Annotated in this window: 101 protein-coding genes and 3 riboswitches (2 of these 104 cut by a window edge); of the genes, 79 read left to right on the top strand and 22 right to left on the bottom strand. The window is 47.3% G+C overall.

Annotation, left to right across the window (positions count from 1 at the left end; genetic code table 11):
• On the top strand, positions 1 to 1069 hold the end of the coding sequence (locus ACFQ88_RS18445; RefSeq protein WP_379455118.1) for an MMPL family transporter. Its footprint begins 1076 nt before the window's first position; 1069 of the gene's 2145 nt are visible here — the last part of the coding sequence; its start codon lies off the left edge, out of view; it ends in the stop codon at positions 1067 to 1069.
• A gap of 11 nt (positions 1070 to 1080) precedes the next feature.
• Here the strand turns inward: ACFQ88_RS18445 and ACFQ88_RS18450 are convergent, their stop codons facing one another.
• Positions 1081 to 3294 (bottom strand): arylsulfatase, encoded by a 2214-nt coding sequence (locus ACFQ88_RS18450; protein ID WP_379455119.1) that lies wholly within the window; start codon positions 3292 to 3294, stop codon positions 1081 to 1083.
• 249 nt (positions 3295 to 3543) lie between these two features.
• Here ACFQ88_RS18450 and ACFQ88_RS18455 point away from each other — a divergent pair, with 249 nt between their 5' ends.
• The 6 genes from ACFQ88_RS18455 to ACFQ88_RS18480 all read left to right on the top strand — a co-directional run bounded on the left by ACFQ88_RS18455 (position 3544) and on the right by ACFQ88_RS18480 (position 7202).
• Positions 3544 to 3939 (top strand): VOC family protein, encoded by a 396-nt coding sequence (locus ACFQ88_RS18455; RefSeq protein WP_379455120.1) that lies wholly within the window; start codon positions 3544 to 3546, stop codon positions 3937 to 3939.
• Positions 3940 to 4005: 66 nt separating this feature from the next.
• Positions 4006 to 4122, top strand: coding sequence for a DUF3221 domain-containing protein (locus ACFQ88_RS18460; protein ID WP_379455121.1), 117 nt, complete (start codon positions 4006 to 4008; stop codon positions 4120 to 4122).
• Between the two features lie 123 nt (positions 4123 to 4245).
• Positions 4246 to 4713, top strand: a complete 468-nt coding sequence (locus ACFQ88_RS18465) for an RrF2 family transcriptional regulator (RefSeq protein WP_239625666.1) — start codon at positions 4246 to 4248, stop codon at positions 4711 to 4713.
• Between the two features lie 207 nt (positions 4714 to 4920).
• Positions 4921 to 5580, top strand: a complete 660-nt coding sequence (locus tag ACFQ88_RS18470) for a nitroreductase family protein (RefSeq protein WP_379455122.1) — start codon at positions 4921 to 4923, stop codon at positions 5578 to 5580.
• Between the two features lie 171 nt (positions 5581 to 5751).
• A complete protein-coding gene (locus ACFQ88_RS18475) occupies positions 5752 to 5943 on the top strand; it encodes a hypothetical protein (RefSeq protein ID WP_239625662.1) in 192 nt (63 codons plus the stop codon).
• Positions 5944 to 6248: 305 nt separating this feature from the next.
• Entirely contained in the window at positions 6249 to 7202 is a 954-nt protein-coding gene (locus ACFQ88_RS18480; RefSeq protein WP_379455123.1) for a carbohydrate kinase family protein, read from the top strand.
• A 70-nt stretch (positions 7203 to 7272) separates the two neighbouring features.
• On the opposite strand, the gene ACFQ88_RS18485 is transcribed toward ACFQ88_RS18480, so the two are convergent.
• Positions 7273 to 7971, bottom strand: coding sequence for a class I SAM-dependent methyltransferase (locus tag ACFQ88_RS18485; RefSeq protein WP_379455124.1), 699 nt, complete (start codon positions 7969 to 7971; stop codon positions 7273 to 7275).
• 174 nt (positions 7972 to 8145) lie between these two features.
• Between ACFQ88_RS18485 and ACFQ88_RS18490 the strand changes: the two genes are divergently transcribed.
• Positions 8146 to 9207 (top strand): glycosyltransferase family 61 protein, encoded by a 1062-nt coding sequence (locus tag ACFQ88_RS18490; protein ID WP_379455125.1) that lies wholly within the window; start codon positions 8146 to 8148, stop codon positions 9205 to 9207.
• Positions 9198 to 10265 carry an NAD-dependent epimerase/dehydratase family protein gene (locus ACFQ88_RS18495; protein ID WP_379455126.1) on the top strand — a complete coding sequence of 356 codons (1068 nt, stop codon included), beginning with the start codon at positions 9198 to 9200 and terminating at the stop codon, positions 10263 to 10265. Before ACFQ88_RS18490 ends, ACFQ88_RS18495 begins: the two co-directional genes overlap by 10 nt.
• 52 nt (positions 10266 to 10317) lie before the next feature.
• Here ACFQ88_RS18495 and ACFQ88_RS18500 read toward each other — a convergent pair whose 3' ends face one another.
• Both ACFQ88_RS18500 and ACFQ88_RS18505 read right to left on the bottom strand, forming a co-directional pair.
• Positions 10318 to 11304, bottom strand: a complete 987-nt coding sequence (locus ACFQ88_RS18500; RefSeq protein ID WP_379455127.1) for a glycosyltransferase family 2 protein — start codon at positions 11302 to 11304, stop codon at positions 10318 to 10320.
• 16 nt (positions 11305 to 11320) lie between these two features.
• Entirely contained in the window at positions 11321 to 12511 is a 1191-nt protein-coding gene (locus ACFQ88_RS18505; RefSeq protein ID WP_379455128.1) for a glycosyltransferase family 2 protein, read from the bottom strand.
• A gap of 180 nt (positions 12512 to 12691) precedes the next feature.
• Here ACFQ88_RS18505 and galU point away from each other — a divergent pair, with 180 nt between their 5' ends.
• Genes galU through ACFQ88_RS18520 form a run of 3 tightly spaced genes read left to right on the top strand, consistent with a single transcriptional unit; the run spans position 12692 to position 15932 of the window.
• Positions 12692 to 13570, top strand: coding sequence for a UTP--glucose-1-phosphate uridylyltransferase GalU (gene galU, locus ACFQ88_RS18510; RefSeq protein ID WP_379455870.1), 879 nt, complete (start codon positions 12692 to 12694; stop codon positions 13568 to 13570).
• Between the two features lie 5 nt (positions 13571 to 13575).
• Entirely contained in the window at positions 13576 to 14562 is a 987-nt protein-coding gene (locus ACFQ88_RS18515) for an NAD-dependent epimerase/dehydratase family protein (RefSeq protein WP_379455129.1), read from the top strand.
• Complete coding sequence (locus ACFQ88_RS18520; RefSeq protein WP_379455130.1) at positions 14559 to 15932, top strand: UDP-glucose dehydrogenase family protein; 1374 nt, start codon at positions 14559 to 14561, stop codon at positions 15930 to 15932. The genes ACFQ88_RS18515 and ACFQ88_RS18520 overlap by 4 nt, the downstream gene beginning before the upstream one ends.
• 216 nt (positions 15933 to 16148) lie before the next feature.
• Here the strand turns inward: ACFQ88_RS18520 and ACFQ88_RS18525 are convergent, their stop codons facing one another.
• The gene (locus ACFQ88_RS18525) at positions 16149 to 17024 is read right to left on the bottom strand and encodes an SDR family NAD(P)-dependent oxidoreductase (RefSeq protein ID WP_379455131.1); all 876 of its coding nucleotides are present in this window, start codon (positions 17022 to 17024) and stop codon (positions 16149 to 16151) included.
• Positions 17025 to 17187: 163 nt separating this feature from the next.
• Between ACFQ88_RS18525 and ACFQ88_RS18530 the strand changes: the two genes are divergently transcribed.
• The 5 genes from ACFQ88_RS18530 (at position 17188) to ACFQ88_RS18550 (ending at position 23472) form a co-directional block, all read left to right on the top strand.
• On the top strand, positions 17188 to 17655 hold the full coding sequence (locus tag ACFQ88_RS18530) for a MarR family winged helix-turn-helix transcriptional regulator (RefSeq protein WP_379455132.1): 468 nt from the start codon (positions 17188 to 17190) through the stop codon (positions 17653 to 17655).
• A 181-nt stretch (positions 17656 to 17836) separates the two neighbouring features.
• Positions 17837 to 18511, top strand: a complete 675-nt coding sequence (locus ACFQ88_RS18535; protein ID WP_379455133.1) for a GNAT family N-acetyltransferase — start codon at positions 17837 to 17839, stop codon at positions 18509 to 18511.
• Between the two features lie 207 nt (positions 18512 to 18718).
• Positions 18719 to 19915 (top strand): macrolide family glycosyltransferase, encoded by a 1197-nt coding sequence (locus ACFQ88_RS18540; protein ID WP_379455134.1) that lies wholly within the window; start codon positions 18719 to 18721, stop codon positions 19913 to 19915.
• Positions 19916 to 20998: 1083 nt separating this feature from the next.
• The gene (gene ilvB / locus ACFQ88_RS18545; protein WP_379455135.1) at positions 20999 to 22756 is read left to right on the top strand and encodes a biosynthetic-type acetolactate synthase large subunit; all 1758 of its coding nucleotides are present in this window, start codon (positions 20999 to 21001) and stop codon (positions 22754 to 22756) included.
• 242 nt (positions 22757 to 22998) lie between these two features.
• Entirely contained in the window at positions 22999 to 23472 is a 474-nt protein-coding gene (locus tag ACFQ88_RS18550) for an SRPBCC family protein (RefSeq protein ID WP_379455136.1), read from the top strand.
• Between the two features lie 65 nt (positions 23473 to 23537).
• On the opposite strand, the gene ACFQ88_RS18555 is transcribed toward ACFQ88_RS18550, so the two are convergent.
• The gene (locus ACFQ88_RS18555) at positions 23538 to 23978 is read right to left on the bottom strand and encodes a hypothetical protein (protein ID WP_379455137.1); all 441 of its coding nucleotides are present in this window, start codon (positions 23976 to 23978) and stop codon (positions 23538 to 23540) included.
• A 223-nt stretch (positions 23979 to 24201) separates the two neighbouring features.
• Between ACFQ88_RS18555 and ACFQ88_RS18560 the strand changes: the two genes are divergently transcribed.
• A complete protein-coding gene (locus tag ACFQ88_RS18560; protein ID WP_379455138.1) occupies positions 24202 to 24999 on the top strand; it encodes a copper amine oxidase N-terminal domain-containing protein in 798 nt (265 codons plus the stop codon).
• Between the two features lie 203 nt (positions 25000 to 25202).
• Here the strand turns inward: ACFQ88_RS18560 and ACFQ88_RS18565 are convergent, their stop codons facing one another.
• Together ACFQ88_RS18565 and ACFQ88_RS18570 are read right to left on the bottom strand one after the other, a co-directional pair.
• A complete protein-coding gene (locus ACFQ88_RS18565; protein ID WP_379455139.1) occupies positions 25203 to 26849 on the bottom strand; it encodes a helix-turn-helix domain-containing protein in 1647 nt (548 codons plus the stop codon).
• 154 nt (positions 26850 to 27003) lie between these two features.
• Complete coding sequence (locus ACFQ88_RS18570; RefSeq protein ID WP_379455140.1) at positions 27004 to 28020, bottom strand: ABC transporter substrate-binding protein; 1017 nt, start codon at positions 28018 to 28020, stop codon at positions 27004 to 27006.
• 245 nt (positions 28021 to 28265) lie between these two features.
• Here ACFQ88_RS18570 and ACFQ88_RS18575 point away from each other — a divergent pair, with 245 nt between their 5' ends.
• The 5 genes from ACFQ88_RS18575 to ACFQ88_RS18595 all read left to right on the top strand — a co-directional run bounded on the left by ACFQ88_RS18575 (position 28266) and on the right by ACFQ88_RS18595 (position 34030).
• A complete protein-coding gene (locus tag ACFQ88_RS18575) occupies positions 28266 to 28928 on the top strand; it encodes an MBL fold metallo-hydrolase (protein WP_379455141.1) in 663 nt (220 codons plus the stop codon).
• A 529-nt stretch (positions 28929 to 29457) separates the two neighbouring features.
• Positions 29458 to 29856 (top strand): SRPBCC family protein, encoded by a 399-nt coding sequence (locus ACFQ88_RS18580; RefSeq protein ID WP_379455142.1) that lies wholly within the window; start codon positions 29458 to 29460, stop codon positions 29854 to 29856.
• Positions 29857 to 30069: 213 nt separating this feature from the next.
• Positions 30070 to 32325, top strand: coding sequence for an ATP-binding cassette domain-containing protein (locus tag ACFQ88_RS18585; RefSeq protein ID WP_379455143.1), 2256 nt, complete (start codon positions 30070 to 30072; stop codon positions 32323 to 32325).
• 242 nt (positions 32326 to 32567) lie between these two features.
• Complete coding sequence (locus ACFQ88_RS18590) at positions 32568 to 33473, top strand: RNA polymerase sigma-70 factor (RefSeq protein WP_379455144.1); 906 nt, start codon at positions 32568 to 32570, stop codon at positions 33471 to 33473.
• Positions 33474 to 33550: 77 nt separating this feature from the next.
• On the top strand, positions 33551 to 34030 hold the full coding sequence (locus tag ACFQ88_RS18595) for a carboxymuconolactone decarboxylase family protein (protein WP_379455145.1): 480 nt from the start codon (positions 33551 to 33553) through the stop codon (positions 34028 to 34030).
• Positions 34031 to 34136: 106 nt separating this feature from the next.
• Here the strand turns inward: ACFQ88_RS18595 and ACFQ88_RS18600 are convergent, their stop codons facing one another.
• Positions 34137 to 34703, bottom strand: a complete 567-nt coding sequence (locus tag ACFQ88_RS18600) for a TetR/AcrR family transcriptional regulator (protein WP_379455872.1) — start codon at positions 34701 to 34703, stop codon at positions 34137 to 34139.
• 352 nt (positions 34704 to 35055) lie between these two features.
• Here ACFQ88_RS18600 and ACFQ88_RS18605 point away from each other — a divergent pair, with 352 nt between their 5' ends.
• Positions 35056 to 35757, top strand: a complete 702-nt coding sequence (locus ACFQ88_RS18605) for an SDR family oxidoreductase (RefSeq protein ID WP_379455146.1) — start codon at positions 35056 to 35058, stop codon at positions 35755 to 35757.
• A gap of 78 nt (positions 35758 to 35835) precedes the next feature.
• Here the strand turns inward: ACFQ88_RS18605 and ACFQ88_RS18610 are convergent, their stop codons facing one another.
• Positions 35836 to 37107, bottom strand: a complete 1272-nt coding sequence (locus ACFQ88_RS18610) for an MFS transporter (protein WP_379455147.1) — start codon at positions 37105 to 37107, stop codon at positions 35836 to 35838.
• Positions 37108 to 37316: 209 nt separating this feature from the next.
• Here ACFQ88_RS18610 and ACFQ88_RS18615 point away from each other — a divergent pair, with 209 nt between their 5' ends.
• The 9 genes from ACFQ88_RS18615 (at position 37317) to ACFQ88_RS18655 (ending at position 50185) form a co-directional block, all read left to right on the top strand.
• Positions 37317 to 38237 (top strand): LysR family transcriptional regulator, encoded by a 921-nt coding sequence (locus ACFQ88_RS18615; RefSeq protein WP_379455148.1) that lies wholly within the window; start codon positions 37317 to 37319, stop codon positions 38235 to 38237.
• Between the two features lie 716 nt (positions 38238 to 38953).
• Positions 38954 to 40699, top strand: coding sequence for an ABC transporter ATP-binding protein (locus tag ACFQ88_RS18620; protein ID WP_379455149.1), 1746 nt, complete (start codon positions 38954 to 38956; stop codon positions 40697 to 40699).
• Complete coding sequence (locus ACFQ88_RS18625; protein WP_379455150.1) at positions 40696 to 42489, top strand: ABC transporter ATP-binding protein; 1794 nt, start codon at positions 40696 to 40698, stop codon at positions 42487 to 42489. Before ACFQ88_RS18620 ends, ACFQ88_RS18625 begins: the two co-directional genes overlap by 4 nt.
• 955 nt (positions 42490 to 43444) lie before the next feature.
• Complete coding sequence (locus ACFQ88_RS18630) at positions 43445 to 44203, top strand: glycosyltransferase family 2 protein (RefSeq protein ID WP_379455151.1); 759 nt, start codon at positions 43445 to 43447, stop codon at positions 44201 to 44203.
• Positions 44204 to 44504: 301 nt separating this feature from the next.
• A riboswitch (cobalamin riboswitch) is annotated at positions 44505 to 44708 on the top strand.
• A gap of 139 nt (positions 44709 to 44847) precedes the next feature.
• Entirely contained in the window at positions 44848 to 45207 is a 360-nt protein-coding gene (gene nrdI, locus ACFQ88_RS18635; protein WP_239625594.1) for a class Ib ribonucleoside-diphosphate reductase assembly flavoprotein NrdI, read from the top strand.
• Positions 45194 to 47278 (top strand): class 1b ribonucleoside-diphosphate reductase subunit alpha, encoded by a 2085-nt coding sequence (gene nrdE, locus ACFQ88_RS18640; RefSeq protein WP_379455152.1) that lies wholly within the window; start codon positions 45194 to 45196, stop codon positions 47276 to 47278. The genes nrdI and nrdE overlap by 14 nt, the downstream gene beginning before the upstream one ends.
• A 30-nt stretch (positions 47279 to 47308) precedes the next feature.
• Positions 47309 to 48274 (top strand): class 1b ribonucleoside-diphosphate reductase subunit beta, encoded by a 966-nt coding sequence (gene nrdF, locus ACFQ88_RS18645; RefSeq protein WP_379455153.1) that lies wholly within the window; start codon positions 47309 to 47311, stop codon positions 48272 to 48274.
• Between the two features lie 59 nt (positions 48275 to 48333).
• Positions 48334 to 48525, top strand: a riboswitch (cobalamin riboswitch).
• 141 nt (positions 48526 to 48666) lie between these two features.
• On the top strand, positions 48667 to 49569 hold the full coding sequence (locus ACFQ88_RS18650) for a LysR family transcriptional regulator (RefSeq protein ID WP_379455154.1): 903 nt from the start codon (positions 48667 to 48669) through the stop codon (positions 49567 to 49569).
• Positions 49570 to 49717: 148 nt separating this feature from the next.
• Complete coding sequence (locus ACFQ88_RS18655; RefSeq protein ID WP_379455155.1) at positions 49718 to 50185, top strand: VOC family protein; 468 nt, start codon at positions 49718 to 49720, stop codon at positions 50183 to 50185.
• Positions 50186 to 50326: 141 nt separating this feature from the next.
• Here ACFQ88_RS18655 and ACFQ88_RS18660 read toward each other — a convergent pair whose 3' ends face one another.
• A complete protein-coding gene (locus ACFQ88_RS18660; protein WP_379455156.1) occupies positions 50327 to 50824 on the bottom strand; it encodes a DinB family protein in 498 nt (165 codons plus the stop codon).
• 383 nt (positions 50825 to 51207) lie between these two features.
• Here ACFQ88_RS18660 and ACFQ88_RS18665 point away from each other — a divergent pair, with 383 nt between their 5' ends.
• From ACFQ88_RS18665 to ACFQ88_RS18700, 8 genes are all read left to right on the top strand, one after another.
• On the top strand, positions 51208 to 52506 hold the full coding sequence (locus ACFQ88_RS18665) for an ABC transporter substrate-binding protein (RefSeq protein WP_379455157.1): 1299 nt from the start codon (positions 51208 to 51210) through the stop codon (positions 52504 to 52506).
• A gap of 48 nt (positions 52507 to 52554) precedes the next feature.
• Entirely contained in the window at positions 52555 to 53322 is a 768-nt protein-coding gene (locus ACFQ88_RS18670; protein ID WP_379455158.1) for a sulfite exporter TauE/SafE family protein, read from the top strand.
• A 33-nt stretch (positions 53323 to 53355) separates the two neighbouring features.
• Positions 53356 to 54141: an alpha/beta hydrolase gene (locus tag ACFQ88_RS18675; protein ID WP_379455159.1), complete on the top strand. Its 786-nt coding sequence runs from the start codon at positions 53356 to 53358 to the stop codon at positions 54139 to 54141.
• A 43-nt stretch (positions 54142 to 54184) separates the two neighbouring features.
• On the top strand, positions 54185 to 54835 hold the full coding sequence (locus tag ACFQ88_RS18680) for a ThuA domain-containing protein (protein ID WP_379455160.1): 651 nt from the start codon (positions 54185 to 54187) through the stop codon (positions 54833 to 54835).
• 183 nt (positions 54836 to 55018) lie between these two features.
• Positions 55019 to 55756 (top strand): SDR family oxidoreductase, encoded by a 738-nt coding sequence (locus ACFQ88_RS18685; protein WP_379455161.1) that lies wholly within the window; start codon positions 55019 to 55021, stop codon positions 55754 to 55756.
• A gap of 114 nt (positions 55757 to 55870) precedes the next feature.
• Positions 55871 to 56803 (top strand): helix-turn-helix domain-containing protein, encoded by a 933-nt coding sequence (locus tag ACFQ88_RS18690; protein WP_379455162.1) that lies wholly within the window; start codon positions 55871 to 55873, stop codon positions 56801 to 56803.
• A 278-nt stretch (positions 56804 to 57081) separates the two neighbouring features.
• Positions 57082 to 57163: riboswitch (ZMP/ZTP riboswitch) on the top strand.
• 92 nt (positions 57164 to 57255) lie between these two features.
• Positions 57256 to 58380, top strand: a complete 1125-nt coding sequence (pabB, locus tag ACFQ88_RS18695) for an aminodeoxychorismate synthase component I (RefSeq protein ID WP_379455163.1) — start codon at positions 57256 to 57258, stop codon at positions 58378 to 58380.
• Positions 58381 to 58416: 36 nt separating this feature from the next.
• Positions 58417 to 58905 (top strand): NUDIX domain-containing protein, encoded by a 489-nt coding sequence (locus tag ACFQ88_RS18700; RefSeq protein ID WP_379455164.1) that lies wholly within the window; start codon positions 58417 to 58419, stop codon positions 58903 to 58905.
• A gap of 42 nt (positions 58906 to 58947) precedes the next feature.
• On the opposite strand, the gene ACFQ88_RS18705 is transcribed toward ACFQ88_RS18700, so the two are convergent.
• Positions 58948 to 59835: a LysR family transcriptional regulator gene (locus ACFQ88_RS18705; RefSeq protein ID WP_379455165.1), complete on the bottom strand. Its 888-nt coding sequence runs from the start codon at positions 59833 to 59835 to the stop codon at positions 58948 to 58950.
• A gap of 107 nt (positions 59836 to 59942) precedes the next feature.
• Between ACFQ88_RS18705 and ACFQ88_RS18710 the strand changes: the two genes are divergently transcribed.
• The 4 genes from ACFQ88_RS18710 to ACFQ88_RS18725 all read left to right on the top strand — a co-directional run bounded on the left by ACFQ88_RS18710 (position 59943) and on the right by ACFQ88_RS18725 (position 62624).
• Entirely contained in the window at positions 59943 to 60509 is a 567-nt protein-coding gene (locus tag ACFQ88_RS18710) for a chromate transporter (protein WP_379455166.1), read from the top strand.
• On the top strand, positions 60509 to 61069 hold the full coding sequence (locus tag ACFQ88_RS18715) for a chromate transporter (protein ID WP_379455167.1): 561 nt from the start codon (positions 60509 to 60511) through the stop codon (positions 61067 to 61069). The genes ACFQ88_RS18710 and ACFQ88_RS18715 overlap by 1 nt, the downstream gene beginning before the upstream one ends.
• A gap of 87 nt (positions 61070 to 61156) precedes the next feature.
• Complete coding sequence (locus ACFQ88_RS18720; RefSeq protein WP_239625549.1) at positions 61157 to 61720, top strand: P-loop nucleotide/nucleoside kinase family protein; 564 nt, start codon at positions 61157 to 61159, stop codon at positions 61718 to 61720.
• A gap of 262 nt (positions 61721 to 61982) precedes the next feature.
• On the top strand, positions 61983 to 62624 hold the full coding sequence (locus ACFQ88_RS18725) for a DUF975 family protein (protein ID WP_379455168.1): 642 nt from the start codon (positions 61983 to 61985) through the stop codon (positions 62622 to 62624).
• Positions 62625 to 62756: 132 nt separating this feature from the next.
• Here ACFQ88_RS18725 and ACFQ88_RS18730 read toward each other — a convergent pair whose 3' ends face one another.
• Positions 62757 to 63596, bottom strand: coding sequence for a helix-turn-helix transcriptional regulator (locus ACFQ88_RS18730; protein ID WP_379455169.1), 840 nt, complete (start codon positions 63594 to 63596; stop codon positions 62757 to 62759).
• Between the two features lie 135 nt (positions 63597 to 63731).
• On the opposite strand from ACFQ88_RS18730, the gene ACFQ88_RS18735 reads away from it, so the two are divergent.
• The 12 genes from ACFQ88_RS18735 to ACFQ88_RS18790 all read left to right on the top strand — a co-directional run bounded on the left by ACFQ88_RS18735 (position 63732) and on the right by ACFQ88_RS18790 (position 78309).
• The gene (locus ACFQ88_RS18735) at positions 63732 to 65114 is read left to right on the top strand and encodes an MFS transporter (RefSeq protein ID WP_379455170.1); all 1383 of its coding nucleotides are present in this window, start codon (positions 63732 to 63734) and stop codon (positions 65112 to 65114) included.
• Between the two features lie 139 nt (positions 65115 to 65253).
• Positions 65254 to 66807, top strand: coding sequence for a copper amine oxidase N-terminal domain-containing protein (locus ACFQ88_RS18740; protein ID WP_379455171.1), 1554 nt, complete (start codon positions 65254 to 65256; stop codon positions 66805 to 66807).
• Between the two features lie 244 nt (positions 66808 to 67051).
• Entirely contained in the window at positions 67052 to 68095 is a 1044-nt protein-coding gene (locus tag ACFQ88_RS18745; protein WP_379455172.1) for a LacI family DNA-binding transcriptional regulator, read from the top strand.
• Between the two features lie 99 nt (positions 68096 to 68194).
• Positions 68195 to 68941: a glucosamine-6-phosphate deaminase gene (locus ACFQ88_RS18750; RefSeq protein WP_379455173.1), complete on the top strand. Its 747-nt coding sequence runs from the start codon at positions 68195 to 68197 to the stop codon at positions 68939 to 68941.
• A gap of 38 nt (positions 68942 to 68979) precedes the next feature.
• On the top strand, positions 68980 to 70104 hold the full coding sequence (locus tag ACFQ88_RS18755) for an N-acetylglucosamine-6-phosphate deacetylase (RefSeq protein WP_379455174.1): 1125 nt from the start codon (positions 68980 to 68982) through the stop codon (positions 70102 to 70104).
• A 66-nt stretch (positions 70105 to 70170) separates the two neighbouring features.
• Positions 70171 to 71400 (top strand): Gfo/Idh/MocA family protein, encoded by a 1230-nt coding sequence (locus ACFQ88_RS18760; protein WP_379455175.1) that lies wholly within the window; start codon positions 70171 to 70173, stop codon positions 71398 to 71400.
• Positions 71401 to 71427: 27 nt separating this feature from the next.
• Positions 71428 to 72747 carry an ABC transporter substrate-binding protein gene (locus tag ACFQ88_RS18765; protein ID WP_379455176.1) on the top strand — a complete coding sequence of 440 codons (1320 nt, stop codon included), beginning with the start codon at positions 71428 to 71430 and terminating at the stop codon, positions 72745 to 72747.
• 97 nt (positions 72748 to 72844) lie between these two features.
• On the top strand, positions 72845 to 73744 hold the full coding sequence (locus ACFQ88_RS18770) for a carbohydrate ABC transporter permease (RefSeq protein ID WP_239625524.1): 900 nt from the start codon (positions 72845 to 72847) through the stop codon (positions 73742 to 73744).
• A 1-nt stretch (position 73745) separates the two neighbouring features.
• Positions 73746 to 74585: a carbohydrate ABC transporter permease gene (locus tag ACFQ88_RS18775; protein WP_379455177.1), complete on the top strand. Its 840-nt coding sequence runs from the start codon at positions 73746 to 73748 to the stop codon at positions 74583 to 74585.
• Between the two features lie 12 nt (positions 74586 to 74597).
• Entirely contained in the window at positions 74598 to 75632 is a 1035-nt protein-coding gene (locus tag ACFQ88_RS18780; protein ID WP_379455178.1) for a Gfo/Idh/MocA family protein, read from the top strand.
• A complete protein-coding gene (locus tag ACFQ88_RS18785) occupies positions 75616 to 76626 on the top strand; it encodes an alpha/beta hydrolase family protein (protein ID WP_379455179.1) in 1011 nt (336 codons plus the stop codon). Before ACFQ88_RS18780 ends, ACFQ88_RS18785 begins: the two co-directional genes overlap by 17 nt.
• 69 nt (positions 76627 to 76695) lie before the next feature.
• Entirely contained in the window at positions 76696 to 78309 is a 1614-nt protein-coding gene (locus ACFQ88_RS18790) for a gamma-glutamyltransferase family protein (protein ID WP_379455180.1), read from the top strand.
• Between the two features lie 47 nt (positions 78310 to 78356).
• Here the strand turns inward: ACFQ88_RS18790 and ACFQ88_RS18795 are convergent, their stop codons facing one another.
• The 3 genes from ACFQ88_RS18795 to ACFQ88_RS18805 form a co-directional block, all read right to left on the bottom strand.
• Entirely contained in the window at positions 78357 to 78962 is a 606-nt protein-coding gene (locus tag ACFQ88_RS18795) for a V-type ATP synthase subunit I domain-containing protein (protein ID WP_239625511.1), read from the bottom strand.
• Between the two features lie 188 nt (positions 78963 to 79150).
• Positions 79151 to 79675, bottom strand: coding sequence for a DUF2812 domain-containing protein (locus ACFQ88_RS18800; protein ID WP_379455181.1), 525 nt, complete (start codon positions 79673 to 79675; stop codon positions 79151 to 79153).
• Complete coding sequence (locus ACFQ88_RS18805; protein ID WP_239625507.1) at positions 79672 to 79998, bottom strand: PadR family transcriptional regulator; 327 nt, start codon at positions 79996 to 79998, stop codon at positions 79672 to 79674. The genes ACFQ88_RS18800 and ACFQ88_RS18805 overlap by 4 nt, the downstream gene beginning before the upstream one ends.
• Positions 79999 to 80233: 235 nt before the next feature.
• On the opposite strand from ACFQ88_RS18805, the gene ACFQ88_RS18810 reads away from it, so the two are divergent.
• The 13 genes from ACFQ88_RS18810 (at position 80234) to ACFQ88_RS18870 (ending at position 95598) form a co-directional block, all read left to right on the top strand.
• Positions 80234 to 81700, top strand: coding sequence for a hypothetical protein (locus ACFQ88_RS18810; RefSeq protein WP_379455182.1), 1467 nt, complete (start codon positions 80234 to 80236; stop codon positions 81698 to 81700).
• Positions 81701 to 81811: 111 nt separating this feature from the next.
• On the top strand, positions 81812 to 82348 hold the full coding sequence (locus ACFQ88_RS18815; RefSeq protein ID WP_379455183.1) for a hypothetical protein: 537 nt from the start codon (positions 81812 to 81814) through the stop codon (positions 82346 to 82348).
• A gap of 14 nt (positions 82349 to 82362) precedes the next feature.
• On the top strand, positions 82363 to 82866 hold the full coding sequence (locus tag ACFQ88_RS18820) for a P-loop nucleotide/nucleoside kinase family protein (RefSeq protein ID WP_379455184.1): 504 nt from the start codon (positions 82363 to 82365) through the stop codon (positions 82864 to 82866).
• A 179-nt stretch (positions 82867 to 83045) separates the two neighbouring features.
• Positions 83046 to 83528, top strand: a complete 483-nt coding sequence (locus tag ACFQ88_RS18825) for a DUF2975 domain-containing protein (protein ID WP_239625497.1) — start codon at positions 83046 to 83048, stop codon at positions 83526 to 83528.
• 10 nt (positions 83529 to 83538) lie between these two features.
• Positions 83539 to 83763, top strand: coding sequence for a helix-turn-helix domain-containing protein (locus tag ACFQ88_RS18830; protein WP_239625495.1), 225 nt, complete (start codon positions 83539 to 83541; stop codon positions 83761 to 83763).
• A gap of 35 nt (positions 83764 to 83798) precedes the next feature.
• Positions 83799 to 85043, top strand: coding sequence for a DUF4153 domain-containing protein (locus ACFQ88_RS18835; RefSeq protein ID WP_379455874.1), 1245 nt, complete (start codon positions 83799 to 83801; stop codon positions 85041 to 85043).
• A gap of 228 nt (positions 85044 to 85271) precedes the next feature.
• A complete protein-coding gene (locus tag ACFQ88_RS18840) occupies positions 85272 to 86237 on the top strand; it encodes an ABC transporter permease (protein ID WP_379455185.1) in 966 nt (321 codons plus the stop codon).
• A gap of 1 nt (position 86238) precedes the next feature.
• Positions 86239 to 87117 (top strand): carbohydrate ABC transporter permease, encoded by an 879-nt coding sequence (locus ACFQ88_RS18845; RefSeq protein ID WP_379455186.1) that lies wholly within the window; start codon positions 86239 to 86241, stop codon positions 87115 to 87117.
• A gap of 33 nt (positions 87118 to 87150) precedes the next feature.
• A complete protein-coding gene (locus tag ACFQ88_RS18850) occupies positions 87151 to 88674 on the top strand; it encodes an extracellular solute-binding protein (RefSeq protein ID WP_379455187.1) in 1524 nt (507 codons plus the stop codon).
• 17 nt (positions 88675 to 88691) lie between these two features.
• A complete protein-coding gene (locus ACFQ88_RS18855) occupies positions 88692 to 90032 on the top strand; it encodes a sulfatase-like hydrolase/transferase (RefSeq protein ID WP_379455188.1) in 1341 nt (446 codons plus the stop codon).
• 35 nt (positions 90033 to 90067) lie between these two features.
• Positions 90068 to 92425: a helix-turn-helix domain-containing protein gene (locus ACFQ88_RS18860; RefSeq protein WP_379455189.1), complete on the top strand. Its 2358-nt coding sequence runs from the start codon at positions 90068 to 90070 to the stop codon at positions 92423 to 92425.
• A 181-nt stretch (positions 92426 to 92606) separates the two neighbouring features.
• A complete protein-coding gene (locus ACFQ88_RS18865) occupies positions 92607 to 94481 on the top strand; it encodes a helix-turn-helix domain-containing protein (protein ID WP_379455190.1) in 1875 nt (624 codons plus the stop codon).
• A 112-nt stretch (positions 94482 to 94593) separates the two neighbouring features.
• On the top strand, positions 94594 to 95598 hold the full coding sequence (locus ACFQ88_RS18870; RefSeq protein WP_379455191.1) for an ABC transporter substrate-binding protein: 1005 nt from the start codon (positions 94594 to 94596) through the stop codon (positions 95596 to 95598).
• Between the two features lie 129 nt (positions 95599 to 95727).
• Here the strand turns inward: ACFQ88_RS18870 and ACFQ88_RS18875 are convergent, their stop codons facing one another.
• The 3 genes from ACFQ88_RS18875 to ku all read right to left on the bottom strand — a co-directional run bounded on the left by ACFQ88_RS18875 (position 95728) and on the right by ku (position 98980).
• The gene (locus tag ACFQ88_RS18875; RefSeq protein ID WP_379455193.1) at positions 95728 to 96987 is read right to left on the bottom strand and encodes a cytochrome P450 family protein; all 1260 of its coding nucleotides are present in this window, start codon (positions 96985 to 96987) and stop codon (positions 95728 to 95730) included.
• Between the two features lie 219 nt (positions 96988 to 97206).
• On the bottom strand, positions 97207 to 98064 hold the full coding sequence (locus ACFQ88_RS18880; protein WP_379455195.1) for an ATP-dependent DNA ligase: 858 nt from the start codon (positions 98062 to 98064) through the stop codon (positions 97207 to 97209).
• A 79-nt stretch (positions 98065 to 98143) separates the two neighbouring features.
• Positions 98144 to 98980 carry a non-homologous end joining protein Ku gene (gene ku, locus ACFQ88_RS18885; RefSeq protein ID WP_379455197.1) on the bottom strand — a complete coding sequence of 279 codons (837 nt, stop codon included), beginning with the start codon at positions 98978 to 98980 and terminating at the stop codon, positions 98144 to 98146.
• Between the two features lie 189 nt (positions 98981 to 99169).
• Between ku and ACFQ88_RS18890 the strand changes: the two genes are divergently transcribed.
• The 3 genes from ACFQ88_RS18890 (at position 99170) to ACFQ88_RS18900 (ending at position 102332) form a co-directional block, all read left to right on the top strand.
• The gene (locus tag ACFQ88_RS18890) at positions 99170 to 100171 is read left to right on the top strand and encodes a Gfo/Idh/MocA family protein (protein ID WP_379455199.1); all 1002 of its coding nucleotides are present in this window, start codon (positions 99170 to 99172) and stop codon (positions 100169 to 100171) included.
• A 149-nt stretch (positions 100172 to 100320) separates the two neighbouring features.
• Positions 100321 to 100746 carry a MarR family winged helix-turn-helix transcriptional regulator gene (locus ACFQ88_RS18895; RefSeq protein ID WP_379455201.1) on the top strand — a complete coding sequence of 142 codons (426 nt, stop codon included), beginning with the start codon at positions 100321 to 100323 and terminating at the stop codon, positions 100744 to 100746.
• Between the two features lie 212 nt (positions 100747 to 100958).
• Entirely contained in the window at positions 100959 to 102332 is a 1374-nt protein-coding gene (locus tag ACFQ88_RS18900) for an MFS transporter (protein WP_379455203.1), read from the top strand.
• Between the two features lie 136 nt (positions 102333 to 102468).
• On the opposite strand, the gene ACFQ88_RS18905 is transcribed toward ACFQ88_RS18900, so the two are convergent.
• From ACFQ88_RS18905 to ACFQ88_RS18915, 3 genes are read right to left on the bottom strand one after another with little or no spacing between them, the layout of a single operon-like run.
• Positions 102469 to 103557, bottom strand: a complete 1089-nt coding sequence (locus tag ACFQ88_RS18905; protein WP_379455253.1) for a GerAB/ArcD/ProY family transporter — start codon at positions 103555 to 103557, stop codon at positions 102469 to 102471.
• A gap of 44 nt (positions 103558 to 103601) precedes the next feature.
• Entirely contained in the window at positions 103602 to 104759 is a 1158-nt protein-coding gene (locus ACFQ88_RS18910) for a Ger(x)C family spore germination protein (RefSeq protein ID WP_379455262.1), read from the bottom strand.
• Between the two features lie 12 nt (positions 104760 to 104771).
• Positions 104772 to 106229 (bottom strand): spore germination protein, encoded by a 1458-nt coding sequence (locus tag ACFQ88_RS18915; protein WP_379455264.1) that lies wholly within the window; start codon positions 106227 to 106229, stop codon positions 104772 to 104774.
• 277 nt (positions 106230 to 106506) lie between these two features.
• On the opposite strand from ACFQ88_RS18915, the gene ACFQ88_RS18920 reads away from it, so the two are divergent.
• The 6 genes from ACFQ88_RS18920 to ACFQ88_RS18945 all read left to right on the top strand — a co-directional run.
• On the top strand, positions 106507 to 108636 hold the full coding sequence (locus tag ACFQ88_RS18920; protein ID WP_379455266.1) for a NosD domain-containing protein: 2130 nt from the start codon (positions 106507 to 106509) through the stop codon (positions 108634 to 108636).
• Between the two features lie 207 nt (positions 108637 to 108843).
• Complete coding sequence (locus tag ACFQ88_RS18925) at positions 108844 to 110592, top strand: sensor histidine kinase (RefSeq protein WP_379455268.1); 1749 nt, start codon at positions 108844 to 108846, stop codon at positions 110590 to 110592.
• Positions 110585 to 111652, top strand: coding sequence for a response regulator (locus ACFQ88_RS18930; RefSeq protein ID WP_379455270.1), 1068 nt, complete (start codon positions 110585 to 110587; stop codon positions 111650 to 111652). Before ACFQ88_RS18925 ends, ACFQ88_RS18930 begins: the two co-directional genes overlap by 8 nt.
• Before the next feature lie 148 nt (positions 111653 to 111800).
• The gene (locus ACFQ88_RS18935; RefSeq protein WP_379455272.1) at positions 111801 to 113489 is read left to right on the top strand and encodes an extracellular solute-binding protein; all 1689 of its coding nucleotides are present in this window, start codon (positions 111801 to 111803) and stop codon (positions 113487 to 113489) included.
• 59 nt (positions 113490 to 113548) lie between these two features.
• Positions 113549 to 114439, top strand: coding sequence for an ABC transporter permease (locus ACFQ88_RS18940; RefSeq protein WP_379455274.1), 891 nt, complete (start codon positions 113549 to 113551; stop codon positions 114437 to 114439).
• A gap of 16 nt (positions 114440 to 114455) precedes the next feature.
• Positions 114456 to 115343, top strand: the 5' portion of a protein-coding gene (locus tag ACFQ88_RS18945) for a carbohydrate ABC transporter permease (protein WP_379455276.1). It continues 3 nt past the right edge of the window; only the first 888 of its 891 coding nucleotides appear in the window; it begins with the start codon at positions 114456 to 114458; the stop codon falls past the right edge of the window.

The following is a 115343-nucleotide window of genomic DNA, read 5'->3' on the forward strand; positions in this document are numbered from 1 at the left end:
GCTATTGGCGTTAATGATTTTGACCGGCTGCTTCTTGCCTCTGAGCAGGATGGAAGTAGCCATTCCGGACGCTCAATCGCTGCCGAAGGATTACGAATCCCGTGTGGCTGCTCAGTCGTATCAAACCCGCTTCGTAGACCCTTCGACTTCCCAAGTGTTGGTTGTTGCAACGGGAGCTTTCAACAGCTCAAGCAATGAGGACTGGCTGAAGGCATTTGCGCTGGTCCAAAGAATAGAAAAGGAACCTGAGGTTAAGCAGGTGAAATCCGTATTCTCTGCACTGAAGCTGCCGCCGGGCCAGCTCCATTACTTGTTTCAGCAGCATTATGGCAGGGGGAAATACGCTCCGGTTCTCCCGGCTTTTGTTACAGCAAACCGCATGCTTCTTGAAGTAACCATTGAAGGGGAGCCGTCATCGAAGCAGGCGATGGATTGGGTCAGGAAATGGGAGGGGATGTCTGCAGATATGCCGTTCCTACTGGGAGGAGAAGCCAAATATCAACAGGAAGTGTATGATGCGATCTTCAACAATATAAAAGACGTTGTCCTTTTTATCGTTATCTCCAATTATATCGTTTTGTTCGCCGCATTCCGCTCCGTCCTCATTCCGATAAAAACCATCTGTATGAATCTATTGAGCCTCGGCGCCTCGTTCGGTATTTTGACATGGATGTATAACGAAGAGGCTCTGGGAATGGAACAGAGCAGCATTGCGATCATGATTCCCGTATTTGTATTCGGGCTGGTATTCGGTATCAGTATGGATTACGGCGTATTCCTTGTTTCCCGTATCTTTGAGGTGTATCAGCAGACACGGGACAATAACAGGGCGGTCCTCATTGGGTTAGCCTCCACAAGCAGAATGATCACTTCGGCGGCCGCGATAATGATCGCAGTTACGCTGCCGTTTGCGTTCGGTGAGGTGATAGGCGTGAAACAATTGGGGATAGGCATTGCAGCGGCTATTTTCATCGATGCGACCATTATAAGATTGATTCTGATTCCTGCTCTGATGAAATGGCTTGGAAGCTGGAACTGGTGGGCGCCCGGCTGGTTAAAGAAAGGATGAGTACTGATGTTCTACCCTTGGAACATACGCGTCTTTCCATTGATGCTGATATAGATGGAGTCACGTTGATGCATGATGGATAGCGGCGGCTCGCAAATATCAACCACTGCTTTCTCAATGAGGCCGTTGAACGGAAATTCGGGAGTGGGGTACCTTGGACTGACCGGAGTTAATCGATCCCGTCCGACATCCAACCCTTCGACGGAAAGAACAAACGGTAAGGTCCGCGGCATATCTACCGTCCCAACGTCTTGACCGTTAATGAAGAGCTTGCCGACGCCTTGAAGGATTCCTCTTCGTTTAAAAATAAACTGAATCGTGGAGTATCCAAGGGGAACTCCTGCAGAGGATTGAGTTTTATAGACTGTGCCGGCATCATTGTATTCACAGAATAATGAATTATTTTTAATATAGAGTGTATATCCGCTGGAACGATTGCCATGGGCAATTAATATTCCTTTTGCTGAAACATGGGATCGAAAGATAGGGATGGTAATCGAGTAAGATGACCTGTTGATGTAGGGAGCGGCGGTTGTAGGCAAATGGGCCATTCCGGGATAGTAGACGAACGTGGTTCTCCCTTCTTGGAGGCCGGCGTACCCGTGTGGCAGCGGGAGATCACTCAGAGGAAGAACACCGTACTTTATGGCTTCCTCCCACCATAAAGCTTCGAGCATTCTTAATTTTTCCGGATTACGGTCTGCAAGATTAAACTTTTGAGAAAAATCTTCATTGACATAGTACAGCTCCCACTGATCTTTATCGTAAGGCACGCCGGTTTCATGATTAGTAACCTCAACCCAGCCGTCATGCCAAATTGCCCTGTTGCCGAGCATTTCAAAATATTGTGTATTCCGAAGGGAAGCTGCGTTGGGTTCTGTCAATGTATCTCTCATGCTAACGCCTTGCATCGGCATCTGAGGGACACCATCTACTCTCGCGGGAGCTTGAATATTTAGAAGGTCCAGTATAGTAGGAGTAATGTCGATGGCGTGATAAAATTGCGAACGAACCGCGCCGCCGTCTGAAATCAACGAAGGACAATGAATGATTAGAGGGACGTGGATGCCTCCATAGAAGGTGTCTTGCTTATAAAATTTGAAGGGCGTATTTGCAGCTTGCGCCCATCCTTTGGGATAATTAGGGCTTGTTTGAGGTCCGCCTATTTCGTCAATGTGAAGCAGCATCTCATTCACGTTCTCCGTAATTCGATTGAGATAGGCAGCGTCATTAATGGAGCCATTCCAGTCCCCCTCCTGACTGGCCCCGTTATCTGAAAGCAAGACGATAATCGTATGATCGAGAATGCTTTTAGTTTTTAGATAAGCAAGCAGTCTTCCGATTTGACGATCGGTATGAGTAAGAAACCCGGCATACGTTTGCTGGAATCGTGTAAATAGTACCTTTTCCTCATGAGTCAGCACGTCCCATGGCTTGATGCCCGGATTGCGATCCACAAGTTCAGTGTTCGGAGGGATGATGCCCATATCCATTTGCCGCTTGAATCTTTCAGCTCTAATGTGATCCCAGCCTTTATCATATACACCCGTATAAGCTTCAATGTATTCATTCGGTACCTGATGAGGCTCATGGGTGGCTCCGAAAGCCAAATAAAGAAAAAAGGATCGGTCAGGTGTAACCGAAAGATGGTCCGTCAAAAATTCGATGCTCTTGTCAACCAAATCCTCTGATAAATGGTAATTCGGATAGTCCGGCCAGCGAACACGATGGTTATCGTAAACCAAATCAGGTGCATATTGATCCGTCATGGCTTGTAAAAAGCCGTAATACCGGTCAAAGCCTTTTGCAAGCGGCCAATTATGAAAAGGTCCGGCTGATGAGGCTTCATGACCCGGGACCAGGTGCCATTTTCCGGCCATATAGGTAGCCATCCCATTGAGCTGCAAAATTTCTGCCACTGTGGCTGCTGAATCGGTAATGCGTCCTCTTTTGTTAGGGTACTCCGGCCCCCAGTCTATATCGCTTACCATCCCAACTCCTACCGAGTGACAGTTACGGCCTGTAAGCAGACAAGCACGGGTGGGAGAACATAGAGGGGTTACGGTAAAATTGTTGTAACGAAGGCCATTCTCGGCTAAGGAGTCCATGTTAGGAGTCTTTATCTCTGAACCATAGCATCCCAAAGAAGAGAAACCAACATCATCCAGAACAATATAGATGACATTTAGATCTGTATGTTCTCCATCTTGGTTCCGGTGCTTCATTCCCGATCACCCGCTTCCCGCTTTGAGCATGTGGATATTTGATTATGTTCAATAATAAGTAATTTATGAAGGGGCGGCTTAAAAAAGAGCAAGTGGTTGCAGTGGAATCTCACTTGTTGAATTGTAAACAATAGGAAAGCCTTTTTTAAAAAACAATGAATTTGTGCAAGATATAATAATAAATAAAGGAGAATCGAGTCTGCAAATAGAAACATTGCAATTGAAATAAGTCATCATTAGGAGGTAATTATGGGAAGAGTCGTTCATTTCGAAATCCATGTAAGTGACATGGAGCTTGCGAAGAAGTTTTATGGTGAGGTATTTGGATGGGTATTTGAAGATTGGAGCAGTTATGCCGGAATGCCTTATTTCGGAGCTGTCACTGGCGATGCCAATGAGATGGGAATCAACGGTGCATTGATGCAGCGGCGCGGAGCCGCCCCAGAACCAGGCCAGGCAATGAATGGCTTTGCTTGTACAATGGGAGTGGCGGATTACGACGCAACGGAAGCAAAAATTTTGAATAACGGAGGCAAACTCGCATTGCCTAAATACGCTCTGCCCGGAATGGCTTGGCAGGGATATTATATGGATCCGGAAGGAAACTTGTTTGGAATCCACCAACCGGATAAGAACGCGAAATAATTTCGTATCTCTAAGAGCCGCATCACATCTAAATGCGGTTTTTTTTCATGACATGCAGGGAGGGTGATGGATGCGGTATGTTATAAAGTAGGCCAAAAAGTACGCTATTGGGTTGATGGCGGGATCGCGGAATCTTTTCCTGCTCAGGCTAGTGCCAAAAAGATAGAAATCATTGAAGACTAAAACCGGCGGAAGCAAAAGCAATAATAGTTTGTCGCACATATAAATACAATTGCGGGATATGCGAGATTTCGGTACAATTATTCATAACTGCAAATAGTATGCGATATGAAGGGGGACCTTAAGGTGAAGCAAGAATATTGTACGTCGACGCAGCACCCGAAATGGTTCGGCCTCGCTGTTCAGGCACTTATCATTATGTCGCGGGAGAACGTAGACTCAGCTTGTCCGAGCATTGAGCTTGCCAAATACCTTCAGTCAGAGGCTTCTTTGCTGCGCCGTATCCTTGCTGTTCTAGCCAAGGAAGGGTTTATCGGAACACGGGAAGGCCGTACCGGCGGATATCACTTGAAGAAACCGGCGGAGTCCATTCGTTTGGTCGACATATATGATGTTTTCCGTACTGACAGCAATGTATGCATCGGGATTACCGAAACAGCGGGGACGCATCCTTTTGGTGTGGGTATGAAATCTGTACTCGGGGAAATTACTAAAGAGATGGACAACAGCATGCGCGGGGTACTAAGCCAGTATACGATTGCGGATATCGCCAATCAATTGGAAACAAAGATTTGTAATGAGTTTAGGCAATAAGTCTGTTGACAATGGTTTGATCAGCGGATATACTGTGCTATAGAATCAACAGTTTAGCTCAAGCATCCATATTTTTTTGAGACATACTGTGCGAATTTCGGCACAGTTATAACTGCCGCAGAAGCATCCTTCTTAACTAAAGTGCATTGTGCGATTATAACTGTGCTAAATCATAAACAGTATTTATACCCTAAGGAGGAATAAAATATGTCAACTTCAACTCAAACTGGGGCAATCTCCCCACTCTTCACGGATGTTATTCGCGAGCGCCGCTCTGTACGTCATTATGACAAATCGGTCCGTCTGTCTCATGAGGAAATTAAGGAGCTGCTGAAGGAAGCGGCACTGGCCCCATCCTCCTCGAACGTTCAGCCGTGGCGTTTTCTCGTTATCGAGACGGAAGAACTGAAAGCGAAGCTGCAGCCGATTGCATTCAACCAGTCTCAGGTTACGGAAGCCGCAGCGGTGATTGCTGTGTTGGGCGATACGGAAGGCTATAATAAAGCCGATGAAATTTACGGTGAAGCAGCAAAACGCGGCTACATGCCGGAAGAAACGGCTAAATCGTTCGCTGAGAGAACGGCTAGCATGTATGGCTCGCTCCCGAAAGACATTTTGCACAAAATCATCCACACCGACGGCGGTATTGTTTCCCAGCAGCTGATGCTGGTTGCACGCGCTCATGGCTACGATACAGTCCCGATGGGCGGCTATGACGCAGCCAAGCTGAAGGAAGCTTTCAACATCAGCGATCGTTATATTCCGATCATGCTGATTGCACTCGGCAAAGCCGCACAACCGGGCCATCCGACGACTCGGCTGCCAATTGAAGACATTACATTCTTTAACGAAATGCCTGCAAACTAATAAGAGAAAGACCTTCGAACCGATGCATTATTGTGCAGCGGCTCTCGAAGGTCTTTTTTTGTGTAAGCCCTGGTTGCTTGCTTTTTTTCATTTGCCTCACGATGAACGTAATATAGATTTTTACATACGATATTACGATCTGTATTTTAATTTGAAATACAAGGAGGCAGCGTGATAAATATCATGAAAAAAGTACATTTGAATAACTTGAACAAAGAAGATGATCATTTTAACGAGCTCGCATTCTTAGACGAAACGGATAGTGGTGAAAAAAAGGCGGAGAAAGTAGTAAGCAAAGAGGTAAAGGCTTCCTCCACAGCAAAGGTCCGAAAAGACGCCAAGAATCGTTTCAAAAAAAGATAATGAATGAGCAATAACGTGCTGACCAGAGTTTCGGAATGCTGCCTGACGCTTCTTCTGTGTCAATGAGACGAAAACCATGCAACCCCTTGCCCCAGCTGTTTGGTAGAACGGCCGGTGGCTGAAGGGGTGTATTTGTCATTTGCTTCGATTCCTCCAAAGTGAATTTAATATTTGGCATTGTTTACTGCATGAAATCAGTAAATGGATACGTTTTCTTTTTTTTATCAGATGGGCATATACGTTTGTTAAGGAACTATGTATAATAGAGCTATTATTTTACATTATGGATAAGGGGTTTACATAGAATGACAAATTTCGTTTCTGTGGTCGGCACTGTTTTCGTCGATTGCAAAGGTTTTGCTAATGAGCAATATATCGCTCTAGGACGCAACCTCGGCAGTATTCAGTTCGTGCATGGCGGGGTTGGCCGGAACGTTGTCGAGAATTTGGCTAATCTGGGATTGTCGGCGGCACTCGTGTCCACAGTGGACGACTCGGCGCTTGGCGAGGAGATCAAGAAACGCCTTACGCAAGCAGGGGTTTCGCTTGAGTATTTGCCTGCAGCACCCGCTCAAGGAATGGGGATGTGGCTTGCATTATTGAATGAACACGGGGAATTGGTAGGCTCAATCTCCCAAATGCCTAACTTGACGACTATGCAGCATATGGTCATGCAGCGCGGAGAAGAAATCGTCAATGCTTCGTCCCATCTTGTGCTGGAAATCGACCTCAATGAGCAAATATCCCGGCATATGATAGAAGTAGCAAGCCGATATAACAAGCCTGTATACGGCATTCCCGGCAATCTCGAGGTGATTCTGCAAAACCTTGATTTGCTGACCAAGCTCGATTGCTTTATTTGCAATAATATTGAAGCAGAAAAGCTGGTCCGCAGCGATTTCAGCGACTTGGCGCTAGAGGAGAAACTGGCGTCGCTTCAGACCTATGTGGAGGAGCAGGGGCTGCGGTCGATGGTTATCACGCTTGGAGCCGATGGCTCGATCTACTATGATCGTCGTACCAAGGAACTGGGATATCAGCCCGTATTCCCGGTAGACGTTGTCGATACAAGCGGCGCGGGCGATGCGTTTTTCTCCGGGACCGTTATGGGCCTTGTTCGCGGCTTGAAGCTGGCGGAGGCCGTGATTTACGGCACGAAGGTGGCTGGCTGGACCATTGAGTCGAAGGAAAACAACTGCCAGGAGCTGGAAGCGAAAATGCAGCAGGACGATGTCTTTCAGAGGCTGCTCGTGAAATAAATAAGGCTTATCCGTATACAGAAAGAAACCATTTAACTGCTTGAAGCAGATCTAAATGGTTTCTTTTTCTTTATTTTCTTTGTAACACGATGACCCCATTCCAAAAGGTAGGGTGTCCGTTATATGCCGTAGATGCATCAAATAATATTTCATAATCGTGAACGCTATTGGCAATAAAATCGAGAGTAGCCTGACGGGGGCTCTCCCAGTTCGTATCGTCAACCATAATAATACAATCTTTGGTGAAAAAAGGTTCAGCAAGCTGGAGCCCTTTTAACTGATTGTCGTAGTCGTGAGGGCCGTCGAAGATATAAAACCCAATTGGTTCGTTATGCTTATGAGTAAAGTAATCCGCATAATCCATGTCATAGAATAAGTGATGCTCATTCTTGTGATGAGAAAAAGCCTCATCAAATGCTTCCCGCGGACCTCCGAATTCCGAGAAATTATCCACTCCGATACATTTTTTATTTGGATTGTTTTGCATGCCCGCAATAAAAGTAAAGCCATTCCAAACTCCTACGTTAACGAAAGCATGACGCTCATCCATCTGCGAGACGGCTTTATTTATTATGGCTCCCAAAGCAAGAGTGGACATTCTCGGCAGAGTGCAAATCCAATATAAGCTTTCTTTCATTTGCTTATCATTCTCAGGCAATAAGGTGTTAGCGAGCTCAAAGTCAAGCATGTTATATATGTGAAAATGAGGAACCACGCTAGGCTGAACTAAGGAGAATGATATTCCATTCATATACTGCTTAAGCTCCATTACTTTATTCCTCCTCCAATTTGCTGGGACAATTTATCTTTATGACACCTATCACTTATTGGTGAACCTATTTTAGTCTCGAATGCATGGCGGTATGCCATAGCCGTGTCTTTGATAGGTTGTGTCCATATAATGAAGCAAATGCCATTGACCGTCAAAGGAGTTGCAACAAATATGATGGATTCAAGCAAAAGGATACCTCCTTCAAGGTACTACGAATCTACCTTGGAGTGGATCAACCATACGCAGAACGAAAATAGGCTGCACACCCTTTATCCGGAAATTCCAATCCCCTCCGTGATGAAGGAGGAAGAGTGGCAGCTGCTTGTCGATAAACCAAGATTCAGTAACAAGGCTTTTGTTGCCGACATTCCGGACGGACGAGTACTTGGAGACCGTGCCGTTATTTCACCAGATAATGTGCTGCTATGGGATGTCTCGGTAGAATGGGCGAAATTAGCTCCGGAACATTCCATATTTCAGGATACTATGCTTCCACCCGTTATCGAAACCGATAAAACCGTGGCTATGCTCAATCATCCGGCATCCAAAAATTATTATCATTGGCTGATGGAATCCATCGCACGCATTCATCTGCTGCAATTGACCGGGATTCCAATCGACAAATACATCATTAACCACCAGTCGTTTCCATTTCAGCTAAAAACTCTTGCTGCATGCGGGATTCCGATGGAAAAAATCGTTCGGCCGAACGACCGATTCCATCTCTCAGCACGGAGATTAATCGTGCCGTCTTATGTTAATTTGCCGAATGCATGGTCTTGTCAATATGTCAGAAATACATTTTTGCCTTATATGGCCAGCGATACTATGGGGCTGACATTCGAAAGGATTTATATCCGGCGGAAGCATTATAGAAAAATAGTCAATGAAGATGCCATCTTCGGTTTGTTATCGCAATGCGGCTTTATCAGCATCGAGCTGGAGGCTTTGCCATTGGAGCAGCAAATTAGATTGTTTTATAATGCCAAAATCATTGTGGCCGCACATGGCGCCGGGCTTGCCAATCTTGTGTTCTGTCAGCCGGAAACGCACGTCATTGAACTATTCCCGCCGAGCTTTATGGAGCCGCATTATTGGATGCTTAGCAGACTTATGGGATTGGATTACCACATGATTGTCGGAACTAGAGAAAATCCGAACAATTTTTGGTCGGGATTCGACAATCTTTCAATTGATCCGAGACGTTTACTGGAGGTATTGTCATGTCTGTAGTGGTGATAACAGGTTCCGCGGGACTGATCGGCTCCGAAGCTGCCGAATTTTATGCCGGTTTGGGCTACCGCGTCATTGGTATTGACAACAATATGCGTCAAGATTTTTTTGGCGCGGAGGGGACGACGAAGTGGAACCGCACTCGGCTGGAGAACAGCTTAGGAGCGAAATATGTCCATTATGACGCGGATATCAGGGACACCGGGGCACTTGCGGGAATTTTTCAATCGTATGGGGATGATATTGAGCTCATCATTCATACCGCCGCACAGCCGTCGCATGACTGGGCTGCCAGAGAGCCGTTCACAGATTTCCATATTAATGCTAGCGGGACACTGAATCTGCTTGAAATGATGCGGAGTTACTGTCCGGAAGCCGTGTTTATTTTTACCTCGACCAACAAAGTATATGGCGACCGTCCGAACGAGCTCCCCTACTTGGAACAAGATAGCCGCTGGGAGCTTGATTCCGAGCATCCGTACTATAAGGGAATACCTGAAACACTAAGCGTCGACCAGTGTTTACACTCCTTGTTCGGAGCCTCCAAGCTGTCGGCGGACATCATGGTGCAGGAGTACGGCCGATACTTTCAGTTGAAAACCGTCTGCTTCCGCGGAGGCGTATTGAGCGGCTCCAGACAATCCGGAGTGCAGCTGCACGGATTCCTTAATTATTTGGTAAAGTGTGCGATGACTAACAGCTCTTACACCATATTCGGATACAAGGGGAAGCAGGTGCGGGACATCATTCATGCGAGTGATGTTGTCGCCGCCTTTCATGCCTTCTTCCAAAATCCAAGACGGGGAGGAGAGGTTTACAACCTTGGCGGCGGCCGCGATTCCAACCTCTCCATTCTGGAAGCCATCGATTGGGTACACCACATTACCGGAAAAAAATTAAACTATTCCTACAGCGACCAATCCAGGACAGGCGACCATATTTGGTATATTACCGACACTAGCAAGTTTCGGAATCATTATCCGGATTGGAGCATTCGAATTCCGGCTCCCCAAATCATGGAGCAAATCTATCTTGAAAACAAAGACCGCTGGAAATGACGAGCCGCAAAAAATCCCGGACCATGTTCTCCTGGTTCGGGATTGTATGAGTTCAATACTTATAGTTCCAAATTTTGAACAATTTCTTTCTCCAGCTTGCGTCTCTTCGCACGAGGTCGTCGTATACTCTGTTTATAAACGGATTGTTTAACAGCACTGCTGCCTTGAGCTTACCTTTTCTGTTCCGTATTCTTAGTTTTCTTACGTCTTTTATCGTATTAATACGAATATAATATTTTTTTGCAAAATTCTGACCTACATGCCGTTTGAAGAATAAACATCCCTTTGTAGATCCGACTATGGTTAGGACAGGCTTTCTTTTCCTTCTGCGGATCTGATTTTTGTATACATGTTGAGAGGATATGGCCATTAATTCGGCGATGGTTTTGCTTCTATCTTGTTTCCCGAGGGAATCCTCGCGAAGCCGGTAATGATACAAGACCTTTGGAATTTTCTCAATAGGGGAAATTTGAAATAGTCGTAACCACAGATCGTAATCGTAAGAAATTTTATATTTTGGATTATACCGGCCGACAGCGTAGAATGCTTTCTTCGAAAAGACGACCGTACCATGGCACAAATAGCAGCTGAATAAACGGGTGTTTATTATTTGCCCGTGATCCAGTATTAGATTATAATATTGTACTTCCTTGTTGTGAACAACAACCTCTTTTCCGATTCGACCCGCTATCAATGAGCTTACGCCTATACGGCCAGGGTGTGTCTGCAGATAAAGGGCCTGTTCCTCCAGCCGGTTCGGTTCACTGATATCGTCCGCGTCATGGATCGCTATCCAATCACCCTTAGCATGCTCGATGCCTAAGTTAAGACAAGATGCAGCGCCATGGTTCTTATCCTGATGAATGATCTTTACCTTCGGATCATCGATGGCCTCAAGGATTTCCCAAGTTCGATCCGTAGAACCGTCGTTCACGATAATAAGCTCAAAGTGCGGGTACGTCTGGTTCAATACGCTGCGGACCGCTTCCTCTACATACTTCTCGCCGTTATACACGGCCATTACTACCGAGATAAGCATCGTTAATCCTCCTTGATCATTTGCTTAGCAGCCATTCCAAATGCGCGAGCAAATTCGGATACTCTCCCGATGCTTTCCACTGATTCAGCTCTGCCAGAAAGGCATCCCGCCACTGCGGATCCCGCATGGTCTCGGAACCGTTCAGGAGATTCGTTACGGGCATATCGTCAACCAGTAAGGTTAGAATCGTGTCAAACATTAGGAGAAACGACTGGATAAGATGTGGGTATTGCTGCTCATATTGACGAGCCAATGCTTTATAGTCAACGACCAGATCATTGACTTCAAGCAGATTTTTGCCGATCCAGCACAAGGCCTGCACGCCGACTTCAAAATCGGGATGAAGCGTAAAGAAATATTGGTAATTGATCAGGCCGTCTTTATTTTGAGCACCGAGACTACGCGGATGCTCCTGGTGGTATACGCTCACCTTCGGGTTGTCGACGATTCTCACGCCATGCTTATACAGGCGATAACCAAACTCCCAATCCTCACATCCCCAGCCTTTAAACCCTTCATCAAAAGGACCGACTTTGTCCAAGGTGCTTCGACGGAGGGAAATATTATGAGTGATTACAAAAATATAGGCCAAATGATAGCCTTCATAATTGGTGCCATGCCGTTCAATGATTTCTCGAAAGAAGGGGGCTGGGTAAGCATACTTTTTATATTTGAGTCGAGCTACGTTTCTTTTGGTAAACAGTCTTTTTTTCGGATATTTCCTGAAAATTCTCTGGATTCGCAATCTTCTGTAGCGCGGGTTTTTTTGACGATTCAATTGCCTGAGCAGCTTAACTTGCTCGATATTAAATTGTCTATCCAATACCGTAAATGCATTGTAGTGTCTTAGGCAGCCTGTTACGACCAGGTTAGGGTCGGCTTGATGAAGTTTATAATGCTGCTCTACATAAGCAGGGTCCAGAATCATCTCTGCATCCATAATGATAAGGATTTTCCCTCGAGCTGCATCAACACCTATATTCTTAGCCTTGGATCTTCCGACGTTTTGCTCACAGCGAATGTAGCGAAAATGAAAGGGAGGACGGTAATGCTTCAATTTAGGCGTTCTGTCGGTAGAGGCGTCGTCTACCATTATTACTTCCATTTTCTTCTTATTAAAGGTTTGGTTTTCCAGTGCATATAAGGAATACAAATTTTGCGGATATTTATTGTAAGTAATCATAATGACGCTTACTTCAATAGTCATCGGAAGTCATCGTCCCTTCACAGTGTTATTTCTAGTTTTATGCGGAGTCCATATGATATGGCACGGCCATTTGCACCAATCCCTACTAGACTATCATCATGCGTACATTGGCTGATGTCGTAACTACACTTACCTACATACGATGGTAGTAGCCGAGCATCACGAAGGGAGGGAGTTTCAATTAAAACGATTCGCAAAGCTGTTATACCTGCTGCCGGTCTTGGAACCCGATTTCTTCCCGTTACTAAGGCAATACCGAAAGAAATGCTTCCTATCGTCGATAAGCCGACCATTCAATATATCGTCGAAGAAGCAGTGCAATCCGGAATTCATGACATTTACATTGTCATCGGTGACAATAAACGATCGATACAGCATCATTTCGATAAAAACATTGAGTTTGAAATCTTTCTGAAAGAGCGTAACAAACAGGATCTAGTAAGCTTAATTGAGAATGTCAGCTCTTTGGCCACCATTCATTATATTGTGCAGGAGCAGGCACTCGGATTAGGCCATGCTATTTGGTGCGCTCGCGATGCAATAGGAGATGAGCCTTTTGCCGTCTTATTAGGGGACATGGTTATCGATAGTCAGGTGCCGTGTTTGCAGCAGTTAATCGAGATATATAACGAGAAGCAGTCATCGGTTATCGCAGTCCAAAGAGTCAAATGGTCGGAGACAAGCAAATACGGAATAGTCCAGGGGAAGCAGGTAAACAAACAGTTGACGCTGGTGTCCGGTTTGATTGAAAAACCAATAGCTGCTCCCCCTTCCAATATAGCCATTATCGGAAGGTATATTTTGGATCCGAAAATATTTGATTTCTTAGAGGAGATGAGGCTTGGAGTAGGCGGAGAGATTCAACTAACCGATGCGCTTCAGGGCCTCATAGGGGAACAGCCCATTTGGGCTTACCAATACGAAGGGAAATTGTATGATGTGGGCGATAAGCTAGGTTTTCTTCAAGCTAACGTCGAGCTGGCTTTAAAGCATGACCATTTGAAAGAAAATTTCAAGCTATTTTTGCATAAATCCATAGAAAGCACCGAGAAAGATTGACGGGAGTGAATCCATTGAAAAAAATCATTGTGACGGGCGCCGCAGGATTTCTCGGTTCGTGTCTGACCAAAAGGCTGCTGGCCGAGGGAAACCAGGTTGTCGGAATCGATAATATGCTATCGGGCAGAGAAAGCAACATTGCGAAAATACGAAACAAGGCGAACTTTACTTTTATCCGGATGGATGTAGTTTCTCAAGAGGTTTTAACCTTGCAGCCGTTAAAAGGAGCAGAAGAAATTTATCATCTAGCCTCACCTGCATCTCCGAAATTTTATCAAGCCGCCGCTCTCGATACGATTGCCGTTAACACCATAGGAACGAAAAATATGCTTGAGCTTGCAAAAGCCAACGGAGCAAAGATGCTGTATACCAGTACTAGTGAAGCGTATGGGGATCCGGAAATACACCCGCAACAAGAAACGTATCGGGGCAATGTCAATACATGGGGGCCGAGAGCTTGCTACGATGAAGCCAAGCGTCTTGGTGAAGTATACTGCTACGAGTATTATCATCAATTCGGAGCCGGCGTCAAAGTGGCGCGAATATTCAACACCTACTCGGCAAACCTTCGCAACGACGATGGGCGAGTCATTTCGAATTTTGTTAACCAGGCCATACGCGGACAAGATATTACGGTATATGGGGACGGAAGCCAGACAAGGTCCTTTTGCTATGTAGATGACACTTTAGATGGGCTCATGCTTATGATGGAAAAGGATTCAGCTACGGGAGAAATCATTAACGTTGGAAATCCCGATGAGTACTCCGTATTGCACGTTGCGGAGCTTGTTAAGAAGCTGGCCGGATCAAACAGCCGCCTTACGTTCCACAGTCTCCCGAAAGATGATCCCAAGGTTCGTCGTCCGGTTATTGATAAAGCGATAAGACTCCTCGGCTGGAAGCCGCAAATTACACTAGAGGAAGGGCTAATACGAACCATTGATATATACCGTTCACAGCTGAGCGGATCGGACGGAGGGGAACGGGCGTGAATGTAGTATGCATAGGCTCAGGATATGTCGGAAGCGTAACGGCAGCCGCATTCTCAGCAGCAGGGAATCATACAACCGTTATCGATGTTGACCGGCACAAGGTAGATTGTATTAACGGAGGGCGGAGCCCCATCTACGAACCCGGTCTGGATTTGCTGATACAGGATAAAGCAGGTACCTTGCTTAAGGCAACCGATACGTATCATGATGCTCATACTGCGGATGTTGTGTTTATTTGTGTCGGTACACCTTCCCTCGCGGACGGCACGGCAGATTTGAGCTATGTGAAGGCTGCAGCCCGCTCCATAGGAGAGCATCTGAACTCGGAACGATTCACGGTTATCGTCAACAAGTCCACCGTTCCGGTTGGTACGGCCGCTCTCGTCGCAAGGATCATTGAAGAGACATCGGGGTTGAAAGCGGAGGAACAGTTTGCCGTTATAAGTAATCCTGAATTTTTGAGGGAAGGCTTCGCGATTGAAGATCTGTTTTATCCTGATCGCATTGTTATCGGCACAACCAACCTTAGAGCAAGAGAGACCATGAAGGTGCTATATAGACCGTTCGTTGAAAAGCTGTATCATGATGAAGAAATGATGCGCCGCCTGCCGATCTCAGCAAATAAAAATGAGCATAAAACCGTTTATTTTGAAACCGATGCAAAAAGCGCGGAATTAATCAAGTATGCCTCCAACGCGTTCTTGGCGGTAAAAATTAGCTATATCAACGAAATCGCAAGATTATCGGAAGCTCTCGGCTCGAATGTAACCGATATTGCCAAAGGCATGGGGCTTGACTCGCGGATCGGGGAGAAATTCTTGCAGGTATCCAGCGGCTGGAGTGGAAGCTGCTTCCCTAAAGATACGGGTGAATTATTGGCGACCAGCCAAAAGTACGGAAAGGAGCTTACCATCGTTAAAGCAGCCGTCGAATCGAATCAGCAAATGAGCCAATTTTGTATAAACAAGATACAGAACAAGTTAAAAAGCTTAAATGGAAGCACAATCGGGATTTTGGGGCTTACCTTCAAGCCGGATACGGACGACGCGCGTCAAACGCAAGCAATGACGATCATCAAGAACCTGCTGCAATTCGGAGTAAGGGTGCGAGTCCACGATCCTAAGGGAATGAATATGTTTCAGCGTCTGCATAGTGAATTGCCAATTGACTATTGTAATGATGCGGAAGACACGGCTGACCGGGCCAATGCACTCGTATTGTTGACGCATTGGAAGGAGTATCGTCAGTTGGATTGGAGCCGGATATACCACACGATGAAATCGCCGTATATATTGGATACCCGCAATTTTTTGCCGGCCACGGCTTTGCGTGAAATGGGTTTTGACTACGAAGGTATTGGGATAGGCTAAAGGGTTTTTAAAGGTTAAATCAAGGTATTTCGGGTGTCCCGTGGGACGCCTTTTTTTGTTGCGGGAAAGATAAGCATAGATATGTCAGAGTCACAAGCTAGGCTATACAGAGGCTGGCTGTCCATTGCCTGAAGGCTGGAAGGACCAGCCGGCCCTCTTCTTTAGACTTCGCGAAGTGATCGTAGTCGTCGGTATGCACCGGAGCCGGGATGTAGTTTAGAGTAAAAATCCCTTTTGCTCCAGCAAGTTCTCTGTTGCCTTCCACAGCTTGTGCTGCATTTGGGGATCTCCTCCGGGTGTTACAGGCTCGATAGGCTTTCCCGATCCAACATTAAAGTAGCCGCCTGTCAAGCTGTGATATTCCGGCTCCACAATCAATCGGGTGATAAAATCGGCTCCTCTTCGCGGATCTCCTATATGAAGAGCCTTCAGCAATCGTTCTAAAAAAGGGGCAAACCATAGCTCACGTCCGAGTCCGGTTACGTTAAACCCGGGATTTAGCGCATTAACGCTGATTCCTGTACCGGCCCACCTTCGTGCCAGTTCAGCAGTGAACATGATGTTTAGCAATTTTGTTTTTCCATAGATGAGTGACGAGCCGTGCGCGGTAAAGGGAGCCGAATCCGTTAAATCCTCGGGCAGCTTCAAAACACCGTGACGACGTGAGGCTTCGGAGGCAACATTAACGACTCTGGCCTTGTCTGAGTTTTGCAGAGATGGTTTTAGAGTGCGGGTTAACAGCCATGGTGCTAAATAATTGACTGCCATCATCTCAGGCAGCCCTTCGGTCGTGATTCGAGGCTCGAAAGCATGGATTCCCGCATTATTCAGCAGCACATCAATTCGGGGGTAGGCGGCGGCTATTTCGCTCCCAACCCGTTGGACATCCTTCATTAGCGCTAAGTCCCCGTAGAAAAAGTCTACTTTCGCCGATGGAGCACTTGTCTCTATACGTTTTCTCGCAGCTTCAGCACGTTCTTTACTTCTGGCTGTCAAGACAAGGTCAAAACCGCGTTTACCCAATTCGAGCGCGACAAGCTGTCCTAGACCGCTGGTGGCACCAGTTATAACAACCGTTGCTTTTGTAGACATCTTCCTTTCTCCCCTCATGTGATACAATTTCAATTAATAATTGTCACTCCCTGCGAATAGATGGATCACGGAGAATGATTGACATATGTCCACTATAATTATTTAATTGATATATGTCAATTAGATTTCGGCCGTCTTTGGATCAAAAGAAAGGTGAATAAAGATGAATCATAATGAAAAGAATCATGCTCCAAGAGAGAAATTGGAAATGGAATTGGGTGAGCAGCTTAGTGCGCTCCTCAGTGCCGCACATGCCCTGAACGTAAGAGCTGCAGCGAAATTTGATGCCTCCTTACAGCCTGCGGCTTTTCATATTGTTCGATGGCTGTACTCTTATGGCCCAACTAATGCCGCCGCTTTGGCTGAATCCACTGCGATGGATCGAAGCTCGGTCAGCCGCCTTATCAAACAGCTCCAGTCATTGGGATATGTAGATAGAGAGGTATCACCAAGTGATGGGCGGGGGATCGTAGTATCTCTAACCGGGTATGGACATCAAAAAGTAATAGATGCGCTTCAGGAGAAAGGCTTCGTGTTCTATGAACGAATTTCGGAGTGGGAAGATTCGGAGCTTCAAGATTTCATACAGATGCTCAGTCATTTTAACGGATTCAGCAATCGATCTGACTAAGTACGGGAATGCGAGACGCAGCTGTATTGGATTAATAAATAATCATAAAATTGGATCTTAATAGGATACCGATTTGGCAGTACAATGTATGAAGTACAACCAATAGAGCGTGATTTGATAAATATACGGGCTCAATCGCACTCTCCCGGTAGAATAACAAATATGTGAAAGTAGTGATGCCATGCTTACGCCAGTAACACTTCAAGGGAATCTAATCTGTCTGGAGCCTATGACGATGGACCATGCCCAGGACCTCTATTCCGCAGCCTTGGAAGAAAGGTCAACTTATTCATATACGAATGTTCCCGATAGCTTGGAGAGTGCTAAGCGATACATTGACGATGCACTTAGAGCTTATGAGAATGGCCGTGCATTACCGTTTGTAGTTCGTCATCTTGAAACGGGACGTATTATAGGTTCAACACGGTTTCTTGATCTTGATGTTTTCAAGTGGCCTCCCCCATGGCCCCCTGGTGCTTCCAGCGGACCTGTACCAAGTGATGAGAATCCACCTACCGTTGCCGAGATAGGGAGCACCTGGTATGCAGCTTCGTTCCAACGAACTGGAGTCAATACAGAGTGTAAGCTCCTAATGCTTACTCATGCGTTTGACACGTGGCACTCCATTCGAGTTACGCTTAAGACCGATGCCCGCAACGAGCGTTCACGTGCTGCCATTCAAAGGCTGGGTGCTGCGTTTGAAGGGATCCGCAGAGCACATATCCCCGCGACCGATGGCGGCATTAGAGATACCGCATACTATTCGATTCTTGAGAACGAATGGCATGCCGTGCGTTCGAATCTCCAGGAACGACTCCAAAGAGGAATGAAAATTACTGCAGATGAAAAGCTGTAAATCGCATATATTGCCGCGGATATCGCGGTTTTTTTATTGGGATCAGCTTCTTGTTAAATTATCGTGACAAGCTGCAAACGCTATATCATCTTTAAAGTTTTGAGATTATCACATAGTGTACTATGATAATATGGATAGCTTTTAAGTGATTCGAGCGATGACATGGGGTAGTACATATAATACTTAAGACCTTAAGGAGCGGTAGCCATGGCGCGTGTTCTATTTATTAATGCTGGATCGGAAGGACATATTAATCCGACGCTAGGAGTTGTGCAAGAGCTTATTTCTCGCGGCGAAGAGGTAGTGTACTTTACAATTGAGGCTTTTCGGGAACGTATAGAGAAGACGGGAGCATCCGTACGAACCATTGATGATCAGAGGTTTATTAGAGCCTTTATTGCGGGCGGTAGAAATTATGTGCTCGAAAGAATCAACGGCCTGCTGCTTACGGCAGATATAGTCATACCGAGCGTTCTGGAACAGATCAAGGGAGAGCAATTCGATTACATCATCCATGATTCCATGTTTGGTTGTGGGCGATTGCTCGCTCAAATTCTTAAGCTTCCTGCGATCAATTCCTGTACTACCTTTGCCCAGACCAAAGAATCGTTCGATAGGATGCTGGAGCATTTTTTTACTACAGTCCCTGAAGAAATAACAAAACCGATAACCGATCAATTTCAGAGGCTGACGGAAACATTGAAGGAACAATATGATGTGGAAATCCAGTCTCCTTACGAGGTGTTTTGCAATCCTGCACCGCTTACCATCGTGTATACGACTAGAGAGTTTCAACCCGATGGAGGAGCATTCGACTCGTCTTATCAATTTGTAGGTCCATCCATCGCAACACGGCTAACTCAAGAAGACTTCGACTTTAGTGCCATCAAGGGGAAAGACCCCATTTACATATCACTAGGGACCGTCTTTAACCAATCCGTTGATTTCTATAAGCTTTGCTTTGAGGCATTCGGGAACACGGATCATACGCTTGTCATGTCTGTCGGGAACAGAGTTCCAATTGCTGATTTAGGGGAAATTCCAAGTAACTTCATTGTAAAAAATTACGTCCCGCAAACGGATGTACTGCAATATGCTAAATTGTTTATTACCCACGGTGGAATGAACAGTACCCATGAAGGACTCTATTACGAGGTTCCCTTAATTGTAATCCCGCAGAGTGCGGATCAACCGATCATTGCAGGACAAGTGGCTCATATTGGAGCTGGTATTAGGCTGGATAGGAATAATTTGACTGCAAATCAGTTAAGCGACGCCGTAGATCATGTATTAAGCCATCCCTCTTTCAAAAATGCAGCTGCAGCAATTAGCGAATCCTTACGAAAATCAGGCGGGTATCAGCAGGCTGTTGATGAGATTTTTACATTTAAAACGACTTTTTGATAGCAGCGGATTGAAATGATCGAAGCATTGTGATATGATGAGACAAATTTATTGCGTTGAAGAGAAGTTCATGCCGAGGAGCTTATGATCAGAGAGCGAAGGAGCTGCTGAAACCTTTGCCTTAAGCCGGACATGATGTCGTCTCGGAGCAGCTGACGGAAAGTCGGACCAGGAGTGTCGGGTTTCGATGAGTAGAAGCAGCCGGACCGGCACCCGTTAACGTGCTGCAGGTAAGATGAATCTTACCTCATGAGGCTGAGATCACGAGATTTCAGTAAATCAGGGTGGTACCACGAAAAATGAACCTTTCGTCCCTAAGGCTATGACAGAAGCTGTCTGTCGTTCCTTGCGGATGAGAGGTTTTTTATATTTAACCATACAAAATAATGAGAAGAGCAAAGAAGAGAAGTTCATGCCGAAGAGCTTATGATCAGAGAGTGAGGGAGCTGCTGAAACCTTCACCTTAAGCCGGACATGATGTCGTCTCGGAGCAGCTGAAGGAAAGTCGGACCCGGAAAGTGGGGGTTCGATGAGTAGAAGCAGCCGGATCGGCACCCGTTAACGTGCAGCAGGTAAGAAGCGTCTTACCTCATAAGGCTGAATTCCGCGAGGTTTCAGCAAACCAGGGTGGTACCGCGAAAAGATAAACCCCTTTCGTCCTTGTAAGCACGGCAGTAGTATGCTGCGGCTTGGGATGAAGGGGGTTTTGTGCTTATTTACACTAATCTAATAAATAAAGCGATGAAGAGAAGTCCATACAAAAAAACTTATGCCCAGAGAGCAGGGGAACAGCTGAAACCTTTGCCTTAAGATTTGTATGGAGTCGTCTCGGAGCAGCTGCAGGAAAGTCGGATCAGGAAGTGGGGGTTCGATGTGTAGAAGCGGCCGGATCGGCATCCGTTAACGTGCAGCAGGTAAGAAGCGTCTTACCTCATAAGGCTGAATTCCGCGAGGTTTCAGCGAACCAGGGTGGTACCGCGAAAGATAAACCCCTTTCGTCCTTGTAAGCACGGCAGTAGTATGCTGCGGCTTGGGATGAAGGGGGTTATTTTATTTGAAAATTATTTGAAGGAGGCAGCTCAAATGAACAATCAATTATTAACTGCAACAAATTCGTATCAGCAGCACGGCAGTACAACCATGACCGGTTCTGAAGCTTTATTGCGAGGCTTGATCAAGGAAGGTGTAGAATGTGTATTCGGGTATCCTGGAGGCAATGCCCTTTATATTTATGACGCGATGACGAGCGAGCCTGAGTTTCGCCATATTTTGACCCGGCACGAGCAGGGTGCCGTTCACGCTGCCGACGGCTACGCCCGGTCGACGGGCAAAGTGGGCGTATGTATTGCCACCTCGGGTCCGGGAGCGACCAACCTGATTACAGGAATCGCAACAGCTTACATGGATTCGGTGCCACTCGTTATCATTACCGGCAATGTCCCTACAACCGTAAGGGGGACGGACGCCTTCCAAGAAGCGGATATCGTTAGCATTACGATGCCGATAACTAAGCACAGTTATTATGTAGATGATGTTAACGAGCTGCCGCGCATCATCCGTGAAGCCTTTTATTTGGCTAACAGCGGCAGAAAAGGTCCGGTTCTTATCGATATTCCCAAGGATATATCGAATCAATTGCTGACCGTTGAGGGAGAGCAGCTGTTTGATGGCAGCACTCCCGTACAGATTCGCGGGTATGAGCCGGCTCAGCGTCCCGATCCGGAGCAGATCGGCAAACTGCTTCAGGCCATTGCCGAATCGGAGAAGCCGCTCATCCTGGCTGGGGGTGGGGTTGTTTATGCGAATGCTTCAGAAGAATTGCTGGAATTCGTGAAGACAACGAATATTCCCGTGGTGACCACCTTGCTCGGCTTAGGCGGCTTTCCAAGCTCACATGAGCTTTGGTTCGGCATGCCGGGACATCATGGGGAGTACGCTGCGAATCAAGCGATCCAAAACGCCGATCTGATCATTTCTATCGGCTCACGCTTTGACGACAGGGTAACCATGAAGCTGGACGGATTTGCGCCGCATGCCAAGCGGATCGCGCACATCGATATCGATCCCGCGGAAATCGGGAAGAATGTAGCGGTAGATATCGCCTGTGTCGGGGATATCAAGGAAGTGCTGCAATACGCCAATAAGCTCGCGCAGAGCTCTACATTCCCTGAATGGACTCAGCGGCTCCGGCGCTTCAGAGCGGAATTTCCATTAAGATACAATGATTCTGAGCATGAGATTAAACCGCAATACGTCATCGAATTGATTCATAAAACGACGAGGGGAGATGCGATTATTACGACGGATGTCGGCCAGCACCAAATGTGGGCGGCACAGTTTTACAAGTTCAATCGTCCCCGTTCTTTAATCACATCCGGCGGATTCGGCACTATGGGCTTCGGATTCCCGTCGGCCATCGGCGCTCAAATCGGCAATCCGGATCGGTTGATTGTATCTATCAACGGTGACGGAGGCATACAAATGTGTGCTCAGGAAATGGCGATTTGTGCTATCCATCAAATTCCAATCAAAATTGTTGTGTTAAACAACCGGGTGCTCGGTATGGTTAGACAGCAGCAGGAGCTGATGTATGAGAAGCGCTTCAGCCAAATCGATCTTGCCGGCAGTCCTGATTTTGTCATGTTAGCGGATGCTTATGGTATCAAAGGGCTTAGAGCAAGCACGAAGGCGGAGGCAGAGCGAGTGTGGCAGGAGGCGATGGACACACCGGGGCCGGTTCTCGTTGAATTTGAGATTCCTGCTGACGAAAATGTATACCCGATGGTTCTTGGCGGTACGACCTTAGACCAGATGATCCTTGGGGATTTTGAGGCAAAGTAAAAAGGGCAATCTAGTATTATAAATGAAAGAAGAACAAAGGCTATTCGCCGTTTCCAAGTGAAAAAACATTCGTTAGGAATCAAATGAATAGCTTAGCGGACCGTCGTGCGATAAATGCATGACGGTTTTTTGATATTCGGTTCCAGCCGGTGGTCAACAGAGCAATTAGAGAGAAATCTATTTATTCATTTTAATGCTATAATTAAACAAAGCTCCGATCAACCCAATTATGGAGGAATGACATGAACCAAAGTAATGATACCAGTCAAAATGCAGCGCATGTAGGTGATCGTGAAATTGTGATTACCCGCGTAATTAATGCTCCACGTGATCTTGTATTTGATGCTTGGACGAAAGAAGAACACCTGTCGAAGTGGTGGGGACCTCGAGGCTTTACGACAACGTTCGAAAAGTTTGAAATGAAGCCGGGCGGTACTTGGCAGTTCACCATGCACGGTCCGGACGGCGTTAATTTTCCCAACACCAACGAGATTATCGAAGTCGTTAAACCCGAGCGAATCGTCTTCAAACATGCAGTGTTTCCCCATTTTGTGGCGACGGCCCTTTTCGAGGATCTGGACGGCAAAACCAAACTGACTTATGGAACCGTCTTTGAAGAAAGCGCCGAAGTATTCGATAAGGTGAAAACCTATGCCGTTCCAGGTGCCGAAGAGACTATGGATCGACTTGAGGAGCTTTTGGCGAGTATGAGTTGAGAGCCTACATAATCTAAGAGCGATAGCCGGGACTTGTTTCATCCAGGGCTATCGCTTTTTCATTTTCACATATCAGCAGACCGGTCAAGCTTCGTCTTCAATACATATCGGCCGAATAACAGGAGGAAAGGGATGACTGCAGCACAGATGACGGCGATTTGAGTAAAAAGGGCTTTCCAGGCCGATGGAATAAACACATGCGCATTACCCAATGTTTCCGTATAGAGGCCGCTGTTGCTAGCGATGATAACCATGAATACAAAAGCGATGAATAATTTGAAGCGGGGAGCGAGGATACAGCTGTAATAAACTGGCACAAACGCACACAAGACATCAAGATACAGATGCATCATTATAAAACGAAAGTCGCTGCTGCCTAGGCCATTGGTGAATAGAAGCAAAAGATATCCTCCAATAAAGTACATCACAAAGTAAGCGACCAGAATGAAGGGAACAATCAGCAGCAGTTTGAGCAGATCGAGTCCAGAGAACGAATCGTTTTCCATACACGCCACCGCCTTATTAAAAATGAATGATATTGCAATATATGGTATGTTTTTTGGTGGGTTTAGTTTCAGCTTCCGGCAAGCTAGCAGCGCTGATGTAGTGGCTATTTAAGTCATATCGACTCATAAAAATGGTCTAAGAGTGACTGGTAGATTATCCTCATAATGATAAATTGATTAATGGGTCAACCCTATAGTTAATTACCGTTGTGGAGGATGAGAAATGAGATTGAATGTATCCCTTCGCCAGTGCTTTCTAGTTTTTTTACTGGCTCTTTACCTGAATAACCCGCAGGCTTTTGCGGAAAGCGATGCATCAGCGATCACGGTTACTTTGCATGGCGAGAGACTTATTTTTGAACAAAAGCCTGTACTGCTGGATGGAGTAACCTTAGTTCCCTTTCGAACCCTGTTTGAAAATCTCGGATACTTGGTAAGCTGGGACGAAGCAGCCCAGAGGATTTCAGCTCAACGAGGCGGAAGCAAGATTAGCTTAGTCATTGGAAGCACCGTCGCATCGGCAAATTATATTACTTATTTCCTCGATGAAGCGCCCCTGATCATTAATGGGAATTCGTTAGTCCCTCTGAGGTTTGTTGCAGAGGCGTCTGGCGCTACAGTCTCTTGGGACCAAGACAAATATCAAGTCATGATTTCCACGGATACGGCCGAATCTGCCGAGTTGAAGATCCAGAGAGTCGTAGAAAGCTATGCTTTTTCCAAAAGCGCTCACGATTTTGTCGAGGCTATCACTAGAAGCAGCGGGACAAAGAACAACGGATATCAATTGGACAAAATAACAGTCGATGATAAGGGAAAGGAAGCTATCGTGGAGTTCACGTTGGATTTCTGGGTAAGCCATCCCACACTAATCAATGAGCAAGCCGTGAATGGGGATTTAGATATGGATGTTAGTGTGAAAGTGAAACAAAAGATCATTTCGGATGAATATGACAATTGGGTTCTTTCGCCGGTTATCCGTGACAAGGAATATGTTGTTGTACCAATGGCAATGAAATAATACGAAAGTTGCCACATGTTCACCATGTCTGACTTTAGCTTCTAAAAAAGAGCGACCTCTATCCTGATGGGATTAAGGGGGTAAGGGGTTAGATCCTTACTTTGTTTCCATCGTACGAAGGCCGCTCTTTGTGGTGCAAGTGAAAGGCATTATGAATGAAAAACAGCACGGACTATGCATGGACCCGTATTTATACCAACTTGCTAAGTTAACAGCGACTCGACATGATCCAAATGCCGGTCCAGCGTAACCGGATCGTATAGTGCCCAGCGCCGCTCAACGATATAGGCGCGTCCGGAGCGAACCGCTGGCAGGTTCAGCCAATGCTTGCTGCCCAATATCGCACGGACTTCCTCACTAACGGTTGCCTCGGGCGAAACGGCCATGAACACATGCTCCCCTGCGTAGAGCGATAACTCCTCCGGCGCAATAGCGATCCAACGAAAGGAATCATCACGTTGAATCAGCTCCTGCACCTTGACCGGCGGAACGAAACCGAGAGCCCGATATAGTGTGTGTCCGAAATTATGGGCTCCATATACAAACAGCTTTTGGTGCCGCTCGTCATAGATAAAGGCTGCAGCGGTCTCTCCCGGCCGGACATAGCGTCGCAGCCGCGCCAGTGTCCGCTTTGATTTGGCTTCGTATCCCTCAATCCATTGCTCCGCTATCTGGCGCTTGTCCAGCAAGTCGCCAAGCTTTCTCATTCTGGTATACACATCGTCATGCCATTTGATCGGGAAGGAAGGGGCTACGCTTTCTAATTGTTGAACCAGCCTTTGCGAGGCGATGTCCGGGTACAAAATCATATCGGGCTTTAAGCTGATTAGTTTACGTTCGTTCACAGGCTCCTCAATTGCATATACACCATCACCCGCTTCCTCAAGGAAGTGGTTCAGACTCCCCAGATTCGCTCCGACGGGCTTTATACCCAACATCAGCAGTTCACCGACATATTGGAATGTACAGACTCGAGGGCCTGTCTCTCTTAGGTGAGCATATTGACGCGGCGAGTCGCCGACAGTCTGCTTGAACCGCCGGCAGAAGTAAAATTCGTCCCTGAATCCGGTCTGCTGAGCGATATCCTTGATGGAGAGGCCGGGGACGTTGAGAAGCTCCTTGGCACGGCTGATGCGCAGCTGCGTCAGATAATCGACGGGTGTCGAGCCCGTCAGCTGCTTAAAAATGGTATTGAACTGCCAGCGGCTGATGCCAGCCGCCGCCGATAGTTGTTCGATGGAGAATTGCTCATGATAGGACTGTCTCATGAAGCCGATCATACTCTCTACCGCTTCCCGTGCAGAGATGTCCTCCTTGGGGGAGGGAAGATTTTGCTCGAGTACGGTTAACAGCATTTCCTGGAATCGGATATGCTTCCGCAGTGCACGGATCTGATCCGGTTCACGATCGTAATCAGCATGGCCGGTAAGGCAATCCTGCTTGGATTCCAGGTTTAAGCTCTTAAGCCATGCGATCAACCGATGAATAGGACGATAGACGATAGGGCCGCAGCAAAGCCAACCGGCATCTCTCGGCCCGATGGGACTATCGGATCTGTCTACATTAAATTGGAGCAGGTACAATTCCAGTCCGGTTAGGTCCAAGTCACGGATATGCAGGACGGTACCTGGCCACCAAAGGAAGGAAGCTCCTGCCTTCAAATCATAGTCGCGTTCAGCCGTTGAAAGGAGGCCGCGGCCTCCCGCCACGGCCAACAGCCCGAAATGCTCCAGCTTATGCTGCAAGTCGGGTTGAGTGGCAGTAGCATTCGGCCGGCAGATCAGGCTTATTGATATGAATGTAAATGTAGGCGCTGCATAAGGCAGTGGGGATGTCTCTTGGCGATTCATCTTATACACACTCCTCTTTACCAATGAGAACGATTATCACTCTATTCCACCAGTATACCAGCACCCTCATTCGGATGAAAGATGGTATCATCGTTATGCAAACGGATATAGCTTTTGTTTCAAATGACGCTTACCGGTTATTCAGATATGTTTCTTAATTTGATGATTTGGTCATCAGCTTTTTAGGCATTTCATCAAGCAGCCAATCGAGAGTAATGGGATCGTAGAAAGACCATTTATTTCCTACGATGTAGGCTCTGCCATTTTTGACCGCGGGAAGGTTTTTCCACAATGGACTTTGCAGCAGCTCCTCAACACCGCTCTTGATATCTGGATTCGCATCATTGACCACAATAAAGATCGTATCGCCTACGACTTCCGGTAACACCTCAGCGGAGATGCTTTGCCATAGCGCATTGGGATTATCCGCGAACAACAGCTTGGCTTTCTCCGTTCGCTGGAAGCCCAGTGCGTCGTACATGGTTGCGCCTAGCCGCTGATTGCCGTATACGTACAGCTTTTTATCCTGGAAATAATTGAGCGCCGTCGCTGTCTCGCCTGGCTTCACATACGACTTCAGCTGCTCACGTTTCTCCTGCGCCTTGGAGCGGTAAGAGTTAATCCAGGCTTCCGCCTCCTTTGCTTTGCCGGTAATATCGCCCAATAGCTGCAGCCTGCTGAACACATCGATCGTATAGCTTACTGCGACAGTCGGCGCGATTTTCGACAAGGCTTCAATACTGGCTTCCCCGAGGAAGTCCGGTACAAGGATCAAATCAGGATTAAGCGCCAGCACCTTTTCCAAATTGGGTTCCGTACCTTGACCTCCAATATCCTCTATGCCTTTGAGCTGATCTTCAGACAAAATTTGCCTTGCGGTAACGAGATTGGTTCCAATGGGCTTTATACCGAGTGCGACTGCTTCGGCGGGAAAATAATGGGCGATGATCCGCTGCGGTTGTTGTGGAATGACTACGGACCGGTTCTTGGCATCCTTGAAAGTACGGGTTGCCGGTTCCGTTTGTTTGGATGGATCGGCGGAGCCGGTTGAAACACTCTCTGTGCTGTGCTGGGAGCCTGCCGAATTCGAATTTGCCCCGCAAGAGGCGAGCAGCAGCGCCAGCATCGTTAGAACAGTGAAGACAGCGATGTGATTGCGAAGTTTAGTCATGAAATTGAAATCCCTCCGTATTGATATTCATTCTCAATGAAGTCCAAGGTACATCATAATGGATCTGCTGACAATGGACAATGGATTTTTTGGGAGGGGTTTTGCACATTTTTTGAGCTGAGAATAAGCCTACCGCAGAGGAATGTGAAGATATCTACAAATACGTTTTAACATGTTGACAACAGCTAAATCTACATAATAAAATAATTTTACGTACAAAATATATTTCACGGAGGTCTAAAATTATGGAAGTATGTAAGGGCGTAGAGATGCTTCATCTAGATTTTCATGGGAATATGATTCATCCGACTCTTTTGTGGGATCAAGATATGGCCGTTTTGATAGATACAGGCTTCCCGGGGCAAATGGAAGATTTACGTGCCGCCATGGACAACGTTGGAGTGTCCTTCGACAAGCTGAAAGCGGTGATTTTAACACATCAGGATATGGATCATATAGGCAGTCTCCCTGAGATTTTAAAGCAATGCGGCACTAAGGTTAAAGTATATGCACACGAGCTGGATAAGCCGTATATAGAGGGGGAGATCCCTCTTATTAAAGACAGTCACCTCGAGAACCCGCCGAAGGGCAAGGTGGACGAAACCTTGGTTGATGGACAGCAACTGCCGTTTTGCGGCGGAATTCGCGTTATTCATACTCCCGGGCATACGCCCGGCCATATCAGTCTTTATTTATGTCAAAGCAAGACTCTCATCGCCGGGGATTCGATGTACAGTGTCGACGGAATGCTCGGGGGAATTCATGCTCCGACTACTCTGGATATGGAAGCAGCGCGGCGCTCGTTGAACAAATATGCAGACTTTGACATCGAAGCTGTGGTTTGTTACCACGGAGGATTAAGTTATACTAATGTGAAGGAGCAGATAGCAGATCTTAGCAAAAGTTAACGAAGTGGTTACGCTGGCGGAGAACGTTAGCTGAATTGGATCAAGCTGCGGCTGCCGGCATAAAGTTGGCGGCCTTGCTGTGCTGATGGGCACGATTGTGTGGTACATGATCGAGTTCGGTTTGAAGGAATATGATGAAATAGATTTTGAAAGTATTAAAAGGATCCCTTTTTGGAGCGATGTTATGGAAAGAGTGGGAGCAGAATAATACAACTGAAGAGGTGGAAGCTGGAAGGAGTCACTCTAATGCGGAGTGACTTCATTTTTTTACCGCAATATGATTGTTATTGACACGACACCAAATGGTGACCTATAATCAAAGTGTCACTAAAAGGTGTCCAATTATTGAAGCAAATAGAGGAGGTGGCGATATTAATGGCTGTCCCTTGGTAATAATATTCCAGAAAGGGTGGCGTTAGCGGGAACAGCAAGTTATGGGATCTCTATGGCAAGATTGGCTTGAATTTAACAGAAATCTCTGAGGCACTAATATGCTGCAATAAAAACAACGTTTTTGAGGAGGAAGAATATGAGTTTATCATTAACTTTGGATTTTCAATACACAACATCGATCGAGAAGCTGTGGTCCGCAATTACCGATTCAAAGACGCTTGCTAAATGGGTCATGGAAAATGATTTTGAGCCCGTCGTTGGTCATCGCTTTCAGTTTCGCACGAAGCCGACCGAATATTGGGACGGATTAATTGAAGGCGAAGTACTTATCGTAGATCCGCCAAACCGTTTGTCCTATTCTTGGGCTAGCGGAGGGGAGAAGCACACGGTCACTTGGACGTTACAGGATTTAGGAGAAGGTAAGGTTAATCTTCATCTCGATCAAACCGGATTCTCCAATGTTCATGGAGTCGAAGGCGCCAGACATGGCTGGAGCCAATGGTGCGGAGAGCTTGCAAAGGTGTTGGAGCAATAACCGCAGTTGGTATTACCATTTCATCTTCCTAATGATAGTAGAGAGTACCGCAATTGAAATTTCTTTGCTCCAAATCCGCATAAACCGGCTGCATGCAGTTTGCAGGCCGGTTTATGTCTGGTTAAGACAATTAGACAAGTCTAGACTTTTCTTAACGCAATAAATGGTACAATGAATAAATGTAGAAATTAACACAAATGGAGGGATGCAAGCATGAACGAAGCAAATCAGGAGTATATCGTTATCTCGGGTGCGAAGGAAAACAATCTTAAGAACGTATCCTTGAACATTCCCAAGCGGAAGATCACGATTTTCACCGGCGTATCCGGATCCGGCAAATCTTCGATCGTTTTCGATACGATCGCCGCGGAGTCCACGCGATTGCTGAATGAGAACTTCAGTATGTTCGTGCGCAACTTCCTGCCCCGAGTTCCACAGCCGGATACGGACGGGATTCAAAACCTGAGCATGGCTGTTATTGTGGATCAGAAGCGGCTCGGCGGCGGCTCCCATTCCACGATGGGTACGATTACCGATATCTCCCCGATACTTCGTCTTCTCTTCTCCCGAGTGGGTCAGCCCTATGTTGGACAAGCGCACATGTTCTCGTTTAACGATCCTCAGGGAATGTGTCCCGAATGCAACGGAATCGGCCGCAGGCTGGGCCTCAACATGAGCAAGGCGGTGGACATGTCCAAGTCGCTCAATGAAGGGGCTATTATGCTGCCGGACTATTCGGTGAACAGCTGGGAGTGGAATATGATCGTTCAGGCGGGAGACTTCGATCTCGACAAGAAGCTGAGCGATTATTCAGAGGAAGAAATGGAGCAGCTTCTGTACGCCAAAGCGAGGAAAGTCCAGATGGACTTTGCAGGTAAAGCGACGAACATTACAGTGGAAGGCGTCATTGAGAAGTTCACCAACAAATACATCAAGCAGGATTTGAAGATGAAATCCGAGCGTACACAAAAAACAGTGGCGCCGTTCATTTCCGAAGGACCTTGCTCCAGCTGCCGCGGAGCGAGACTCAGTCAGGCGACGCTCAGCTGTAAGATCAATGGACTCAACATTGCGGAGATGTCCTCTATGGAGGTCGGGCAGCTGATCCGTGTCATTCGGGAAATTAACGATCCAGTCGCTGCGCCGGTCATCAAGTCGCTGACGGAGCGTTTGCAGCATTTGGTGGATATCGGGCTGGACTACTTGACGCTAGACCGCGAGACGGATACGTTGTCCGGCGGCGAGTCGCAGCGTGTCAAGATGGTGAAGCACCTGAGCGGCAGCCTGGTCGATGTCACATACATCTTCGATGAACCCAGCGTGGGCTTGCACCCCCGTGATGTACACCGGTTAAATGAATTGCTCCAGAAGCTTCGCAACAAGGGCAATACCGTGATTGTTGTCGAGCATGATCCTGACGTGATCAGGGTGGCGGATCATATCGTCGATGTAGGACCTTATGCCGGAAGCCGCGGCGGCACCATCGTATACGAAGGAAACTTCCAGGGGCTGTTGGGGTCAGATACACTGACTGGCACTCATATGAAGCGTGCGCTTCAGCTGAAGCAAGATTGCAGACAGCCGTCCGGCAAGCTGGCCATCCAGAATGCCACATTGCACAACCTGCGGAATGTGAGTGTAGATATTCCGACCGGAGTGCTGACGGTAGTTACCGGTGTCGCCGGCTCGGGCAAGAGTACACTGATTAACGAAGTATTTCTGAGCGAGCAAACGGAAGCAATCGTCATCGACCAGTCGGCGGTAGGAGTGTCAACCCGCTCGAATCCTGCGACCTACACAGGTATTATGGATGATGTACGCAAAGCGTTTGCTTCTGCGAACAAAGTCAACCAAGGCTTGTTCAGCTTCAACTCCAAAGGAGCATGCGAGAACTGCCAAGGGCTTGGCGTGGTATATACAGATCTTGCCTTCCTCGAGAGCGTGAAGCTGCCATGCGAAGTATGCGGAGGCAGACGGTTCAAGGAAGAGGTGCTTGGTTACAAGCTGAACGGCAAATCCATCGCAGAAGTGCTGGAGATGACGGTGGAGCAGGCTTTGGACTTTTTTGAATTAAAAGAAGTCGTTCGCAAGCTCCAGGCGATGAGTGATGTGGGCTTGAACTATATTACCCTCGGCCAGCCGCTGAGCACGCTATCAGGCGGGGAATGCCAGCGCATCAAGCTGGCAAGCGAGCTGCACAAGAAAGGCTCCATCTATGTGATGGACGAGCCGACAACCGGACTTCATATGTCGGATATCGGTCACCTTCTCGAGATTATGAACCGTCTCGTAGATGCCGGTAATACGGTCATCGTGATCGAGCACAATCTCGATGTGATCAGTCAAGCGGATTGGATCATCGATATGGGACCGGATGGTGGCAGTAATGGCGGCCAGGTGGTGTTCGAGGGCACACCTGCACAAATCGTCCATGCGGAGCAATCGATCACAGGCCAATACTTGAAGTAAAGCATCCATTCCATGCTGTAATGCATTTGACCCACCTTTATAGCCAAGCCGCATTCATTGCGGCTTTTTTTTTTATTTTTATAGGAATAGCTGTAAAAATTAATTGAGATTGTGTCACACATTGGCTCCGTCAATTGTCTTAACAGGTATAGGCAATAAATCTGTAGAAATGAATACAACAAGCATGAAGTTAAGAACAATAGGATGGATGGAGAATTTCGATCCAAAGAAAGGCGGATACGATGCAGAGCAATACATTTGATCCCACAACTAATCAAATTGAAGATTTATATAGAACATACAAGCCACATTTATTCTCAATAGCTTACCGCATGCTGGGGTCCAGATCTGATGCAGAGGATATGGTCCAAGATTTGTTCGTAAGCATCCCCGGATATCTAAACGACAATATTCATAATATCAAATCATACTTGAGCAAAATGATGATCAATCGATGCTTGAACGAATTAAAATCAGTACGAAAAAAAAGAATCAGCTATGTAGGTAATTGGCTACCTGAACCGACAGTGCGTGTTGGTGAAGACAGCCCGCTGGAAAATGTCGAACGCCATGATACGATTTCGTACGCCTTTCTTGTCCTGATGGAGAAGCTTACACCATTGGAACGGGCTGTATTTATCTTAAGAGAAGCTTTCGCATATGAACATAGTGAAATAGGCGAAATGTTGAACAAATCGGAGGTAAACTGCCGTAAAATTTACAGTCGCGTTAAGAAAAAAGTAGATCTGTCCTCCCAACAGGATGAAATACCTTCATCGCAGCTTCAACAGGAAAAGGAACTGGTCGATCGCTTCATATCGGCTCTAACTAATGGGAACATTCCATCTTTGGTGAGTATGTTAACAGAGGATGTCATATTGATTTCCGACGGTGGAGGAAAAGTATCTGCTGCAATTAATCCAATCTATAGCAGAGAACGTGTGCTAGAGCTGTTGAAGGCTCTTTCGGCAAGCCGATTTCCCGGGTCGCAGGCACGTCTGGTAGAGGTCAATGATCAGCCGGGAATACTTATGACTAAAGATGGGGATCCATCCGGGGTGATTTGTTTTGAGTGGGATACCCCAACAACCGCCATTCAACGAATTTATGTTATTGTGAATCCGGATAAATTACAAAACTTAAATTGAAATTTCATTCATGTCACACATCGAAGTCGTCGATTGTCTTAATAGTGTAAATATAAAAAATGAGGAGGCACACGATCATGACACAACGATTAAATTACATGCAGCAATCCCCGGAATTTTTTAAAAAAATGATGGAGTTCAGCGGCGCTGAGAAAGAAAGCTCCATTGAGGAGAAAATTCTCCATCTCGTTCACATTAGAGCGTCGCAAATGAATGGATGCGGATTTTGCCTGGATATGCACGTAAAGCAGGCCAAAATCCATGGAGAAAGCGAGCTTCGACTTTACCACATCTCGATTTGGCGGGAATCGAACCTGTTTGAGCCTCGTGAACGGGCTGCATTGGCATGGACCGAGATTTTGACCAAGCTGCCGGAGCAAGGCGTTCCCGATGAAATTTATAACCGGGTTCGTGAGCAATTTTCTGAACAAGAAATCTCGGATCTGACGTTCTCCGTCATGGCGATTAATGCATGGAATCGTGTAAATGTCGCCTTCAGGACGGTGCCGGGTTCGGCTGATACTGCGTTTGGGCTGAAGAAAGCGGGCTTAAGCTAATCCGCTTCAAGTTAATAATTTGCACGTTATAGAAAAATTGTTGAACCTAAAAAGTCGGCCGAAATGGCCGGCTTTTTTTATCGAATCGTAATTCATTTCGATAAATTTAGGAATTTAATAGAGCTCTGGCATGCTGTCTTCCTGCGGCAAGGATGCTGTCACTCAACTTAGTATCAATAACGGAACGTGCAAGGACTAGCGTTCCAATCAAAAGACTAAGCAGAGCACTTCCGGTAGCTTTATCGGTTTCAGCCAACTTGGAGATAAAATCTATTATGCGATCCAGCTCATGGGTGAACACCTGGCGAACCTCTTCCGATGAACGGGAAATTTCATTGGAGAGGGAAGGGAGGATACAGCCTGTCTCGGTATGGTCCCGATGGTACGGGCTCAAATAATAATCGATAACAGCATGGATCTTGTTATCCACTTTCTCGTTATCTGCTGCTTTCTCCAGAAGCGCAATCGTATCGCTGACTGCGTAGCTGCAAGCTTCGGAGACAAGCTGTTCTTTGCTGCCAAAGTGCGAATAAAATCCTCCGTGCGTCAGACCGGCACCTTTCATAATGGCCGGGACGCTAATGTCTCGAATCCCGTTGGAACGAAAGGCTTTGGCGGCACTTTCGATGATACGGCCTCGAACTTTTTCCTTATGACCTTCAGGATAAGGCATTGCCATCATTCCTTCGCTCAAAATATACCTGCAAAATATTATAATCATCATAATAAAGACTTGTCAATTTTACGGCCTTATCCAGCAAGTTTAATAAATAAATTAGCGGCACTATTGACTAATTAAAATATGATGATCATAATATATTATATTCATCATATTTTAACGGAGGAGATGAGGCATTTACACCCGCTTATCCAGTTCCTCATAGGGGAACGATAAGTAAGCAGCTTGTTTTTTGTTCGGGAGTTAAAGAGAAGTGATCCAATGATATATGGAACAACCATGTTGCAGTCGTCGGTTCACTGCTAGCAAATTATTAAAAGAATAAATAACGAGAGGGAGTAGAACCATGAATATTTCTAATCAAATAGCACTTGTTAGTGGAGCAAATCGGGGTTTTGGCAAATATTTGGTACTGGAGCTGTTAGCGAGAGGGGCTAAGGTCTATGCCGGAGCGAGAAATCCAGAAGCCATCGATATACCAGGTGCAATTCCGGTGCAGCTCGATATTACAAATCCCGAATCCGTAAAGAAAGCAGCGGAGGCGGCTAGTGATGTGACTCTTCTTATCAACAATGCAGGATCTTCTACAGGGGCTTCTCTCTACACAGGAAAGCTTGACGATATCCACTTGGAATTCAATACGCATGTGTTCGGCACCCTTTCGATGATTCGCACTTTCGCACCGATTATTGAAAAGAACGGGGGAGGGACGATACTGAATATCTTATCCGTTCTATCCTGGTTAAGCGTCAATAATGCGGGAGCGTATTCTGCCGCGAAATCGGCCGAATGGGGAATGACCAATGGGCTGCGTTTGGACTTAGCTCCCAAAAACATTAGAGTTGCAGGACTGCACGTCGGATACATGGACACTGACATGACAACTCGTATCCAAGCTCCTAAGTCTGATCCGAAGGATATCGCAAGAATCGCGATAGACGGAATTGCTGCAGATCTCTATGAGATTGTTGCTGATGAACTAAGCCAGAACGTACAAAAAAACCTTTCCGGAGGGGTTGCATCGCTTTACCCCCAGTTAGGTAATTAAGTATTCAAAGCAAAAAATTAGAGCCGACATGCGAACCTTCACATGAGCGGCTCTTTACTTTATATTCCTGATAACCTGTTAAGCCCGATTGGGAGTTTCCGCAGCTTCCGCAGTTGCCTCTGCAGCGTCCTCGGTTTTTGTCGCAGGAGCTCGATGAGAGCTGTACACGGCAAAGCCAAGCATCGTTGCCAGCAGGATGCCGCCGCCGGTGTAGAAGGCCGCCGTCAAGCCAAACGCTTGACCCAGCAGACCGAACATGGCGGGAGCCGTCATTTGCGACAGCCGATTGGTAAGCAGCCGTAATCCCAGTACTTTGCCGCGTTCGGTTTCCTTCGTCTCCTCCACCATAATCATAATCGTCACGGGCAAATTCATGCCGATGGAGCTGCCCAGCAGGAACGTCAGCGCGGCGATGCCGATCAAATGCAGAGAAGCAACGGGGATGAAGAGCAGACAGGCTGAGGCAATGCAGCCCGCGAAGATCAGGATCGTCTCGAGCGCTGCGAACTTCATCAGCCGTCCCAGCAGGAAACGCGATACGAACCCGGACAAGCCCATCAGTGAGATAACCGCTGAGATGACGAAGGCGGAATAACCGTGATTGTTCAAATACAGCGGAATGAAGCTGGCGTACAGCGCTTGAATGAACATGATCAGGAATGTGCCGACCAGGCCAAACTGTACTCCTCTGTGCCGGGTCAGGTGAATGCCGCTCACGTAGCTATTCAGCATCTCTTTTGGTTGGAAGAGCTCTTTGGTTTTGCCGCGCATGACGGAATTGCCCGGAGTTCGGATTAGCATGATCAGAACATAGCATAGAGTACATACGATAAGCGAGGCCAGGAAGGCCGAACGGTAGCTCCACACGGACGAGCCCATCTGAGTAACAACCAACCCGCCAAGCAGCGGACCTGCCATACTTCCGGCAGAGTTCCACATGGAGAAGCGGTTAATGTTCTTGTTGCGCAGCTCCTTGTCCTGCTCGCCGTCCGATGCTAATACTTGAAGCGATGATGCCATAATAATCATGCTGGTGCCCAGCAGAACTTGGGAGATTGCAAGGATCGGCAATGTGGTGCTGAAGGAGGTCATCGCTAGGGAGACAATAAGCAGCAGACAGCCGATCTTTGTCATCTTCATCGGACCGAGCGTATCGATCATTTGACCGATCGGCATCGCAATAAACATCGGTACCAACGCTCGAAGGGTCACAATGAAGCCGATTAATGCCGTAGAGGCGCCGAGGGCTTCGGCGTACAAAGTAAAAAACGGCTGTGCTACGGACATCACGCCGAAAAAAACTCCGCCGCCGTAAATCCCGACGGCTCTTACTGCTTTTTCCATATTCATAGCAAGTCACCTTCTATTTATCTAGTGTGGGTCTCTTGAAATGGTGAGCTCACAGGTATATCCTACAAAGGAAGCCTGCTTGCACTATCTATACTATGAAGAATGGCAAGGCAAGTAAATGAGCGAAAATGAATGATCTTATTCATTTTTTGAATATCCTTTTGACCGATTCGGTTATATTATTGATGAATCCGGAAAGGCGGTATGAGATGACCTTCGATCAGATTCTAACCTTCGTGACCATCTACCGTCTCGGCAGCATATCCAAAGCCGCTGAGAAGCTGTTTTTGCCGCAGCCAACCGTGTCGCACAGGATCAAGCAGTTGGAGAGGGAGCTCGGCAAGCCGCTGCTCATACGAGCGAACGGAACCGTCCGGTTGTCGCAAGAAGGCCATGCGTTTCTGCCTTATGCCCTTAGCGCGCTAGCGGCGCTGGATCAAGGACGCGAAGCGGTGGAGCAGATGAATCAGGGGCTAACCGGTACGCTGTCTTTGGGCTGCAACAATTCGTTCGCCGGCACGATCCTTCCGTCGATTCTGGAGAGCTTCATGGCTGCACATCCAGGCATTGCGCTTAAGGTCCATTGCTACTCTACGGAGGAGCAGATCAAAATGCTTAAAAGCAAGCATATCCAGCTCGGCATCACCCGCTATACGGCTAACGATCCGGGCATTACGTTCAAATTGCTCTATGCTCACCCTGCCTATGCGGTCATTTCCCGTGAACATCCTTATGCGGAGCGCGATATGCTCAGTCTGCAGGATGTTTTAAAAGAAAAGCTCATCTTATACGAAGCCGACAGCCTTCACCGGCAAAAAATCGACCTAACCATCAAAGATTTGAATATGCTCTACGATCCTCATTATGAAACGAATAATTTGCAGCTCATCAAATTCTGGATCAAGAGCACGCTGGGCATTTTCTTGTCCTGCCCGCTATATATGCAAACGGAAATCGAGTCGGGAGAGATGGTCGCGATTCCAATTGAGCACAATCCGTTTCCGCTGAATCAAATTTTTTTGATGTATCGGGAAGAGTATTTGAATAGTCTGGACCATTTGTTCATGCGTCATGTGGAAAAGCAAATGGAGTCATACCATCTGATGGAATCCGATGGGCTTGGCGATTAAGAAGAGTATTTGGGAGGCACAACAAGGGCAGCCGAGGATCGGTTGCCTTTATCTAACTCTAGCCGCGATAACGGGAGGGCGTGCAGGTTTGTTCAATTTTGGGATCATAATAGCGCTAATGATTGGAAATGGACTTCTATTAATTCTTCGCTCGAAATCATCATTACATCATTTGCGATGGGTAGGTTATGTACTTTTACTGATGACATTTGGTTACCTTGCTTTTGCAATAATAATCAATCTGGCTCCATCATCACATTATGAATAACTCTCCGGATACCAGCTTCCTCGATAGTCAACCGTCTTGTCATGCAGCAGGACGGGCTCTTTGCGTTTTCTTCCATTCGAGTCAAGGATAAAAGGGGAAATAAAAAAAACCACAGTCAACTGTGGGATTAATCGTTTTAGACATAATTTAAGCAAGGGGACCATTTCCAATCCCTTACAATAGTATTATAGCTTACAGAAAAACATAAGTCTACTTTTTTTTGGGAAAATGATTTATCTTGTTATCAAGCGCTTTCACCGCTGCAAGCATCGATTTCAGTTGACCGTAAAGCTGATTCGCTAACTCAATGTAAGGAGGGACACCTTTACTAACAATCAATTTCTACCTTTTACGATACGCTATTGGTGTATTATGGTAATTATGTTGCAACAAAGAGGGATTATTTCATTCTTTTCGATACAATTCATAAAGAAAAGGGGGGACATCTATGCACTACAACAAGCAATTATCGATTTTTTGGCTGTTTCGTTATCTTCGCTCCGTAAAAGGCAGGCTCATGCTTCTACTTGGGATGCTGCTGTCTTCCACAGCGCTTCAGCTCATTCATCCGCAAATCGTCCGGCAATTTATTGACACCGCATCCGCCAAAGGAATCGTCACCGATCTGCTCAGTCTTGCCGGTGTGTATCTTATTGTAGCCGTGTGCAATCAGCTGTTCACTGTAGCAATAAGCTATATGGGCAATGATGTAGCTTGGCGGGCGACCAATCAGCTTAGGGCCGATCTGCTTAAGCACTGCCTCCGGCTCGACATGCGCTTTCATAATCTCAAAACACCCGGCGAAATGATCGAACGCGTCGACGGCGATGTAACGAACATGTCGAATTTTTTCTCTATGTTTATCGTGCAGATTATCGGCAGCTTCGTTCTGCTGGCAGGCATTCTGGGCTATATGTTCGTCTATAATTGGCCGATTGCCGTTGTGATGACTGTGTTCACCTGTATTTCCATCGGGGTAATGGTGTACATTCGCGATCTGGGTGTAGCTGCGACGCAAGCCGAGCGCCAAGCCAAAGCCTCCTTGCTGGGATTGATCGAAGAGAGGATCGCCGGAATTGAGGACGTACAGGCCAACGGTGGCGTTCCGTATGTGATGAGCCGTTTTCATCGAGCGATGCGCACCTTGTTCCTGACCGGCAGAAAAGCATGGATGCTTCGAGTAGTTCCATGGAACGCTACGGTCGTCTTATTTGCCTTAGCTGTGACTGTAGTATTACTGCTTGGCGTTTATATGTATTTGAAGGGCCAGGTCTCCTTGGGTACTCTGTTTCTCTTCTACCAATACACGCAAATGCTGAACGATCCGATTGAACAGCTCGGCAATCAGGTGCAGGAATTTCAAAAAGCGAAGTCGGGTATGCGCCGCTCCCGTGAAATTTTATCGATGCAAAGCGAGATTGAAGAAGGGGATGGCGAAACGCTTCCAGCCGGGGCTCTCGGTGTGGAGTTCAAGCAGGTGAGCTTTAGCTACAACAAAGACACCCGTGTGCTGCATGACATCAGCTTTTCCTTGCAGCCAGGCGAGCGCTTGGGCCTTGTAGGACGTACCGGGAGCGGGAAGAGCAGCATCAGCCGTCTGCTGCTTCGCATGTATAACACGGATAGCGGCACCATACGAGTAGGCGGTGTGGACATACGCTCTATGCGGCTCGCAGCGTTGTATCGCCGGGTCGGCATGGTCACACAGGACGTACAACTGTTTGACGGAACGCTGAGGGATAATCTCACTTTGTTCGACAACAGCGTACCGGAACAAGATATTCTCTCGACGACCGATAAGCTCGGATTACGAAGCTGGATCGAAGAGCTGCCAAACGGGCTGGACACGCATTTATCGGCCGGAGGGGCTTCGTTATCTGCCGGGGAAGCGCAGCTGTTCGCGCTGACGCGAGTTTTTCTGACTAAACCGAGCCTGGTTATTATGGATGAGCCGTCATCAAGACTGGATGCGGCAACAGAAGCCGCCTTGCAAGGCGCAGTGGATCAGCTGCTGGAGCATAGCACAGCGATCATCATTGCCCATCGGTTGTCCACGTTGGAGAAAGTAGACAAAATTATGGTGCTTGGCCATGGACGGATTCTCGAATTCGGAGAAAGGGAAGCGCTTGCGCAGAACCCGTACTCATATTATGCAAAGTTATTACAAACGGATCGTCAGGAGGAATTGGCATGACCGTAGGTCAGTTTGTAGGGCGTCTGCTGCACTATCGGTTAACGTTATTTATAATCAACGGACTCCTGTGGTGTGCGTTTCACTCTATTCCACTGCTGTTTGGAGTGGGGATGCAGTGGTTTTTCGACCGCGTAGCCAGCGGGTCCCAGAACTTCATGTGGCTTGTGGTACCGTTGTTGTTGATAGCGCTTGTGCGGGTTGGAAGAGTCGGAGTGTTCTTCGTTGCCTTCTATGAATGGATCACCTACACGTACCATCTGCAAGCGATATTGCGTACCAATATGCTCACTGGCATTATGCGCTGGCCTGGGCGCAACCTGCCCGCTTCGCCGGGCGAGGCCATGACTCGTTTCCGTGAAGACGTAGACGAAGTGGTGGAGTATGTGGAATCCTGGGTTGATTTCTGGGGGAAGTTAGCGTACGCGGTCATCGCCATCGTCATCATGGTTAATATCAACGTAGGGATCACTGTCGTTGCGATTCTTCCGCTTCTGGTCGTGACGCTTCTTAATAATTTATCCCGCAACAAAGCGCAAAGATACAGCCGGCTTAATCGCGAAGCGACAGGACGGATCACCGGTTTTATCGCGGAAACCTTCAGCGCCGTGCAAGCAATAAAGCTGGGGCAAGCCGAGCGCCATGTTCTTAACCGGTTTTTAACGCTAAATGAATCACGCAGGCAGGCGGCGCTCAAAGATAATTTATTCAAGCAGTGGATGCGCTCATTGAACCAGCATGTACTTAGCATTAGCACGGGTATTATTTTGTTGATGTGTGCTGCCGAGATGCAGGCAGGGCGATTCACGGTCGGGGACTTTGCGCTTTTTACGATGTATGTCGGTTCGTTCGGATCAAGCATCTCGTTGTTCGGCTACATGGTGTTCCAGCACAACAAGCTGAGAGTTGCAATCGACCGGATGCGGGTGCTGTTTCGTCCAGGCCAGGAAGACAGCATAGTCGAGCACAATGCGATTTATCTGGACCATTCGCCGCCCGATGTGCCGGTTTATGACAAGAGCACGTTTGAACCCTTGCAGCGGCTGGAGGTGGAAGGGCTCTCCTATCGATACCCGAATTCTCATAATGGAATCTCTGACGTCAGCTTCGATTTGGAGCGCGGCAAATTTCTGGTCATTACGGGCAGAATTGGCTCTGGAAAATCGACCTTGGTTCGGACGCTGCTAGGACTTCTCCCCAAAACGGATGGAAAAGTCACATGGAATGGGATGCAGATAGAGGATCCGGCGACATTCCTTATCCCGCCGAGAGCGGCATATACACCGCAGGTGCCGCGCTTGTTCAGCGACCCGCTCCGCGAGAACATCACCCAAGGCAGCAATGTAACTCCAGATATGCTTGATTATTCAGTTCGGTTAGCAGTGATGGAGCAAGATGTGAAGCAGCTCGAACACGGGCTTGATACCATGGTTGGTCCACGGGGCGTGATGCTGTCCGGAGGACAAATCCAGCGCGCAGCTACGGCCAGAATGATGCTGACGCAGTCGGATCTGTTGCTCTTCGACGATTTATCCAGCGCGCTTGACGTAGAAACCGAGAAGCTGCTGTGGGAACGACTGTTTAAAGAACAGGATGTGACGTGTATCGCAGTGTCTCACCGCAGAGCGGCACTAGCACGCGCGGATCATATTATTGTGATGAAGAACGGCAGGGTCGAGGCCGAGGGTACATTGTCCGAGCTGCTGGCGACATGTACGGAGATGCAGCTATTATGGCAGGGGGAAGAGTCACCGAATGAGGAGGAAACGGAGCGTACCGCGAAAGCATATTAATTTGTGAACCATCGAATAATGGCTCCTTACCCTGTTTATTATGGGATAGGGGTCATTTTTGTTGGTTTGGCGCAATTTCATAAGAACAAACCAATAATGTACAATTGGTGCATTTTATGGTAAAAATAGAATATATGTTCTCGTTGTGCGGGTATTCCGGATACGAATAAATAAAAGGGGGTGGTAATAATGTTAGAAAAGGACATAAGTATAGATCTTGGTTACATAGAGGCTTGGTAATTAATTATCGTTCAATTAACAAATTAATAAATGACATAAAAGTAATTGAAGACCACGTCTATAAAGATAGAATTATCGCAACATTAAGGAAACTTAGCTTGTTTGATCGAGCTGGAAGAATGGAAAGGATTTATATGAGTATTGAACCGATCAAGTACATAGTAGAGAAGTTAATAAATGTAATTGATCAGAGGGAGGAAGAAAAGACAAGGATCATGGCAAGTTCTGCACATAATTATCCATCATTCATTCTGGGGAAGTTTTATTGTAGTTCAATGGAATTCTGGAATCTACATGTTAACTATTACAATAGAGCTTTTCAAAGTGACTTTATGAACGAATGGGAGCATTTATTTAGAGATTTTTATCCTAAGCACGAAAAGTGATAGCTACCCGAAAAAGAATCCGAAAATATTAGCGATTTGTATAAAAAAATACTTACAATAAGAAGCTCTGAGAAAGATGTGTAAGGGCAAGATGATGAGAAATGTTTGACAGCTATTGCCTTACTTAAGCCACAATACGTCTCAGAGCTGAGCAGGTCGAGTTATACACAATCATGATGGGAAATGAATAACACCTGTGAGTTTCTGCCTGTTGAAGGACGTCTTGTATAGTAACAATATTTTTTAATACCAGAAAATTCACCCACGCCCCCGGCAATCGCAGGAATATATTAAAAGAGAGGAAACATTATAGAGCGGGGGGTTATCTTATGCAATCCAATATGATCGTCTTTTGTCATTATTACAATGAAGCGTACATGCTTCAATGGTGGCTAAAGCATCATTATCCATTGTTCGATCACGGTGTCATGATCGATTACGGTTCGACGGATAATTCCAATATGCTGATCCGCCAACTGGCACCGAATTGGGAGATACGAAGATCCCGAAACCCCGTTTTTGATATAGCCGCCTGCGATCAGGAGGTTATGGAATTCGAGCGTGAGTTCACGGGCTGGAAAATGGTTTTGAATACAACCGAATTCCTATGCATTCAGCATAAGTATGCTTTCCTGCATCAATTGAATCAACAAGGCCAATTCATATATAGAACAACAGGCGTTACAATGGCAGACCCATGGGGTGTATATTCTGATCCCAGTCCGGATGCGCCTCTAGTTAAGCAAAGATTTCACGGCATATATCGATATGAAAATATTTTCAGGGATCGATTTATTCACCAATATCCTGATGGCGCTTATGGACCCGGCCGACATCAATCATTCCATCCGAGCGAATCCTATATACCAGGTGCATACATGCTCCATTTCAGATTTAGTCCATGGAACGAGGAAATGATCCGACGCAAGCTGTTTATACAGACAAGGATTCCGCAAAGCGACAAGGATAAGGGATGGGGAGCCCAGCATTTTGTCGACAGGCCTGAATTGGAAAGGGTGTATTACGAAACCGCGGCCAAAGCAGAAGATTTGCGCAATCGTGACGATATGCGTTGGATTTTTTTGTAGGCTGGAGGTTCCAGGTTCCGAAGTGACTCGAAGATTTGTACAAGGCATTTGGCAGAACAGGATTTAGTGGGGGAACTTAGGGTCATATCGCTAGGAATTACAAATCGAGCAAAAAGGAGGCGGCGCCGCATGCGCCGTCCTTTTTTGTCATTAATAAGCCGCCTGCAGCTGTATTGAATGGCACGAAATAAGTACGAACAGGGATGGACGGCAGTGGGCTGAAGTCTATGAGTATATTAAAAATAGGGCTCTCCTATCCATTGACAAGCACCATATATTGATATAAATTATTAAATACCAACTATATATTGTTGTGACAGGTGCTTTTCGTGAAACACTACGAGAAAGCTTAATAGGGAAGACCGGTGAGAAACCGGCGCGGTCCCGCCACTGTAAGAGAGGAGAATCGGTCTTGTATGCCACTGGCTTGGTTGAACAGGCTGGGAAGGCGGATCGATCACGATGACTCTCTAGCCAGGAGACCTGCCTGCTCATTGACACGGCCTGCGGAGAACAGGAAGGTGTCCGTTACGTCTTTAATGAAGTATGTTTCTTTGCATGCTCATTTCAGCGCATTCGTCCCCGTTAGCCGAACGCGCTTTTTTATGTCTGCTTTGTCAGGGACAAGGAAGGGGAAGGAAGACATGTTGATCGCTTACGATTCCAAGACGGGAAATGTGCGCCGTTTTGTGGAGAAGCTGAATATGCGGGTGGTTCAAATTGAGGAAATGATGAAGGTGGATGAACCGTTCATTCTCATCACCTATACTACGGGCTTCGGTCAAGTCCCTCAGAAGGTGCTGTCCTTTCTTCAGAAGAACCATGCGAATCTGATAGGTGTTTCGGCCAGCGGAAATCGGAATTGGGGCGAAGGGTTTGCCCGAAGCGCCGATCTGATCGCCAAATTATATAAGGTTCCGGTATTAAGCAAGTTTGAGCTTTCAGGAACGAAACAAGATGTGGAGAGGTTTAAACAGGAGGTGCATTTGGTTGCTGCATATTGAATTGAACAATTTGTTGCTGCAAAGAGATCCGGACGGCTTTTTTCAATTGGATAAAGATAAGGAAGCTGTTAAGGCATTTATAGAGGAAGTACATAGCAAGAGCGTCCATTTCGCCGATACGACCACGAAAGTGCGCTATATGATAGATAACGATTATTACGAGGACGTATATCAGCAATATTCTCAGGCTGACGTTGAGGAAATTTACGCAATCGCCCATAGCTATCGCTTCGAGTTTCCTTCCTATATGGCGGCATCCAAGTTTTATACCGATTACGCAGTGAAGAGTAATGACCGCGCGCTCTACTTGGAGCACTATCCAGACAGAGTTGCAATTGTAGCCTTGCATCTGGCTCGCGGAGATATGAATACGGCTAGAATGCTGACTACTGCGATGATGGATCAGCGTGTACAGCCGGCGACTCCGACGTTCTTGAATGCGGGTAAGAGCCGTCGCGGAGAGATGGTTTCGTGCTTCTTGCTTGAAATGGACGATTCCCTGAATTCGATCAACTATGTTCTCGGTACCTGCATGCAGCTGTCCAAAATCGGCGGCGGTGTAGCGGTCAACCTGTCCAAGCTGCGCGGCCGCGGAGAACCGATCAAGGACGTGGAAGGCGCGGCCAAAGGCATTATGCCGGTGCTCAAGCTGATGGAAGATGCATTCTCCTATGCCGATCAAATGGGCCAGCGCAGAGGGTCGGGTGCAGCCTATTACAACATCTTCGGATGGGATATTATGGAGCTGCTGGACAGTAAGAAAATCAATGCCGATGAAAAAACACGTCTCAAAACGTTATCGATCGGGCTGATCATACCTAACAAGTTTTATCAGCTGGCGGAGGAAAACAAACCGCTGCATGTTTTTGCTCCTTATTCCGTTTATAAAGCGTATGGAATGCATCTGGATGATATGGATCTTGACGTGATGTACGATCAGCTGCTGGCCGACGAGCGTGTGCGTAAGCAGGTCGTTATGAGCGCGCGCGACATGATGATCAAGATCTCAATGATTCAGCTTGAATCGGGCTATCCTTACATTATGAATAAAAGCAATGCGAACCGCGCTCACCCTTTGAAGCAGCTGGGTGCGATTAAAATGTCGAACCTTTGCACGGAAATTTTCCAGCTGCAGGAGACTTCGAAAATCGCCGATTACGGTCAAGCGGATGTGATTCGGCGCGATATAAGCTGCAATCTTGCTTCCTTGAACATCGTCAACGTGATGGAGCTCGGCAAGGTGAAGGAATCCGTCAAAGAAGGGATTATCGCCTTGACAGCGGTCAGCGATATGACTACCGTCGCCAATGCTCCCGGCGTTGCCAGAGCGAACAAAGAGATGCATTCGGTCGGGCTTGGCGCCATGAATCTGCACGGCTACCTGGCCAAAAATAAAATCTCCTATGAAAGTGAAGAAGCCAAAGATTTTGCACGGACCTTCTTCATGATGATGAATTATTACTCTTTGGAGCAAAGCATGGAGATTGCCAAAGAGCGCGGCGTTACGTTCGCCGGATTCGAGCTTTCGGACTATGCGAACGGGAGCTACTTTGATCGCTATTTAGAAACGGATTATAGACCCGTCACCAATAAGGTAAAAAGCCTGTTCAAGGATATGACGGTTCCGTCTCCATTGGATTGGGCGAACTTGAAGCACGCCGTACAAACCCATGGACTATATCATGCTTATCGCCTTGCTATTGCACCAACACAGAGCATTTCGTATATTCAGAATGCAACATCAAGCGTTATGCCGATAGTGGAGCAGATCGAAACGCGGACTTATGCGAATTCGACTACGTACTATCCGATGCCGTATTTGAGCAGAGATAACTACTTCTTCTATAAATCGGCCTATCAAATGGATCAATTCAAAGTGTTGGATTTAATTGCTGAAATTCAAGCGCACGTGGACCAAGGAATATCCACCGTCCTGCACGTGAATAGCGATGTAACGACGAGACAGCTTGCGAGATACTATATTTATGCAGCGAAAAAAGGACTGAAATCTCTTTATTACACTCGGACTAACCATCTTTCCGTTGAAGAGTGCATCAGTTGTTCCGTATAAGATAAGTTAGCAGGAAAGGGAGTTGCAGCAATGAGTGTTTGGAAAGCCGTGAATTGGAACCGTCCTGATGACGATTTTACGGATACATTCTGGAAACAAAATATTATGCAGTTTTGGACGGATGAGGAGATTCCGTTGTCGGACGACAAAATGTCCTGGCTGACATTGAACGATGCGGAGCGGGACCTGTACATGAAGGTGCTTGGCGGCTTAACTTTGCTCGACACCGTACAAGGCAGCGTGGGAATGCCTAAGATTCTCGAGCTGGTCGACGGATTGCAGCGTAAAGCTGTTCTCGGCTTTATGGGAATGATGGAGCAAATCCATGCGAAGTCCTACAGCAGCATTTTTACCACTTTAGCTTCAACAGAAGAGATTGACAGTATTTTTCAATGGATCGAAAACAACCGTTTCTTGCAAACCAAAGCAGAGACGATATCTCAATACTATAACAACATTCATTCGCGCAAAGATCTATACTTGGCGATGGCAGCTTCCGTACTGCTCGAGAGTTATCTGTTCTACAGCGGCTTCTTTTACCCGCTTTACTTGGCGGGACAGGGAAAAATGACGAGCAGCGGTGAGATCATTAACCTGATTTTGCGTGACGAGAGCATTCACGGCTTGTACGTCGGCATGCTGGCTCAAGAGCTGTACGCCCAAATGGATGAGGACGAGCAGCAAGCTGCATATGAGACGCTGCAGGGACTGCTCCGGTACTTGCACGGCAATGAAGAGCAATATACAGAGGAGCTGTACACCGCTGTAGGGCTGACGGACGAAGTGAAAGCCTTCTTGCGTTACAATGCCAACAAAGCCATGATGAACCTGGGGCTCGAACCGTTATTTCCGGAAGAGGAGATCAATCCTATTGTCCTCAATGGAATCAATACTCGTACGAAGCAGCATGATTTCTTCTCCAAGAAAGGAAACGGCTATATCCGGACGGTAAATGTAGAATCATTGACGGATGACGATTTCCTATTTGGGGATTGATGCTTTAGGCTTGCTCTACATGGATTTTTTTAATATGATGAGAGTTGTTTCAACCTAATTGCATATCAGGGGAACAAGGTGCTTTAGCATCAGCTAAAGCTTAATAGGGAAGTTCGGTGCAACGCCGACGCGGTCCCGCCACTGTAATGGGGGAGTCTTAGCAATGGTGCCACTGGTCTGTTCTGGACCGGGAAGGCTGCTGATGACGAGGAATCCAGAGCCAGGAGACCTGCCTGTTCTGACAGCACTGCTTTACCTACGGAAGATAGGATTGTGTTAAGACGGTCTTATCGTGCGATTCTCAACGATCCAGGCATCTTTACCTTTCCTAAGTTTTCGGGTAAAGATGTCTTTTTTATATTCTCAAGGACACCAATGGGGAAGTGGTCGGTATGACGTTACAACAATTAAAATATGTAATAGAAGTTGCTAACCGAGGCTCCATCAACGAAGCCGCAAAGAGGCTTTTTATTACTCAACCCAGTCTCTCCAATTCAATCAGGGACCTGGAAGAGGAGCTGCAGCTTTCCATCTTTGAAAGATCCAATAAGGGCATAGCGCTCACCAAAGAAGGGGTAGAGTTTCTCAGCTATGCGCGGCAAGTCGTTGAGCAGGCGGAATTGCTGGAGAGCCGGTACCTTAATACGAAGCCGTCTCCACAGCATTTCTCGGTCTCGACCCAGCATTATGCCTTTGCGGTCAATGCCTTTGTCAGTCTGGTTCAGGAATACGGTCAAGATGAATATGAGATGGCGTTACGTGAAACGAAAACCTATGAAATTATCGAAGACGTGAAAAGCATGCGCAGTGAAATTGGCATTTTATACTTGAATGAGTTTAATGAGAAAGTCATTAATAAGATCCTCAAAGCGGCCAATTTGCAGTTTACCAGCTTGTTTACCGCTACTCCGCATGTGTTTATCAGCATCAAAAATCCTCTTGCGAGGCAATCGATTGTAACGATCGAGCAGCTGCAGCAATATCCTTATTTGTCTTTTGAACAGGGTGAGTTTAACTCGTTTCATTTCTCAGAAGAAATATTGAGCACCATGTCCCATAAAAAAAGCATTCGTGTCAATGACCGTGCGACGTTATTCAATCTGCTGATTGGCTTGAACGGGTACACTATTTCTACAGGTGTGTTAAGCGCGGATCTGAATGGCAACGAGATCATTCCGGTGCCGCTCGATTGTGCGGAAACGATTCATGTCGGCTGGATTTCGCACAAAAATACGGTTATTACCAAGCTAGGCGCGGCTTATGTTGAAGCTTTGAAGCATGCCATTTATCAGTAGGTTCAATGATGCTGCATGGAGCAGTTCACGATAAGGTACGCGGAATGGTAAAGGATTTAACGGATCAATTCCCTCTATTCACAAGCGAACAAATGTGCGGTAAATTAGAAGGGCAGTCATTATTGTTAATGAAGGGAGATACGAGAAATTGCAAACTAAATTTGAAAGCAAAGTGGAAGACATTACAGGAATCACTTGTATTTACGTTCCGGTGAATGATGTTTACGAGTCCATTCAATGGTATCAAAAGAATTTAGGATGTCAGCCCTCAGATCACAATGAAGTTACTCCCGGGATGAAAATAAGTATTATGAATTTTCCTGATCAAAACGGAAACCTTCCAAAACCCGGAATACGGCAAGTAGTCCCAGCGATTTTCCTGATGGGAGGAGGCGGAGGGGCGAGTCAAGCAGCAGGAAGCTTGGGTTTTACGTTCGACAATGGCAAACGTCAGGCCTTGGCCTGTTTCATCACTCCCCGGGTTCAAGAAATGTACAATCGATTCAAGGAAAACGGAGTAAACATAATAAGCGAGATTCCGGAAGACAGACCTTGCGGACCGAACTTCCGATTTACCGATCCAGATGGAAATTTGTTCGAGCTATGGCAGCCGTAAGAGACTTTGCCTGACGGGTAACACAGTTGCTTGGCGATGGAACCGATCCATCGCTTGTTTTGGTTGAGGAGATATTCAAGAAAATAGTCGCATAGCGTCGGCGTTCATGCCGATACCATACGACTATTTGGATTGTCTTGGTTATTTGCCTTCTTCGTCGGCTGTGGGACCGTAGACGCCCGGCACTGGAATATCGAGAAGCCGCAAATAAACCCCGAGCTGCGCCCGGTGGTGGACCATGTGGCTTAATCCGAAGGTGCGAAGCGCAATCGCCCGTGGTTGGCGCAGGATGATATGGTCTCCGTTTCGCAAGGTCCATTCCTCGCCGAGCGTTTTCTCGTCACATTCGGCTAGCAGCTTTTCAAGCTTGACGATGTTCGTATCGAATTCCTCCAGCACGTGTTCGCGTCTTTCCAAAGCTTCCCGCCGAATCGGCACGGTTGACAGATCGAATTCCGGGTAATGAAAAATGGCAATTTGCCAGTTCAGCAGGTTGATCAAGTGTGTAGTCAGCTCGCCCAACGTCATCGATTTCATGTGTGGTTTCCATGTCATATGCTCCTCGGGCAAACACTCCAGGATGCGGCGCGTAGTAGCCAGCTCATGAACCGCGTCTCCGACAATCAGTTGTTTCACCATGAATTTCATCTCCTCCCTTTATAAGGATAGGTTACTATAAAAATGGCCGAGTGGAAAGCTTGTCTCGTTCGTATTATAAGCTGCAGCTTCCTTGCTGGAGCCGGCTTTTTGTGTATTCGCAGCAATATTTTGACCTATTCAAATGAAAGGAAACTTGAGTGCAGCCGCACCGATCGTCAGGATATAGCGGGATTTTGGGGGCTCAAGCAGGTTCCTTCTGTGAAGGACCTTACTCATCTCAGCAAGGAAGTCACATAAGGAGAGCAATTATCGCCCTACTTTGGAAGCGATTTCGTGATAATCTATTCATGAAAGCGCATAACACGCGGTGAAACAGTTTTTATTCTGGGGGGAAGAGTATGGGAAAACCTAGGTGGGGAAGTATGCTTTCTATTGTAAGCGTAATTGCAGTCATCGCGGGGTGCAGCAGCGGTTCCAATCAGGAACCGGCGCCAGCTGTTCAAGAGCGTCAGCAGCAGGAGGCAGTTACACTAAAGGCATATGCGTACAACGGTGCACTAGGAAAGGAGGATTTCGAGAAATATATCGCAGCGCCTGTGAAGAGCAAGTTTCCCAACCTGACACTGGAATATGTCGTTCCAGGGGAAGGAACGGGGCCGACCGAGCTGTTGACGGCCGGCGCTATGCCGGACATTATTATGACAGGATTGCGCGCTTTAATTACCTTTCAGGAATTGGACGTCGCGGTTGACCTGCGGGAATTCGCCGCCAAGCATAAGCTGGACTTGTCCACATATCGCAAAGAAGCCATTGACGCCATTCAAGGCTACGGGGAAAAAGGTGAGCTGTATGCGCTGCCTTTTTACGAAAATTATTATATGATGGCTTACAACAAGGATATTTTCGACAAGTTCTCGGTCCCTTACCCGACCGATCAAATGACCTGGGATCAAGTGAAAGTCCTCGCTCAGAAGCTGACCCGTGTCGAGGATGGCATTACATACAAGGGCATTCAGCCTATCGATACGGTTGATACGTTCGGCCTTGCCAAGTCGCTGTCCTTTTTCGACAATCAATCCGGGAAGGCCAAAGTAACGACGGATGAATGGAAGCAGGCGTTCGAATGGGCAAGCGAATTGAACTCAATACCGGGAAACGAGCCCAAAGACCCGTTAAACATTTGGAAAGGCGCAGACGATTTCATGAAAGACAAGAATGTCGCCATGATGCCTTGGTTTGGCTCCAGATTGCAAACCTTGGTCAGATCCAATGCCGACCTGAACTTTAATTGGGATGTCGTCTCCTTCCCGAGCTTTTCCGAATCCCCTGGACAATCGGCGGAAGTCGACGCACATGTATTTGCCTTATCCAAGACGAGCAAGCACCAGGATCTGGCGTTTCAAGTCATCCAATATTTAACCTCCTCGGAGGAGCTTCAGGGGAGTTTTGTCAAGCTGGGACGGGCGCTGCCGGCAATCCGCAACGACAAGCTGCTCCAGCAGTTCGGTTCGGAGTATCCGCTTTTTCAGACGAAAAATATAGCCGGCGTATTCAAAAGCACACCACGACAGCCGCACAAAGCCCATAAATACGATGATATCGTTCGCTCCAAGCTAAGAGCTGCATTCGCTGATCATTTGGCAGGGAACATAGATATTAATACGGCTTTGCGGAGGGCGGAAGAAGAGGCCAATAAAGAAATCGAAGCAAAGAAGAAATAGTTCTTGAAGTTTAGTCTCTGTAATGGAATGATGAAAGAAGGGTTCTGCATGGTTGTATCCGCACCAATTATTCTAGTTATGTTCGCTGCCGGCCTGCTCTTGGGCTTCGTCGGAGCAGGCGGCTCAGGATTCATTATTGCCATCCTCTCCACCGTGTTCGGGTTCCCGATCCACACTGCGCTTGGGACCGCACTGGCTGCTATGCTCTTCTCATCGGCTTCCGGCACGGTCAGTCATTACCGCGAGGGGAATATTACGCCTCGGACCGGCATTATTGTCGGCTTAGCAGGGGCAATCGGAGCATGGTGCTGCTCGCAATTATCGGTAGGCATCGATGAAACGAAGCTCCAATGGATGACAGCCGGCATGCTGTTCTTATCAGCCATCGTGCTATGGATAAGAATGGGAATTGTCAGCAAACGCAGCGCATCGATGATGGAGCACGCCGCCATAACGGCCGGCATCGGCTTCTGGTTCCGCGCTATCGCAATCGGCATCGTCTGCGGTGCGTTATCCGGACTTTTCGGGATTGGATCAACGCCTTTTATCCAAATCGGTCTGATCACGCTGCTCAGAATGCCGATTAGCCAAGCCGCGGGAACGACGATGCTGATCATCATACCAATTGCCCTTGCGGGAGGGGCGGGATTTTACGGGTCGGGACATCTCGATCTGCTGCTACTGGCTGAAGTGCTGGCCGGTATTATGACAGGGTCCTATGTCGGCGCTAAATTTACCAAAAGGCTCCCGCTGGTCTATTTGAAGACAGCTATGGTGGTCACTCCGTTCATCGGAGCCGCACTGCTGCTATTCTAAATCTGCCGTTTATAAGAAGGAGGAGGGAATCACGTGGCACTGATCCATGTTGAATTTTATTCAGAAGTCTTGGCGTTGTCCAGCTCGATGGACGTCATTGTTCCGCAGCAGCTCCAGAAGCAGCCGGAACGGTTCAAGCCGCCGTACCCGGTATTGTATTTGCTGCATGGCGGCTCCGACAATCATACGAATTGGCAAAGAAATACCGCGATCGAAAGGTATGTCGCCAATTTGGGGCTAGTCGTCGTAATGCCGGCGGTCCAGTATAGCTTCTATTCCGATCAGAAATACGGATTGAATTATTTTACCTTCTTATCCGAGGAGCTTCCGCGGCTGGTGAAGCAGTTCTTTCATGTATCGGATCGCAGGGAAGACACGTTCGCTGCGGGGTTGTCCATGGGGGGCTACGGCGCATTCAAGCTAGGCATAGTATGCCCGGACCGGTATGCCGCCGTAGCCAGTATGTCGGGGAGCCTCGATCAGCGCAGCCGACTCACCGGTGAACCGTCGCTGCCCAACTCCGTCATGCTGCAGATGGCCAAGCATACCTTCGGCTCCGTGGAAGAATATGAACATAGCGCCAATGATTTGGCCTATGTGCTGGAAACGCATCTTGCCAATGGCAAGCAGCTGCCCAAAATGTATCAAGCCTGCGGTACGCTGGATCATAATTATGAGATCAACAAGCGGTTTTACAGCCAATTCCAAAACCGGCTGGATTTAACCTACACCGAGGCGCCGAATCGCGGTCATGAGTGGAATTACTGGGACGAAACGATTCAACAAGTGCTGGAATGGCTCCCGATAAGGGGTAAATAAAAGTCGAAAAACCAAAGCCTATGCCTATAGGAGGTCGAAAAGCTTGAAGGTAGCCGTTTTCTGCGACGATCGCTGGCATCCGGCGAACACTGTTCAAACTGGATTGAAAGCGCTTGAATTAACAGGCATTGAGTACGAATTTATGCAGAATGACTCCGCTTGGTCGGCTGAAAGAATGAGCGAGTATCCCGTTACGATTCTCGCCAAATCGAACTGCCGCTCGGCCAACGATCCGAGCCCCTGGTTAACTCAAGAGGTACAGCTGTCGTTTGCCGACTATGTGGAAGGTGGCGGCGGGCTGTTCGTAGTACATTCAGGAACCGTCGGTTACAAGGATGCTCCGATGTTTCGCCGGCTAGTCGGAGGCGTGTTTGTACACCATCCGCCGGCATGTGAGGTAATCCTTCGGCTGGAGCCGGAAGCGCGCGTTGCAGCCAATGCTCCTTTAGGGCCTACGGCCGTCATCGAGGACGAGCATTATTTTGTCGAGCTGGACGACAGCCTCGCGGAGGTGTTTATGACCTCTGAATCGTTACATGGCCGGCAGCCGGCAGGATGGATTCGGCGCCAGGGCAAAGGGAGAGTTTGCGTAGCTACACCAGGTCATTTTCCCTCTGTGTGGGAGAATCCTTTTTATCGGATGATTTTACAATATGGCATTGGCTGGTGTGCCGGGCATGAACATAGAGGATAATCCGAAGGGCAAAACTCCATTTCTGTTCTGACGGGGTATCTGCAATGCAATTCGTTAGCTCTCACACCCCACAGATAAGGAAGTGCAGAAGTCTATTAATGGAGAAGCGATGAACAGCGGGGATTGACTGTTACAGGATCCCCCCGAGAAAATATCATCCTGACGACAAAGGAGACCATTGCTATGCAAACCGCACTAGTGACCGGTGCCGACCGCGGGCTGGGACTGTCTATTGCCAAGCAGCTGGCTGAGCGGGGCTGGCTCGTATGGGCTGGAAGCTATCTCTCCGATTGGCCGGAGCTTACCGAGCTAAAATCGCTGTATGGGGACACCATCAACATCGTAAAGTTAGATATTGCTTCGGATGATTCCGTTAAGCAAGCGCTGGAGACAGTGAAGCTTCACAGCGCCCACCTGGATATGATCATTCATAATGCAGGCGTTTCCAGCCGCTTGAATAACCGGACCATTATGGAGAGCCAGGACTATGATGACATGCTGCGCATGTATAATGTCAATGCAATCGGCATGCTAAGAGTAACCAACACATTTCTCCCGCTAATGGAAGCAGGCAAGCATAAGAGGCTGTGTATCGTTTCGTCCGAGGCGGGCAGCATTAGCCGAAGTCAGCGAGAGGCATGGTATGGCTATTGCATGTCCAAAGCCGCCCTGAACATGGGAGTCAAGCTGTTGTTCAATTCACTCAGACCGCAGGGCTACACGTTCCGGCTGTTTCACCCGGGATGGATGAAGACATACATGTCGGGTCAGAAAAATATGAATGCTGAGCTGGAACCGGACGATGTAGCTGCCTCAGCCTTGTCCTACTTCTTGAATCCACGGATCTCCAATGTAACTGGGGATGTGGAAGAAGATCATCTGGCGATGCGGGATTGGAAAGGCAATGACTGGCCATGGTAATGAAGGGAGCGGCCGCATATCGGCATCAACCGGTAGCGGCTGCTTTTTGCTGCTTTTGCCGGGGGTGTGATCTTTTTTAGAAGCCTGTTTTGGGGGATTAGGGAGGGGAGAATCATGGAATATACTTATAAAGTCATACCGCTTCAGCAAAGCTTGCCCATTCGCCTAGTCACACATCGCAAATCAAGCTACAGCTACCATTGGCACAAGGAACTGGAAATCTTCCTGGTTCTGGAAGGGTCTATTCATATTAAAACAACGAAGCATCGGTACCATGTATCCAAGAACGAAATGCTCATTATGAACTGCAATGAGATCCACGCTTCGGAATACGCAGGGGTCAATACTTCGGCTTTGATTGTTCAGATCGATTTATCCTTTTGCAAGCCGTTTGGCTATGATTTTACCGAGCTTTATTTTGATCCTGCCTTCTTGTATGATAATGGAGAACCGAATCCTGTCCTTACCGACATAAAACGGCTTACCATTCAAATAGTTCTAGAGCTTTTCTATCAGAAGTCAGGCTATCATAATGAAGTGATGGCGTACATCCATCTATTGATCAGCCGGCTGCTGCGAGAGCTTCCCTACACCCAACGAGATGAAAATGCCGAAGCGTTGTCGGAATCCGACTTTCTAAGGCTGAACCGGATTTTGAGGTACATGAACGAAAGCTATAAACAGTCGATTTCCCTGAGGGATTTCGCCAAAGAGGAGTTTCTGAACGTTTATTATTTAAGTCATTTTTTCAAACGCAAGGTGGGTATTACGTTCTCCGAATGCTTGAACCAAATTCGTATCCAAAAAGCCGTGGAGCTGTTAATGTCGGACAAATCGGCCAGCATGATGGATGTAGCGCTTGCCGTCGGGTTTCCTAATGTCAAATCGTTCAATCGAACGTTTAAAATCAAATATAAGATGACCCCGTACCATTATAGAAAAAGCCAGCTAACCGGCGAAAACCGCAGGGAACCGACGGATACAGAAGTGTTTGATCCGCAAATTATTAGCAGGCTCGAAGAGCTGCTGCATCAGATTAGGTTATAAATTGCAATACGGAAATGCTGTTATTGACCGCGTGCTTGATTGTGATATACTGTTGTTCGCAACACCAATTTATTGGTACGGAAAAGTGGCCGGCGATGAACCAAGGCGGAGCGTTTGTCACATAATGTGGAGAAGCAGCCGCGGCAAGGGTTCCTTATGTTAATATAGGGTAAGAATATAACCAGATATAGTTTAAGGAAGTTACCCTATACCAGGAAAACTGTGATATATTTCTTATAATAAGCATTGGAAAGTGAAAGCAATACCTAAATCAAGTATTCGATATGTGTGACTGGCGTAAATGTGGTGAACCACAAGGGAACACATATTCATATATCGCCGTACGCCTGGGCAAAGTATTTGATCTAATTAAGGATCGAATACTTTTTATTTTATTACGGGGGCTGCTCGGATGGGCACCGGCAATACCAGAGAAGAAAGAAGTGGAGCATATGAAACATAAACCAACCGTCATCATGGATTTTAATCAGAAAAGATTAACATTTGAGAAGCCCTTGCAGATTTGGCAAACTCATAAACTGGAAAACGTGGATGAGATTTTCGAAAAGGTACAGGAGGCTATCCAGGATCAGTATTATGTAGCAGGTTATGTCTCCTATGAATGCGCCCCCGCTTTCGATAGCCATTTCAGCGTTTGTGAGCCTGATGAAGAGTTTCCATTAGTATGGTTCGGTGTCTATGAGAAACCAGTAGAAGAGGTCGACACAGGGGAGAGAGGGGAGTACTCTGTTTCGGAATGGATAGCAGGTACAAATCGTGCAGAGTATAGCGACAACATTGAAAGCATACATGCGGCGATTGCCAGAGGAGAAACATACCAAGTCAACTATTCCACGCGGTTGAAGGCATCGTTTACTGGTGATGACTTAGCCTACTACGAAGATTTGCGGGATGCCCGAACGAATTATTCCGCATACATAAATATGGGGCGCCATCGGATTCTCTCTGTTTCCCCGGAGCTTTTCTTTCACTGGAACGGAGATCTCATTCGTACGAAGCCGATGAAAGGCACCCTTCCTATAACGGGCAGCAAACAAACCTTGTTCGAATCGGAGAAAAACCGCGCAGAAAATGTGATGATCGTGGATCTGCTTCGGAACGATTTGAATCGGATTGCCCAAACAGGCACGGTTAAGGTTCCCAGACTATTTGAAATCGAGGAATATCCCACTCTATATCAAATGACATCGACCGTTGAAGCGAATACGCAGCCCGGGGTTACCCTGTTCGATGTATTCCAAGCTATGTTCCCGTGCGGTTCAATAACCGGAGCACCCAAAATTTCCACTATGAAGCTCATCTCATCCTTGGAAAAGGAGCCCCGTCATATCTACTGCGGCTCTATTGGGCTTGCCGTACCGGGGGAAGGCATCACATTCAACGTAGCCATCCGCACAGTCCTTATTGATTCACTTGCACAACTGGCTGTGTATGGAGTAGGCGGGGGAGTGATCTGGGATTCAACCGCTGACGACGAGTATGAGGAGATGCGAACGAAATCCAAAGTGTTGACCTACCGGAATGCCGGATTAGGCGACAAGCACAAGCATAAGTAGCGGGTGTCTTTAATAATAAGTAAGCTGGTGGTCAAAGTGAATTATGAGTTTCCCGGTGCTTTACCTAATCAGAATATAATCCTAACGAAGCAATGCCTTATCGACGAAGTTAATTGCGTACTGATTTTCGCCTTCTTTGAAGGGAAGCTGGTGCTTGTCAGACATCGCAGCCGAGGCTGGGAATTGCCTGGCGGCATGAGGGATGAGGGGGAATCAGTTACACAAGCCGTTGCCAGAGAGATGTATGAGGAGGCGGGCGGAGAGCTCGAATCGATTGAAAGAATTGGACAATATTTAATATTTGAACACTCCGAGCTTGCATTTGTGAAAAATATCTATATCTCAAAGGTGAGCGTTCTAAGGGAGCTGCCGAGGGGATATGAAACAATTGGAGTCATGCTGTTAGACACCATTCCAAAGCAGGATGAAATGATGAATGATCCCGCATTTAGCCCATTAATGAAAGACAATGTATATCTGATCGTGTCGGAATGGATTAAGGATCATCCGTTTACCCAATCCTAGGCCTCTCTCTTTAGCCTCATCATACGGATCGGCTCAAAAATGTTAAAGACCAGGTAGCATCGTAGATTCTATGTGATTGAGCAGGGTCTTCATAGGTGTTGTCATGTATTTATCCCGATGGCGTACCGCAATCAATTCATTCTTCAGAGAGAGGTCTTGAACAGACAATGATATTAATTTCCCTTGCGATAGCGGCTCATGTACAAGCACATCCGGCAAAATCGTGATGCCGAATCCAGCCTTGGCAGCCTCTATTAAGACAAGGGAATTTACGCTTGTCCATGCGGGCTGTGCGGTATGTCCGGACAAATAAAGCACGCTGTCCAAAGTATCGCGGATCGCGCTCCCTTTCTCTCGCAGTAATAGCTTTTCAGAGCAAAACTCTTGTAGTGTCAGCTCCCTACGAGCGAGGGGATAGTCCGGAGCGCACACGATGTATAACGGATAGTGGGCAAATGGGGTGCAGATAAAAGGTCCTTGGGGAGCCGCGCCTTCAACCAAAGCGATATCCGCTTTACCGTTCCGTAATATTTCAATGGCATTTGCTGTACTGACCACATCCACATTGACCGGGATACCGGGCCAATCTTGTTGAAAGGCATTCAATATTGCAGGTAACCAGAACGCAGCAATGGTTATACTGGAAACAATGTGCAGGGGGGCGCGCTGCTCCAAACAGTGGATACGTGCATCTAAAGCTTCGCACGAGGATAAAATCGGTACAATTTCCTCGAGCAATAAACGGCCGCTTTTTGTAAGCTGAACGCTTTTGGAAAGTCGGTCAAATAATGCTGTCCCTGCCTTTTCTTCCAGTTCTCGTATTGCATGGGAAACTGCGGATTGAGTGATATATAATCTTTCCGCAGCCCTGGTAAAATTCCCCGTTTCAGCTACTGCACGAAATATTTCAAAATGCCGAAGCGTCATCATGGATGCTGCTCCTTTCATGAATAAAACTAATCATTATTGCAAAATAATATCATTTTACTAATAGTGTATCAACCTCCATAATGATAAGCAAACAGGGAGGTGATCTGATGATAAGCCAAAGAACCAAGCAATATTTCTGGCTTATTGGTATCAATTTGTTTATCAGCACATTTACATTTGGCGGCGGATATGTCGTTGTTCCGATGATTCGGAAGTATTTTGTATCAAGGAAAAAACTATTCAGCGAAGATGAGCTCGTCGATATGGCTTCAATTGCACAGTCTTCGCCTGGAGCAATCGCAATTAATCTGTCAACGCTCTCAGGGTATCGGGTAGCGGGGAGGACGGGGGCGACTGTTAGTTGTATTGCTGCGATCTTTCCATCGTTCGTCATCCTGGCGTGCATCTCCACGTTCTATGCTGCTTTTGCGGCGAATCCGTTAATCTCTGCCGTTTTGAGGGGGATGCAGGCAAGCGTAGCAGCCCTCATCGTAGATTTTGTCGTCGATATATGCAGTAGGGTCATCAAGGAACGTTCTTTACTTCTAACTATGATGATTCCGGCGGCTTTTTTGGCAAGCTTTATGTTTGAAATCCATGTGGCCATTATCCTCTCATTGTGCTGCTTTGTATGCATCGCGAGAGTGTGGTTAAGAGCAAGGCGGCAGATCTAATGGAGGAACTGCTGAAACTGTTCATGGTCTTTTTTCAGATTGGGTTGTTCAGTATCGGGGGAGGGTATGCAATCATTCCGTTCATCCAGGAGCTGGTAGTGGATAGATACGCGTGGGTATCGCAGCGGGTTTTTACCGATATCATTACCATTTCGCAAATGACGCCTGGTCCGTTAGCGGTGAACACCTCCACGTTTGTAGGCTTACAGATTGCGGGGATACCCGGGGCAATAACCGCAACCTTCGGCTGCGTGATTTCAGGTGTCGGCATCTCTATTATGCTGTATCGCTTTTTCCAAACATTCAATACATCTGTCTATGTACGTGAAGCTTTGAACGGCTTGAGATCGGCTTCAGTGGGCCTTATTATTTCCGCTGCTGCAACCATTTTGCTGTTAACCTTTTTTGGGACAACGGAACTAAGCGTGCCTGTCAAAGTGGACTGGATTGCAGTGGCTATCTTTGCAGGCTCTTTGTTTGTATTGAGAACATGGAAGATGAACCCCATTCTTCTTATGGTTCTAACGGGGCTCGTGGGCGGCTTTATTTATAGGCATTGAACATATTAAACCAAACTTTCCCTTCCTGTAAGCTCAATCAGGATTTAGTATGTATTTATACGGCTGCCAATTATAGGGAGGGATACGATGAAGAAAATGCCTTTGTTCATAGTAACCGGAGCAAGCGGTGTTGGAAAAACTACGGTTATGCATGAATTGCGCAGCATTTTGCCGGAGTTTGATGTATTCAGCACGGATAACGATAATTTTGGAACTACGGCTTCCAAACTAGAATACCAGGATAGATTTAATTTACTGTTTCATTTTGCTAATGCTGTCGCCAAATCGGGGAGAGGAACGATCATTTGCGGTACGCTGATGCCTTGGGCCGCTGAAAAATGCGATACCTACAGTTCATTCAGTGAAGTGTGTTTTATTAATTTACATTGCGATGATGAAACAAGAAATACCCGTTTGCGCAATCGGGCAGATCACGCCACGTGGACGGATGAGATGCTTAAGCAGCATGAAGAATTTGCTCAATGGCTAATCCATAATGCAGCAACGGCGTACAACCCGCCTATGCCCACAATGGATACTACATCAACCCCGCCAGCACAAGTTGCAGAGCAAATTAAACAATACGTCATGAGCAAGTGGGACGAACGGAATGGGGAAATAAAATATGAAGCTAACCTGGAACGGCTGTAGCAGTGTTTATGCGAGGCAATAGCTGAACGAGCAGACGGCTGAGGCCGTCTGCTTTTTCATTGAAGAAACGGAAGAATAACCTAACAATAAACCTAATATAATGCCTATTATGTGGAACCTTTTTGATCCTATATTTTCGGGACTCGCACATACTAATTTATTAATCAATAATTAAAGAAGTTTAATGTTGTATTGGATTGACAAGGATGGCCACTGAATTTACAATTCTTACTAGTGAAAAAAAGGAAAGAAGGTGTTATTTTTGGTTTTATCTGCATTGCGTGAGAAAGCACGCCAAACCCTGCAAGGCCGCTGGATGAACTTTGTAGGCTACACCATCGTCATTCTGATCCTCTCCGCGGTGATTCCGAATGTGTTTGAGCGTATCGATCCCAAGGATTCTGCTGGTCTGGGTACAATCCTCTCACTGCTATACAGTTTACTGATAGTGAACGCGGTTACGATGGGAGTCTATGCTTTATACTTGAGGGCAGCCCGAGGACAAGAGGTTTCTCTCGGCATGATCTTTGAATATTTCTCTAATGGCCGATATGTAAAGACGATACTGTTTTATCTTTTGATGGGAATCTACTTGTTCTTATGGACCTTGCTGCTCCTTATTCCAGGCATCATAAAAAGCTTTTCCTACGCGCTGGCTCCCTTAGTATTGATTGATGATCCTCAGTTAACGGTGAATGAAGCCATCACAAGAAGCCGACAAATGATGGACGGCTACAAATGGAAGCTGTTTTGCCTGTACCTCTCATTTATCGGTTGGCTGCTCTTGTCGATCGTAACGCTCGGGATCGGGCTCTTATGGATTATTCCTTATATGCAAGCGAGCTTGTCTCATTTTTATCTTGAACTGAAGGAAAAACAGCATCCCATTCTACCTGTTGAGTAGGTCAGATCGTTAGATTAACGAAGGCAGCCGGCGAAACTGTGCTGCACCTCTATTTGTGGTACAACTAACAATGGAGGTGCAGCATACAGGGCCCTGGCTGCCTTTTTCGTATTAAAATTTCAGTGTTTCTATTTATTCATCTAAGAGCTTCTTAAGCTTGGAGACCATGTCACTGCCGTCTGTCGGTATATTGATCGTGACCGTAAGATGGGGAGAGTCCGATACAAGAAAAGAAATCTGATCGAAAATTAATAAACCAGCCGTCGGATGGTGATTTATTTTCTTTCCTTCCGGTCCATTCAAAACATCGTGCTGCGGCCACCAAGATCTAAATTCTTCGCTTACCTGATTCAAATCCCCAATGAGTTCCATCCACCAAGGATCACCCGCGAATTTACCGTAGCTGGCGCGAAAATGAGCTAAACGGTGCCGGGCATGCTTTTCCCAGTTTGCTTGAAGCAATTCACGCACGTATCGCGAAGTGAACGTCCGCCACACCGTGTTCCGTTCGCGTGACGACATCGCATCATAATCCCCATAAATCAAGCTTGCCATCTTGTTCCAAGCAACAATATTTAAGCGCTGATCCGTGACATATGCAGGACTCGTTCCTTGAAGGTCAAGGAAGCTCTGGAGTGTAGGATTGACGGTATCTTCGATTGGCGTCAGATCGGCTGGCAGCTGCTGGAGAGCCAACAAAAATAAATGCTTGCGCTCATTCGAATCAAGCTGAAGAGCGCGGGCAATGTTCTCCAGCACTTGGGACGATACCTGGATCTCTCGAGCTTGCTCCAGCCAAGTATACCAGTCAACACTTACTCCCGAGAGCTGCGCTACTTCTCCGCGTCTAAGTCCCGGAGTTCGCCGTCGGCCTCCGCTTGGGAGACCGGCTTGCTCTGGTGAGATACGGGCGCGGCGCGTTCTCAAGAACTGTGCCAGCTCTTCTAGCCGCGTTTTGTTTGATTGCTGCATCTACTGTCACCTGCTTCCCTGTCTGGCTTCTATCATAGGACAATTAATCCCATGATAAACCCTCATCTTATTCTAGTATACGGTTCATTGTACACTGTCTTGGGAGATGAAGACAAAACAGTGGAGGGATTTACCTTGGACAAAGCAATGCAAATACAATCGAGCCATACCGGGAAGCTATCAAAAACGATGCTGCTTCTAGGACTTTCGCTCGGATACTTTATGGTACTCCTGGACATGACGGTAGTGAGCATAGCTCTGCCGGCAATTCGCTCCGAGCTTGGCGGTGGAATATCGGGACTGCAGTGGGTCGTCAATTCTTACACGATCGTCTTTGCCGGTTTCCTGCTATCCATGGGCGCATTTTCCGATAAACTCGGTGCTAAACGTGTCTATTTGTCCGGATTAGCCTTATTTCTGGCAGCTTCGGCGATATCGGCGGTCGTATCTTCACTAGGAATGCTTATCGGCTTAAGAGCAATACTCGGTGTGGGGGGCGCAGCTCTGATGCCTGCATCGCTCACCCTGCTGGCCCATGCATATCCTGAACCCGCTGAACGGGCCCGGGCTCTTGGCATGTGGGCAGCGGTTACCGGGGTAGCCATGGCGGCAGGACCTGTTGTCGGCGGACTCTTGGTGGACTCGTTCGGCTGGCGCAGCATTTTTTTGCTTAACATACCGCTCGCAGGCGTTAGCTTGATCATGACGTTCCTATTTGTTACAGAAACGGAACGTAAATCAGGGAAAAGCTTGGACATGGGGGGACAAGTAACGGCCATTGCCGCCATAGCTTCTGTGTCGTTCGGATTGATGGAGGGAGAGACGTACGGATGGAATTCCCCGGTTATTATCGCCGCATTTAGTGTGGCCCTATCGGGTGTCATCCTATTCTTGATCTTTGAAGCGAAAGGCAAGTCGCCGCTGCTTCCGCTGCAGCTGTTTAAGAATAGAACGGTATCCGCCGGGATGCTTGCTGGGATGGCTATCAACATCGGCCTATCGGGAATTCTATTCGTTCTGCCCATGTTCTTTCAACAAATGCGCGGATTATCGGCCCACACGGCAGGACTTGCGCTCCTTCCAATGATGATTCCAATGGCCTTCAACCCCATTATAACCGGTCGCATCGTTGGGAGAATCGGTGCGCGGATGCCGATGACTATCGGATTCTTCCTTGGTGGTACGGGTACGCTCCTGCAAGTCTGGACGGATGTGAACAGCAGCTACGTCATTACGATGATAGGGTTGCTCTTAATCGGCTTTGGCGTGTCCTTTACGATTCCCTCGTTGATGGCGGCAGTGATCTCTTCCGTACCGAGAGAACTGACCGGTGCAGTTTCAGGCGCTCTTAATTCAAGCCGCCAGCTTGGCGCTACGCTGGGGGTTGCTATCCTCGGCTCGATCCTGGGCGGCAGCAGCTCTTTCATAGCCGGAATGCATATGTCGCTTATCGTTACAACGGTTATTATGATAGGTGGCAGTTTGCTTTCGTTCGTATTTATCGGTGGAAGACAATGAGCGGATGTAGACAATAGTTTCACAGGGATAAAATAAGCCCTCTCGTAGGCTAAACTCTATGAATCTCACAAAGTACTTGCTAGAAGTAATATTTTCCATTTATAGTAAGAGTGATCATAGGAAGAGGGGGAAGACATGAATGTTTGGTTGGAACAAGATGCGAATCGCCGCACTGCTGGTTGCGCTGATCCTGATGGCGGGCTGTCAGCCGATCGACGGATTTGATCCAGTGAAGCTGTTTGAACAGGAAGCGGAGCTTGCTTCCTACGAAGGGTCTACTTCGTTGAAGTTTGAATTTGATATCGATTCTGCTAAATTTAGCGAAACGGATGAGCTCGGGATTGGTTATTCGAGGTCAAGCTTGGAGACTTACCAGCTGCTGAACGGCCTGCAGCTTCAAATGAACGAGGTGAAGGTTAATACGAAGTCCGGAATTGTTTCCGGTAAAGGCATACTGACTAAGGCTCAGCTGCAAATCCCGTTCGCATACTCGGTGGAAGGGGATAAAATAGTTGTTCAAGTGGGAGGTGCCCGTCATCCGATAACTTTGACGCTTGGAACATTGACCGATGAGCTTCCATATCGTACTAGTGAATGGTATCAGTTGGGCAGAGGTTCTACTGGCAATGAGCAGGAACGCGAATTGACGCGGAAGGGTCTCCAGCTGCTGGTCCGCAACCTTCCGAATACGGATAGCTTGTCTATACAACGTAACCAGCTGGTTGACATTCACGGCAGTCAGGCGACAGGAACAACCGTGACCTTCGACGTGACAGGCACTCAGATGCCGGAACTGATTAAGAAATACTTGCGATCGTTAACCTTGGATGACAAAGGGCTGAGGGAGCTGGCGGACAGCTTGTTCGAATATTTGAAGGATAAGGAAGAGATCGGGGGCCGGTTCAAGGAGTGGTTTACCGATAAAGAAGTGTCGGTAGAAGGTATTTACGGGGTCGAGAAGTTTTTGCTCGCTACACTGACTTCGATCGTAACAACGAAGCAGCAGGAGATCCAAATCTCACCGGATACAAGGGTACATCTTAATTTGTTCGTCGATCCGCAGCAGTTTGTAAGAAAGGCCGACATGAGCATCCAGTTTAAAGATGAGCTTGGCGGAATTAAAGGCGGTAAGATCCAGTTCCAGATGGAGCGCTGGAATTTGAACGGCGCCGTTCAGCCTGCGGCTCTCTCTTCGCGGGATGCAGTAGATATCGCACAGCTCGATACCCCGGAGGCGGTTCTAGAGCAAGTGGATGAAAACTCTGCATTGTATACCTTTTTGAAGCGCGATTTGAAGGTCACCAAAAAGCAGTTTAACCTGTGGCTGATGAGCAAGTCCGATTTCGACAGGATGACAGAGGGCGGCGGCAATGCAGAATACTTGCCGAACGGCTTTACCTCAGACAATATAGCATACGGACAGCTGCGTCATATTACCGAGCAATTAGGGTATAAAGCGGAATGGGACAGCGGCAGCAATAGTGTTGTGGTCTCAACGGGTAAGAAGGAAATTTCCTTTGCACAGGGTAGCGCGAAAGCATTGGTTGACGGCCGACTGGTCGATATGGGTAATGAGGCGCTGTTCATCCATGGAGTCCATTATGTACCGGTTCGTTTCCTTGTCGAGCAATTGGGCGGAGAAGTTCGCTGGAATCCGGAAACGCCTTGGATGCTGACTGTTATCAAAAATTAATCGGCTGCTTGTTCTAATCATGAATCCCCGGGACTTCAAGTCCAGGGGATTTTTTTCGTAGTTGACATGTATAACCAGTCTTCAAGCTAGTCCGGCTCATACATTTGTTTACTCGTCATATACTTCAGATAGTCCCCCTCTGAACTCTCCCTAATTGCATCTCTATGAGAGAGGGCTCAAAAGCTATTAATCTCATTACCTAGGTATGATCTAATGGATCCAAAATAACAAAGGATGTGAACCCGTGTCCGATAAGCCGGTTACGATTTACGATATAGCGCAATTGGTGAATGCTTCCGCTGCTACCGTGTCCCGAGTACTCAGCGACAGTAAGTATCCGGTAAGCAGTGAAATGAGCGAAAAAATTAAGGCCGCAGCCAAAGAATTAAACTACACCCCAAATATGCTCGGCCGTCAGCTGAAAAAAAATAACAGCATGTCCATTGGCGTTATTATTCCTTCTATCAGCAACCCGTTCTATGCCGATGTAGTTCTTGGCATTGAAGAAATTGCACGAAAATCCGGTTACCAGGTATTACTTTGCAACTCTCACCAGAACGCCAAGCTTGAGGCGGAGTACTTGCAGACTCTGCTTGAAAAGCAAGTAAAGGGTGTTATTTTGTCTTCGATTTCCCCAAAGAAACAATGGCTTAACAAATATTTGGCCAAGGGGCAGAGGATCATCAGCATCGATCAAATGGTGAACAGCCGACAGGTGTATCAAATCGGCTTTGATTACCAGAAGGGTGCCTATCTCGCATGCAAGCACTTCATTGAGAAGGGTCACAGACGGATTGCCTTTCTATCTGCTGCTTTAAATCGTCCTAGCCGGATTCAGATCTATCAGGGCTACAAAGCGGCTTTATATGAAGAAGGAATTTCCCCAGCCGATCATTGGATTCAAATATCGGAGGATTGCGAGAATTCATCCTATGGCAGTACTTTCGAATTCAATAATGGCAAACAACTGGCACGCCGCCTGCTGCATGCAGATGACCGGCCGACGGGGGTTCTGTGCTGCAATGATCTTACTGCGGCAGGAGTCATCCATGAGCTGAAACACGCCGGAGTGGACGTGCCTGGTCAAATGTCGGTGATCGGGTTTGACAACATTGAACTATCACAGATGCTTACTCCAGCTCTAACAACGGTGAATCTAAACAAATATGAGATGGGAACGATAGCGTGCCAAACGCTGATGGAGCTGTTAGAGGGAACCCATGCGACTGAAAAAGAGATCATGCTGCAGCCTGAATTAATTGAAAGAGACTCTGTAACTAAAGTGTAATAATTAACATACTTGCGCATAAAGATACAACATCAAACGAATAGAAATCGGTTTCTATAGGACGATGATTCCCATGTGAAGGAGTGACTATTGTCGATTATGGAAGTAAATATTCTGGAAGACGCTAAGGAGCTTGGCCAAGAAGCGGCCGAGCGATGTGCGCAGCTATTGCGCAAACGTATCGAGGAGAAGGGAAGTGCGAGGCTGTTGCTGTCGACGGGAGCCTCACAGTTTGAAACGCTAGAGTCCCTTACGCAAAAAGATATCGATTGGAGCAAGGTGGAGATGTTCCACTTGGATGAATACGTACATCTTCCCGGTGATCATCCGGCAAGTTTCCGGAAATATTTGAAGGAACGGTTTGTAGAGCGCCTCTCGATTCCGCTCAAACAGGTGCACTTCGTTAATGGAGAGGGAGACATTGAAGTAAACATTGCCGAATTGTGTGCTGAAATACGGAAGGGACCGATCGATCTGGCGTTGATCGGCATAGGAGAGAATGCCCATATTGCCTTCAACGACCCTCCGGCAGATTTTGATACGCAGGAATCGTACATCGTTGTGAATTTGGATGAACATTGTAAAAAGCAGCAGGTAGGCGAAGGATGGTTTGCATCACTCGATGAGGTTCCAAGTCAGGCGATCACGATGACGGTGCATCAAATCATGCAAAGCGAGATCATCATATCCTGCGTCCCCCATAAGGTAAAGGCACGGGCGATCCGCGATTTCTTCGCTCATGAGTGCACGAATCAGATTCCGGCAACTATCTTGAAAAGCCATCCTAACTACACCTTGTTCCTCGACAATTTCTCAGCATCGGAAATGAACCAGGAAAGACGGTGATTCTTATAAAAACATCGTCGTGGGCAGGTAAACATTGGTTGACAGGTCAGACGGTAACGGTCGTGGTTGAGGACGGTAAGGTAGTCCGTCTTCAGCCTAGCAATAAAAAGGTAGAGCATTGGATTGCTCCCGGGCTAATCGATGTCCAGGTCAATGGAATCGGCGGGTTCGATCTTAATGATGCACAATTAACCGTGGATACGGTCAGGCAGGCTGCAGCCGTTCTTCACCGTGGCGGTGTGACCCGCTTCTGTCCTACTGTGGTGACCGGTTCGAAGGAACGAATGCTGCACTGCATCGGAACCATAGCACAATCATGTGAGTCCGATCCGATTGTACGAAATTCAGTTATCGGCATTCATGTAGAAGGTCCGTTCATTTCAGCGGAGGACGGCCCGCGGGGAGCACATAACCTTCTCTATGTTAGGGATCCGGATTGGATGGAATTTCTGGAGTGGAATGAAGCTGCCGGGGGGAGAATTTGCAAGGTGACCTTGGCGCCGGAGAAGCCTGGTGCCATCCCGTTTATTAAGAACCTGCGTCAGCTTGGGATCATCGCGTCTATCGGCCACACTGCGGCTTCGGAGGAGCAGATTCAAGCGGCTGTCAGCGCCGGCGTTACAATGAGCACCCATTTGGGCAACGGTGCACACCCTTACATCAAACGGCATCCTAATTACATATGGGCTCAGTTAGCAGAGGATCGTTTGTGGGCGGGACTTATTCCGGACGGATTTCATCTTCCCATGTCCACGCTGAAAGTGATGATCCGAGCTAAGGGGAGAAAGGCGATTCTGACTAGCGATGCGGTCCATTTGGCCGGAATGCCGCCTGGGAGATACCATACGCATATTAACGACGATGTCGTCTTGGAGGAAAATGGATTTCTGCATTTAGCCAGCACCCCTGACATATTGGCCGGGTCATCCACACCGCTGCATGTTGGAATTCAAAATGCAGCGAAAGCCGGCATAGCTTCACTGGGCGAGTGCATTACGATGGTTTCCCTGCACCCCGCAGAGCTGTTTGGGCTGGATCGTGAGGGAGTCGGTACCATCCAGGCCGGTTCTCCAGCGGATTTTATTGTATATGATCATCATGCCGATGGGGGCTGGACCATTCTTGAAACCGTATTGGGCGGTGAATCGGTTTATCATCTGTAGGCAGGACTTTTTATGGAATTAAATGTCAGAATATTTAGACAATTATTAACAAATGGGGATGAATCTATGAAAACTTACGCAATTGTCGGAGCCGGCAGCCGATGTACGTCGATGTTTGCTCTACCGATTAGCAAGCAATTCGCAGACGCAGCGCGAATCGTTGGAGTCTACGATCCTAACTACAAACGGGCTGAGCTGCTTCAGCAAAAATGCGGCGGCGGTTTTCCGGTGTACAAAGACTTTGAACAAATGATTGTTGAAGCGAAGCCGGACGTGGTCATTGTGACCACCATCGACAGATACCATCATGAATACATCATCAAGGCAATGGAGATGGGGTGTGACGCAATTACCGAGAAACCGATGACGATCGACGAGGAAAAGTGTAAGGCCATTCTGGAAGCGGAGCAAAGGACTGGCCGAAAAGTCACTGTCACTTTTAACATGAGGTACAGACCCTTTGTCGTGCGGATTAAAGAGCTTCTTAAGCAAAATACAGTTGGCCAAATTTTAAGCGTCCATTTTGAGTGGTTCCTCGACACTTCACACGGTGCAGATTACTTCCGAAGGTGGCACCGGAAGAAGGAGAACTCCGGCGGATTGCTTCTCCACAAATCCACGCATCACTTCGATTTCATCAACTGGCTGCTGGAGGAGGAGCCGGTGCAGGTTTCCGCTTTTGGTTCGCTCCGGTTTTATGGACCGACCAGGGAGGAGCGAGGGACGCGGTGCCTGACCTGTTCGTACAAAAGTTCGTGTGAATTTTATTTTGATATAACCAAGGAATCTACCCGGGACCTTTACCTCGAATGTGAGGATGTGGATGCATACTACCGCGATCAATGTGTGTTCTCGGAGGAAATTGATATTGAGGATTCCGTGAGCCTGCACGTGAAATATTCAGGCGGTGCGTTGATGAGCTATTCGTTAACGGCTCATTCTCCTTTTGAGGGCTTCAAGCTGGCGATCAACGGCAGCGAGGGAAGGTTAGAAGCGGAAACGTTTCATGGAGCCGTAGGGCCGTTTGCCGGTGAAGACATTAACCGGTTAAGAATATACAACCGGAGGGAAGAGGAAATCTCCTATAAGGTACCGCTAGTTTTGGGTGCCCACGGAGGAGGGGACGAACGGCTGTTAAAAATGCTGTTTCGTGGAAACATGGAAGACCCGCTTCATCAGCAGGCTAGCTCCTGGGACGGTGCGATGTCCAACGCCATAGGCTTCGCTGCCAACAAATCAATGAGAGAGGGCAATTCCGTCCTCATTAGCTCATTGATTCAAAAACCGAAGTCATGAGTAGACCCATTTGAGGGAGGATTACTTATGAAAAGTAAACAAATCGCGTTATCGTTATCGTTGTCGATGCTGCTAACCGGAGTGGTAGGCTGCAGCTCGAGCGACACTTCGGCGCCGGCTTCACAGCCCGCGGACGGCTCGGGCAGCAGCAAGGAACAGATCAAGCTGAGAGTTGCATGGTGGGGAGGACAATCGCGGCACGATTACACGCTGAAAATGATCGATATGTACGAGAAGCAACATCCGAACGTTAAGATTGAGCCTGAATATGCGGCATTTGACGATTATTGGAAGAAGCTCGTTCCGCAAGCCGCAGCGAACGACTTGCCCGATGTCATTCAGATGAGCGTGGCTTACATCAGCCAGTTCGGAGATCGGGGACAATTGGAGGACCTCGCGCCTCATATGACCAAAGGAACGATTGATAAGAGCTCGATCTCCGATAGTTATTTAAAGGTAGGCCAGTATAACGGTAAACAATATCAGCTTACGCTCGGCGTTAATGCGCTTGCCGTCGTCTACGACCCGCAAATGATTAAGGATGCCGGCGCCAGCCTGCCGTCCAATAGCTGGACCTGGGATGACTTCGAGGCCATGGCGTCCAAATTGAAAGCGAAGGGGAAGCTGGCCGCCGCCACTATTGATGACCGCAATTTCTTGTCATTCTACTTGCGTACTTTCGGAGGAAACTTATTCGATCCTAACGGTACCTCGCTCGGGTATACGGATAACAAGCTGTTTACCGACTACTATACCCGTTTGCAAAGAATGTACAATAACGGCTACCTGCTTGCATTGGATAAACAGGCCCAGAAGAAGGGCGTACCTGAGGATGACGAGCTAGTGTTGGGCAATGCGGGAACTACGTTTACCTGGTCCAACTTGTTTGTCGCCGACTCGGCCATTGCCAAGAGACCTTTGGACATCGCGCCGCCGCCGGGACCCAATATTGATAAAGGACTGTTCCTGCAGTCGAGTCAGGGTCTTTCCGTGGCAAAAAATTCGAAGAATAAAGAGGAAGCGATCAAGTTCGTCAATTTTATGATCAACGATATCGAAGCCAATAAAATTATGAAGGGTGAGCGGGGAGTGCCTATTTCCAGCAAGGTGCAGGAAGCCATCAAACCGCTGCTTACGCCGGAGGAACAAAAGGTCGTCGATTATGTCGCCTGGGTCGGCCAGAGGACGACCTCGGATAATCCGATCGACCCGGTCGGTGCCGTGGAGGTATCGAAGCTGCTGACGGATACCAGCCAGCAAATTCTCTACAATAAAATTTCGCCTGCAGATGCGGCAGCCAAATTTCAGAAGGAATCCAACGCCATATTGGGTAAAAACAAAAAATAATTAGCATGCGGGACGATACAGATCGGGATCGGAACAGCGCACTGGAGCGCTGTTCTGATTCGTTCTTTCCGAGCTTGCTGACAAAGGAGGGTAGAGAATGAAGCTTCGTGAAAACGACCATTTGGTCGGCTATATATTTATTTCTCCCTTTGTTCTTGGATTTCTAATATTTACCGCTTACCCCATATTGTCTTCTCTGTACTACTCCTTTACGGATTATAATTTATTCGATACGCCTAGGTGGATTGGATTGGACAACTATCAGAAGATGTTTACAAACGACGAGAAGCTGATCAAATCATTACAGGTCACGTTTACTTACGTATTTGCCAGTGTCCCGCTTCGGCTGGCCTTTGCTCTAATAGTGGCTATGCTGCTTAATAACACGGCTCGTGGCATTGGGATCTACCGGTCGACTTACTATTTGCCGTCATTGATCGGAGGCAGCGTTGCGGTTTCCATTATGTGGATCCAAATTTTTGGCGATAAAGGCCTGCTTAACTCAATGCTTGGGCTAGTGGGCATCCATACGACAACATCATGGATCGGCAGCCCGTCAACGGCACTTTGGACATTGATCGCCTTGTCCGTTTGGCAATTCGGCTCTTCCATGCTCATATTTCTGGCGGGGCTAAAAAATATTCCTCAATCGTATTATGAAGCGGCTAGCGTAGACGGTGCGAACGGGTGGTACCGGTTTTACAGAATTACCATTCCATTGCTGAGCCCGATCATCTTATTTAATCTGATTATGCAAATCATCTCTGCTTTTATGACGTTCACTCCTGCCTATGTCATTTCCCGGGGTGAAGGGGGGCCTCTGGATAATACGTTATTGTATTCCCTTTACTTATACCGCCGTGCCTTTGCTTTTTTTGAAATGGGATATGCTTCCGCTATGGCGTGGGTCATGCTGCTGATCATCGCGGCGATCACCTTCGTCATCTTCAAATCATCGGCCTATTGGGTTCACTATGAGTCGAAAGGAGAGAGGTAACATGCGGAAAAGCAATGCGCAAGCGATTCTGTATCATACCGTAATCAGCCTCCTGGCTCTCGTAATGATCTACCCAATCCTATGGATGGCAGCCAGCTCGCTTAAGCCGAGCGGCGAAATTTTCTCCACCGCCTACAATTTGATACCGAGCCGGCTGGAGTTCAGCAACTATATAGCCGGTTGGAAAGGCTTCGGATCGAACAGCTTTACCGTCTTTTTCAAAAATTCATTCATTATTGTGATTTTTTCCACGATAGGTGCTGTTGTCTCCTCGGCTTTGGTAGCTTATGGGTTAGCGCGGATCCCGTTTTGGGGAAGAACGTTTTGGTTCAGCTGCGTGATGATGACTCTCATGCTGCCACATGACGTAACGATTATTCCACAATATGTGATGTTTTCCAAATTGGGCTGGATGTCGTCATTTAAGCCGGTTATTGTCCCTCATTTTTTCGGAACGCCATTTTTTATATTTCTGATCATGCAATTCATTCGGACAATCCCTCCCGAAATGGATGAGGCTGCGAAGATGGACGGATGCAGCAAATACACGATATTCTTCCGGATTATCGTTCCTCTCATCGTTCCCGCGCTCGTAACCGCTACGATTTTCTCGTTTTACTGGCGATGGGACGATTTCATTACACCTCTGCTTTACTTGAACAAGCCGCAGCTGTATCCGGTGTCACTCGCTCTCAAGCTGTTCCTAGATGCAGATTCCCTGAATAATTGGGGCGGGATGTTCGCCATGTCGACGTTATCGCTTGTACCGGTCGTCATCGTATTCTTCTTGTTTCAAAAATATATTGTGGAGGGCATCAGCACAAGCGGGCTGAAAGGCTGAGGAGGGAGAAGCGTGGGAACTGCATTTGCCATCATAGGATGCCGGCACGGGCATATTGAAAAGTTTATTCGGGAAATGCTGGAGCTGGGGAACCGCTGTGCGGGAATTTATGAGGTGGAGGAACCTTCACTGGCCAAAGCTTTTGCCGAAAAGCACCGGATTCCTTTAGTTGATGATGTGGATACGTTAATGAATCGGCTGGAGGTGACGATCATAGGAACTTCGGCCGTGAATAATGAAAAAATAGATTTAATCGAACTATGCGAAAAGTACGGGAAACACATCATGCTGGATAAGCCGCTGGTAACTTCCAGAGAGGGACTGGGTCGTCTAGAGTCTGTATTGGATCGCAATCGGATACAGGTAGGCATGCTGCTCACCTCCCGGGAACGAAGCTCCCTGTTTACGCTTAAGCAAAACATCGAAGAGGGCTATTTGGGAGAACTGGTTAGCATTACGATGCGTAAGCCTCATAAGCTGTCTCCGTCGGCACGAGCGTCCTGGCATTTTTCCAAGGAGCACAACGGCGGAATCATTGTGGATTTGCTTATCCATGACTTCGATTTATTGCGATGGCTGACCGGTAGAGAGGTGCGGCAGGTCAGCAGTGTCATGGCCAAGAATATTTTGCCGGAGTATCCTGATTTTTACGATACGGCGACGGTTCAGGTTATAATGGAAGGGAGTCTTGTGGCTCAGCTGTATACAGACTGGCATACTCCTGAGCAATGCTGGGCTTTCGGCGACTGCCGGATCTTCGTTACAGGTACGAAGGGGAGCGCTGAGCTGAGATTATTCGGTGATCCTGCCGTCGAGATGGATGAATTGATGTTTGCTATGACCCATCAAGAGAAGTTCTATCGGGTCGATTTGGTCAAGGCTCCTGTAACGGTGATTGAAGATTTTTTGGACCGAATCGACGGCAGGCCGCACTTCATTACACATCAAGATCTGCTGCTCGCGAGTAGAGGGGTTCTTGATGCGGATGAACGTGCCGTTCTTCTAAACAATTTCAAGGGAGGCGAAGAGGATGTGGAATCCGGATGAGTACTTGAAGATGTTATACGACGGAATTAAGCCGGCAAGCCGGTTTTCGGGCAGCTCGGAGGATGAGTGGTTTGCATGGCAGGAAGGCTTCAGGAAGCACTTTGTTCAGTTAATGGGCGGTTTTCCTGAGCAGGCAGCCGATCTGAAGCCAACTTTACTGGAATCCGTCGACTGCGGAACCTATGTGCGGCAAAGAGTTCAAGTTCAGACGTTGGAACAGCTGTTTATGCCGATGTATGTGCTGATTCCTAAAGGTGTAGAAGAGCGTCACCGGGCTGTCATCGCCTGTCACGGTCACGGTTATGGGAGCAGAGATATCGTGGGATTGAATCCGGACGGGACGGATAAGACGGGAGATGCCGGCTATCAGAAAAATTTTGCGGTAGAGCTTGTAAACCGCGGTTTTCTGGTCGTAGCGCCGGAGCTGTTCGGTTTCGGGGACCGGAAGCTGACGGAGAACGCCAAGGATGCGAATTCTTGCAACCGTATTTCCAGCTTTTTGCTTGCGATCGGCAAAACCATGGCAGGCTATAGAGTTTACGAAACGATGCGTTGCATCGACTATTTGCTTGCTAACCATGACGTGGATGAGAACCGAATCGGCTGTATGGGCATCTCGGGCGGCGGACTGGTCTGCTCTTATACGGCTGCGGTCGATGAACGCATCGCTGCGGCAGTGGTCAGCGGCTTCACCAATACTTATGAGGCGAGCTTGTTGTCCATCCATCATTGTATTGACAACTACGTACCGGGATTGTCGTTAGAAGCGGAGATGCCTGACGTGATTAGCCTGATCGCCCCACGGCCTCTACTTATCGAAGCCGGAACAAACGACCGTATTTTTCCGGTACATGGAACCATGGAAGCGTATCGCAGGCTTGAAGCGATTTATCAGCTTCATGATAAAGGCGATCGGTTAGGTTTGGATCTGTTCGATGGAGAACACGAAATTTCCGGCAGGCTGGCTTATGATTGGCTGGCTGCTCATTTGTAGGCTTTCAATGGCTGCAATAACTGGAACTGACCAACGGACGGCAAAGGCTACGAAAGGAGCGGCAAGTCTATGACGACATTCGATCCTCATTATTATCCCTATCCTTCCCGGCGAACGTGCACTTACGCTTCTCGAGGTATGGTCGCTACATCCCAGCCGCTTGCGGCGCAAGCAGGGCTAGAGATGTTAAAGCGCGGAGGCAATGCGGTCGACGCGGCACTCGCGGCGGCTATCAGCTTGACCGTTCTGGAGCCAACCTCCAACGGGATCGGCGGGGATCTCTTTGCTCTCGTATGGAGCGGCGGCAAGCTGCATGGTCTGAACGGCAGCGGACCGGCGCCTCAAGGATTATCCATCGACGTGCTTAAAGCACGCGGCTATCAAACGATACCGACCTTCGGTATCGTGCCGTTGACTGTGCCGGGCGCGCCGGCTTCGTGGGCGGAGCTGTCGCGGAAGCTTGGCAGGCTTCCCTTTGCCGAGCTGTTTGGTCCTGCGATTGAATACGCAGAGAAGGGGTATCCCGTATCGCCGACGCTGGGTACATTATTCGAATATGAGTTTACCAAGTACAACAAGCTGGAAAAGGGTCCTGAGTTCGAGCATCTGTACACGACCTTCGCGCCGGATGGCCGATATCCTGTAACAGGCCAAAGTATACGATTGCCGCATCACGCTTCGACTCTTCGATCTATTGCGCAGTCGAATGCCAAAGCCTTTTACCATGGAGAGCTGGCTGAGAAAATAGATGCGTTTGTGAGGCAGCATGGCGGTTTTCTCACGAAGGAGGATCTTGCCGCTTTTGCCCCGGAATGGGTGGATCCGATACATGTGCGTTACCGGGACTATGAAGTATGGGAAATCCCTCCAAACGGACAAGGTATGGTTGCACTTATGGCGCTTAATGTGCTGAATCGATTAAACATAACGGGCCGAGACCAGCTGGATACGTATCACAAGCAGATTGAAGCCATCAAGCTTGCGTTTGCCGACGGCTTGGAATATGTGACGGATAACCGGAACATGAGGGTATCCACTGCAGATCTGCTCTCCGATGCGTACGCGGAGGAACGAGCAGCCTTAATCTGTGACATGGCGCATGAACCGGTGCCTGGACAGCCGCCTCGCGGGGGTACGGTTTATGTGGCTGCAGCGGATGAGGAAGGCCAAATGATTTCTCTGATCCAGAGTAATTACATGGGCTTTGGCTCCGGGGTGGTTATACCGGACACCGGCATTGCGATGCAGAATCGCGCAGCGGATTTTAGCTTGGATGACACTAAGGCTAACGCACTTGCTCCAGGCAAAAGAACATACCACACCATCATCCCCGGTTTTCTTACAAAGGGCGGGGAGCCTGTCGGTCCGTTTGGAATTATGGGCGCCTATATGCAGCCTCAAGGCCATGTACAGCTGATCATGAACACGATCGACTTTCATATGAATCCGCAGGCGGCGCTAGATGCGCCTCGTTGGCAATGGAAGCAGGGCAAGACGGTGGATCTGGAGCCCGGGTTTCCGGATCACCTCGCGCAGGCACTGCAGCGGAAAGGACACCATATTACTCGTAATCTGTCCTCTTTGAGCTTTGGCCGGGGACAGATCATTTGGTGCAATCCTGACGGACAAGGTTATGTAGGCGGCACCGAGTCCAGGACGGATGGGCATATTGCCGTTTGGTGAGAGGATTGTGGGATTACAAAAAAGGCCATTCCGCCGAAGGATGGCCTTTATTGCCGTTTCAATTGTTTGAGCATCACAATCCAGATTCTCAGACCTGTCACCCATAGTGTCAGAGCAGAGCCGAAACCGATAAAAGTAGACGTCGCAATCAGAGACACGTTGTTAACAGTAGCATTCATTGGTACAAAGAAAGTAATTACGCCCAAAATACAGAGGACGATACCTGTACCATAATAAAAGCGTACTCGGAACAATTGAGCTAGAGGAAAAAAGTGAATACCGACAATGATGGCCATGATAGGGAAGAAGAGTTCAAAATGATCAAGCATGTTACAAATTACACTTGCGATAAAGATAGCAAGTCCTTCCAGGCCAAAGATCAAGCCGAATTTTCGATTGATTTGTCGCCAATGTCCTCTTTCTTCCCGTGTTGTACTATTGTTCATGTTACGGGCGTTACCAAAAAGGGATACCGCTCCGCTAAGTAAGATTAACGTCATAATCCCCGAAAGAACAAGGAACCACGGACCTCCAAGTCCATTTGAACCGACAATGCCAATGGAAGCCCAGAGAGCCCCAAAAAAAGTCATGAACATAACACCATTCGCAGCACCAAATACTGCAGCCTTCGGTATTTTTGTTAAAGTACTCATTACATTTACAGACTCCTTGATCCATTTTTGTAAACCTTTACAGCTCAAAATAATTATACCATTAGGCTGCCAAGGATTCGAATGGCCTTAGTACTATTCATACTAATTTCAAACCAGTTCATATTGAACGCTTCAGCTGGATATTGTACTAAAATGAGGAAATCGATGTGTGCGGCTTTTGGAAGTGTTCAATCAAAAAATATCCTTTTGGCTTGAAGTCTTTTATTTTCTCCAGTCAACCGGTATAAACTAATCCCAAGCAGGCTTAAGACGGGAATATACAGGAACAGCAGAGGAAAAATAAAATCATTAACAATGTTTGAAAGAAGAATTACGATTAGTGCGCAAAAAAGAGTTGTAAATACAGTGATGAGCCGTTTATTGCGGTCGATGATGGAGTCAATGTCAGTAAATATTTCCGGCTTCGTATCTTGATACGATTGTCTCCAAATATACCAGCCTGTTTTATTGTAAATTGGTTCCCAGCCCGTATCTTCAAAAATACCCGAGTAATTCCGATCCGCCTTTGGCTGATAATCTATGCAATAGCTCATTTTCCTTGATGAGCCTTTTTCAAAGTGAAAGCGTAACCCGTTCCAGCTTACTCGAACCAAGTGCCAGCCGTCGGCTTCCATCTTCTCCAGCCACGCGGTTATGACCTCCGATTGAGAACCGTCCCACCATTTAAACACTTTTTTGGTTTCTTTCATCATAATGATCCCTCAGCTTTCTTCGCATTGTCGTACAACTCCGTGATTCTGGCGATCTCCAGCTTGAGCAGTTCCTTACCGGATGAAGTAATGTGATACAGCTTACGCCGTTCCTCTTCAGCTACTGCCTGAATTAAGCGGTCCTTCTCCATTCGCGATAAGCTTCCATAAATAGTTCCGGGGCCAAGATGAATTCGGCCTTGCGTTAGCTCTTCCACAAACTGAATGATGCCGTAGCCGTGCCGAACCTCGGTAAGGGAAAGCAAAATGTAATAGGCGGTCTCAGACATCGGCAAGTACTGACGATAGATCTTTTCGTTGTCCATACAATCTCCTTTATATTATATCAGTGTATGTTACATCATGCCTTGTTATATCGCATCTTGATATATCATGAAGTGAGTATATCACGGTGCGATATAGTGTGCAATAGGCGATAATAAATTTCACGGGTACTCCATCAATGAAACTTATGTTAAGATCGAATTAAGAAATTTTTTACAGGCGTGTTATCCCTAACTGATAAACTAACCGTACTCATATGGTAGAAAGGAAGTAACGATGGAAAAAGTAGTCCAGAATGTCAATTATGAGGATTTCGGTGCAATCGGGGACGGCGAGACAGACGATATGGAGGCAATTTGCGCTGCGCATGATTATGCCAATACGCATGGTTTGCCGGTAAAGACCAAACCTGATGCTACTTATTACATTGGAGCCAAAGCTTTGACTGCCGTGATTGAAACGGACGTAGATTGGAGCACGACACGATTTACCATCGACGATACGGTTGTAGACAATAACAAGCTTCCTTGTTTTCATGTAAGGTCTGTCCATAAACCGGTTGAACTGAAGATCCAGGCCTTGACCAGAGACCAGCAGCAATTGGATTTATCATTGGAAGAGAATTGTTATGTTATTGTAACCAATGCCAACGTGAAGAAATTTATCCGTTTTGGGTTAAATCAGGACAACGGGACTAATCAGACAGACTGTTTTATTGTGAATAAAGACGGTTCCATTGTTTCCCCCATTGATTGGGACTATGAGGAGATTACGAAGGTAGAAGCGTGGCCCATCGATAACTCCGTGCTGAAAATCAGCGGAGGCATTTTTACAACAATAGCGAACCGGGGAGAATCCAAATATGATTACTATGGCCGCGGGATCGATATTACTCGCTCCAATACTGTGATCGACGGGGTAGTCCATTATATTGCGGGCGAAGTGGGACATGGTTCTCCGTACAGAGGATTTTTAAATGCAATGCGTTGTGCTTATGTGACGATTCAGAACAGCTTTGTTAGCGGACATAAGATATATACTACCATTGGCTCTGCAGGTGAGCCGGTATCGATGGGATCGTACGATGTTCATGCAAATAGCGTAATTGATTTTAAGCTGATAAACTGCAGGATGAACAATATTACTGACCGGACCCGCTGGGGGGTCGTCGCTTCAAATTTTTGCAAAAATATACGAGTGGAAAACTGTGTCATCTCAAGGCTTGATGCGCATATGGGGGTATCCGGTACCTATACCATAAAAGACAGCTACATAGGATGGCAGGGTGTCAAAGCCATTGGCAGAGGATTGCTGACTCTTGATAATGTAATCTCATACGGAAATTCTCTAGTGGAATTTCGGAATGATTATGGCAGCACATGGGAAGGCGACGTCATCATTCGGGATTCCAAGTGGATTCCGTATAACGGCGATGCCCGTACTTCCGTGTTTGCCGTAAGAAATAACGGCATGCATGATTTTGGATATACATGCTACATGCCTCAGAATGTAGAGATTATCAACCTCCATATCGACGATTCGAACGTTCCGGGAGACGATGAAGGCTTTTATTTATTTTCCAATCCGTGTGACGACCAGAGTCAAGATACGGTCAAGCCCTATCCTTATGTATCCAGTAAAAAAGTCATTTGCCGCAACATCACTTCACAGAGCGGTAAACAGCTGAAAATATGCCGAAATCCAATGCCTTTTGCAGAAACCGAGTTGATCATTACGGAATAATGCCAACAAACTCACGCGTTAATCGCGTGTTTTTGTTTTATCAGGTTTACCCAAACCTTCAATAAGTGGCCAAGGATTGCTCTACTAACTATTGAAACGAGGTGGAGGATCATGGAATACATCAGGGATTACGCCATGTACGTATCTGTATTCGGGATGTTTAGTTTAGTCTGGTTTGGCTGGGCACAAGAGCGTCCCAGGCCGAGCTGGCGCCTGTATATCGGCTTGGCATCCGGTCTCGCGCTGTTACTTTGCTTAACAGGTGTCTATTTAAGCATTACGAACTGGGATGCGCCATCCGCTTTGAATGAAGTGTCCGCCTATCGTAATTATTTAATTTCGTTTTATGCCGAATGTATTGTGGCAGGTGCAGGTGCTTTTGTACTTACCAGATGGAAGCGAAAAGAATACATCGCTCCTTGGGTCGCTTTTATCGTCGGCCTACATTTTATTGGTCTGAAAAGTGTATTTGACGATCCCAGCTTATGGATTCTGGCAGCGCTAATGGTTGCCGTTTCGATAGCTGCCGTAGTTGTATCCCCTAAGCTCCAAGTAGCGAACAGCGCGATTACGGGGATTGGTGCCGGCACGGTTTTATTCGGCTTTGCCATGCTAGGTTTGAAACGATTTATGGCAGCGATGATGTAAAGGAGGCGGTCTTGATGCTCTATATTTTCAGCGGTTTGCCCGGCACTGGGAAATCCACGTTATCAGCAGCTTTGGCAGGAGAGCTCCGGACCACCTATCTCCGGGTTGATGTCGTGGAGCAGGCTATGCGAGCTGCCGGAGTCTGGGTTGATGGTCCGGAGGGTTATATTGTATGTTACGAGATTGCATCACAGAATCTTAAGCTCGGCCTCGACGTAATAGCGGACACGGTCAATCCCATTCATGAAACTCGACGAGCCTGGCGAGGCGTGGCAGAGGATCTCGGAATTCCCTATGTCGAAATCGAAGTGGTCTGCTCGGATGAACGAGAACACAGGCACCGAGTCGCTACGCAAGCAACCGATATTCCCGGCTTTGTCCTGCCGACATGGGATGAGGTCAAGAACCGGCAGTACGATGATTGGGAGAGGGATCATATCGTTATAGACACGGCACATCAAACCGTGGCCGAAAGCCTCTTGGCGTTACGCGAACAATTGGATCGGTTGCGCAATTGAATAGTTTGTAGTGGAGTTGAGCATTTCTTTGTAAAAAAGGAATGCTTTTTTTCTGTGCACAAAAATGTAGACGTATTACAATAAAATAAAAATTGATTTAAAAACGGTAATTATTTATTGAATTACGATAAATACTATGCTAAATTATAAATCGTAAATAACTTTGTGAGGTGTATGTTATGAAACAAGGCTCAACCCTCTTTTTAAAGGCGGCTCTTATACTTATTGCAATTCCGGTGCTTGCTTTGTGTATATTCGCGGTGCCTGAGATCGGGAATTTTGCCGTAGAATTGTATCCGGACAGTCCTTATTTAAAATATCTCGTCTTGATCGATTTGTATGCAACGGCGGTTCCTTTTTACATTGCGCTGTATCAGTCCTTCAAGCTTCTTGGCTATATTGACAAGAGCAACGCCTTCTCGGATTTATCGGTCCAGGCATTAAAGAAGATAAAATACTGTGCAATCACATTCAGCGGCTTGTATGTGCTGGGTATGCCGCTCTTATATCTCATAGCAGAGAGAGACGATGCCCCAGGGATCATTGTTATCGGAATGGTCTTGATCTTTGCCTCCCTGGTGATTGCTGTGTTTGCCGCTGTTCTCCAAAGGCTTTTAAAAGAGGCTATTGACATAAAATCTGAAAATGATTTAACAGTCTGAGGTGAATACGATGGCGATTATTATCAATATTGACGTGATGCTGGCTAAGAGGAAAATGAGCGTTACCGAGCTTTCGGAGAGGGTGGGAATTACGATGGCCAATCTTTCCATATTGAAGAACGGTAAGGCAAAGGCGATCCGGTTATCCACGTTAGAGGCGATTTGCAAGGCTTTGGACTGTCAGCCTGGAGATATTTTAGAGTACAAAATGGACGAAGAAGACTCTCAAGAATAAAACAGGACTTATTAAGACAGTGGAGGAGGTATAGCATGGACGTTAGTAATTTTGTCATTAACCATTTGACGAATCCAAGCGAGTTGGAGAGTATGTACAGAAAAGATCCTGAAGCTTTCAAGAGGTCATTCACAGCCGCTTGGGCTCAATACCCTAATTCGCAGGTTCTGGCCGTATGGAACGAAAGATTGAATTTCAAGGAGACGACAAATACAGAAAAAGCTGCTCTGCTTCAAAAAGAATTCTTAATTATGGGCCTACTAGCCATTCTGGCTGGGCTTGTCAGTAGGATCATCTTTCATTATGCCGAACAGCAAGCCATAGCCCCGATTAACCTTGCTTTTGGAGTACTTCCTTTTATTGCAGCGTATTTTATATACAATAATGCACCTCAAAGAAAGATACTATACACCCTTGGAGCATTGTTCTTGATCTCTGCAATTTATCTTAATATGCTGCCTCTGGAGCATAAAGACAGTATTATCCTGGTTTATCTTCACCTTCCCATTTTCTTATGGGTATTAGTAGGGCTTGCGTTTACAGGAAATGAATACCCAATAGGCAGAGCCAGATTAGCCTATCTCAAATTTAACGGAGAGTTCGGCATACTGTACGCCAGTATGGCCATCTGCGGAATGCTGCTAACGGCATTAACCATGCAGTTATTTAGATTTGTCGGAATGGATATAACGGAATTTTATTTTAAAAATGTCGTTATCTTTGGCGCTGCCGCTCTCGCCGTTGTGGCTGCATATCTGGTGTCAAGGAACCTTAAGCTATATAAAAATATAGCTCCCTATATAGCCAAAATATTTAGTCCTCTTGTATTGGTGACCTTGCTGGTATATCTTGTAACGGTTATTGCGGTAGGGAAAAATCCATTCCTGGACCGCGATTTCCTCCTGGCGTTCAATGGAATCCTTCTTAGTGTATTGGCGGTCACCATTTTCTCCATTACCGAAAGAGAGACGGACGAGAAAAGGAACATTTCGGATTACATCAATTTTGCCTTGATTATTCTTGCGCTGATCATAGACAGTGTAGCTTTATCCGCCATAGTGTTCAGGCTTTCCTCCTATGGGATTACGCCCAACAGAATCGCCGTACTAGGCGTTAACATCCTGATCTGGGCCAACCTGATTTGGATTATGCTCACTTACATGCGGTTTCTGCAGAACAAAACCGGACTTACAGCCGTTCAGAATGCCGTTGCCAAGTATTTACCGGTATACGGACTTTGGGCCGCTGTCGTTACCTTTGTGTTTCCTTTCATTTTTTAAAAAATAAAAAGAGAGCCATTTCATGGACAGTACCTTTTATTTCAGAGGTACTGTCTCTTTTTGCTGATTTTGCTGCGTGGATAGGCAGGCGCGTTACGCTATCGGGCAGCATTTAAAAAAGTATAAGCAGATAGAAAGTATTATTTTCGCAAAAAAAAGTGTTATTGCCGGGAAGGGGGATCGTGTTTATGATGAGAGCACATCATACACGAAAGGGACGAGGGTGGCATGAGCGACACGAGAGCAGCAAGGATTGGCGGTCCGGAAGTGAAGCGATCGGCGATTGCAATAGGTAGCTGGAGCAAAGGGATCAGAAGAAACAAATACTTATATTTGCTCGCACTGCCTGGCATCATTTTCTTTATTCTTTTTAAGTACGTGCCCATGTGGGGAGTTTTAATCGCATTTCAGAACTACTCCCCCTATCAAGGCTTTTTACAAAGCGAATGGGTTGGTCTTGAACACTTTCTAAGGTTTTTCACCAATGACGATTTTTTCAAGTTGTTTCGTAATACTCTTGGCATTAACGCATTAAGCCTTATCTTATTTTTTCCGTTACCGATCCTGCTCTCGATATTGCTTAATGAATTAAGACATGAGTTATTCAAAAAAACGGTACAGACGATCGTCTACTTACCCCACTTTTTTTCCTGGGTTATTATTGTCGGTATCACCTTTTTGCTGCTGTCCCACTCGGAAGGAATCATCAACAAAATGCTGCAGGCCGGCGGGTTCAAACAACTTGATTTCTTGACGACTCCAAATTACTTTTGGCTGCTGCTTACACTTCAGAATATATGGAAGGACGCTGGGTGGGGAACGATCATCTTTCTTGCTGCTATTGCAGGCATCGACCCACTGCTGTACGAAGCAGCCAAGATGGATGGAGCTAACCGGTTTCGTCAAATATGGCATATTACTCTTCCTTCCATCCGTAACGTGATCGTGATCCTACTAATTTTGCGAATAGGTCACATAATGGATGTCGGCTTCGAGCAGGTTTTCCTCATGATGAACGGGGCGGTATCCGATGTAGCGGATGTGTTCGATACGTATGTATACAGGGTAGGCATTAAGCAGGGCCAGTTCAGCTACAGTACGGCTATCGGCTTGTTCAAATCGGTCGTCGGTTTGATTTTGGTTATTGGGGCGAATAAGTTCGCGAAAAAAATGGGTGAGGAAGGGGTGTATTGAAATGAAGCAGCACCCGGGAGAGCGCTTGTTTACCATAGCGAATATGACGCTGCTAACGGTAGTAGCGGCCATCAGCTTCTTTCCGTTGTATTATGTATTTGTGGTGTCATTTACGAACCCAGACGAGTATTTTGCCAGAGGCTTCGTTTTATTCCCGGAGTCATGGAGCCTGATATCTTATCGTTACATTCTTTCGACGAAGTCGTTTATTAATGCGATCGGGATCAGTGGTTTTCTAGCTACGGCCGGAACCCTTCTTTCACTGATCATAACCTCCGCTTTCTCGTATACGCTATCAAGAAAGCGCCTTCAAGGAAGAAGGATATTGATGCTTATGGTGCTTTTGACAACCTTGTTTCAACCAGGGATCATCCCCAATTACTTGCTGGTGCGAGAATTAGGATTGATCAACAGCATTTGGTCACTCATCATACCGGTTCTTACCAGCGGCTGGTATGTGCTGCTGATGAAAGGATTTTATGATAGCATCCCGGACAGTCTGGAGGAGGCTGCCACAATGGATGGCTGCAATGACATAAGCGCTTGGCTGAGGATTGTCTTGCCGCTTTCTCTGCCTGCGATGGCCGCCTTTGGGTTATTTTACGCGGTCGGTTATTGGAATACGTTCTTTCATGCGATTTTGTACATTAATAACCATGATATATGGCCGCTGCAGGTGCTGCTGCAAAACATGCTCATTGACGCTTCGACCGCTTCCGGCGGCTCCGCCGCTCTTGAGCTGACGGCCGAACAGCAAATTCCGTCGGAAACGCTGAAAATGGCTGCGGTTGTGGTAGCTACGATTCCCATTCTGCTAGTATATCCATTCTTGCAAAAGCATTTTGCCAAAGGCGCTATGGTCGGATCAGTCAAAGAATAACAATATATTTGTATCCGTAAGGGAGGAAAATCAATGTCCAGGAAGAAAATAGCTAACACAGTGCTGGTATCGTTATTAGGCACGGTGATGGTAATTGCGGGATGCTCGAAGAGCGATCCGCAAGGGGAGGGCCAACCTGGTTCGGGCAAGGGTTCAACAGAGATTAACATCATGACAGTGTTCTTCACTCCGGAACCGCCGGGCGAAGATGATATGACCAAGAAGGAAATTGAGAACAAAACCAATACCAAGCTGAAAATCTCTTGGGTTTCATCCAACAACTATGACGACAAGACGAATGTGACACTCGCTTCAGGGGACATTCCCGAATTGATGCTGATCTTGGACCCATATAGCCCGCAAGTAAAAACGATGGCGGCGCAAGGCGCATTCTGGGACCTTACGCCTTTTATCAAAGATTACAAGAATTTGAGCTCCTTCCCGGCTCAATCTTGGCAAAATACAAGCATCAATGGTAAAAGCTACGGAATTCCCCGCGTAAGGCCGTTGGACGGATCCGGAAACTTCCCGCTGGTCCGTAAAGATTGGCTGGATAAGCTGGGGTTAAAGACACCTGCTAATATGAATCAGATGTATGAAGTCATGAAGGCGTTTACGGAGAAAGATCCGGACGGTAATGGTAAAAATGATACGATCGGCTTGACCGGACTGGTCACTTCCGACGGGATGGGGTCGTTCGTTTGGGTAGAAAATGTAATGAACGGCAGTAATGGACGCTGGAAGGAAAAAGACGGCAAGCTGGCAGACACCGTGTTCGATCCAGGAACGCGTGAAGCTCTCGTTTGGCTGAACAAAGCGTACAAGGATGGCATCATTGCGCCGGATTTCCCAACATTAAAGCAGTCGCAGGTACGTGAAATGATCACGACGAACAAAGCCGGCATATTTGCCGATGCTATCAAACCATCCTGGCTTCTGACCGGGCAAATGAGAAAAACGAATCCTCAGGCGGATATGATGCCGCTAACCTATCTCGAAGGCCCTTCCGGCAAATATGTGCCAAAAGATTCGGGAGCCTATGGCATGTATGTTATTCCGAAGACCGTACCGGAAGCAAAGCTGCGTAGTATACTTCAGTTTATGGACTATGGTGCTACACAAGAGGGTTGGATGCTCGCCAGTTATGGCTTCCAAGGTGTTCATTATACGGAAAAAGACGGCGTGATTACCCCCACGGAACAGGCCGTCAAAGATAACGTAGGCGTCTTCGTGCATCTATTCGCAAATCTGGATAAATACGAAAGAGCTTACCAAACAGGAATCCCCTTGGATTTCCTGAACCGGAACAAGCAGATTATAGATGAGCGAGCCAAATACAGTGTTTCCAGCCCTGCAGTAGGGTTGAATTCCGAGACGTACATTAAAGTCGGCAAAGACTATGACAAAAAAATCCAGGATCTAAAAGTTAAAATCATTCTTGGTCGGGAGCCGATCACAGCATGGGACGATTACGTTGGTAAGCTGAAGTCAGATGCCCAGTATCAACAAATCATAACGGAAATCAATAACGATTATAAGAAGCGTAATCCAAAATAAAAAGGAGTTTGCATGACATGAACAAGAAACCAAACATATTGTTTCTGATGAGCGATGAGCATCGCGCGGATGTAACCGGCTTTGGGGGGAATCCGATCATCCGGACGCCTCATTTGGATCGGCTTGCCCAAACCGGAACGGTTTTCCGGAATGCGTATACGCCTTCTCCGATTTGCATACCGGGAAGGCAGAGCATGATGGCGGGGCAGTTTCCACGAACGACAGGCTGTGAGAAATTCGGCCAGGATTTGCCGCCGGGGCATATGACCTTCTCGAGACGTCTTGCGCAATACGGATACCAGACAGTCGTCAGCGGCAAGCTGCATCACATGGGCAACGATCAGATGATGGGATGGACGCGGAGGATCGGCGGCGACATGCACGTAGCGCCCTCCTATATTCATGACCGGCAGGAAGACGAGTACTCCATATACGACAGGCCGTCTCAAAAATGGGTACAGGAGAAAGAGGTAGCGCGCGCCGGCGTCGGTCGAGGTCCTTGCATCACACATGATGAATATGCTGTACAAGGGGCGATTCAATTCATTGAGGATTATTTTAACAGCACCTACTATGACAGGGAACAGATCCAGCCGCTTCTGCTAAAAGTAAGTGTGCTTCAACCGCATTATCCTTATTTAACAAGTGAGGACAAATTCACTTACTATTTGAACCGGGTGACGCCTTATGCTAACGAACCTATATTCGATCACCCTTTTCTAAGCAGGTTGCCTGTTCAGGCCGGTACCCATGCCTCGGAGCGGGACATTCGTCGAGCTACGGCAGCATACTACGGGATGATCGAAACGATAGACGGGTACTTCGGGCAAGTCATGGAGGCGCTCGAGCATGTAGGACAAAATCTGGATGACTGGATTATTATTTATACGACGGATCACGGAGAAATGCTCGGTCAGCATGGTGTTTGGGAAAAGCAGAAATTTTTCGAGGCAAGCGCCAGAGTCCCGTTAATGATTCGTTATCCGAAGCGGTTTAAAGTCGGTCGTAAGGTAGACGAAAATGTTAACCTGTGCGATTTATTTGCAACGCTATGTGATTTATGCGACGTGCCTGTTCCCCCGGAGCTCGACAGCAGGAGCTTGGTGCCGTTACTATCCGGCAATTCGGACAATTGGGATAACGAAACGGTCTCCCAATTCGGAGGAACGAACCTGATGATCAAGCAGGATCATTTGAAATATCAATATTACGGTACGAACATTCCCGAAGTGCTGTTTGACCTGAAGCGGAATCCGGAAGAAACCATCAATTACATGATGGATCCGCAATATACCACTCAAGTGAAACGTTTTCGGGAACGGGCAGTGGAGCTAGGGTTTTATCCTTCGGGGATTTAAAAAGGACTTTAAGCATAGGAAGGTGGCCTGAATCCATGAAAAGATGGGGAGCAATGTTTCGTAAATCCGATATTTTATGGAAACAAGGCCACTTTTATAGGAAGAGCCTTGTCATTGTACTCGTCATTTCCTGTTTACCAACCTTATTGGTCGGAATTGGCGTGAACTGGATCGGAGTCAGTCAACTGGAAAGCAACGTTGTGGAAACAAGAGAAAATCAGGTCAATCAGTCTGTCCTTCGGATAGACGATTCCTTGACCCAGCTGGAGAAAAACGCTACGCAGTGGGCTTTCAACCAAGTGCTGGGTATGAAATTGCTCGATCTGCTTAACTTTTACGACTATGAACATATAAGAGAAATATTCAAAACATTATTTCTTCTGAAGAATTCAAATCCTTTAGTAGATGAGGCATACCTGTATTTAGATGATGTTCATGGAAACTTATATTCAGACGAGGGTGGCGTAGTTGTTATGGAAGAGGAGGCGGAACGGTCCCGTTTTCGCGCTCTCCTTGCGCAGCCGCATACCACCTACTGGCTTCCGTCGTTTGGGCGGTTTAAGCCTGCGCAGAACGGAAGCAGTCCTGCTTTAATTTATCAGTTGCCGGTAGAAAATGGGAAACCGGTTGCTGCATTGATTATTTTTTTGAATAAAGGGAAATTACTGCAAACGATCGGCGAGTCATTTAGTGACGGTTTAGGCTCCTTTCTTATGTCGAAAAATGGGGAATGGATTGTCACCAGCAATGCAAAGGAGCCGTCTTCATGGGAAGAGGAGCTTAAGCAAGCGGTGCTTGCACAAGGGAACAGGTCGGGAACGTTTTCATATCAGGGGCAAGGCGAGGATTATTCCGTGTCCTACAGCACCTTTAACCGGCTCGGCAGCAATTGGATCTATGTCTCGATCGCTTCCTTATCCAAAATTACGTCTCCTATCGTATTTGCTTCCAGATTAATTTATGCCGTTAGTATCGGCGGTTTGCTGGCCGGTATAATAATCGCTATTCTGGCTTCCCGCAAGCTGTATGAGCCGATTCGTTACCTGACGGGATTGTTCCGGATCAACCGGAAAGCTGCCGGTTTCAGGGGAACAGCCGTTAACGAGATCGAATTTATTGAAAAAGAATGGAAGCAGCTCATGCTGGAGAGCGAAAGCTTGCACGAGCTGGCGAAGAGACAGCTTCCCAGATTGCGGGAAGGATTTCTTCTGCAGCTTGTTCAGGGACACTATTATTCGTGGACGGAAGCCGAAGTAAGACAGCACATGCAGCAGCTTGGATGGGAGATGGAGAAATCCTCCATAGCTGTCGTCTTGATTCAGCTGCATGGCGTCGCCAAATTATCGGGACGTTTTCTGGAAGGGGACCGACAGCTCATTTCCTATGCTACCTCCAATATCATAGAGGAAGCAGCCAAATCCAGGTTTCCTCAAGCGGAAGTCATCAATTTTCAAGACCTGACTGCAGGTCTTTTCCTTATCGTTCCGGAAGAATATCCTCCTGAGCAGGTGAAGGAGGAGCTTAACAAGCTCGCAGAGCAGCTGACGAACGTCCTTGAGTCTATTATACGAATGGGAATTACGGTATGCATAGGACGTCGTACTTCCTGTGTAACACACATCCCTACAGTGCTTGAGGAAACGAGACATACGATTAAAAATCGGAGTATTGCAGATTCACGCTCCATTTTGGACGTAGAGGATAACGTCATTCAAGAGCCTGTCCCGGTACAATACCCGTTTGTACTTGAGGCGGAGCTGATTCAGGCTATTCGTGCAGGGCAACCGGAAGAATCCCTGGATGCATTGGAACGCTTTTGCTATGAGCTTAGGCAGCTGAAAGGCACACAATCGATGTTTACTCAATACATCCTGCAGCTCTTAGGCAATGTGCAATTTGGATATCTCAAAGGTGGTTACGATCCGTATAAGCATGCTGCTGCCGCTAACTTGCATGTGGAACTGGCCGGCATAAGCGAGCCTGACGATGCGATAGTATGGTTTCAGAATCAAATTATCATTCCGTACACCCGTGAAGTTCAACGCCTCGTTTCTACCAGGAACGAGCACCAAAAGCTGCTGATAGAACAAATGGTTGATCTGCTGCAACGCAGCTACCATACGGACATTTCGCTCGAATCGTGTGCAGATCAATATGGGGTAAATCCGTTTACCCTAAGTCGCATCTTCAAGCAGGAGACCGGGGTGAACTTCATTGATTACCTTACAGAGCTTCGTATGGTCAAATCCAAGCAATTATTGACGGAAACCGATTATAAAATCAACGAAATCGCAGGACAGGTAGGTTATCAGCCGACCTATTTCAACCGGATTTTTAAAAAGTACGAGGGCATATCTCCCAGCCGCTATCGTCAGTTGTACTATAAAAGTTAGCAGAAATCATCAGTATGAAGCAGCCGGTCGGTTCGATCGGCTGTCTTTATTAATCGGGAATTTATGGTAATCCCGCTTAAATGAATTCCTGCAGTGCCTTCTAGACCAATACAGCGGCTGAATGTACAATGAATATTGTTACCCAAAAAAGGGACCAAAACATGAGAGGATAAACGCTCGTATGTTTCTAAAAAAATCCCGGTTTACAAAAAACGGAAAGACGTACAGCTACTATAAAATCGTCGAGACCTATAAGGATGAAGCCGGTAGCCATAAGCACCGGATCGTGAAACATTTGGGCAAGCTCAGTGATGAGGAGGCTGCCGAGGTCCGGCAAGTATTAAAGGAACAGGGTAAGCGGCTGCACGGCAAACAGACCGGAGTGTCCCGTGGCGAAGATGATGAACCGGCTTATGTGCAACGGCGAGCTGCGCAAATCGTCGTATTGCTCGACACCCAGATGCTCATTTACCAGCCATATGCCCAGAAGGAATGGAATGTGACGGAAGATGAAATGCTGCTGCTTGTTCGGGAGGGAGAAGGCGAGCTGTATATGGACGGGAAGAAGATAGCGCTGCACTACGGGCTTGTTGTCTACGCTCCTGCCGGAAGCGGCATGCATGTTGTCAATACAAGCGGCGGCGTTCTGCAGCTTGATCGGATGACGATCGAAGCTGCAACTAAAAGCAGCACGCCGTCCGGGCGGGGGGATTATCGTTCAGACCGTTTGCCGCCAATCGTGCAGGAGCCTGTTCAGCTGAAGACGCCTTATAGGGCGCTGCAGCTGTTCAAGGAGCTGCATGAATGGGACGAGAGCGGCGAGCCGTGGAATCCTATCAAAAGGCAGCTGTTATTCTATAAGTTATTGGATCTCATTATTCGTTGCGTCCAGGATGCTTCTCCTATTGCAAGCGATCATTCTAATGTCATTGATCAAGCGATAGAGATCATCCACAAAAACTACAGCTACAATTTGACACGCGATCAGTTAGCCGAGCAGCTTGGAGTATCGCCCGAGCACTTCTCCCGGTTGTTCAAGAAGGAAAGAGGAATGAGCTTCATCGATTACTTGCAGCAGCTGCGTATTGAGAAATCGCGGGAGCTGCTGCTGCTATCCAAATCCAACGTACAAGTGGTTGCGAACCAGGTCGGTTTTCAGAATCCGTTTTACTTCAGCCGCAAATTCAAACAGCTGGTTGGAGTATCGCCAAGCGCCTATATTCATCAGCCCAAAAGATATGTCACGTTGGATGCTGGCATAACGTCCTGCCTGCTCACGTTAGGCGTTGTGCCTCGTGCCGGGATAATAACGGATTGGATGGCGGAGCATTACAAGAGCTTGTTGGACAAAGCCGATTTTTTACCCATCCAAGGCTTGGATAAAGGCAGCATTCAGCTGCTAAGCGAACTGCAGCCGGATCTCATCTTTTGCAACGTGCATAAGCAGGACAATGCGAGCATTGCCAAGCTGGGGCCTGTTGCGGCAATAGATCTCGAGAAAGTCCACTGGCGTGAGCAACTCCGATATATAGCGGAGGTGGCCGGCAAGCAGCAGGAAGCAGAGGAATGGCTGAGAGCTTTCGAGATGAGGCTGACACAGGCGAGAATGAAGCTGGCTCGAAGCTTGAACGGTTGTCAGGAGACCTTCGCTATTATGAAAGTCGTGTCCGGCAAAATGTACATGTATGGCGATGCAAGGAGTATGGGCGGACCGATGCTCTACCGGGAGCTGCAGCTTCCTCCTCCAACCGCCGTGAAGGAGCGGATTATCGATCAAGGCCTGTTGAACGTATGCGTCACGGCAGCCGATTTATGTGAGTATTCCGCAGACCATTTATTCTTGATCAATTACGAATCCAACTGGACGGACAGCGCGAAATCGTTCAAATCGCATCCGAACTGGAAGAAGCTAGCTGCAGTGATAAACAATAAAGTATATGAGGTAAACCGGGAGCAGTTCTATGGCTTCGATCCGTTATCGCTCGAGCTGCAGATGCAGGAAATCTTGAAGCGCGTGCTGCCTGAATCGCCGTCCCGGTCTAAGTCACAATTGTAGCCACTACTTATCATGAATGTGTATGGACTGCGTTCTTACTTGATTGATATGATGTTACTTGAGAATCATTATCATTCTCAAAGACATTTCGAAGACAGGGGAGCGACACTTCATGTTTGCAGTAAAAGGTTTGGCAGCCGCTTTGATGGCTGCGGTTCTGGTTGTTAGCAGCGGCTGCGGCAATTCAGCGGGAACAAATACGGGACAGCAGGCTGGGGCAACGCCGGCACCTAATCAAACGGAAGGAAAGAGCACAGAGAGTACAACAAAAACTAGAACGGTTAAAACTGCGAAAGGAGAGGTGACGATCCCGACAGAACCGAAGCGTGTCGTCGCCGCTTATTATCACGGTACCTTAGCAGCCTTGGGCATCAACGCCATAGGAGCCAATAAGCAATGGTGGATGGGCAGTCCGTTTCTTAAGGAGCAGGAAGCTAAAATGGAAGATATCGGAGCACCGGGCTCTGTAGAGAAAATTGCCTCTATGAATCCGGATTTGATCGTCATGAACGGATTTACCGAAGAAAACTACGATAAATTTGCCAAGATTGCTCCGTCGGTGTTCATTCCATACACGGCTTACAATAATGTTCGTGAAGAAGTAAAGCTGCTTGGTGACTTGCTAGGAAAGCAGAAGGAGGCTGCCGAGTGGCTGGCCAAATACGAGCAGAAGGCCAAGGATAGCCGAGAGAAAGTGAAGGACGTTGTCAAGGACGGGGAAACGGCAGTTATCATCAATGTCCGCGAGAAGAAAATATCGCTTCTGGGCGATAACTACGGCCGAGGCGGAGAAATCATTTACAACATGCTGAAGATGAAAGTGCCTGAGTTTGTTCAGAAGCAAGCCATCGACACCGGCAAGCAGATCGCCGAAATCTCGATGGAGACACTGCCGACCTATGCGAATGCCGACCGTATATTCATCTGCATGAACGAAGGCACGACGGAAGAGCAGGTGAAAGAAATTCTTAACAGCCCGATCTGGAAGAGCCTTCCTGCTGTTAAGAACAATAAAGTGTATATGCTCGATTACAAAACGTATTTGTATTACGATCCGATCTCCATCCTTGGGCAGGCCGATTTGATCACCGATATGCTGGTGAAAGGCGCAAAGTAAGCTGCAGAGGCTGATTCGACGCTACAGAATCGCCTCCGATTCGCAAGTATGCAAATAGCCTTAGCCGTTAGACGGCCAAGGCTATTTTTGATGCCTGGTCTGTTATGCGTTACTAGGAATTGTACCCGTCTAAAAAGCAACGGGAAGGGACGCTAACCCCTGTGAAGATAATGCGAAGTGCCAAGCTACGTTATCGCGGGGGATGCTAAGTCTCAAATTGGGCATGCGCCTTAGCAGGGAGGTGAAGGCAACGTCAGCTTCCACGCGAGCCAGCGGCGCCCCCAAGCACATATGAATCCCGTATCCGAAGGCGAGATGACGGTTCATGGTGCGAGTAATATCCAGCTCCTCCGGCAGGCTAAACTGGTGTTCGTCCCGATTGGCCGATTTCAGCAAAGGAATGACCATATTTCCTTTCTTGATCCGCTGTCCGGCAAGTTCCGTATCTTCCGTGGCAAAACGCGGTCCTGACGCTGTGGCGGGACCATTGAAGCGCAGAAGCTCTTCGACCGCTGAGGGAACAAGACTAAGGTCCTTTGTAAGCCGCTCCAGCTGTTCGGGATGATCCAGCAGCATCAAGGTGCCGGTGGCTATCAGATTCGAGGTCGTCTCATGTCCGGCAAAGATCAAGAGAGAGATCATCGAGATCAGCTCCTCTTCGTTCAGGCGATCCCCTTCTTCCTCGATGGCGATCAACTGGCTGATCAAGTCATCGGCGGGATGCTGCCGTTTGTCAGCCACAAGCTTCGCCGTGTACATGCCGAAGGCTCGTAAATGCTCTGCAACCTCTGGCTCTTGCTTGCCAAAACCGAGACCGCGTGCGAGCGCACCGGACCATACATGAATTTGTTCCCGATCGGCTTGAGGCACTCCCAGCATTTCAGAGATGACATGGATCGGTAAAGGATAGGCGTAGTCTTTGACAATGTCCATCTCGCCACGAGCTTGCACCCGATCAAGCAATTCGTCGGCAATCTCCTGTACGCGCGGGCGTAAGCCCTCCATGAACTTGGGGGTAAAGGCTTTGGACACCAGTACCCGCAGCCGACGATGATCGGGTTCATCGACAAACAGCATGGATTTGCCGGTGAAAAAGGTAGGCGGAGCGGACGGATCCGCCTTGTCGGCAAGGCCGGCTCTGATGTCGTTGTTGCCGTCGATAGTAGTCGGATCCACGGTAAAGCGGGCATGGTCTTTGAGCACCTGCATCGCTTCCTCCATACGCAGAATCATCCAGGCTTGACCTGTACCGCCCATCGGATTTGGGATAGGTATCACCGACCCCATAGCTCGCATTTGTGCAAATAAGGGAAAGGGGTTCTTCACGCTTTCTTCACTGAATAAATTGAATGCTCCTTGCTCCGATGTGCTGTGATCCGATGGATTCATTGACGTTCTTCCTTTCTAGAGATGATTTAACTCCCCAATAACCATGGTATTGTCGTCCCAGTCACTTTTTCAGGGAAATTTTCTCCATATACTATTAACCAGTTGTCTTGCTGCTATACACGCTAACCGCAAAACATAAACCCCCGGGACCTAGAGTTCCGAGGGCTTATGCTTATGTATAACGTTATATATATTTCAAATAAGAGCAGATGAAGCAGGCTAAAGAAACCGTACGAATGAAGGGTCTCTCAAAAAGCCATCCTTTGAGTACTTTTGAAACTTTATTCGAGCTTTTATTACCGGCAATAATGAGACTATATCTTCAGACTCCTTAAGGATCAGCGGCTTAGACGCTGCTAAAAGCGTTAGTTTATCTACTAGGGTAAGCCCGGATGAGACAAACCCGGATTCTCTAAATCCTCTAGCTTTGTCCACTGCAGAAATTCTAATTTTAGTACTATCGGATGTATAACCGGTCACGAAGAAATCATCGTACTGCCAATTCATGATTTTTAACCATTCGTCAGACCGGTCTCCGATATACAGACTATCTTTCTTCTTGGCGACCATACCTTGCATATCACGCTTTCGGATTTCTTCAAAGAGCTTGCTCCCATTGTTCTCAATAAAGGGGATGAACCCTATATTCCGGTTGCCCAGATCGAGCTGCCGAAGAATTTCCCGTCTCTTCATTAAAGGCAAGCCTCTAAGGTCTCTGCCTTTGTAAAACAAGATATCGAATAGGATGTAATTACAAGGATTATGTATGCTTTGCTTCTGAATCTCTTGGTGCTTTCTTAACGAAAAGCGCTGCTTTATACAATCCGAGTCGATATGGCCGCTGTGCTTATCAACATTGGCAATCACCCCATCCAATACGATGTCATCATCGATGTGAATATGGTAGATCTCCGGGAAAAACCGGGTTACATCACGATGAAATCGGCTGTATAAATGAGTGATCTGGTTCACCTGCGAATAGATGAGACGGTAACCTTCGATTTTGGGTTCAAATATATATTCATTATCATCAAACGGTTCTTCGTAGCCTTCTAACAGCATTGGTTGTAAAAACATGAATTAACACCTCTAGGTGCAATTGTAACAAGTAACAGGCACTTAATTCATGCGTTAATTCATGGTTTTGGAGGAGCATTTATCCAGATGCGGGCTTTGAAGTTTTCTTAGCTTTCGTAGTTTTCTTCTTGGGCGACGATGCATTATTATCTGAAGCCTGTTCGATACTCGCCTGCAGTGCTGCCATAAGATCGATGACATTAGTAGACGGAGCCTCCGGCGTGACGGTGATTTGTTTTCCTTCCACTTTCTTGTTGATCGCATCCAATACGCGGGCTCTATATTCGTTTTCGTACTTTTTGGGATCAAAATCCGTGGATAGCTGTTCAATGAGCATTTCAGCCATTTGGAGCTCTTTGGGACTCACTTCTACATTAGGTGTCAAATTAGGGACATCTCCGGCAGATCGAATTTCGTCAGGATAAAAGATTGTTTCCATAGCGATGCAGTTATCCACTAATCGAATCGCGGCTAAGCTCCCTTTACTACGTAATGCGACATTGGCAATTCCGATTTTACCTGTATTTTTTAAAGCATTAAACAGCAAATTGTATGCGTTGACTCCTGTTTCAGCCGGGCCCAGAAAGTATGTTTTTTGAAAGTAAATAGGGTCTATGTCATGTAAATCAACAAAATCAATAATCTTGATTTCTCGTGATTTTTCCCCGCCGATTGCCTCCAGCTCATCTTTTTCAAACACTACAAAGTGACCGGGCTGATATTCATAACCTCGTACAATGTCCTCATTTTGCACTTGCACATCACAATTTTTGCAGGTTCTCGTAAAGGAAATAGGGCCCCCGCAAACATTATGGAGCATACGCATAGAGATGTCTTTGTCCTCTGTGGCAGCATACATCTTGACAGGGATGTTAACCAATCCGAAACTGATTGCGCCTTTCCAGATCGTGTGCAATGATGTCTCCTCCTTGCAGGAAATTTTCTATTATTTTTCCCATAACAGGCAGGAATTAACCAATGAGATAGAGAAACGGGAGTAGTCATATTTAGAAGATTAACGAAAGTCTATGAAATGAAGGAAGAGCTGCCATGGCGCACTCATTACATTTATCCTAGTCGATATGATTGAAAGGGTGTTATGCTTATGAAATTAGCGATTATAGGTGCAACCGGGCACATCAATTATGTATTCAGCGGCTTGAGACAGCTCCCTGAGGTCAAGTTGGCCGCTGTGGCCGTCGGTTCCGCCGGCGAGACAATGGACAAGGTTATCCAATCAGCGCAAAAGGAAAGTCACTCGCCGGCCGTTTATGAGGATTACTTGAAGCTGCTGGACGAAGTTGAGCCGGATATCGTGGCGGTCGCATGTTACTTTCACGACCATGCCCGAATTACAGCGGAGGCGCTGCGCCGGGGCATTCATGTATTTGTCGAAAAGCCGATCGCGACGACGCTGGAAGACTTGGCTATGCTGCGTGATTTGTATGCTGCTGCAGAGGGGAAGGGCGTACATCTTGCTGCGATGTTCGGCATCCGTTATCAGCCGGCATTTTTGACGGCATGGCACGCGGTTTGCGATGGGGCGGTAGGGGAAGTGCGGCTGCTTCAGGCACAGAAGTCCTACCGGCTCGGCCGCCGTGGCGAGCATTTCACGAAGCGGGACACCTATGGCGGCACGATTCCTTGGGTCGGCAGCCATGCGATTGATTGGGTACGCTGGTACAGCGGCCAACGCTTTGAAACGGTCTATGCCACGCATTCGACCCTATTCAATGAGGAGCATGGCGAGCTGGAGCTCACGGCGCAGTGCCAATTTACGATGTCCGGCGAAATCGGCGCCTCAGTCAGCATCGACTATTTGCGGCCGAACGAGGCACCGTCGCACGGCGACGACCGGATCCGCATCGCCGGAACAGCCGGCGTGCTCGAGGTCCGGGATCAGCAGGTGCTGCTGATCAATGGAAGGCACAATGGCGTGCAGGAGCTGCCGTTAGTTCCGAAAGGCGAGATATTCGCCGATTTCGTGCGGCAGATTAAGGGAGAAGGGCGCTGCTTGGTGAGCGCCGAGGATTCGTTTTACGTGACGGAGGCCTGCTTGCGTGCGCTTAGGTCGGCGGATGAGAAACAGGTCGTACGTTTTGAATAATTAGTCATCACTAATGGATCCCCGGGTACTTATGTGCCACGGGGATTTTTATATACCTCAATAGATCTAGGGGAGTTGACTCTGGAAAAGCGGTGTGATTATAATGGTCGTAACAACTATATTCATGTCAACTAAAAGTGGGGATAACCATGGAATTAGAAAAATATATCGGTGTTAATGTACAGCGGGCAGCTCTAAGGCTTAACAACTATTATCAAAAAGTGGTCAATCCGTTTAATATTACTGTAGATCAGTGGGAAATACTCGTAGTTCTGTGGGAAAAGGAAGGGATTACCCAAAAGGAGCTTGCAGAAAGGCTGCACAAGGACCAGACGAACGTTGCGCGAATGCTGTTCAAGCTGGAGAAGAAGAGATTTATTTATCGTGAGACCCATGAAACGGATCGAAGGTCTTTGCGCGTCTATTTGACTCCTGAAGGCCGTGATATGAAAGAGCAAATTATTGCTCCTTCCTTCGAAGCTTACAAGAACACCATTAAAAATTTAACCGAAGAGGAAGTTGATACATTCCGAAGGGTACTGAACGTAATGTATAACAATGTCAAAGATTTATAATCAGCAGTGAAGTTCGGCCATCACTTGAATACTTAGGTATCATTAAGTTTAGGAGGTCATATACTTGCTGCAACCATTATAGATGAGACAACTTTATTTGCCTATGGAGAATGTAGCTAAGACAACTCCAATTCATTTTGAAAAGGCAGGTCATATACTTGTCGCGACCATTATAGCTAGGACTATTATTTAATAATAAAGGAGATTATACTATGGAAACAACTCAAAAAAGTGTCGGGATCTTTGACTCCAATTACAGAGCATTAACTATTGGAATCATACTTGCCGTCACTACTGTGGCGTTTGAAGGACTGGCGATCACTACGATCGCTCCGAGTCTTGCCCAACAATTGGATGGCCTTCACTTGTACGGCTGGATATTCAGCGCATTTCTTCTGGCGCAAATCGTAGGAACTATGATTATGGGGCAGCGGATCAACAAGAATGGTGTTTTTGTAGCATTTATTGCTTCCATACTTTGTTTCGTGATCGGTATTGTTATCGCGGCAGCTTCACTGAATATGATGGTGTTAATCGCAGGGAGGGTGTTTCAGGGGCTTGGTGCAGGTGCCATCATTACTTGCGTATATTACAGCATTACTCTAGGTTATCCCGATAGGATGAGAACGCAGATCCTTGCCATGTTTTCCGGCGCATATATATTACCCGCACTGATTGGCCCTTATATTGCCGGACTTTTGGCTGAAAATGTATCCTGGAGATTTGTCTTTTGGATGGTGCTTCCCTTCATAGGCTTAGCTGTAGGACTGACTCTCCCAGCTTTTCGAAAATTTAAAGTAACGGAGAACGTAACATCCAAAAGCTCCGGCAAAGAAGGCTATGCCGTGCTGCTGGCCGTGGGAACGGGAATGCTTCTGACAGGACTAGGCTACATATCCGACTGGAAGGGGATGGCGCTATCGGCTGCAGGATTGATTGTCATCATTCATCCTTTGCGAAAGCTGCTGCCTGAGGGAACCTTTAGGGTAAGGCGAGGATTGCCGGCAACCATTGCTTCCAGGGGACTGTTCGTCGCTTGTTACAATGCTACTGAAAGCTACGTTGTCCTGGCATTGACAGAAGTGAAACAATTGCCTGCGGATCTGGCGGGATTAATTGTAGCCGCGGGTGCATTAAGCTGGTCAGCGGCAGCCTGGTTCCAATCAAAGCTTGATACCAAAGATCACGGGACGGGCAGAAATAAACGAGTAGCGGCCGGTATTGGTTTTATGATTATCGGGGTTGCCGCAGTTATGCTGGCAGTCGGCATTCCCGAAGGCGGAATCGTATTTGCGGTGGTATCGCAAATCTTTACCGGATTTGGCATCGGCTTGGCGCATCCAACTACGGGAGCGATTGCATTGCAGCATGCGAAAGCCGGTGAAGAGGGAGAAATATCGGCTAGTCTTCAGTTTACCGATGCATTCAGTCCGGGCTTAAGTATCGGGATCGGCGGCGCCATTATTGCCGTTAGCCAGTCGCTAAATTGGGGATTGTTAACGGGGATTCTGTTGGCATTGTCTCTTCAATTGTTTTTCGTTATGATGAGCCTTTCGATTTCCTTCCGTATCAAACAGACGAAATAAGCCCGTGCGACCGTTCAAAACAACATTGTTCTACATTAGCGAACGCATTGTTGCCTCACGTTGTCTATAGGGGAGGAGTCGCTATGAGATATAATCTTGATTTGTGCGGAGTTGCCATTGAACCCGGATCACTCAACTAAACGGCTTTCATGGATTTTCGTTTGATGACGGTGATGGTCCATAATAAAAGCGGGATGCCGATACCGCATACCGGGAATATCACGGTCGACCATGCTTGGTCGTAGGAGGTAAAGATCGTCTCATTAGGAATCAGTATCGCAATGATAAAAATCATCGGTGTACCCAACCAGCTGAATTTCCGCCAATCTTTCACGATGAACCATTTGGCGGTTTCGTAGCTGGAAATAAACAAATACAATGATAATTGAGCACACACTCCGAATATCCAAATAAACATAATAAAAATATCTACGTTTTGGATGAAATTAAATATATTAATCGTTCTGACGTACATAAAGTAGGAAAACCTTATTTTAGCAGCTAAATTCGGACCGAAAACCAGCAAAACCATGAGGGTTGATGTGGAAACCATAAGCACGGTCACGCCAACACCAAGCAAGGATTTGGAGAGAGCTTTTTGAGGGGTATGCATGAATGAGACAATGACTAATAAGGTGAACGGACCTGAAAACCAGAAAGCAGGTGCAAGTGATCCTTTAGAAATGCCCGCCCATCCGGAATCAAAATATACGGGGAGTAAATGTCGCCATTCTACGCTGCCTAGATTTAAAATGAAACTAACAATTAGCATTAAAAGAAGAATTGGCCCCATGAGTTCGCAAAATCGACCGATTCCGGTAATCCCTGCAGAGTAGGTCATATATACCGATAAGCCTAACAGGAGTGTGATGATAACCCAGAGGGGTGTTCTGTCAACAAGTATAAGATGTAAAAAATCTGCAAATGACCGAAGCAAAACAGCGGAAAGCAGATGCCATGCAATGAGGTACGGAAGGACAATGAATCTCCCGAACCATTTACCGAGCAGAGTTAGACTATATTGGGCCAACGACTGCTTGGGATGAAGCATGCTTAAATGAACAACAAGATAGGTTAAGACCACAGCTATTCCACCCCCCAGCAGCATCGAGAGCCACGCATCTTGCTTTGCTTCTACGATCGCTGGTGAAATTCTTAACCCGATCATAGCAACGACTTGGGTCGTTACAATAATCCAAAATAATTGCGATCCTGACAGCTTCATTTTTCTTTTCACTCCTCTATGACGCTATTTAGCCCGAACCCCAATTAAGGCAGCACCTTTACAGATGAAGTGGTTTGTCCTGGATCTTTGCATTGCAGTTCTACTTTGACTGAAATGGGAAGTTCAGGAAACATCTTGTTCCATTCTTCCTTCATAGAGATCCACAGTCGTGGATATTGCTGATGAATAACTTCACCAAACCCGAAGATATCCAGCTTGTACTGTTTTTGAGCATTTGCTACGAGCTGCTCTACCGATTGCTGAGCCTCTTTACCGAGTTCATCTTCTATGACTCGCAGATCCTTGGGTATGGCTGGATCCAGGCTTGAGTTATTTTCAACAATCATTCCTTTTCCAGTGAGGCTAACTTCCATCTGCATCCGATCTTCGACGGTTTTCAATTTAATACGTCGACTTAATGATTGCAGCTGCAAGCTAACGTTTCCATTTCCTTTCTTGACGGAAGAGGTAATAGTAAACCCCTTTAAACGATCCGTTATCCAGTTGACGTAATACGATTCATTCGTATTCAAGAATCCAACCAATTTTAAGCCGTTGTCTTTGTTTAAAACAGCAGTCCCGGTATAGACATATTTCTTTGAAGGAGTTAAGCTGACTGCCGGCAATAGGGGGTGTGTACCTTGGCTCAATGCATCTGATAAAAAATCCCGGTAATAATAGGCTTTCATATGTAAACTGGCTTGTTCATTTACAAGTGCCATGGCTGTATATGGATCAAAAATGGGCTGCATTGAAAGGATATCTTTCGCTTGGCCATCCTTCACAACATATATTGTTGAACGCAGCTCTGATTGAGGATTACGGATAAACATGTCGATAAACCTGCCAATTCCGTACTCGGCCATCGTTTGTCCGATGAGTATAACTTGGCGATGACCGTAAAACAATTGTCGGGAAAGCTTTGTCTGTAATATTTGGCCGGCGTCCATAATATTTTTTCCTTTTGCAGATGCGACATAGAAGCTTTTCTTATTTTCACCGCCACCGTTCGCTTCTTGTCCACCGCCAATAACTGCAGGAATCGCTATTTGAGAACTCACTTCCACCTGACCGTCACTCGTTATATCCAGCGCTGCACCGGTAATGAATGCAAGCTGATTCGGTTCCCGAAGATCCCAACAACCAGTTAAGGACGATACCGATAGGAGCACAACGAAACAAAGCTTGCCCGCTCTTTTCATGGCTGAATCTCCTCATTTTTTAGGTTCAGTTTGTGCATCAAGCTTACGAGGCCTGCGAATCAGCACGTCTTTAAGACCACGGGGGACCAGCGGTGCGACAGGGGTTAGAAAAGGCGTCCCGAAAGAATTAAGTTGGACCATATGGATAACAATCGCAATAATTCCGATTGCCAATCCAAATAAGCCAAATGCTCCGGAAAGTACCAATAAAGGGAATCTTAAAATCCGAAGGGGGTAGCCTGCGCGATACCGTGGAATAACAAACGACGCGATACCTGCAGCCGAAACGACGATGACTATTGGTGCGGAGATAATTCCGGCGCGGACAGCAGCCTCCCCGATAACCAAAGCCCCGGCAACGGTCACAAGAGGACCGATCTGCTGCGGCAGGCGAATTCCCGCTTCACGCAAGCCTTCAAACATCAGCTCCATAATAAAGACTTCTATCACGGTCGGAAATGGTGCCCTTTCCCGCAGCGCGGTAATGGTAATCATCAATTTTGGAGGAACCATCTCCGGATGAAAATTGGTTAAAGCTATATAAATCGACGAAAAAACAACTGAAAACAATATGAAAATGTAGCGAATCCAACGACTGAAATTTACAAACACAAAGCGTTCATAATAATCGTCAGGTGCCTGTAGTCCGCCCCAGAATGTTATCGGAGCTAACATTGCAAAAGGGGATCCGTTGGTTAAGATAGCCAATTTTCCCTCGAGCAATCCAGCCGCGACTACGTCCGGCCTTTCTGTGATCCCTATTTGTGAAAAAGGGGAATAATGATGATCTTCAATGAATTCCTCAATATATCCCGATTCAAGTATTCCGTCAATTTGTATTTGACTTAAACGATCCTTTACTTCATTTAATACGGAAACGGAAACGACCCCTTCTAAATAAGCAATAGATATATCGGTATTGGTCAAGCTTCCGATTTGTAATGCTTCCATCTTCAGCTTCGGAGTTGCCAATATTCTGCGCAGCAATGTGGTGTTGGTCCTCAGATGCTCGGTAAAGCTCTCTCTGGAGCCGCGAAGGGTAATCTCGCCTGAAGATTCTTCGATGTTGCGGGTTTCAAATTGAGAGGCATTCACAATAAGTGCAAGATGTTCACCATCGACGAGTATCGCCATGCTTCCTTTTAAAATGTGTTCGGTTATCGCATCCAGACTGGAAACTTTTGCAATTTGGAGTACGGAAAAGAGCTCCTGTTCACACAGCTGGATGAAGCTATCGATGGTTCCAAGACCTTGGGACAGCTCGCTGTACATTAATGGTTTAAGAATGTTAGACATAATGACTTCGGCATTGATCATTCCTTCAACGTAAATCATTAACAGCTTTGTACGGTCATGTATTGTGATTGAGCGAAACATAATGTCCGAACAATTATGAAAAACATGTTTTAAAAGGTTCTCATTCTCGACGATGTTCTCTCCAATAATAGGACTTGATTCAGATCCGTTCATTAACGTCCCCGTCTTTCTTGCCGAAGTTTTTAATATAATGCCCAAATCTGTATATTTCATCCAAAGAGTGGTGGCTGATTCGATCTAGTGTATCTGCGGTTCAACTAGTTAAACCCATCGCTGCTGCGGCGATGGTTTCTTTTTGTTTGTAGCTGCACCTATAAGGCTGCGTCCAAAACAACATTTTTCTACATTGCCGAGAGCATTGTTGCCTCACGTTGTCCCTCTGAGGTCATTTAAAATCAATAGTAGGACGAATATCAGGGAGGCATTGACGATGGAGCACGAGAGCAGGCAGCCGTACGTGGAACAAGATAAGGATATTCAAAGCAACCATCTGACGAAACCGTCGATCACACGGCGAAAGCTGCTGGCTGCCATGGGCGTAACAGGAGTTGCACTGGCTGCCAAATATTTGGTGAACGCAGGGGACGGAGCCGCATACGCCGCCGAAGGCTCCAGCGTTACGAACAATGTATACGGCGGGACCCATTCAGGCCCGCAGGGATCCCGTGCCGGATGGTTCAATGTTCGGGAGCACGGTGCAGAAGGGAACGGACAGAAGGACGATGCTCAGGCATTGACCCGCCTTTTGCAGAGGATTGACAATGGGGAGAAGGCAACGCTGTATTTTCCACGGGGAAGCTACCGCATCGGATCGGATTTGTCTTTTGCCTCGACGCTTGATCTGAGATTCGACAATGGAGCTTCTCTCGTTCCTGACGCAGGAGCAGCTGTTACAATCGACGCGCATTTGTATGCAGGTCCAGCAGCCATATTCGCAGGGGCCGGTACCATTGGCGGATCGATGGGGAAGGGAAGGCTTTATCCGCAATGGTGGGGCGCCCGGGGTGACGGCGTGTCGGACGATACGCAGCCGATCCAGAAAGCATTATCGGTAGCCAAGTCGACGAACGGGGTAAGCATCTTTCTGATGAACGGCGTTTACAAAGTAACCGGTTCTCTGCGCATTTACGGCCATACGAGGCTGGAGCTGGAGCATAATACTGTAATCCAACGATTCCATAACGACAGCTTCCTGTTCAATGGAGATCCGGGCGGACAATACGGCGGTTATGAGGGTCACGGCCATATTATTATAGAAGGCGGCTGCTGGGACGGCAATGTAACGGCTTATCCCGATTCCTTCGCAGGCTTGAATATCGCCCATGGACGATGCATCACGATACGAAACACGACAATCAAAGATATTTCATGGGGACATGCCGTCGAGATTAATTCCAGCAGCGACGTAATTATCGAGCACTGCAGGCTTATCGGCTTTATGAATGCTCCTGACGGCTCACGCAATTACGCAGAAGCGGTGCAGATCGATGTTCCGACGAGCTCGTCGTTTCCATGGTACGGCAAGTACGACGGTACTCCTAGCGAGAATATTACGGTTCGGAGCTGTTACTTCGGAGCCAGCGGAACGCCGGGAACAACGGCCTGGGGCGGGGGAGTCGGCAATCATACCGCAATTCATAACGTATGGACACGTAACATCAAGATTGTAGACAATACATTCGACCGGTTGGGCTATTGGGCCGTCAGATTGTTCAAATTCAATGACTGTCTCGTAACAGGCAACACGATGTACGGCTGCGGCGGCGGAATAGTGATTAACGCTCCCGGAGCGAACACGGAATCTACGAAGGACAAGGATGGAGTGCAGCGCAGTACTCCTCAGACCGGAGCTCGCACGTTGATTACGGACAATATCATTGTCTGCACTACTTTGTATGAAGGTATTGCCTGCACGGGATCTGGCGACGTCAAAGTCGAGCATGCGGTCATCGCACGCAATCTGATTACGGATGTGGCCCTGGCCAAAACATCGATCCTCATTACGCGAAGCCGCAACATTCAAGTAACGGGAAATCAGGTGGCGCGAACGCGGAGGGGCGTTTATGCCGAGAATACGTTTGACTTGATGGTCAACGACAACCAGATCGAAGAGACGGACTATGAAGGCATTTGGTTAGCCAAGGGCGGCAACTATTTCATTCACGGCAATATGCTGAAAAGGTCAGGCAGACATGGGCTCTATTTGACGGAAACGGACGGCTTCGAAGTCCTTGGCAACATTATCGATTCCGCCAGCTATAAGGAGTCCGGAGTATATGCAGGCATTAAGCTGGAAAATGCCGTTATGAACGGTGCCGTTCACGATAATACCGTACGAATGGCTGCTCAGGCACAAAATCGATATGGCCTGGAAATCACGTCCAACTGTACTCGAATCGAGACATTTAACAACGTACTGGCCGGCGCCGACAAGCCGTATATGAACAGTTCCGCAAGCTCTGGCGACCGTTTCAGCCTGTTCGCCCCGAGCGGGTCGCGCTATATCATAAGCGTCGATAACGCGGGCACGCTTCTAGCTGCCCCTGCCCCGACAGCCTGAAGGAGCTTCTAATAAGGTACAATCAACCGTCTCGAAGTCTTATCGGCTCTCGAGGCGGTATTTGCGTATCCGGCGTCCGTATTCAATTGCAGCCAGAACAGGATTATGAAAGTTGCTCGCGAATTCATTCTAGAAATGAACGAGTAGACCCCAGCGAACACTGAGGCTTGCTCGTTGCGACAACAAGAGAAGAGAGGTCATGAGTCCATGCGTCTGCCGTGGGGTTCACCCAAACCCAGTTCATTGAAAACAAGTTTGTTAAATGGTCTGATGATGAGCTCGATTCTTCCGATTATTTTGATCGGGGCGCTATCCTATTACGTCATCTATTTAATTCTTGACAATAAAACGGCCAACGGCGTTCAAAGCACGCTCCATCAAGTAAGAACGAACATAGAAAAAACGTACGATAACTTGAATTACGTTTCTCAGCAGCTGGCAACCCGAGATGTGCAGCTGTTGTTTCAATCCGACGATCCGGCTGAGAAATATGTGCTCAGTCAACGTATTTTCGACTATTTGCAGCAAGTCAGCTTTACCAATCCGGACACAGGTCTGTTTTATATTTATGATTCGCAGACGAACGCAATCTTTTATCAGAATCAGCCGGTAGAGCCGGGCCTCGGAACAGGGGGATTGGAGCCCTTGACACTGTCAAAGGGAGTGATTTTCCACCCGCCTCATAACTCCTTTTCTAACAATAAGGGTTTGGTTTTCTCGGTGTCGCGGCCTCTCAATATTCCCCGGCGTTCCCCGCAAAATATTTATGTGGAATCGAATATAAAGCTGTATGAGCAGGTGCTCAATAGCAAGCAGTATGGCGTTCCGGCGGTGCAAGTCATTGCCGACGCCAAAGGTACTGTCGTGTTCAGTCAGGATGAAGAACGGTTTCCGGTCGGTTTACCTATGGCTGGCTCTTTTAAACAAACGGACGGTTACGAGGTGATAGGCGACGATTATTTTTTTCGTGAATACAGCCCTGAGCAAGGATGGATTCTCTACGCAGTGATCCAGAAAAACATATTACGTAAGGAAATTTGGAACTGGAGCATTGCATGGCTGGTTATCGCTACGGTATCGCTGTTGTTCAGCCTGGCTGCAGGAGCCATGATATGGAGAAAGTTTTATTATTCGCTGCACAAACTGAATCGCGAAATCAGGCAGTTCGGCGATAACCGATTTCACGAAGCAGAGATCACACGTCCGCCTATTGCAAGGACACAAGTAGTAGAGCTGGATGTGCTGTTGGAGCAGTTTGAAGATATGCGCTCGAAGATCTGGATGCTGTTGACCGAATTGAAGCGAAATGAAGAGGACAAGCGGCATTTGGAAGTGGAGAAGGTAGTCGCTCAGATTAACCCGCATTTTCTGTATAACACCTTGAACACAGTGCAGTGGATCGCCAAAGCGAATCAGCAAGAGGAGATCGTTCAATTTCTTACTATCTTTATCAGGCTGCTCCGCTACAATCTGGGCAAGGACGGCGGGCAGGTGCCTTTGCAAAATGAAATCAATGCTTTGCAGGACTACATCGCTTTGCAACAAATGCGGTATAACTATGAGTTTGCCCTTAGGGTTCATGCGGTTCCGGAAGCGATGCACGTGAAGGTTCCCCGCTTTTTGCTGCAGCCTTTAATTGAAAATGCAATCTATCACGGATTAACGGAGGATCAGAGCACGATTGAACTTAGAATTACAATGGAGGACGATGTATGCTTGCTGGTTCAGGTCATTGATAACGGGAACGGCATGAGCGAGCAGGAGATCGAGAGATTGATGATGAACGATATTCCGGAGCGCGACAAAGTCGGTATGGGTATCGGACTGAACTATGTGAACACGATGTTAAGAGCTAATTACGGCGAAGAAGCGAAGCTGCATACTGTCAGCTCCAGGGAGCACGGCACTACGATGTATTTCCGGCTGCCATTGAAGGGGGATCATCCAGATGATTAGAGCGTTGGTAGTCGATGACGAATATTTTGTCCGAAAAGGATTTATCTCCACGATGCAGTGGGCGGAGTTCGAAATAACGGTGGTCGGCGAAGCGAGCAACGGCCGAAAAGCACTGGAGCTGATGGAGCAGGAGTCCGTCGATTTGTTAATAACCGATCTTGCCATGCCTGTGATGAATGGCTTTGATCTGATGCAGGAAGTTCGCGAGCGGTTTCCGCATGTACATATGACCGTACTGACGTGTCATGAGGATTTTAAATACATTCAGGATGCGCTTCGATTAGGCGCAATTGACTACATCGTGAAGACCGAATTGGAAAACGATCTCATGCAGGAAGCGCTCCGGCGCATTACTATGAGGATTCGTGGTTTGAACGATACACGGCAGAGCGGGCATGAACAGTCACATGGAATGGAATCGGTTGTATGGTCCGAGGATGACGAGAAGAGGCTGCAAGCCCTTATCGACGAATGGCTGCCTTTATATTGGGCGCTCAAGGAACCGCAATTTGACAGCTTGTGCAAACGTATGGAAGAGATGGAGCTACCGATCTCCAAGCTGCACAAAGTAATGCACTATTTGCTGGTGGAGTGGAACCGGACGCTAAACTCGGACTTTCTGCACGTATGGTTAACCAAAGCGGAGTCGATTGACAGCTGGATGTCATGGTGTAGGTTTATGACGGAATTTCGCAACCATATTCAACGCATGTTTCACAGATCCTCGTATCCAGAAGATGTCGTCCTTCGTATTCTGGAAGCGGCGGAGCTTGCCAAGCTTCACCAGGATTACAAGCTGACGCAAAACGAAGTAGCCCGCAAGATGATGCTTAGCCGCGGATATTTCAGCAAATGCTTCAAGGATTTGATGGGCATTACCTATCAGGACTACATTAAGGAGCTTCGTCTGACGAGAGCGATGACGCTGCTGCTGCAAACCTCCAAGTCTATCGCAGATATCGCGGAAGAGTGCGGTTTTCTTGACCACCGATATTTCAGCAGGCAGTTTCGCGAGAAGACCGGTTTGCTCCCTTCCGAATACCGTCATCGTCAAGTGTGAGCCATGTTGTGCGGATGGTCGATTATTGTTCGGGAAAAAGAAACATTTTTCTACCAAACCGGGAATCGTAATGACTCCCTGCCTAGCGGGACTATCCGATACAATGAAGCTGAAGCGAAGACAAAACCAATCACGGGGGGTTCCGCAAGTGAGCAAACGACAAGTCAACCGAGTAAAGAGGACGTTCATACCGATAGTGACGCTGCTGGCTCTTACTGTATCGGGCTGTAGCGACGGCAGTGGAGGAGATGACGCCGTTCCCAAGCAGCCGGCCGGCAATGCTGCAGAAAAGCCGGATCCGTACGGAAAGTACAGCGAGCCGGTAACTGTCAATCTGGGCTATTACACTCCGGCGGAGAACAAATGGCCTGAAGGCAGCAAGGATACGTTGACCGATAACCATTACACGAAGCTGATTGAAGAAAAGTTCAATATCAAAATCAATCATGCATTCGAGGCGCCGCAATCCGGCTACGACCAGAAGGTCAGCCTGCTCGTTTCGAGCAACGACATTCCCGACTTTTTGTTCGTTTCCCAGAGCGACTACAACCTGCTGGTGGAATCCGACATGCTGGAAGATTTGACCCAGGTGTATGATCATTATGCGTCGCCGCTATTGAAGAAAGTGATCTCAGGCTACGGTCCCGACTTTATCAAGAAAGTGACTTATAAAAATAAGCTTTATGGGATTCCTTCCACCGTGCCCGCGCATGATAACGACAATATGGTCTGGATTCGTACAGACTGGCTGAAGCAGGTCGGTATCAACTTGCCGAAAGTAATTACGTTGAACGATTTGGAGAAGGTGGCGCGCGCATTCATAGAGCAGGATCCGGACGGGAATGGCAAGAAAGACACCTACGGCATTCAAGGAACTTCGACCTTCGTAACCGGCACGACGAATTACAATTCGTTCGACGGGGTATTCACGGCTCTGAAATCATTTCCCAAAATATGGGTGAAAGACTCTGGAGGGAATATCGTATACGGCTCCACCATGCCGGAAACCAAGCAGGCGCTTGCCAAGCTGAGAGAATGGTATGCGCAGGGCTTGATCGACAAAGAGTTCGGCACGATTAAGCCCGATCAGGTTGCCAAAGACATCAGCGCCGGCAAGGCGGGCATTACCACGGGCTACACGTGGGCTCCGGCCAAATCGCTTGCGGATTCGGTCAAGAACGATCCGAAGGCGGAGTGGGATTCCTTCATACTGGCTGCGTCGGACGGCAAATGGTATAACCGCCAGCCCAACCCGATGGGGCGGATTTTGGTCGTGAAGAAAGGGGCCAAAAATCCGGAAGCGATCGTCAAGCTGATAAACTGGTTCACTGATATGGATAATATGGCTCCGGGCTATCCGAAATTGTATAGCGATAGCCCGGGAACCAACTGGCAGGTTCGTCCGATCCAGCGTACATTCCGTGTGAAATCGACCGTCTATGACCGCTTCCAGCGGCTTCAAGATGCCGCATCCGGCAAGCTGAAAAGAGAAGAGCTGCCTGAGTCGGACATTAAGCTATTCGACCAGTACCAGAAAGGGATGGGCGCTCTGAAAGCGAGTCCTTCGGATTGGGCGTATATACTGTATCAATTCAATGCCGGCAAAAACGTGCTGAATCCAATCAATACGGAAGTATACAGCGAGTTTTACGGGATAACGAAATCGATGGAAATGAAGTGGGCCAATTTGGCCAAATTGGAGGATGAAGCGTTTCTCCGCATTATCGTAGGGGATAAGCCGCTTGATTATTTCGAAACCTTCGTTTCCGAATGGAAGAAGCAGGGCGGAGATGATGTGACCAAAGAAGTCCAGAAAGAAGTCGAGCGGTTGAAATAAGCGGCAGGGTCCCGTGGGACCCTGTTCCAATTATTCCATCACCGACGGAAAGGAACGGCATGGAGAACAAAAAAGTACAGCTTCATTACCATTTTATGCTTTTGCCCGGAATGCTGCTGCTTGCGGTATTTCATTATTACCCGATGCTCGGAGCGGTTATCGCCTTCAAGAAATTTCTGCCGGCAAAAGGCATTTGGGGCTCGCCCTGGGTCGGATTGGATAACATCAAATATATGTTTCAAATTTCCGACAGTAAAGTCATCTTTTTTAACACAGTATTCATTTCACTAATGAAAATAGCAGCACATCTGATCGTTCCGCTTGCTTTCGCTCTGCTGCTTAACGAATTGAAAATGCGCACTGTGAAGCGTTGGATTCAGACGATCGTCTATTTGCCTCACTTTATGTCATGGGTTATTTTGTCGGTTATCTTGACTCAAATGTTGTCCTTGCGCGGCATCGTCAATCAGGTGCTTGGACTATTCGGCTATGAACCGATCCTGTTTCTTGGCAGCAACACATGGTTTCCTTACGTGCTCGTCGGCAGTGATGTGTGGAGGGATTTCGGCTTTTCCGCCATCGTTTACTTGGCTGCGTTAACAGCCATTAATCCTTCACTATATGAAGCGGCAGAAATTGACGGAGCAAACCGCTGGCACAAATTGATTCATGTCACGCTGCCGGGCATTTCGGCGACAATCATTCTGCTCGCGACTTTGTCACTGGAAAAGGTGCTGAGCGCCGGCTTCGACCAAATTCTGAACCTGTACAATCCTCTCGTGTATGCGTCGGGCGATGTGATCGACACTTACGTATACCGTGTCGGATTATTACACTCGCAATATGGAATTGCAAGCGCTGTCGGACTGATGAAGTCGGTGATCAGCTTCTTCCTGATCGTGCTCTCTTACCAGCTGGCTTCCAGGTTCGCGAATTACCGGATTTTCTGAAAGGTTGTGTTTATTTGTGACTACGTACGGCAAGAGCTTCGGCACTTTAGCAACGAACGCCATCATTCTGATAGCCTTGCTTCTTATTGCCTTTCTTTCGTTGTTCCCCGTTGTGAATTCCGTCTCCATTTCCTTAAGCGATAAGGCGGCGGTGTCGGCAGGACGCGTAACCGTATTTCCCGTGGAGTTCAGCCTGGCAAACTACAAGACCCTGATGAGCGACAAACAGTTTTTCGTTTCGTTCGGTGTGTCGATAAAACGCGTCTTGCTAGGCGGAACAATCCAGTTTATTATGACAGTATTGATGGCTTTTCCATTATCTAGGACACCGCAGAGATTTAAGGGACGCAACGTATATATGTGGTGCCTTGTGATCGCCATGCTTTTCAGCGGAGGCTTGATCCCGTGGTATCTTACGATCCGTTCTGTCGGCTTGATCGATACGATCTGGGCTCTCGTTCTCCCCGGCGCGGTGCCGATATTCAATGTCATATTACTGATGAACTTTTACCGCAACTTGCCGAAGGAGCTGGACGAAGCTGCCATGATGGACGGCGCGGGACCGTGGAACACGCTGTTCCGCCTATATCTTCCGCTCGGCCTTCCAGCTATAGCTACAGTAACGCTGCTTAGCGTAGTAGGGCATTGGAACGCTTTTTTCGATGGATTGGTGTTAATCCATACGCCTGCTAACATGCCGCTGCAAACCTATATCAACACCTTCTTGCTGCAGCCGGCGCAAATAGACAATATGGATCCGGAGATGCTGAAGACGCTTATGCAAACGTCCGACCAAGGACTGAACGCCGCCAAGGTGATGGTCAGCATGATTCCGATCTTGATGATTTATCCGTTCCTGCAGCGGTATTTCATTCACGGGATTGTGCTCGGCTCAGTGAAGGAG

This window comes from Paenibacillus sp. NPDC056579 (genome assembly GCF_042793215.1).
GTDB lineage: Bacteria > Bacillota > Bacilli > Paenibacillales > NBRC-103111 > Paenibacillus_S.

What these genes read in the sequence shown, in the direction of transcription:
- ACFQ88_RS18740 (WP_379455171.1), top strand. Translation starts at nt 65,254, where the DNA reads ATGTTTGGTTGGAACAAGATGCGAATCGCCGCACTGCTGGTTGCGCTG.
- ACFQ88_RS18560 (WP_379455138.1), top strand. Translation starts at nt 24,202, where the DNA reads ATGAGATTGAATGTATCCCTTCGCCAGTGCTTTCTAGTTTTTTTACTG.
- ACFQ88_RS18550 (WP_379455136.1), top strand. Translation starts at nt 22,999, where the DNA reads ATGAACCAAAGTAATGATACCAGTCAAAATGCAGCGCATGTAGGTGAT.
- ACFQ88_RS18810 (WP_379455182.1), top strand. Translation starts at nt 80,234, where the DNA reads ATGGAAAAAGTAGTCCAGAATGTCAATTATGAGGATTTCGGTGCAATC.
- ilvB (WP_379455135.1), top strand. Translation starts at nt 20,999, where the DNA reads ATGAACAATCAATTATTAACTGCAACAAATTCGTATCAGCAGCACGGC.
- ACFQ88_RS18835 (WP_379455874.1), top strand. Translation starts at nt 83,799, where the DNA reads ATGGACGTTAGTAATTTTGTCATTAACCATTTGACGAATCCAAGCGAG.
- ACFQ88_RS18450 (WP_379455119.1), bottom strand. Translation starts at nt 3,294, where the DNA reads ATGAAGCACCGGAACCAAGATGGAGAACATACAGATCTAAATGTCATC.
- ACFQ88_RS18535 (WP_379455133.1), top strand. Translation starts at nt 17,837, where the DNA reads ATGCTTACGCCAGTAACACTTCAAGGGAATCTAATCTGTCTGGAGCCT.
- ACFQ88_RS18850 (WP_379455187.1), top strand. Translation starts at nt 87,151, where the DNA reads ATGTCCAGGAAGAAAATAGCTAACACAGTGCTGGTATCGTTATTAGGC.
- ACFQ88_RS18840 (WP_379455185.1), top strand. Translation starts at nt 85,272, where the DNA reads ATGAGCGACACGAGAGCAGCAAGGATTGGCGGTCCGGAAGTGAAGCGA.
- ACFQ88_RS18710 (WP_379455166.1), top strand. Translation starts at nt 59,943, where the DNA reads ATGATAAGCCAAAGAACCAAGCAATATTTCTGGCTTATTGGTATCAAT.
- ACFQ88_RS18455 (WP_379455120.1), top strand. Translation starts at nt 3,544, where the DNA reads ATGGGAAGAGTCGTTCATTTCGAAATCCATGTAAGTGACATGGAGCTT.
- ACFQ88_RS18910 (WP_379455262.1), bottom strand. Translation starts at nt 104,759, where the DNA reads ATGAAAAGAGCGGGCAAGCTTTGTTTCGTTGTGCTCCTATCGGTATCG.
- ACFQ88_RS18770 (WP_239625524.1), top strand. Translation starts at nt 72,845, where the DNA reads ATGAAGCTTCGTGAAAACGACCATTTGGTCGGCTATATATTTATTTCT.
- ACFQ88_RS18600 (WP_379455872.1), bottom strand. Translation starts at nt 34,703, where the DNA reads ATGCCTTATCCTGAAGGTCATAAGGAAAAAGTTCGAGGCCGTATCATC.
- ACFQ88_RS18625 (WP_379455150.1), top strand. Translation starts at nt 40,696, where the DNA reads ATGACCGTAGGTCAGTTTGTAGGGCGTCTGCTGCACTATCGGTTAACG.
- nrdI (WP_239625594.1), top strand. Translation starts at nt 44,848, where the DNA reads ATGTTGATCGCTTACGATTCCAAGACGGGAAATGTGCGCCGTTTTGTG.
- ACFQ88_RS18610 (WP_379455147.1), bottom strand. Translation starts at nt 37,107, where the DNA reads ATGAATATGGAAAAAGCAGTAAGAGCCGTCGGGATTTACGGCGGCGGA.
- ACFQ88_RS18805 (WP_239625507.1), bottom strand. Translation starts at nt 79,998, where the DNA reads ATGGACAACGAAAAGATCTATCGTCAGTACTTGCCGATGTCTGAGACC.
- ACFQ88_RS18460 (WP_379455121.1), top strand. Translation starts at nt 4,006, where the DNA reads ATGGATGCGGTATGTTATAAAGTAGGCCAAAAAGTACGCTATTGGGTT.
- ACFQ88_RS18500 (WP_379455127.1), bottom strand. Translation starts at nt 11,304, where the DNA reads ATGCTTATCTCGGTAGTAATGGCCGTGTATAACGGCGAGAAGTATGTA.
- ACFQ88_RS18485 (WP_379455124.1), bottom strand. Translation starts at nt 7,971, where the DNA reads ATGGAGCTTAAGCAGTATATGAATGGAATATCATTCTCCTTAGTTCAG.
- ACFQ88_RS18900 (WP_379455203.1), top strand. Translation starts at nt 100,959, where the DNA reads ATGGAAACAACTCAAAAAAGTGTCGGGATCTTTGACTCCAATTACAGA.
- ACFQ88_RS18920 (WP_379455266.1), top strand. Translation starts at nt 106,507, where the DNA reads ATGGAGCACGAGAGCAGGCAGCCGTACGTGGAACAAGATAAGGATATT.
- ACFQ88_RS18620 (WP_379455149.1), top strand. Translation starts at nt 38,954, where the DNA reads ATGCACTACAACAAGCAATTATCGATTTTTTGGCTGTTTCGTTATCTT.
- ACFQ88_RS18470 (WP_379455122.1), top strand. Translation starts at nt 4,921, where the DNA reads ATGTCAACTTCAACTCAAACTGGGGCAATCTCCCCACTCTTCACGGAT.
- ACFQ88_RS18865 (WP_379455190.1), top strand. Translation starts at nt 92,607, where the DNA reads ATGTTTCTAAAAAAATCCCGGTTTACAAAAAACGGAAAGACGTACAGC.
- ACFQ88_RS18760 (WP_379455175.1), top strand. Translation starts at nt 70,171, where the DNA reads ATGAAAACTTACGCAATTGTCGGAGCCGGCAGCCGATGTACGTCGATG.
- ACFQ88_RS18930 (WP_379455270.1), top strand. Translation starts at nt 110,585, where the DNA reads ATGATTAGAGCGTTGGTAGTCGATGACGAATATTTTGTCCGAAAAGGA.
- ACFQ88_RS18790 (WP_379455180.1), top strand. Translation starts at nt 76,696, where the DNA reads ATGACGACATTCGATCCTCATTATTATCCCTATCCTTCCCGGCGAACG.
- ACFQ88_RS18685 (WP_379455161.1), top strand. Translation starts at nt 55,019, where the DNA reads ATGCAAACCGCACTAGTGACCGGTGCCGACCGCGGGCTGGGACTGTCT.
- ACFQ88_RS18940 (WP_379455274.1), top strand. Translation starts at nt 113,549, where the DNA reads ATGGAGAACAAAAAAGTACAGCTTCATTACCATTTTATGCTTTTGCCC.
- ACFQ88_RS18665 (WP_379455157.1), top strand. Translation starts at nt 51,208, where the DNA reads ATGCTTTCTATTGTAAGCGTAATTGCAGTCATCGCGGGGTGCAGCAGC.
- ACFQ88_RS18585 (WP_379455143.1), top strand. Translation starts at nt 30,070, where the DNA reads ATGAACGAAGCAAATCAGGAGTATATCGTTATCTCGGGTGCGAAGGAA.
- ACFQ88_RS18815 (WP_379455183.1), top strand. Translation starts at nt 81,812, where the DNA reads ATGGAATACATCAGGGATTACGCCATGTACGTATCTGTATTCGGGATG.
- ACFQ88_RS18880 (WP_379455195.1), bottom strand. Translation starts at nt 98,064, where the DNA reads ATGTTTTTACAACCAATGCTGTTAGAAGGCTACGAAGAACCGTTTGAT.
- ACFQ88_RS18565 (WP_379455139.1), bottom strand. Translation starts at nt 26,849, where the DNA reads ATGAATCGCCAAGAGACATCCCCACTGCCTTATGCAGCGCCTACATTT.
- ACFQ88_RS18580 (WP_379455142.1), top strand. Translation starts at nt 29,458, where the DNA reads ATGAGTTTATCATTAACTTTGGATTTTCAATACACAACATCGATCGAG.
- ACFQ88_RS18830 (WP_239625495.1), top strand. Translation starts at nt 83,539, where the DNA reads ATGGCGATTATTATCAATATTGACGTGATGCTGGCTAAGAGGAAAATG.
- ACFQ88_RS18875 (WP_379455193.1), bottom strand. Translation starts at nt 96,987, where the DNA reads ATGAATCCATCGGATCACAGCACATCGGAGCAAGGAGCATTCAATTTA.
- ACFQ88_RS18595 (WP_379455145.1), top strand. Translation starts at nt 33,551, where the DNA reads ATGACACAACGATTAAATTACATGCAGCAATCCCCGGAATTTTTTAAA.
- ACFQ88_RS18630 (WP_379455151.1), top strand. Translation starts at nt 43,445, where the DNA reads ATGCAATCCAATATGATCGTCTTTTGTCATTATTACAATGAAGCGTAC.
- ACFQ88_RS18590 (WP_379455144.1), top strand. Translation starts at nt 32,568, where the DNA reads ATGCAGAGCAATACATTTGATCCCACAACTAATCAAATTGAAGATTTA.
- ACFQ88_RS18505 (WP_379455128.1), bottom strand. Translation starts at nt 12,511, where the DNA reads ATGACTATTGAAGTAAGCGTCATTATGATTACTTACAATAAATATCCG.
- ACFQ88_RS18490 (WP_379455125.1), top strand. Translation starts at nt 8,146, where the DNA reads ATGATGGATTCAAGCAAAAGGATACCTCCTTCAAGGTACTACGAATCT.
- ACFQ88_RS18605 (WP_379455146.1), top strand. Translation starts at nt 35,056, where the DNA reads ATGAATATTTCTAATCAAATAGCACTTGTTAGTGGAGCAAATCGGGGT.
- ACFQ88_RS18915 (WP_379455264.1), bottom strand. Translation starts at nt 106,229, where the DNA reads ATGAACGGATCTGAATCAAGTCCTATTATTGGAGAGAACATCGTCGAG.
- ACFQ88_RS18890 (WP_379455199.1), top strand. Translation starts at nt 99,170, where the DNA reads ATGAAATTAGCGATTATAGGTGCAACCGGGCACATCAATTATGTATTC.
- ACFQ88_RS18650 (WP_379455154.1), top strand. Translation starts at nt 48,667, where the DNA reads ATGACGTTACAACAATTAAAATATGTAATAGAAGTTGCTAACCGAGGC.
- ACFQ88_RS18570 (WP_379455140.1), bottom strand. Translation starts at nt 28,020, where the DNA reads ATGACTAAACTTCGCAATCACATCGCTGTCTTCACTGTTCTAACGATG.
- ACFQ88_RS18575 (WP_379455141.1), top strand. Translation starts at nt 28,266, where the DNA reads ATGGAAGTATGTAAGGGCGTAGAGATGCTTCATCTAGATTTTCATGGG.
- ACFQ88_RS18750 (WP_379455173.1), top strand. Translation starts at nt 68,195, where the DNA reads ATGGAAGTAAATATTCTGGAAGACGCTAAGGAGCTTGGCCAAGAAGCG.
- ACFQ88_RS18525 (WP_379455131.1), bottom strand. Translation starts at nt 17,024, where the DNA reads ATGTCTACAAAAGCAACGGTTGTTATAACTGGTGCCACCAGCGGTCTA.
- ACFQ88_RS18670 (WP_379455158.1), top strand. Translation starts at nt 52,555, where the DNA reads ATGGTTGTATCCGCACCAATTATTCTAGTTATGTTCGCTGCCGGCCTG.
- ACFQ88_RS18555 (WP_379455137.1), bottom strand. Translation starts at nt 23,978, where the DNA reads ATGGAAAACGATTCGTTCTCTGGACTCGATCTGCTCAAACTGCTGCTG.
- ACFQ88_RS18860 (WP_379455189.1), top strand. Translation starts at nt 90,068, where the DNA reads ATGAAAAGATGGGGAGCAATGTTTCGTAAATCCGATATTTTATGGAAA.
- ACFQ88_RS18870 (WP_379455191.1), top strand. Translation starts at nt 94,594, where the DNA reads ATGTTTGCAGTAAAAGGTTTGGCAGCCGCTTTGATGGCTGCGGTTCTG.
- ACFQ88_RS18775 (WP_379455177.1), top strand. Translation starts at nt 73,746, where the DNA reads ATGCGGAAAAGCAATGCGCAAGCGATTCTGTATCATACCGTAATCAGC.
- ACFQ88_RS18925 (WP_379455268.1), top strand. Translation starts at nt 108,844, where the DNA reads ATGCGTCTGCCGTGGGGTTCACCCAAACCCAGTTCATTGAAAACAAGT.
- ACFQ88_RS18705 (WP_379455165.1), bottom strand. Translation starts at nt 59,835, where the DNA reads ATGATGACGCTTCGGCATTTTGAAATATTTCGTGCAGTAGCTGAAACG.
- ACFQ88_RS18845 (WP_379455186.1), top strand. Translation starts at nt 86,239, where the DNA reads ATGAAGCAGCACCCGGGAGAGCGCTTGTTTACCATAGCGAATATGACG.
- ACFQ88_RS18820 (WP_379455184.1), top strand. Translation starts at nt 82,363, where the DNA reads ATGCTCTATATTTTCAGCGGTTTGCCCGGCACTGGGAAATCCACGTTA.
- ACFQ88_RS18825 (WP_239625497.1), top strand. Translation starts at nt 83,046, where the DNA reads ATGAAACAAGGCTCAACCCTCTTTTTAAAGGCGGCTCTTATACTTATT.
- ACFQ88_RS18660 (WP_379455156.1), bottom strand. Translation starts at nt 50,824, where the DNA reads ATGGTGAAACAACTGATTGTCGGAGACGCGGTTCATGAGCTGGCTACT.
- nrdF (WP_379455153.1), top strand. Translation starts at nt 47,309, where the DNA reads ATGAGTGTTTGGAAAGCCGTGAATTGGAACCGTCCTGATGACGATTTT.
- ACFQ88_RS18895 (WP_379455201.1), top strand. Translation starts at nt 100,321, where the DNA reads ATGGAATTAGAAAAATATATCGGTGTTAATGTACAGCGGGCAGCTCTA.
- ACFQ88_RS18530 (WP_379455132.1), top strand. Translation starts at nt 17,188, where the DNA reads ATGAATCATAATGAAAAGAATCATGCTCCAAGAGAGAAATTGGAAATG.
- ACFQ88_RS18855 (WP_379455188.1), top strand. Translation starts at nt 88,692, where the DNA reads ATGAACAAGAAACCAAACATATTGTTTCTGATGAGCGATGAGCATCGC.
- ACFQ88_RS18690 (WP_379455162.1), top strand. Translation starts at nt 55,871, where the DNA reads ATGGAATATACTTATAAAGTCATACCGCTTCAGCAAAGCTTGCCCATT.
- ACFQ88_RS18785 (WP_379455179.1), top strand. Translation starts at nt 75,616, where the DNA reads ATGTGGAATCCGGATGAGTACTTGAAGATGTTATACGACGGAATTAAG.
- ACFQ88_RS18495 (WP_379455126.1), top strand. Translation starts at nt 9,198, where the DNA reads ATGTCTGTAGTGGTGATAACAGGTTCCGCGGGACTGATCGGCTCCGAA.
- ACFQ88_RS18615 (WP_379455148.1), top strand. Translation starts at nt 37,317, where the DNA reads ATGACCTTCGATCAGATTCTAACCTTCGTGACCATCTACCGTCTCGGC.
- ACFQ88_RS18720 (WP_239625549.1), top strand. Translation starts at nt 61,157, where the DNA reads ATGAAGAAAATGCCTTTGTTCATAGTAACCGGAGCAAGCGGTGTTGGA.
- ACFQ88_RS18480 (WP_379455123.1), top strand. Translation starts at nt 6,249, where the DNA reads ATGACAAATTTCGTTTCTGTGGTCGGCACTGTTTTCGTCGATTGCAAA.
- ACFQ88_RS18905 (WP_379455253.1), bottom strand. Translation starts at nt 103,557, where the DNA reads ATGAAGCTGTCAGGATCGCAATTATTTTGGATTATTGTAACGACCCAA.
- ACFQ88_RS18800 (WP_379455181.1), bottom strand. Translation starts at nt 79,675, where the DNA reads ATGATGAAAGAAACCAAAAAAGTGTTTAAATGGTGGGACGGTTCTCAA.
- ACFQ88_RS18730 (WP_379455169.1), bottom strand. Translation starts at nt 63,596, where the DNA reads ATGCAGCAATCAAACAAAACGCGGCTAGAAGAGCTGGCACAGTTCTTG.
- ACFQ88_RS18765 (WP_379455176.1), top strand. Translation starts at nt 71,428, where the DNA reads ATGAAAAGTAAACAAATCGCGTTATCGTTATCGTTGTCGATGCTGCTA.
- ACFQ88_RS18540 (WP_379455134.1), top strand. Translation starts at nt 18,719, where the DNA reads ATGGCGCGTGTTCTATTTATTAATGCTGGATCGGAAGGACATATTAAT.
- ACFQ88_RS18795 (WP_239625511.1), bottom strand. Translation starts at nt 78,962, where the DNA reads ATGAGTACTTTAACAAAAATACCGAAGGCTGCAGTATTTGGTGCTGCG.
- ACFQ88_RS18715 (WP_379455167.1), top strand. Translation starts at nt 60,509, where the DNA reads ATGGAGGAACTGCTGAAACTGTTCATGGTCTTTTTTCAGATTGGGTTG.
- pabB (WP_379455163.1), top strand. Translation starts at nt 57,256, where the DNA reads ATGAAACATAAACCAACCGTCATCATGGATTTTAATCAGAAAAGATTA.